The organism is Streptomyces sp. NPDC050658, from assembly GCF_044457025.1.
Classification (GTDB): domain Bacteria; phylum Actinomycetota; class Actinomycetes; order Streptomycetales; family Streptomycetaceae; genus Streptomyces.
Genome location: NZ_JBITGM010000009.1, coordinates 1 through 115343 on the forward strand (window position 1 = coordinate 1; position 115343 = coordinate 115343).

General features: G+C 70.7%; 89 protein-coding genes and 2 pseudogenes (1 of these 91 running past the window's edge). 48 read left to right on the forward strand and 43 right to left on the reverse strand.

The genetic code is table 11. The annotated features are described in order from the left end of the window. Positions 1-1719 precede the first annotated feature (1719 nt). Both ACIBKX_RS28095 and ACIBKX_RS28100 read left to right on the forward strand, forming a co-directional pair. A complete protein-coding gene (locus ACIBKX_RS28095; protein WP_399376319.1) occupies positions 1720-3585 on the forward strand; it encodes a glycosyltransferase family 2 protein in 1866 nt (621 codons plus the stop codon). Positions 3586-3588: 3 nt separating this feature from the next. Beyond that, positions 3589-5556 (forward strand): kelch motif-containing protein, encoded by a 1968-nt coding sequence (locus ACIBKX_RS28100; protein ID WP_363275536.1) that lies wholly within the window; start codon positions 3589-3591, stop codon positions 5554-5556. A 15-nt stretch (positions 5557-5571) separates the two neighbouring features. Here the strand turns inward: ACIBKX_RS28100 and ACIBKX_RS28105 are convergent, their stop codons facing one another. Together ACIBKX_RS28105 and ACIBKX_RS28110 are read right to left on the reverse strand one after the other, a co-directional pair. Continuing rightward, complete coding sequence (locus ACIBKX_RS28105) at positions 5572-6597, reverse strand: glycoside hydrolase family 6 protein (RefSeq protein WP_363275537.1); 1026 nt, start codon at positions 6595-6597, stop codon at positions 5572-5574. 151 nt (positions 6598-6748) lie between these two features. Continuing rightward, positions 6749-7729 carry a DUF5937 family protein gene (locus tag ACIBKX_RS28110; RefSeq protein ID WP_363275539.1) on the reverse strand — a complete coding sequence of 327 codons (981 nt, stop codon included), beginning with the start codon at positions 7727-7729 and terminating at the stop codon, positions 6749-6751. An 81-nt stretch (positions 7730-7810) separates the two neighbouring features. Between ACIBKX_RS28110 and ACIBKX_RS28115 the strand changes: the two genes are divergently transcribed. The 5 genes from ACIBKX_RS28115 (at position 7811) to ACIBKX_RS28135 (ending at position 13071) form a co-directional block, all read left to right on the forward strand. After that, positions 7811-9094, forward strand: coding sequence for an MFS transporter (locus ACIBKX_RS28115; RefSeq protein ID WP_363275541.1), 1284 nt, complete (start codon positions 7811-7813; stop codon positions 9092-9094). Between the two features lie 10 nt (positions 9095-9104). Further along, on the forward strand, positions 9105-9614 hold the full coding sequence (locus ACIBKX_RS28120) for a MarR family transcriptional regulator (RefSeq protein WP_363275543.1): 510 nt from the start codon (positions 9105-9107) through the stop codon (positions 9612-9614). Between the two features lie 68 nt (positions 9615-9682). Further along, entirely contained in the window at positions 9683-10015 is a 333-nt protein-coding gene (locus ACIBKX_RS28125) for a DUF3817 domain-containing protein (protein WP_363275544.1), read from the forward strand. Between the two features lie 85 nt (positions 10016-10100). Continuing rightward, entirely contained in the window at positions 10101-11801 is a 1701-nt protein-coding gene (locus ACIBKX_RS28130) for a methylmalonyl-CoA mutase family protein (protein ID WP_363275546.1), read from the forward strand. A gap of 172 nt (positions 11802-11973) precedes the next feature. Continuing rightward, positions 11974-13071 (forward strand): alpha/beta hydrolase, encoded by a 1098-nt coding sequence (locus tag ACIBKX_RS28135; protein ID WP_363275547.1) that lies wholly within the window; start codon positions 11974-11976, stop codon positions 13069-13071. On the opposite strand, the gene ACIBKX_RS28140 is transcribed toward ACIBKX_RS28135, so the two are convergent. Together ACIBKX_RS28140 and ACIBKX_RS28145 are read right to left on the reverse strand one after the other, a co-directional pair. Next, a complete protein-coding gene (locus ACIBKX_RS28140; RefSeq protein WP_363275548.1) occupies positions 13068-14465 on the reverse strand; it encodes a HAMP domain-containing sensor histidine kinase in 1398 nt (465 codons plus the stop codon). The two genes, ACIBKX_RS28135 and ACIBKX_RS28140, sit on opposite strands and share 4 nt — an antisense overlap. After that, on the reverse strand, positions 14462-15166 hold the full coding sequence (locus tag ACIBKX_RS28145) for a response regulator transcription factor (protein WP_363275549.1): 705 nt from the start codon (positions 15164-15166) through the stop codon (positions 14462-14464). Before ACIBKX_RS28145 ends, ACIBKX_RS28140 begins: the two co-directional genes overlap by 4 nt. 114 nt (positions 15167-15280) lie before the next feature. On the opposite strand from ACIBKX_RS28145, the gene murG reads away from it, so the two are divergent. Further along, complete coding sequence (murG, locus tag ACIBKX_RS28150; protein ID WP_363275551.1) at positions 15281-16438, forward strand: undecaprenyldiphospho-muramoylpentapeptide beta-N-acetylglucosaminyltransferase; 1158 nt, start codon at positions 15281-15283, stop codon at positions 16436-16438. Further along, positions 16435-17436, forward strand: a complete 1002-nt coding sequence (locus tag ACIBKX_RS28155) for a GDP-mannose 4,6-dehydratase (RefSeq protein ID WP_363275552.1) — start codon at positions 16435-16437, stop codon at positions 17434-17436. Before murG ends, ACIBKX_RS28155 begins: the two co-directional genes overlap by 4 nt. Before the next feature lie 64 nt (positions 17437-17500). Here ACIBKX_RS28155 and ACIBKX_RS28160 read toward each other — a convergent pair whose 3' ends face one another. Further along, positions 17501-18130, reverse strand: coding sequence for a TetR/AcrR family transcriptional regulator (locus tag ACIBKX_RS28160; RefSeq protein WP_363275553.1), 630 nt, complete (start codon positions 18128-18130; stop codon positions 17501-17503). Between the two features lie 391 nt (positions 18131-18521). On the opposite strand from ACIBKX_RS28160, the gene ACIBKX_RS28165 reads away from it, so the two are divergent. The 4 genes from ACIBKX_RS28165 to ACIBKX_RS28180 all read left to right on the forward strand — a co-directional run bounded on the left by ACIBKX_RS28165 (position 18522) and on the right by ACIBKX_RS28180 (position 22804). Then, positions 18522-19508: a tetratricopeptide repeat protein gene (locus tag ACIBKX_RS28165; RefSeq protein ID WP_363275554.1), complete on the forward strand. Its 987-nt coding sequence runs from the start codon at positions 18522-18524 to the stop codon at positions 19506-19508. A gap of 658 nt (positions 19509-20166) precedes the next feature. Then, positions 20167-20784 (forward strand): DUF6230 family protein, encoded by a 618-nt coding sequence (locus ACIBKX_RS28170; RefSeq protein WP_363275555.1) that lies wholly within the window; start codon positions 20167-20169, stop codon positions 20782-20784. A gap of 135 nt (positions 20785-20919) precedes the next feature. Beyond that, on the forward strand, positions 20920-21486 hold the full coding sequence (locus ACIBKX_RS28175; RefSeq protein WP_363275556.1) for a DUF6114 domain-containing protein: 567 nt from the start codon (positions 20920-20922) through the stop codon (positions 21484-21486). Next, positions 21476-22804 carry a hypothetical protein gene (locus ACIBKX_RS28180; protein WP_363275558.1) on the forward strand — a complete coding sequence of 443 codons (1329 nt, stop codon included), beginning with the start codon at positions 21476-21478 and terminating at the stop codon, positions 22802-22804. Before ACIBKX_RS28175 ends, ACIBKX_RS28180 begins: the two co-directional genes overlap by 11 nt. Positions 22805-22917: 113 nt before the next feature. Here ACIBKX_RS28180 and pyk read toward each other — a convergent pair whose 3' ends face one another. The 3 genes from pyk to pta all read right to left on the reverse strand — a co-directional run bounded on the left by pyk (position 22918) and on the right by pta (position 27839). Continuing rightward, positions 22918-24348, reverse strand: coding sequence for a pyruvate kinase (pyk, locus tag ACIBKX_RS28185; protein WP_363275559.1), 1431 nt, complete (start codon positions 24346-24348; stop codon positions 22918-22920). Between the two features lie 107 nt (positions 24349-24455). After that, complete coding sequence (locus tag ACIBKX_RS28190) at positions 24456-25670, reverse strand: acetate kinase (RefSeq protein ID WP_363275560.1); 1215 nt, start codon at positions 25668-25670, stop codon at positions 24456-24458. 84 nt (positions 25671-25754) lie between these two features. Further along, a complete protein-coding gene (gene pta, locus ACIBKX_RS28195; RefSeq protein ID WP_363275561.1) occupies positions 25755-27839 on the reverse strand; it encodes a phosphate acetyltransferase in 2085 nt (694 codons plus the stop codon). A 299-nt stretch (positions 27840-28138) separates the two neighbouring features. On the opposite strand from pta, the gene ACIBKX_RS28200 reads away from it, so the two are divergent. Next, positions 28139-29164: a 6-phosphofructokinase gene (locus tag ACIBKX_RS28200; RefSeq protein WP_363275562.1), complete on the forward strand. Its 1026-nt coding sequence runs from the start codon at positions 28139-28141 to the stop codon at positions 29162-29164. A 54-nt stretch (positions 29165-29218) separates the two neighbouring features. Here the strand turns inward: ACIBKX_RS28200 and ACIBKX_RS28205 are convergent, their stop codons facing one another. Further along, positions 29219-29860 (reverse strand): XRE family transcriptional regulator, encoded by a 642-nt coding sequence (locus ACIBKX_RS28205; protein WP_399376440.1) that lies wholly within the window; start codon positions 29858-29860, stop codon positions 29219-29221. 277 nt (positions 29861-30137) lie between these two features. Between ACIBKX_RS28205 and ACIBKX_RS28210 the strand changes: the two genes are divergently transcribed. Beyond that, positions 30138-30395: a hypothetical protein gene (locus tag ACIBKX_RS28210; RefSeq protein WP_399376329.1), complete on the forward strand. Its 258-nt coding sequence runs from the start codon at positions 30138-30140 to the stop codon at positions 30393-30395. A 9-nt stretch (positions 30396-30404) separates the two neighbouring features. On the opposite strand, the gene ACIBKX_RS28215 is transcribed toward ACIBKX_RS28210, so the two are convergent. The 8 genes and pseudogenes from ACIBKX_RS28215 to ACIBKX_RS28250 form a co-directional block, all read right to left on the reverse strand. Beyond that, a complete protein-coding gene (locus tag ACIBKX_RS28215) occupies positions 30405-31109 on the reverse strand; it encodes a hypothetical protein (protein WP_363275564.1) in 705 nt (234 codons plus the stop codon). Positions 31110-31225: 116 nt separating this feature from the next. Next, on the reverse strand, positions 31226-33490 hold the full coding sequence (locus tag ACIBKX_RS28220; RefSeq protein ID WP_363275565.1) for a bifunctional serine/threonine-protein kinase/ABC transporter substrate-binding protein: 2265 nt from the start codon (positions 33488-33490) through the stop codon (positions 31226-31228). 66 nt (positions 33491-33556) lie between these two features. Then, positions 33557-34051: pseudogene (locus ACIBKX_RS28225) on the reverse strand (hypothetical protein); the annotation flags it as partial. A 166-nt stretch (positions 34052-34217) separates the two neighbouring features. Next, on the reverse strand, positions 34218-34664 hold the full coding sequence (locus ACIBKX_RS28230; RefSeq protein ID WP_363275566.1) for a hypothetical protein: 447 nt from the start codon (positions 34662-34664) through the stop codon (positions 34218-34220). A 209-nt stretch (positions 34665-34873) separates the two neighbouring features. Beyond that, positions 34874-35737 (reverse strand): carbohydrate ABC transporter permease, encoded by an 864-nt coding sequence (locus ACIBKX_RS28235; RefSeq protein WP_363275567.1) that lies wholly within the window; start codon positions 35735-35737, stop codon positions 34874-34876. Beyond that, entirely contained in the window at positions 35738-36649 is a 912-nt protein-coding gene (locus ACIBKX_RS28240; RefSeq protein ID WP_399376442.1) for a carbohydrate ABC transporter permease, read from the reverse strand. 86 nt (positions 36650-36735) lie between these two features. Next, entirely contained in the window at positions 36736-38097 is a 1362-nt protein-coding gene (locus tag ACIBKX_RS28245; RefSeq protein ID WP_399376332.1) for an extracellular solute-binding protein, read from the reverse strand. Between the two features lie 156 nt (positions 38098-38253). Further along, positions 38254-39177 (reverse strand): LysR substrate-binding domain-containing protein, encoded by a 924-nt coding sequence (locus ACIBKX_RS28250; protein ID WP_363275569.1) that lies wholly within the window; start codon positions 39175-39177, stop codon positions 38254-38256. 234 nt (positions 39178-39411) lie between these two features. Between ACIBKX_RS28250 and phnA the strand changes: the two genes are divergently transcribed. The 3 genes from phnA to ACIBKX_RS28265 all read left to right on the forward strand — a co-directional run bounded on the left by phnA (position 39412) and on the right by ACIBKX_RS28265 (position 43423). After that, positions 39412-40677 carry a phosphonoacetate hydrolase gene (gene phnA, locus ACIBKX_RS28255; RefSeq protein WP_363275570.1) on the forward strand — a complete coding sequence of 422 codons (1266 nt, stop codon included), beginning with the start codon at positions 39412-39414 and terminating at the stop codon, positions 40675-40677. Between the two features lie 144 nt (positions 40678-40821). Continuing rightward, complete coding sequence (locus ACIBKX_RS28260; RefSeq protein WP_363275572.1) at positions 40822-42186, forward strand: MFS transporter; 1365 nt, start codon at positions 40822-40824, stop codon at positions 42184-42186. Between the two features lie 73 nt (positions 42187-42259). Beyond that, positions 42260-43423 carry a TIGR03364 family FAD-dependent oxidoreductase gene (locus ACIBKX_RS28265; RefSeq protein WP_363275573.1) on the forward strand — a complete coding sequence of 388 codons (1164 nt, stop codon included), beginning with the start codon at positions 42260-42262 and terminating at the stop codon, positions 43421-43423. 57 nt (positions 43424-43480) lie between these two features. On the opposite strand, the gene ACIBKX_RS28270 is transcribed toward ACIBKX_RS28265, so the two are convergent. The 3 genes from ACIBKX_RS28270 to ACIBKX_RS28280 all read right to left on the reverse strand — a co-directional run bounded on the left by ACIBKX_RS28270 (position 43481) and on the right by ACIBKX_RS28280 (position 47431). Further along, positions 43481-44986 (reverse strand): aldehyde dehydrogenase family protein, encoded by a 1506-nt coding sequence (locus tag ACIBKX_RS28270; protein WP_363275575.1) that lies wholly within the window; start codon positions 44984-44986, stop codon positions 43481-43483. Between the two features lie 127 nt (positions 44987-45113). Next, the gene (locus ACIBKX_RS28275) at positions 45114-45800 is read right to left on the reverse strand and encodes a response regulator (RefSeq protein ID WP_363275577.1); all 687 of its coding nucleotides are present in this window, start codon (positions 45798-45800) and stop codon (positions 45114-45116) included. Further along, positions 45797-47431 (reverse strand): sensor histidine kinase, encoded by a 1635-nt coding sequence (locus ACIBKX_RS28280; protein ID WP_363275579.1) that lies wholly within the window; start codon positions 47429-47431, stop codon positions 45797-45799. Before ACIBKX_RS28280 ends, ACIBKX_RS28275 begins: the two co-directional genes overlap by 4 nt. 156 nt (positions 47432-47587) lie before the next feature. Here ACIBKX_RS28280 and ACIBKX_RS28285 point away from each other — a divergent pair, with 156 nt between their 5' ends. Then, a complete protein-coding gene (locus ACIBKX_RS28285; protein WP_363275581.1) occupies positions 47588-49000 on the forward strand; it encodes a cation:dicarboxylate symporter family transporter in 1413 nt (470 codons plus the stop codon). A gap of 22 nt (positions 49001-49022) precedes the next feature. On the opposite strand, the gene ACIBKX_RS28290 is transcribed toward ACIBKX_RS28285, so the two are convergent. Continuing rightward, entirely contained in the window at positions 49023-49664 is a 642-nt protein-coding gene (locus ACIBKX_RS28290; RefSeq protein WP_363275583.1) for a TetR/AcrR family transcriptional regulator, read from the reverse strand. A 141-nt stretch (positions 49665-49805) separates the two neighbouring features. Here ACIBKX_RS28290 and ACIBKX_RS28295 point away from each other — a divergent pair, with 141 nt between their 5' ends. Continuing rightward, a complete protein-coding gene (locus tag ACIBKX_RS28295) occupies positions 49806-51533 on the forward strand; it encodes an MFS transporter (RefSeq protein ID WP_363275584.1) in 1728 nt (575 codons plus the stop codon). 114 nt (positions 51534-51647) lie between these two features. Here the strand turns inward: ACIBKX_RS28295 and ACIBKX_RS28300 are convergent, their stop codons facing one another. Both ACIBKX_RS28300 and ACIBKX_RS28305 read right to left on the reverse strand, forming a co-directional pair. Next, positions 51648-53795: a hypothetical protein gene (locus ACIBKX_RS28300; RefSeq protein ID WP_363275586.1), complete on the reverse strand. Its 2148-nt coding sequence runs from the start codon at positions 53793-53795 to the stop codon at positions 51648-51650. Between the two features lie 131 nt (positions 53796-53926). After that, the gene (locus tag ACIBKX_RS28305) at positions 53927-55069 is read right to left on the reverse strand and encodes a PP2C family protein-serine/threonine phosphatase (RefSeq protein WP_363275589.1); all 1143 of its coding nucleotides are present in this window, start codon (positions 55067-55069) and stop codon (positions 53927-53929) included. A gap of 320 nt (positions 55070-55389) precedes the next feature. Between ACIBKX_RS28305 and ACIBKX_RS28310 the strand changes: the two genes are divergently transcribed. The 7 genes from ACIBKX_RS28310 to ACIBKX_RS28340 all read left to right on the forward strand — a co-directional run bounded on the left by ACIBKX_RS28310 (position 55390) and on the right by ACIBKX_RS28340 (position 61645). After that, positions 55390-55815 carry a hypothetical protein gene (locus ACIBKX_RS28310; RefSeq protein ID WP_363275590.1) on the forward strand — a complete coding sequence of 142 codons (426 nt, stop codon included), beginning with the start codon at positions 55390-55392 and terminating at the stop codon, positions 55813-55815. A 211-nt stretch (positions 55816-56026) separates the two neighbouring features. After that, positions 56027-56908 (forward strand): SGNH/GDSL hydrolase family protein, encoded by an 882-nt coding sequence (locus ACIBKX_RS28315; protein WP_363275593.1) that lies wholly within the window; start codon positions 56027-56029, stop codon positions 56906-56908. Between the two features lie 119 nt (positions 56909-57027). After that, positions 57028-57963 (forward strand): NAD(P)-binding domain-containing protein, encoded by a 936-nt coding sequence (locus tag ACIBKX_RS28320; RefSeq protein ID WP_363275594.1) that lies wholly within the window; start codon positions 57028-57030, stop codon positions 57961-57963. A gap of 70 nt (positions 57964-58033) precedes the next feature. Next, positions 58034-58405, forward strand: a complete 372-nt coding sequence (locus ACIBKX_RS28325; RefSeq protein ID WP_363275595.1) for a VOC family protein — start codon at positions 58034-58036, stop codon at positions 58403-58405. Positions 58406-58462: 57 nt separating this feature from the next. After that, on the forward strand, positions 58463-58855 hold the full coding sequence (locus tag ACIBKX_RS28330; RefSeq protein WP_363275597.1) for a MerR family transcriptional regulator: 393 nt from the start codon (positions 58463-58465) through the stop codon (positions 58853-58855). 35 nt (positions 58856-58890) lie between these two features. Further along, a complete protein-coding gene (trxA, locus tag ACIBKX_RS28335; protein WP_363275599.1) occupies positions 58891-59235 on the forward strand; it encodes a thioredoxin in 345 nt (114 codons plus the stop codon). 151 nt (positions 59236-59386) lie between these two features. After that, positions 59387-61645: a helicase gene (locus ACIBKX_RS28340; RefSeq protein ID WP_363275600.1), complete on the forward strand. Its 2259-nt coding sequence runs from the start codon at positions 59387-59389 to the stop codon at positions 61643-61645. On the opposite strand, the gene glgB is transcribed toward ACIBKX_RS28340, so the two are convergent. From glgB to ACIBKX_RS28365, 5 genes are all read right to left on the reverse strand, one after another. After that, positions 61620-63878 carry a 1,4-alpha-glucan branching enzyme gene (gene glgB / locus ACIBKX_RS28345; RefSeq protein ID WP_363275603.1) on the reverse strand — a complete coding sequence of 753 codons (2259 nt, stop codon included), beginning with the start codon at positions 63876-63878 and terminating at the stop codon, positions 61620-61622. The genes ACIBKX_RS28340 and glgB overlap by 26 nt on opposite strands. Before the next feature lie 28 nt (positions 63879-63906). Next, on the reverse strand, positions 63907-65319 hold the full coding sequence (locus ACIBKX_RS28350) for a maltokinase (protein WP_363275605.1): 1413 nt from the start codon (positions 65317-65319) through the stop codon (positions 63907-63909). Positions 65320-65455: 136 nt separating this feature from the next. Next, positions 65456-67174, reverse strand: a complete 1719-nt coding sequence (treS, locus tag ACIBKX_RS28355) for a maltose alpha-D-glucosyltransferase (protein WP_363275606.1) — start codon at positions 67172-67174, stop codon at positions 65456-65458. Beyond that, positions 67171-69258: an alpha-1,4-glucan--maltose-1-phosphate maltosyltransferase gene (locus ACIBKX_RS28360; RefSeq protein WP_363275607.1), complete on the reverse strand. Its 2088-nt coding sequence runs from the start codon at positions 69256-69258 to the stop codon at positions 67171-67173. The genes treS and ACIBKX_RS28360 overlap by 4 nt, the downstream gene beginning before the upstream one ends. Positions 69259-69520: 262 nt before the next feature. Next, positions 69521-70735, reverse strand: a complete 1215-nt coding sequence (locus ACIBKX_RS28365) for a S8 family peptidase (RefSeq protein WP_363275609.1) — start codon at positions 70733-70735, stop codon at positions 69521-69523. A 342-nt stretch (positions 70736-71077) separates the two neighbouring features. Here ACIBKX_RS28365 and ACIBKX_RS28370 point away from each other — a divergent pair, with 342 nt between their 5' ends. After that, on the forward strand, positions 71078-71539 hold the full coding sequence (locus ACIBKX_RS28370; RefSeq protein ID WP_363275611.1) for a nuclear transport factor 2 family protein: 462 nt from the start codon (positions 71078-71080) through the stop codon (positions 71537-71539). 4 nt (positions 71540-71543) lie between these two features. Here the strand turns inward: ACIBKX_RS28370 and ACIBKX_RS28375 are convergent, their stop codons facing one another. Continuing rightward, positions 71544-73787, reverse strand: coding sequence for a protein kinase (locus ACIBKX_RS28375; protein ID WP_363275613.1), 2244 nt, complete (start codon positions 73785-73787; stop codon positions 71544-71546). A gap of 71 nt (positions 73788-73858) precedes the next feature. Continuing rightward, positions 73859-76408 (reverse strand): protein kinase, encoded by a 2550-nt coding sequence (locus ACIBKX_RS28380; RefSeq protein WP_363275614.1) that lies wholly within the window; start codon positions 76406-76408, stop codon positions 73859-73861. A gap of 257 nt (positions 76409-76665) precedes the next feature. On the opposite strand from ACIBKX_RS28380, the gene glgP reads away from it, so the two are divergent. Beyond that, positions 76666-79293, forward strand: a complete 2628-nt coding sequence (gene glgP, locus ACIBKX_RS28385) for an alpha-glucan family phosphorylase (protein WP_363275616.1) — start codon at positions 76666-76668, stop codon at positions 79291-79293. Between the two features lie 66 nt (positions 79294-79359). Then, positions 79360-80868 carry a DUF4246 domain-containing protein gene (locus tag ACIBKX_RS28390; protein ID WP_363275617.1) on the forward strand — a complete coding sequence of 503 codons (1509 nt, stop codon included), beginning with the start codon at positions 79360-79362 and terminating at the stop codon, positions 80866-80868. A gap of 124 nt (positions 80869-80992) precedes the next feature. Here ACIBKX_RS28390 and ACIBKX_RS28395 read toward each other — a convergent pair whose 3' ends face one another. The 3 genes from ACIBKX_RS28395 to ACIBKX_RS28405 all read right to left on the reverse strand — a co-directional run bounded on the left by ACIBKX_RS28395 (position 80993) and on the right by ACIBKX_RS28405 (position 85951). After that, positions 80993-82627 carry a M4 family metallopeptidase gene (locus tag ACIBKX_RS28395; protein ID WP_363275619.1) on the reverse strand — a complete coding sequence of 545 codons (1635 nt, stop codon included), beginning with the start codon at positions 82625-82627 and terminating at the stop codon, positions 80993-80995. Positions 82628-82897: 270 nt separating this feature from the next. Next, complete coding sequence (locus ACIBKX_RS28400) at positions 82898-84958, reverse strand: M4 family metallopeptidase (protein ID WP_363275620.1); 2061 nt, start codon at positions 84956-84958, stop codon at positions 82898-82900. 411 nt (positions 84959-85369) lie between these two features. Then, the gene (locus tag ACIBKX_RS28405) at positions 85370-85951 is read right to left on the reverse strand and encodes an XRE family transcriptional regulator (RefSeq protein WP_363275621.1); all 582 of its coding nucleotides are present in this window, start codon (positions 85949-85951) and stop codon (positions 85370-85372) included. 151 nt (positions 85952-86102) lie between these two features. Here ACIBKX_RS28405 and ACIBKX_RS28410 point away from each other — a divergent pair, with 151 nt between their 5' ends. Then, positions 86103-87329, forward strand: coding sequence for an MFS transporter (locus ACIBKX_RS28410; RefSeq protein ID WP_363275622.1), 1227 nt, complete (start codon positions 86103-86105; stop codon positions 87327-87329). Here ACIBKX_RS28410 and ACIBKX_RS28415 read toward each other — a convergent pair. Together ACIBKX_RS28415 and ACIBKX_RS28420 are read right to left on the reverse strand one after the other, a co-directional pair. Then, complete coding sequence (locus tag ACIBKX_RS28415) at positions 87326-89311, reverse strand: ABC transporter transmembrane domain-containing protein (RefSeq protein ID WP_363275623.1); 1986 nt, start codon at positions 89309-89311, stop codon at positions 87326-87328. The two genes, ACIBKX_RS28410 and ACIBKX_RS28415, sit on opposite strands and share 4 nt — an antisense overlap. Continuing rightward, positions 89308-91146, reverse strand: coding sequence for an ABC transporter ATP-binding protein (locus tag ACIBKX_RS28420; protein ID WP_363275624.1), 1839 nt, complete (start codon positions 91144-91146; stop codon positions 89308-89310). Before ACIBKX_RS28420 ends, ACIBKX_RS28415 begins: the two co-directional genes overlap by 4 nt. Positions 91147-91328: 182 nt before the next feature. Between ACIBKX_RS28420 and ACIBKX_RS28425 the strand changes: the two genes are divergently transcribed. The 4 genes from ACIBKX_RS28425 (at position 91329) to ACIBKX_RS28440 (ending at position 94999) form a co-directional block, all read left to right on the forward strand. Then, a complete protein-coding gene (locus tag ACIBKX_RS28425) occupies positions 91329-92231 on the forward strand; it encodes an ABC transporter ATP-binding protein (RefSeq protein WP_363275625.1) in 903 nt (300 codons plus the stop codon). Continuing rightward, complete coding sequence (locus tag ACIBKX_RS28430; RefSeq protein ID WP_363275626.1) at positions 92228-92995, forward strand: ABC transporter permease; 768 nt, start codon at positions 92228-92230, stop codon at positions 92993-92995. Before ACIBKX_RS28425 ends, ACIBKX_RS28430 begins: the two co-directional genes overlap by 4 nt. 110 nt (positions 92996-93105) lie before the next feature. Next, positions 93106-94365, forward strand: a complete 1260-nt coding sequence (locus tag ACIBKX_RS28435) for a sensor histidine kinase (protein ID WP_363275655.1) — start codon at positions 93106-93108, stop codon at positions 94363-94365. Beyond that, a complete protein-coding gene (locus tag ACIBKX_RS28440; protein ID WP_363275627.1) occupies positions 94358-94999 on the forward strand; it encodes a response regulator transcription factor in 642 nt (213 codons plus the stop codon). Before ACIBKX_RS28435 ends, ACIBKX_RS28440 begins: the two co-directional genes overlap by 8 nt. A gap of 19 nt (positions 95000-95018) precedes the next feature. Here ACIBKX_RS28440 and ACIBKX_RS28445 read toward each other — a convergent pair whose 3' ends face one another. Together ACIBKX_RS28445 and glgX are read right to left on the reverse strand one after the other, a co-directional pair. Then, positions 95019-96026: a DUF4073 domain-containing protein gene (locus ACIBKX_RS28445; RefSeq protein ID WP_363275628.1), complete on the reverse strand. Its 1008-nt coding sequence runs from the start codon at positions 96024-96026 to the stop codon at positions 95019-95021. 136 nt (positions 96027-96162) lie between these two features. Continuing rightward, positions 96163-98466, reverse strand: a complete 2304-nt coding sequence (gene glgX, locus ACIBKX_RS28450) for a glycogen debranching protein GlgX (protein WP_363275629.1) — start codon at positions 98464-98466, stop codon at positions 96163-96165. Between the two features lie 169 nt (positions 98467-98635). Here glgX and ACIBKX_RS28455 point away from each other — a divergent pair, with 169 nt between their 5' ends. From ACIBKX_RS28455 to ACIBKX_RS28485, 7 genes are all read left to right on the forward strand, one after another. Beyond that, positions 98636-99889, forward strand: a complete 1254-nt coding sequence (locus tag ACIBKX_RS28455) for an Ig-like domain-containing protein (RefSeq protein WP_363275630.1) — start codon at positions 98636-98638, stop codon at positions 99887-99889. 159 nt (positions 99890-100048) lie between these two features. Continuing rightward, a complete protein-coding gene (locus ACIBKX_RS28460) occupies positions 100049-101296 on the forward strand; it encodes an Ig-like domain-containing protein (RefSeq protein ID WP_363275631.1) in 1248 nt (415 codons plus the stop codon). A gap of 139 nt (positions 101297-101435) precedes the next feature. Then, positions 101436-102206, forward strand: a complete 771-nt coding sequence (locus tag ACIBKX_RS28465) for an enoyl-CoA hydratase-related protein (RefSeq protein WP_363275632.1) — start codon at positions 101436-101438, stop codon at positions 102204-102206. Positions 102207-102512: 306 nt separating this feature from the next. Next, positions 102513-103016, forward strand: coding sequence for an ATP-binding protein (locus ACIBKX_RS28470; protein ID WP_363275634.1), 504 nt, complete (start codon positions 102513-102515; stop codon positions 103014-103016). Positions 103017-103399: 383 nt separating this feature from the next. Further along, positions 103400-104221, forward strand: coding sequence for a polysaccharide deacetylase family protein (locus tag ACIBKX_RS28475; RefSeq protein ID WP_363275635.1), 822 nt, complete (start codon positions 103400-103402; stop codon positions 104219-104221). Then, the gene (locus tag ACIBKX_RS28480; protein ID WP_363275637.1) at positions 104221-105408 is read left to right on the forward strand and encodes a PQQ-binding-like beta-propeller repeat protein; all 1188 of its coding nucleotides are present in this window, start codon (positions 104221-104223) and stop codon (positions 105406-105408) included. Before ACIBKX_RS28475 ends, ACIBKX_RS28480 begins: the two co-directional genes overlap by 1 nt. A 101-nt stretch (positions 105409-105509) precedes the next feature. Continuing rightward, positions 105510-106061 (forward strand): glycoside hydrolase family 25 protein, encoded by a 552-nt coding sequence (locus ACIBKX_RS28485; protein WP_363275638.1) that lies wholly within the window; start codon positions 105510-105512, stop codon positions 106059-106061. Positions 106062-106260: 199 nt separating this feature from the next. Here ACIBKX_RS28485 and ACIBKX_RS28490 read toward each other — a convergent pair whose 3' ends face one another. Together ACIBKX_RS28490 and ACIBKX_RS28495 are read right to left on the reverse strand one after the other, a co-directional pair. Next, complete coding sequence (locus ACIBKX_RS28490) at positions 106261-106920, reverse strand: NAD(P)-binding domain-containing protein (protein ID WP_363275639.1); 660 nt, start codon at positions 106918-106920, stop codon at positions 106261-106263. Between the two features lie 148 nt (positions 106921-107068). Continuing rightward, entirely contained in the window at positions 107069-107755 is a 687-nt protein-coding gene (locus ACIBKX_RS28495; RefSeq protein WP_363275640.1) for a zinc-binding dehydrogenase, read from the reverse strand. A 140-nt stretch (positions 107756-107895) separates the two neighbouring features. Between ACIBKX_RS28495 and ACIBKX_RS28500 the strand changes: the two are divergent. After that, positions 107896-108090, forward strand: a pseudogene (locus ACIBKX_RS28500) (helix-turn-helix transcriptional regulator); the annotation flags it as partial. Here ACIBKX_RS28500 and ACIBKX_RS28505 read toward each other — a convergent pair. Further along, the gene (locus ACIBKX_RS28505) at positions 108032-108496 is read right to left on the reverse strand and encodes an ABA4-like family protein (RefSeq protein ID WP_363275641.1); all 465 of its coding nucleotides are present in this window, start codon (positions 108494-108496) and stop codon (positions 108032-108034) included. The pseudogene ACIBKX_RS28500 and the gene ACIBKX_RS28505 sit on opposite strands and share 59 nt — an antisense overlap. After that, on the reverse strand, positions 108493-109407 hold the full coding sequence (locus ACIBKX_RS28510) for a hypothetical protein (RefSeq protein ID WP_399376445.1): 915 nt from the start codon (positions 109405-109407) through the stop codon (positions 108493-108495). The genes ACIBKX_RS28505 and ACIBKX_RS28510 overlap by 4 nt, the downstream gene beginning before the upstream one ends. A gap of 247 nt (positions 109408-109654) precedes the next feature. On the opposite strand from ACIBKX_RS28510, the gene ACIBKX_RS28515 reads away from it, so the two are divergent. Both ACIBKX_RS28515 and ACIBKX_RS28520 read left to right on the forward strand, forming a co-directional pair. Beyond that, complete coding sequence (locus ACIBKX_RS28515) at positions 109655-110368, forward strand: MerR family transcriptional regulator (RefSeq protein ID WP_363275643.1); 714 nt, start codon at positions 109655-109657, stop codon at positions 110366-110368. A gap of 376 nt (positions 110369-110744) precedes the next feature. Then, positions 110745-111167 carry a hypothetical protein gene (locus ACIBKX_RS28520; protein WP_363275644.1) on the forward strand — a complete coding sequence of 141 codons (423 nt, stop codon included), beginning with the start codon at positions 110745-110747 and terminating at the stop codon, positions 111165-111167. Between the two features lie 173 nt (positions 111168-111340). Here the strand turns inward: ACIBKX_RS28520 and ACIBKX_RS28525 are convergent, their stop codons facing one another. Continuing rightward, a complete protein-coding gene (locus tag ACIBKX_RS28525; RefSeq protein WP_363275645.1) occupies positions 111341-112033 on the reverse strand; it encodes an FCD domain-containing protein in 693 nt (230 codons plus the stop codon). Between the two features lie 206 nt (positions 112034-112239). On the opposite strand from ACIBKX_RS28525, the gene leuA reads away from it, so the two are divergent. Both leuA and ACIBKX_RS28535 read left to right on the forward strand, forming a co-directional pair. Next, positions 112240-114042 (forward strand): 2-isopropylmalate synthase, encoded by a 1803-nt coding sequence (gene leuA / locus ACIBKX_RS28530; RefSeq protein ID WP_399376349.1) that lies wholly within the window; start codon positions 112240-112242, stop codon positions 114040-114042. After that, positions 114039-114827 carry an ATP-binding cassette domain-containing protein gene (locus ACIBKX_RS28535; RefSeq protein WP_363275646.1) on the forward strand — a complete coding sequence of 263 codons (789 nt, stop codon included), beginning with the start codon at positions 114039-114041 and terminating at the stop codon, positions 114825-114827. The genes leuA and ACIBKX_RS28535 overlap by 4 nt, the downstream gene beginning before the upstream one ends. A gap of 60 nt (positions 114828-114887) precedes the next feature. On the opposite strand, the gene ACIBKX_RS28540 is transcribed toward ACIBKX_RS28535, so the two are convergent. Next, the gene (locus ACIBKX_RS28540; RefSeq protein ID WP_363275657.1) at positions 114888-115100 is read right to left on the reverse strand and encodes an EF-hand domain-containing protein; all 213 of its coding nucleotides are present in this window, start codon (positions 115098-115100) and stop codon (positions 114888-114890) included. Between the two features lie 81 nt (positions 115101-115181). Between ACIBKX_RS28540 and ACIBKX_RS28545 the strand changes: the two genes are divergently transcribed. Next, positions 115182-115343 carry the start of a GNAT family N-acetyltransferase gene (locus ACIBKX_RS28545; protein ID WP_363275647.1) on the forward strand. Its footprint extends 507 nt past the window's final position, so 162 of the gene's 669 nt are visible here — the first part of the coding sequence; the start codon lies at positions 115182-115184; the stop codon falls past the right edge of the window.

Here is a 115343-nt window from a genome sequence, read left to right on the forward strand (position 1 = left end):
CCTCCACCGCAGAGACCTTCTTGACCGGGCGGCCAGGGGAGGGGACTCACGGGAGGGACCGGCAGGCGGTTCGGTCTTCATGCCGGGTGCGGACTAGTTCGGAGCGGCTCGGTCAGGCGGGGAGGGGCCGCCCGACAGGCCGGCTCCGCCCCGGTGGCAGGGTCAGGCCGTCGCGCCGTCTGCGGACTGGTTCGGTGCAGCTCGGCCACGCGGTGAGGCTGGGTCTGACGGGCGTCCGACCGACCTTGGGTCGGGTGGTGGCGATGAAGGGGAGGGGGTTGGGGCGTGTGTGACTGGGGTGGTCACGCTGTCTTCCCGGGCCGCTCCCCTCGCTCTTCCATATAGGGCATTTGGGGTGTGGGGAGGGGGTGTTGGGGGTGGGATCCGGGAAAGTCCCACGGATAGGCCCCATTTGCGGCGTGTCGCTGGGACTTTCCTGCGGTGCCCCTTCGGCGGGTCCGTCGCCCCTCGCTGGCCAACTCCCATGTGTCCCTCAGGAGTCCCGCCCGCCCTCCGGCGGTCGACGGGCACCCTTGCCGCGTGCCGACCTGCACCTTCGCCGAGTGGCGAGCTGTGCCGGACCAGTCCGCAGACGGCGAGACCGCCCGGCCCATGCCCCGGAGCTGAGCCGGTCTGTCGGGCCGTGCCTCATCACGTGACCGAGCTGCACCGAACCAGTCCGCAGACGGCACGACGACCCGGCACCGCCACCGGGGCGGAGCCGGCCTGTCGGGTCCCGCCCTTCTGTGTGACCGAGACTGAAACGAACCAGTCCGCACCCGGCATGAAGACCGGGCACCGGACCGGTCCCTCCCGTGAGTCCCCTCCCCTGGCCGCCCGGTCAAAAGGGTCACTGCGGTGGAGGTGGGCCTGTCAAGGGTGGAGCGCAAGCGGAATCGGCGAAGCCGACGCGTAGCGCAGCGAAGCGCCCTTTACAGGGGCGCCGGAACCGCCACACTCCGCAGAAGCCGGGCGGCCCCGGCCACCATCGAAGGCACCGGGCGACTCAAAGCAGCCGCCCCTACCCCGGCCCTTGCTGCGTGCCTGATCCGGCATGAGGGCTGTGCCCACCCGTTCCGCCCTGCGGAACGCCTGCCCACAGCAAGGGGGCGGGCGGCTCCGGGGGCTGCCTGCCCACAGCCAGGGGGCATCAGATGGGAGGGGGAGAGGGAGGGTGGAGGCTTGGCTGCTCGCGGCGAGGCAGCGGCGAGGCAGCGGCGAGGCAGTGGCGGGCGGGGGAGGTGGGGTCTGTCTGCTCACGGCGGCGCGGCCATGGGCGGGGGCAGTGGCGGCACCGCACAAACCGCACCCTCTCCGCCTCAAGATCCCGCACCACCGCCCCGAAGGCCCTGCACCTCTCCGCCTCAAGGTCCCGTACCTCAGCGCCCCGTAGGCCCTGCACCTCCCCGCCTCAAGGCCCCGCACCACCGCCCCGAAGGCCCCGCACCTCCCCGCCTCAAGACCCCGCCCCCCCCGCCACCGAAAATCCCGCACCCCCCGCCACCGAAAACCCCGCACCCCCCACCGCCGAAGATCCCGCACCCCCCGCCGCCGAAACCCCCGCACCTTCCCCGCTCCCCCCAAGCCCCCGCACCCCCGCCCCCAAGACCCCTCACCCCGCAACCCCAGCAAAACCCCGTCCCGTAAAACCCCTCGCACGGACGTATCCGGTTCGACACGCCGGGGAAACTCACCTTTTGTGTGGGTATCAGCACATTCGTGGCTGACCTGGATCATCAGAACCAGAACCTGGAGGGCGCTGTGCGGCAGCCGGAGGGCTACGAATACGACACCCACAGCACGCTCGCCGGTCCGCTCACCGAGCCGGCCGCCGACGGCAGCTATCGGGTGCAGTACACCAAGCTCCTCTCCCGTGAGCCGCACCGAATACGAGCCGTCCTGCTGATGACGCTCGCCCCCGTCCTCACCGGCCTGCTCCTCGTCTACCTGGTCTGGCCGACGCACTGGACGGAACGCGAGGGCGGCGACCGCTGGCTCATCGGCCTCGACATCACGATGCTCGTGGCGATCGGCCTCATCGAGCTGTTCATGCTCGTCAATGTCATATCGATCGCCCACGCGACGATGGTGGCTAGGGACCCGGTACCCGTCACCCCCGAGCCCGGCACCCGGGTCGCCTTCCTCACGACGTACGTACCGGGCAAGGAACCCCTCAGCATGGTCCGCGCCACCCTCGAAGGGGCGGTCCGGATACGTCACACGGGGCCGCTCGACGTCTGGCTCCTCGACGAGGGCGACGACGAAGACGCCAAGGCGCTCTGCACGGAGCTCGGCGTCCGGCACTTCACCCGCAACGGAGTGCCCGAGTGGAACCGCGACAAGGGCGTCCACAAGGCCCGCACCAAGCACGGCAACTACAACGCCTGGCTCGCGATGCACGGCGGGGACTACGACTTCTTCGCCTCCGTCGACACCGATCATGTTCCGCTGCCCAACTTCCTGGAAAGGATGATGGGTTATTTTCGGGATCCGGATGTCGCCTTCGTCGTCGGGCCGCAGGTCTACGGGAACTACGACACCCCCGTCACCAAAGCCGCCGAGTCCCAGCAATTCCTCTTCCACGCCCTGATCCAGCGCGCCGGCAACCGCTACCGCGCCCCCATGTTCGTCGGCACCAACAACGTCGTACGCATCCAGGCGCTCCGCCAGATCGGCGGCCTGTACGACTCGATCACCGAGGACATGGCCACCGGCTTTGAGCTGCATCGGCACAAGAACCCGGTCACGCGTCACCACTGGCGGTCCGTCTACACGCCCGACGTGCTCGCCGTCGGTGAAGGGCCCGCCTCCTGGACGGACTTCTTCACCCAGCAGATGCGCTGGTCGCGCGGGACGTACGAGACGCTGTTCAAGCAGTACTGGAAGGCACCGTTCACGATGCCGCCCGGCCGGCTCTTCTCGTACACGATGATGCTCGTCTACTACCCGATGACGGCCGTCAACTGGCTCCTCGGTGTGCTGAGTTGCGTGCTGTTCCTCTGGTTCGGGGCCAGCGGTACCCAGGTCGCCGCATCCGTCTGGCTGATGCTCTACAGCGACGCGGCCGCGCTCCAGATCGGTCTGTATCTCTGGAACCGGCGGCACAACGTCTCGCCGCACGAACCCGAGGGCTCCGGAGGACTCGCCGGCATGGCGATGTCCGCGCTCTCCGCGCCCATCTACGCCAAGTCCCTCGGCGCCGCCCTCCTGCGCCGCCCCAGCCGCTTCGTCGTCACCCCCAAGGGCGGCGACGCCAGCCCGGACCGGGTGCTCACCTTCCGTATCCATCTCTTCTGGGCGGCGGTGCTCGCCAGTTCCCTGGTCGCCTCGTTCGTGCTCGGTCATACCCATGTGGCCATGCGGACCTGGGCCGTACTGGCGATGGTCATCTCGCTCGCCCCGGTCGCGATCTGGAGCTACACGCTGTTCGGCGAGCGCAAGGACCGCAAGGTCCGCAAGGAGGCCCGGCAGAAGGCGCGGCGGCTCGGCCGGGAGGACGCCGAAGGCCTCGCGGGCGGCGCCAACGGCGCGGACGGCGACCCGGAGCCGGCGTTCGCCACCGGTACGACGACAGGAGGGAACTGACCCATGGCCTACCGGCCCTCGAAGCGGACGAAGAAGACGCTCCTCGGCGTCGGCGCGGGCGCGCTGCTCGTCGGACTCAACGCCCCCGCGGCGGTCTCCTTCGCCGAGGAGAAGTACTACGAGTACAAGATCGCCCAGCCCGGTTACAAGGCGAAGTACGGCTCCTGGAAGCAGATCGGCATCCCCGAGGAGTACCGCACCAACGCCATCCACGCCGCGCTCCTGCACACCGGCAAGGTCCTGATCGTCGCGGGCTCGGGGAACGAGCAGAAGAAGTTCGACGCCGGGTCGTTCGACACGATCCTCTGGGATCCGAAGACGGACACCTTCAAGAAGATCGCCACCCCGGAGGACTTCTTCTGCTCCGGGCATGCCCAACTCCCCGACGGGCGGCTGTTGGTGGCCGGTGGCACGGCGCGCTACGAGCTTCTCGACGGCGAGATCGACCGGGCCGGCGGCGGCATGCGGGTCAAGAACGAGAACCCCGACAAGCCGCTCACCCTGAAGAAGGGCACCCGGTTCCGCTCGCCCTCCGGCGTCGAGTACGTGAGCAGGTTCGACGTCAAGGTCCCGCCCGCCGAGCGGGACTTCGAGATCACGTACTCCAAGTCCGGTGTGATGCAGCCCTGGAAGACGAAGGTCAAGGCCAGCGAGGCACGCGTCTTCGTGGAGGCCGTCAAGGCGGGCAAGCTGTCCGTCGCCGAGAAGTCCGCGCAGTACGAGATCGAGGGGCTCACCGGCAAGGACGCGGACAACGCCTACGGGATCGCCGAGAAGATCACCATGGACAAGCAGGACTTCCAGGGGATCAAGGCGGCCTACGAGTTCGACCCGAAGGCCGAGAAGTACCTCCCCGTCGAGCCGATGGAGAAGGCCCGCTGGTACCCCACGCTCGTCGGTCTTGATGACGGGAAGGTGCTCGCGGTCTCCGGGCTCGACGACGTCGGCATGATCGATCCGGGCGACAACGAGATCTACGACCCGAAGACCAAGAAGTGGACCGACGGCCCCAAGCGCTACTTCCCGACCTACCCCGCGCTCTTCCTCACCAAGGGCGGCAAGCTCTTCTACCCGGCCTCGAACGCGGGCTACGGCCCCGCCGACAAGGGCCGTGACCCGGGTCTTTGGGATCTGAAGACGAACAAGTTCCAGAAGATCCCGGGCCTGACCGACCTCGACCAGACCGAGACCTCCGCCTCTGTCCTGCTGCCCCCGGCGCAGGACCAGAAGGTGATGATCCTCGGCGGCGGAGGCGTCGGCGAGTCCGAGAAGGCGACCCGGCGCACCGCCGTCGTCGACCTCAAGAAGGACAGCCCCGTCTTCAAGACCGGGCCCCAACTCCCGCAGGGCACCCGCTACTTGAACAGCGTGATCATGCCGGACGACTCGGTGTTCACGTCCAACGGCTCCACGGACTACCGGGGGCGCGGCGCCAGCAACATCCTCAAGGCGCAGTTCTACGACCCCAAGACCAACGCCTTCCGCGAGGCGGCGTCACCCAAGGTGGGCCGCAACTACCACTCCGAGGCGCTGCTGCTTCCCGACGGGCGCGTCGTCACCTTCGGCTCCGACCCGCTCTTCGACAACCAGGAGAACACCAAGCTCGGCCACTTCGAGCAGCGCATGGAGGTCTTCACGCCGCCCACCCTGCACAAGGCGGGCAAGGACCGCCCCGTGCTCGGCGACGGCCCGGAGCTGCTCGCCGCCAACGGCCGCGCGACGTTCCGTACCGACGACGCCGCGAAGATCACCTCGGCCCGGCTGATGCGGCCCAGCGCGGTGACCCACACGACGGACGTCGAGCAGCGGTCGATCGCCCTGGGTCTCACCAAGGGCAAGGGGTCCGTGACGGTGGACATCCCCAGGGGCGACACCGCCCTTGTGCCGCCGGGCTGGTACATGCTCTTCGTGACGGACGCGAACGGCACGTCGTCCGAGGCGAAGTGGATCCATGTGAAGCAGCCCGCATAGGGCGCGGTGGCTCGGTCAGGCGGCCTTCGCGTTGCGCGCGAGACCCAGCGCGTAGTCCGGCCACCACTGGCCCGCCGCCGGGCCGCCCCGGCACGGTCCGTCCGAGTCGCCGGGCCGCTTGATCCACAGCACGGCGTCGAGCAGGGCGTCGCCCGTCTTGTCCGTGGGCGGCGTGCCGAGGCCGCGCCCCGGCGGATTGCACCAGGCGTCCGCGCGGTCGCCCGCCAGCGGCCCCTTGCCGTTGCGGCTGGTGTCCATCACGAAGTGCTTGCCGCCGACGACCCCCGAGAGGCTGCGGCCGTACGCCTTGATCGTGTCGTCGCTCTGGAAGTTGGAGACGTTCAGCGAGAAGCCGTCGGCCCGCGCGATCCCGGCCTGCGTGAGCGGTTCGGCGAGCTTGCCCGACTGGGCGATCCAGCCGGGGTTGCCCGCGTCCAGATAGACCTTGACGTTCGGCTGCCGCTTCAGCCGCTCGATCGCCTCGGAGAGCAGCTGGTAACGGTCGGCGTGGTACTCGGCGGGCGTGCAGCCGTCCACGATGTGCGGGATCGCGTCCGGCTCCAGGACGACCAGCGCCCGGCTGCCGCCGATGGTCCCCGCGAACCGGTCGATCCACTGCCGGTAGAACTCCGAGCTGTGCGCGCCGCCCGCCGAGTGCTGGCCGCAGTCGCGGTGCGGGATGTTGTACGCGACGAGCACGGCGGTGCGGCCGGCCTGCGCGGCGCCGTCCGTGGCGGCCTTGATGTCGGGGGCCGGGTCGTCGCCCGCGGGCCAGACCGCCATCGGCTGCTCGGAGATCCGCTTGAGCGCGTCGGCGTCCTGGGTGCGGCCCTCCTGCTCCCACTGCCTGACCTGTCGGGCGGCGGCGCTCTCCGGGTCGACCCAGAAGGCGCTCTCGGCGGCCCGCCCCTCGGCGGGGGAGGACGCGGCCGGCTTCTCCTTGCCGGAACCGGAGCCGGACCCCGAGCCGGACGAGCAGCCCGTGAGGCCGAGGGCCGCGAGGGCCGTGAATGCCGTGAACGTACGGAGCAGCCGGTGCATCCAGACCCCTTGGGCGACGGTGACGACACGGCAATCGTTACATGTCCGTGCAATTCACCCTGGTTACGACACCGAACGCGCGCCCAAGGGACCGGACGCGGGCCCAGGAAGCGGACGCGGGCCCAAAGAACCGGACCCGCCCCCGGCAGGTTCAGCCGCCGCTCACCAGCGCCATGCCGAGCGGAGTCCGCTCGTACAGGACCTGATGCCCGTACCGCCGCGAGACCAGAAGTCCCGCGTCGCGCAACGTGCCCAGGTGCACGGAGACCGAGGACGGGGCGAGGTCCAGGCGCCGGGCGAGGGCCGAGGTGGTGGCCGGTTCGGTGAGCGCGGCCAGCACCGCCGCCCGGCCCCGCCCGAGCAGCCGTACCAGCGCCTGCGAGGTCCGTTCCGTGGGCTCGGCCCACAGACCGCCGATGCCGCGCGCCGGGTACGCGATGGTCGGCTGCCAGGGCGGGTCGTGGCCGCCGACCACGTCGGGCCAGGTGAAGACGGACGGCATCAGGACCAGGCCCGCGCCCCGCAGATCGCGCACGTGCTCGCCGTTCCAGTCCACGGCGAGCGTCCCCGCGTCCCAGCTGAGCCGCGGGTCCAGCTCGCCCAGGAGCCCGCCGAGTCCGACCTCGGCGAGGCGCCGGGAATGGAAGGCCACATCGGCCTCCAGGAGCGTGCGCAGGCGCGGCCACTCCGGCTCGACCAGCGTGCGCCAGGCGGCCTCCATGGCATCCGACAACTCCCGCACGGCACGCGCCGGATCGGCGACCAGCGCCCGGCCCAGCTCCGTGTCCGCCGCGCCGGGCGTGCAGACCAGGGCGCGCTCGATGTCGTCCCGCGCCGCCTCCGGGTCCGTCGCCCGCACCGCCGCGATCTCCTCGTCGAAGGTGGCGGCCGGACCGATCGGCGGCGGCCCCAGGAAGTCGGGGGAGTGCCCGCGGCGCGGCATCAGGAGCCACACCGACGCGAGGTCGAGCCGGGCACCCGCCTCCCGGATCCGCCGCAGCCAGCCCGCGTGATAGCCGTGCCGCTCCGGTCGCTTGAGCGTGCGTACGGCCTCCTGCGTCTCCCACAGCGGCGAGATCGCGAACCGGCAGCGCAGCAGGTCGTCCTGCCCGAAATGCAGGTGATACGGCACCCCCGCAGGCCCCCTCCCCACAAGATTCGCCCGGAACCGAAACTCTAGGGCGAGCGGCACGCGCGCGTGCAGGGTGCGGACATGCCCGAAGGGAAACCCACCGGCTACGGCCGGGTCTTCGCCGTCCGCGAGTTCCGCACCGTCTTCGTCGCCCACTCCCTCTCCCTGCTCGGCGTCGTCGTCAGCGAGGTCGCGCTCACCGTCCTCGTCTACTCACTCACCGGATCACCGCTCCTGAGCGCGCTCACCTTCGCCCTCGGGATGCTCCCCTACCTCATCGGCGGGACGCTGCTCTCCGGGGTCGCCGACCGGTACCCGCCCCGCCGGGTGCTCGTGCTCTGCGACCTCCTGTGTGCCGGGTGCGCGGCCCTGATGGCGCTGCCCGCGACGCCCGTCTTCGCGCTGCTCGCGCTGCGGTGCGTCATCGCCGTCGTCTCGCCCGTCTTCAACGGGACGCGGATGGCGACCCTCACCGACATCCTCGGGGACGGCGACCTCTTCGTCCTTGGGCGTTCCCTGCTGCGGATCGTCTCGCAGAGCTCCGTACTCGTCGGCTTCGGCCTCGGCGGCGTCCTGCTGACCTTCGTCCCCGCACGCGGGGCACTGATCATCACCATCTGTACGTTCCTGGCGTCGGCGCTGCTCCTGCGGCTCGGCACGCTACGCAGGCCCGCGCGCGGCAGCGGCGGCCCCGCCCTCGTGCGGTACTCCCTCGGCGGCACGCGGCAGATCCTCGGCGACCGCCGGATCAGGGCACTGCTGCTCCTGCTCTGGGCACCCCCGATGTTCATGGTCGCCCCGGAGGCGCTCGCCGCTCCCTACGCCGACGAGATCGGAGCCGGGGTCGCGGGCGTCGGGCTGCTCATGTGCGCCCTGCCGGTCGGCACCATCGCGGGCGAGCTGTACGCGGGCTCCGCACTGTCGGCGGCCACCCGCGCCCGGATCGTCCTGCCGCTCGCCTCCGTCACCCTGCTCCCGCTCGCCGTGTACGCCGTCACGCCTGGTCTGCTCTGGGCGATGCTCGCCCTCGCGCTCGCCGGGGCCGGATCCGCGTACACCCTCGGGCTCGACCGCTGGTTCGTCGACGCCGTCCCGGAGGAGCTGCGCGGCCGGGCGATGACCGTGCACACGGCCGGGCTCATGACCATCCAGGGCGTCGGCATGGCGCTGGCCGGCCTTGCCGCGGAGTTCTTCGCGGTGAGCACGGTGGTGACGGGGGCGGGGGTCATCGGCGCGGTGTGCTGCCTGATGCTGGTGGCGGAAGTGCGGGCGACGGCCCCTCGTACCCCCGGCGAATCCCTCGCCGTACGGGAACAGGCGACCGAATTCCGAGACGGGGCTGACCAGCATATGACCGGCGGGTAAGGTCTTTGGCGTGCCGAAGCCGCTGAGCCTTCCCTTCGATCCCATCGCCCGCGCCGACGAACTCTGGAAGCAGCGCTGGGGCTCGGTCCCGGCGATGGGCGCGATCACCTCGATCATGCGCGCGCACCAGATCCTGCTCGCCGAGGTCGACGCGATCGTCAAGCCCTATGGACTGACCTTCGCGCGCTACGAGGCTCTGGTGCTGCTCACGTTCTCGCAGGCGGGCGAGTTGCCGATGTCGAAGATCGGCGAGCGTCTGATGGTGCACCCCACGTCGGTGACGAACACCGTGGACCGGCTCGTGAAGTCCGGCCTCGTCGACAAGCGCCCCAACCCGAACGACGGGCGCGGCACGCTCGCCTCCATCACGGAGAAGGGCCGCGAGGTCGTCGAGTCCGCGACGCGCGAGCTGATGGCGGCGGACTTCGGGCTCTCCGTGTACGACGCGGAGGAGTGCGCGGAGATCTTCGCGATGCTGCGGCCGCTGCGGGTGGCGGCGGAGGACTTCGAGGAGCGGTAGAAGCTTCCGTTCCGGTCGTGCCGGGGTCGCCGGAAGATCGCGCAAATCGGGCCGATACCCTCGAACGCATGAAGAAGAGCGTGCTGACCCGTTACCGGGTGATGGCCTACGTCACCGCCGTCATGTTGCTCGTCCTGTGCACCTGCATGGTGTTCAAGTACGGCTTCGACAAGGGCGAGGCTCTGACGCTCGCCGTCTCCCAGGTGCACGGCGTCCTCTACATCATCTACCTGATCTTCGCCTTCGACCTGGGTTCCAAGGCGAAGTGGCCGTTCGGCAGGCTGCTCTGGGTGCTGCTCTCGGGCACCATCCCCACCGCCGCCTTCTTCGTCGAGCGCAAGGTCGCCCGCGACGTCGAGCCGCTGATCGTCGACGCCGCGCCCGCCGCCGCGAAGGCGTAACCGGACACTCCGGAGAGCCGCCACGGACAGGTCCGTGGCGGTGAACCATCGACTTTTACTAGGACGTCCTAGTAAATTCGAGGGTATGGACGCTGACGCCATCGAGGAAGGCCGCCGTCGCTGGCAGGCCCGGTACGACACCGCGAAGAAGCGCGACGCGGATTTCACCACGCTCTCCGGAGACCCGGTCGAGCCGGTCTACGGGCCACGGCCCGGGGACGCCTATGACGGGTTCGAGCGCATCGGATGGCCCGGCGAATACCCCTTCACCCGCGGACTCCACGCCACCGGCTACCGCGGCCGCACCTGGACCATCCGCCAGTTCGCCGGCTTCGGCAACGCCGAGCAGACCAACGAGCGCTACAAGATGATCCTGGAGGCCGGCGGCGGCGGCCTCTCCGTGGCCTTCGACATGCCGACCCTGATGGGCCGCGACTCCGACGACGCGCACTCCCTCGGCGAGGTCGGGCACTGCGGCGTCGCCATCGACTCCGCCGCCGACATGGAGGTCCTCTTCAAGGACATCCCGCTCGGTGACGTCACGACGTCGATGACGATCTCCGGACCCGCCGTCCCCGTCTTCTGCATGTACCTCGTCGCCGCCGAGCGGCAGGGCGTCGACCCCGGCATCCTGAACGGCACGCTCCAGACGGACATCTTCAAGGAGTACATCGCCCAGAAGGAGTGGCTCTTCCAGCCCGAGCCGCATCTGCGCCTCATCGGCGACCTGATGGAGCACTGCGCGCGCGACATCCCCGCGTACAAGCCGCTCTCGGTCTCCGGCTACCACATCCGCGAGGCCGGGGCGACGGCCGCGCAGGAGCTGGCGTACACCCTCGCGGACGGCTTCGGGTACGTCGAACTGGGCCTCTCCCGCGGCCTGGACGTCGACGTCTTCGCGCCCGGACTCAGCTTCTTCTTCGACGCGCACCTGGACTTCTTCGAGGAGATCGCCAAGTTCCGCGCGGCCCGCAGGATCTGGGCCCGCTGGATGCGGGACGTGTACGGCGCGAAGACCGACAAGGCGCAGTGGCTGCGCTTCCACACGCAGACGGCCGGTGTCTCCCTCACCGCGCAGCAGCCGTACAACAACGTCGTACGTACGGCTGTCGAGGCGCTCTCGGCGGTCCTCGGCGGCACCAACTCCCTGCACACCAACGCCCTCGACGAGACCCTCGCCCTGCCGAGCAAGCAGGCCGCGGAGATCGCGCTGCGCACACAGCAGGTGCTCATGGAGGAGACCGGCGTCGCCAACGTGGCGGACCCGCTGGGCGGTTCCTGGTACGTCGAGCAGCTGACCGACCGCATCGAGGCCGACGCGGAGAAGATCTTCGAGCAGATCAAGGAGCGGGGGCGTCGGGCGCATCCCGACGGGCAGCATCCGATCGGGCCCATCACGTCAGGCATTCTGCGGGGCATCGAGGACGGCTGGTTCACCGGCGAGATCGCCGAGTCCGCCTTCCAGTACCAGCAGTCCCTGGAGAAGGGGGACAAGCGGGTCGTCGGCGTCAACGTCCACCATGGTTCCGTCACCGGGGACCTGGAGATTCTCCGGGTCAGCCATGAGGTCGAGCGGGAGCAGGTGAAGGTGCTGGGGGCCCGGCGGGAGGCTCGGGACGACGCGGCGGTGCGTGCCTCGCTGGAGCGGATGCTGGTTGCCGCGCGGGACGGGTCGAACATGATCGGGCCCATGCTGGAGGCCGTGCGGGCCGAGGCGACCCTGGGTGAGATCTGTGATGCGCTGCGGGATGAGTGGGGGACTTATACCGAGCCGCCCGGGTTCTAGTCCGGGATCTTGAGGTGTGTGGGGATCTGCGGGCCTGTTGTGGCTGGTCGCGCAGTTCCCCGCGCCCCTGACGGGGCGCACTCCGCGGGTCTCGTTGAAGTGATTGGTGTGGCTGGCACCTAGTTGGGTAGGCGCGGCGAGCGTCCGTCCGTCCTGCCCCTGGAGTCACCCTGTGTCACCCGTGAGCCTGCCCGGCCCCACCCGCACCGCCGCGATCGCCATCGGAGCCGCGACGTTCACTCTTCTCGGTGCGCTGACGGTGTACGGCTCCGGCGAGGTGAGCGCCAGTCCGCCCGCCGAGCCCAAGGTGCAGGACGCCTTTGACTCGCTCGGGCCCGAGGTGCACGCGGCGAAGCTCTCCAACGGGCGGACGGCGCACTACTCCGACTCCGGGAACAAGAAGGGCAAGCCCGTCCTCTTCATCGGCGGCACCGGCACCAGCGCGCGGGCCGCGCACATGACGGATTTCTTCCGTACGACCCGTGAAGACCTCGGCCTGCGCCTCATCTCCGTGGAGCGCAACGGCTTCGGCGACACCGAGTTCGACAAGAAGCTCGGCAAGGCCGACTACGCCGCCGATGCCCTTGAGGTACTCGACCAGCTCGGCGTCGACGACGTCAGCGTCATCGCCATATCCGGCGGCGGTCCCTACGCCGCCGAGCTCGCCGCCCGCGCGCCCGAGCGGATCTCGAAGCTCCACCTCGCCGCCGCCCTGCCGCCCTACGGCACGAAGCCCGCGTACTGCGCCATGTCCGACGACGCGCTCGCCGACGCCGTGCGGGACTCCATCAAGGACCCGCGCAAGTGGTGGGCCTTCCCCGACGACAGCCCCGTGAAGTCGATCCCCGGCTTCGCCGACACGGCGTACGAAGAGGGCGCGCGGACCTACAACCAGCGGGGCCAGCAGGCCGACCCCGCGCCGCAGGTGCACGAGCAGAAGCTGTACTGCGGACGCCCCGGCCCCGACCTCTCGAAGCTCGACGCCCCGGTCTACCTCTACGGCGGCAAGAAGGACACGACCGTGCCGCCCGCGACCCTGAAGACCTGGCAGGACGAGCTGCCGGGCAAGGAGAGGGTGCGCACGTACGCCGACTCGGGCCACGACGTGCAGTACCGGCACTGGGACCAGATCCTCGTCGACCTCGCCGGGCACGGGGACCGCACGGTCATCTGCCGCGGCAAGCACACGAAGGTGCCGGACGCGCGGGAAGCCGACCGGCTCGTCGCGGCGGGCAAGGCCACCCTCGGCAGCTGCGCCTGGAAGAACTAGCCGGCCGGAGCGCCGGGCAGCGTCAGTCTGAACAGGGCGCCGCCGCCCGGCGCCCGCTGCGCCGTCAGTTCCGCCCCGTGCGCGTGGGCGATCTGGCGGGCCATCGCGAGGCCCAGGCCCGAGCCCGGCAGGGCCCGGGCCTTCTCCGCGCGGTAGAAGCGGTCGAAGACGTACGGGAGGTCCTCCTCCGCGATGCCGGGGCCGTGGTCGCGGACCGTCAGGGCGGTGGGGGTCAGCGACACCTCCACCGGCGTGCCCGGCGGGCTGAACTTGGCGGCGTTGTCGAGGAGGTTGGTCAGCAGACGGGACAGCCGGGCCGGGACTCCCGGGATGCTCGACTCGGCTGCGTCCGGGGTCATGTGGAGGGTGAACGGAACCTGCGGCCAGTGGCCGCGCGCCGCGTCCACCCCGTGCGCGACCAGCGGGGCGAGCCGTACCTCCTCCAGGAGCGGCTGCGGCTCCTCTTCGCGGGCCAGCTCGATCAAGTCGTTGACCATGCCGGTGACTTCGCGCAGCTGCCGGGAGAGCGCACCAGACGCCCGGTCGCGCTGAGCCTCCGTCAGGCGGTCGGCGCGGGCGAGGAGTTCGGCGTTGGTGCGGAGCGCCGTCAGCGGCGTACGCAGCTCGTGCGAGGCGTCGGCGACGAGTCTGCGGCGTGCGGTGACCGACTCCTCCAGCTCGGCCAGCATGGTGTTGAACGTGGTCGCGAGCCGCGTCACCTCGTCCTCGCGGCCCGGCGGCCCCGGCGGCAGCTCGATGCGGTGCCGGGCGTCGCGGGTGGCGGCGATCCGTTCCGCCGTGGCCGTCAGGCGGGCCACCGGGGCGAGGCCGGTGCGCGAGACCCAGTAGCCGCCGAGCCCGGACAGCAGGATGCCGACGCCGCCCACCGCCGAGAGCAGATACGCCGTCTGCCGCACCCCGCGCTCGGCGATGTCGGCCCGCAGCGCGACCTGGACCGCCTCGCCCTTGCGATAGGTGGTGGTGAGCATCCGGCCCGGCTTCCCGTTGGGGAGCGTGAAGTTCGCGTAGTACGGGCGGTGTTGACCGCCCGCGACCTGCCGGGTCGTGGTGGAGACCGGGAGCAGATACGGCCGGGACGGGTCGTCGTCCGCGTCAGCCGGGACGATCTGCGAGCAGGCGGGCGCGCCCAGATAGCGGCACTCGCCCGTCACCACGCCCGGCTCGTCGTCGTGCCGCTGCTGGGCGATGAGCGTCGCCGACTGGGCGAGGTTCTGGTCGAGCTGCTGGTACAGCTTGTAGCGGATGACCAGGAACGCGGCCACGCACACCCCGACCGCGACGAGCGCGACCGCCGCCGCGGCGGCCACCGCGAGCCGGGTGCGCAGCGGATGGCGGCGGCGCCACCGGGCGCCGAGTCTGCGGCGGGCGCTCATGGGCTGCCGAGCCGGTAGCCGACGCCGTGCACGGTGTGCACCAGACGGGATTCGCCCGCCGACTCCAGCTTGCGGCGCAGATAACCGACGTACACGGCAAGGGAGTTGGAGTCCGGGCCGAAGTCGCGGCCCCATACCGACTCCTGGATCAGTTCGCGGGGCAGTACCTGGCCCGCGTTGCGCAGGAACAGTTCCAGGAGGGCGGCCTCGGTGCGGCTGAACTCGATGGGGCGGTGGCCGCGGTGACCGGTGCGGGTGGTGGGGTCCAGGGTGAGGTCGCCGTACGTCAGCACGCCGCCGGTGTCGTCGGGGGCGCGGTCGGGGGCGGCGCGGCGGAGCAGGGCCCTGACGCGGGCCACCAGTTCGTCCAGGGCGAAGGGCTTGACCAGGTAGTCGTCCGCGCCGGCGTCCAGGCCGTCGACGCGTTCGCTGACGGAGTCCAGGGCGGTGAGGACGAGTACGGGGGTGCGGTCGCCCGCGGCGCGCAGCTGGCGGCATACGGCCAGGCCGCCGAGGACCGGCATCAGGACGTCCAGGACCACTAGGTCCGGTTCCCAGCGGGCCACCGCCGTGAGGGCGCGTTGGCCGTCGGGGGCGGTGCGGACGTGGTGGCCCTCGATCGTCAGGGCGTCCTCCACCGCTGCGCGGACTTCGGGGTCGTCGTCCACGACGAGGATCTTGGCTGCGGGGTGTGCCGTCACTCGGGGGCTGCCGCGTCTGTGGGGGATCTCATGCACCCACCGTGCCAAACCCCGCTCTTAAAACCCTCTTAGACCTGCTCGTGATGCTCCGATGCCATGCGAACACCACCCGACATGCGATCCGCGCCGCTCTCCGTCGTCATCGGTGCCGGCGGTACCGGCGGGCACATCTATCCGGGGCTCGCGCTCGCCGACGCGTTGCGGCGGGCCGTGCCGGGGGCCGTCGTCTCCTTCGTCGGCACCGAGCGCGGTCTCGAGACGCGGCTGATACCCGACGCCGGGTACCGGCTGCACACCGTCGACATGATCCCCTTCGACCCGTCCCTCGGCGCGAAGCGCTATCTGCTGCCCGCCGCCCTGGTGAAGTCCGGCGCCCAGTGCCGGGCGATCCTGCGGGCGCAGGGCGCGCAGGTGGCCGTCGGCATGGGCGGCTACCCCAGCGCGCCCGTCATCGTCGGCGCCCGGATGGCCGGACTGCCAAGCCTCATCCACGAGTCCAACGCCGTGCCCGGTCGCGCCAACCGCTTCGCCGCCCGGCTCACCCCGAACATCGCGGTCGCCTTCGACCGCAGCAAAGCGCATCTGCCGGGCGGCGAACGGGCCGTCACCACCGGGATGCCCATCGCCGCGCCGCTCGCCGCGCTCGACCGGGGCTCGCTGCGGGACGCGGCCCGGCGGGAGTTCGGGGTGCCGGACGGGGCGCGCGTGCTGCTCTTCAACGGCGGCAGCCTCGGCGCCGCCCGGCTCACCGAGGCCGCGGTGGGGCTCGCTGAGCGGTGGCGGCACCGGGACGACGTACACGTACTGATCAAGACGGGTCCCGCCGCGCTGGACGCGACGCGGCGGCGCCTCGCGGAGGCGGGCGCGGGCGGCGTCGCCCGTGCCGTGCCCTATCTCGACCGGATGGACCTCGCGTACGCCGCCGCCGATCTGGTCGTCTGCCGGGCCGGCTCGGCGACCGTCGCCGAACTGGCCGCCACCGGCGTCCCCGCCGTCCTCGTCCCCTACCCGCACGCTCCCGGCGACCACCAGACCCACAACGCGCGGGTCCTCTCCGACGCGGGCGCGGGACTGCTGCTGCCCGACGCCGAGACGACCGCCGAGCGGCTCCTGGAGCTGGTCGGGCCGCTGCTCGGCGATCCCGCACGGCTCGCCGCGATGAGCGGGGCGGCCGATCCGGGACCGCACGCCCGCGCCGCCGAACTGCTCGCCGAGCGAGTCGTCCGGCTCGCTTCCCCCACCTCCCACACCTCTCACTTGGAGTACGCATGACCGAGACGCCCTTCTCCTGGCGCGACCGCACCGTCCTCGTCACCGGCGCCGAGGGCTTCATCGGCTCGACGCTGGTCGACCTGCTGCTCGAAGCGGGGGCGAAGGTCCGCGCCTTCGTGCACTACAAGCCGTACGCGGAGAAGGGGCACCTCGCGCATCTTCTCGGTGATCCGCGGGTGGAGCTGCTCGCGGGCGACGTGCGGGATGCCGGGCGTGTGATGGACGCGGTCGTCGGCTGCGACACGGTCTTCCATCTCGCCGCGCTGATCGGCATCCCGTACTCGTACGACTCGCCGGGCGCGTACGTCCAGACGAACGTCGTCGGCACCGAGAACGTCGCGGAGGCCTGTCGGCGGCATGCCGTGCGGCGGCTCGTGCACACGTCCACGAGCGAGGTGTACGGGACCGCGCTGACGGCGCCGATCAGTGAGTCACACCCGCTTCAGCCGCAGTCCCCGTACTCCGCGTCGAAGATCGGCGCCGACATGATGGCGCTGTCGCACTGGCACGCCTTCGAGCTGCCGGTGACGGTGGTGCGGCCCTTCAACACGTACGGGCCCCGGCAGTCCGCCCGCGCGGTGATCCCCACGATCCTGGCCCAACTCCACTCCGGGGCCCGTGAGATCAAGCTGGGCTCGCTGACGCCCACCCGTGACTTCACGTACGTGACGGACACCGCTCGGGGCTTCATGGCGCTGGCGGCGTGCGACCGGGCGGTCGGCCATGCGGTGAACCTGGGGGTGGGTCAGGAGATCTCCGTCGGGGACCTGGCCGAGGCGTTGATCGCGGCGTCCGGCCGCGAGGCCTCCGTCGTGGTCGACCCCGCGCGGCTTCGGCCCTCCGGGAGCGAGGTGCTGCGGCTGCTGTCCGACAACTCCCTCGCTCGGGAGCTGTCGGGGTGGGAGCCCCGGGTGTCTCTGGCGGAGGGGCTGAAGTCGACCTCGGCCTGGGTCGCCGAGAATCTGCACCTTTTTGCCTCCGACCGGTACCAGGTCTGACGCCTGTCCGATCGGGCACCCGGCATTGACGGGGAGGGGGCGCGATGAGGCCCGCGGCACAGCCTTACTGCTGTGCCGCCGCCGCCAATCCCCCCAGCAGCAGCAACGTGAACCGGTGGGCCCACTCCTCGTCCACCGGTTCCGCGCTGACCAGGGCGCGGTGGACCACCGCGCCCGCCGTCACGTCGAAGATGAGGTCGGCGGTCCGGCGGGCCGCGGTCGGGTCGGGCTCCAGGGGCAGTTCGCCGCGGTCCTGGGCGCGCTTGCGTCCCGCGAGGACCAACCGCTTCTGGCGGTCCACGATCGATGTACGGATCCGCTCCCGCAGCGGTGCGTCCGTCGTCGACTCGGCGACCACCGCCATCAGCGCCGTCTTTGTCTCGGGGCGGCCGAGCAGCGCGGCGAACTGCAGGACCACGCCCTCGATGTCGGCGGCGAGGCTGCCGCGGTCCGGCAGCTCCAGCTCGTCGAAGAGTTCCGCCACCGCGTCCACGACCAGCTCGCTCTTGCCGGCCCAGCGCCGGTAGAGCGTGGTCTTGGCGACGCCCGCGCGGGTGGCGACGTCGCCGAGGGTCAGCTTGGACCAGCCCAGCTCGACCAGCGCCTGGCGGGTCGCCTCCAGGATCGCGGTGTCCGCAGCCGCGCTGCGGGGACGGCCGCCGGTGCGGGCGGAAGGGGGGATGCGGCTCTGCATCCCGCGACCATACCGGCCAGTACGGTTCCGGCTGCTCCGGCCTCGGCGGCGGCGAGTGAGGGAGATCACCGAACTCGGCCCGGGGGAGGCGCCCACACGCACCGCACGGACAGTTACGCTACGACTCGTAGCGAAAGATGCGTGAGCGGCAGACGAACGGCATTCCTCGAAGCCCACGAGCTACGCGCAGAACAGCAGTAACCGCAGTCCAGACAGCAGCGACAGCAGTAGCGACAACCACACAGGCAACTCAGGTGCGGGGTGGGGACCCCGTACCGGCAACCAGCGGTCCTCCTCGGGACCTTGGCGCCGTGGCCGTCCGTGGCCCCGCAATCCGGCGGGGGGTCACGGACAGGCGCGGTTCCGGCACGGCTTGGGGGAGGATGTACTCATGCAGCCACGGAACATGTCCATGAGCGGAGTCGTCGACCTCGCCGCCGTGAAGGCGGCCCAGGAGGCCAAGGCGAAGGCGGAGCAGGCGCGCGCCGAAGCGGCCCGGCAGGGCGGCGGCGCCGTGTCCGCGGTCTCTCCCGCGAGTCTCGTCATCGACGTGGACGAAGCGGGATTCGAGCGCGAGGTCCTGCAGCGTTCCACCGAGGTCCCGGTCGTCATCGACTTCTGGGCCGAGTGGTGCGAGCCGTGCAAGCAGCTGAGTCCGCTGCTGGAGGGTCTCGCCCGGGAGTACAACGGCCGGTTCGTCCTCGCCAAGATCGACGTAGACGCCAATCAGATGCTGATGCAGCAGTTCGGGGTCCAGGGGATCCCGGCCGTCTTCGCGGTGGTGGCCGGGCAGGCCCTGCCGCTCTTCCAGGGCGCGGCCCCGGTGGAGCAGATCCGCCAGACCCTCGACCAGCTGATCCAGGTCGGCGAGGAGCGCTTCGGCCTGACCGGTCTCACCGTCGACCCGGACGCACAGGGCGGCGACCAGGCGGCGCCCGCCGAGGCCGAGGTCCCGGCCGGTCCGTACGACGCACTGCTCGAGGCGGCGGTGCAGGCGCTGGACGCGGGTGACCTGGGCGGCGCGGTGCAGGCGTACCGGAACGTGCTGAGCGACGACCCGGGGAACACGGAGGCCAAGCTCGGTCTCGCCCAGGCCGAACTGCTGCAGCGGGTGCAGGGTCTGGACGTGCAGCAGGTCCGCAAGAACGCGGCCGACAACCCCGGGAACGTCGCCGCGCAGATCGCCGCGGCCGACCTGGATCTGGTGGGCGGTCATGTCGAGGACGCCTTCGGGCGGCTCATCGAGGCGGTCCGGCGCACGGCCGGCGAGGACCGGGACGCCGCGCGGGTGCGGCTGCTCGAACTCCTCGAGGTGGTCGGCTCGGACGACCCGCGGGTGACCGCCGCACGCACACAGCTCGCGCGGGTCCTGTTCTGATCCGCTCTGGTCCCGTTCGACCCTTCGCGGGCTGTTCGCTGACCAGTCCCTAAACGCTGGGGCTTGTGATGCCCGAGTGAAAACTTCGCCGACAAGGCATCACAGTGGCCGCGCTTTACCAAATCTTGGTAAACGCGGCCACTGTTACTTGGAGTAAGACCGGGTTGGCCTTCTGTCCGGTTGCGCCCGCCGATGTCCGCTTCTGTTCTGCCCATGGAAGACACCGTCTGTGGCCGACCGATACCGCGCGGTCGTGGATCGGTTATCGCGCCGTTACTAGCGAGTAACGAACCCCCTTGTGCGGGCGGCGAGAATGCACCACGATCGGCGACGCTCGGTCCAATAAACCCGCAGCCCGACAGCCAATCGGGAGCGGGGTTTCTGGGTCCCCACCGAGCAGGCCGGAGGCACCCCGTCACCGGTCTTGGACAGGGGGGTCTCTGCCGTCGGCAGGGCCTGTCCAGCAGGTTGTGCGTGTTGCGTGCGACCAGTGGTTGTCGCTCGGGGGTGATCGCCGGTGATTAAGGCGCAGTTGCGCGCCTCCGATGCGGGCGCTCTCCTTCCCGAGGACGTAGCACTTCTCCCATCCCTGCCCGACTGAGCCGCCCGAACGGGAGCAGTCAGGGCCGGAGATGTACGTCCGAGAAGGAGGAAAGTCATGGAGTCCGTGGCTCGTGGCGGAACCAGATGGAAGCGGTTCGCCGTAGTCATGGTGCCGAGCGTCGCGGCTACTGCCGCGATAGGCGTCGCCCTGTCCCAGGGTGCGCTCGCGGCATCGTTCAGTGTGTCCGGTCAGCAGTTCAAGGTGACTGCCGACCAGCTCGACGGTGAGGGATTCGTCCAGTACGGGGCGCTTGACAGCGGCAAGTCGGGTAACCACCCGGTCGCCGTCGTCGGCCTCGAATCGGCCAAGATCACCAACCTCTGCCAGTCAGTCGTTGTCCCGGTCCCGGTCTTCGGCGATGTGTCGATGACCCTCAAGGCCGGCGCCAAGGGCGGCCCGCGGGTCGAGGCGAAGAAGCTCTACATCGACGCCGATGACCTCAAGGCCGACGCGACGTTCAACAACGTCGACATCGGCGTCTCGGTCGACCAGACCACCAAGGGCCCCGGCCCGGCGAAGGGCGACAAGTACGCCCCGGACTCGTTCGCGCAGCAGGCGGAGTCGGTGCGGTTCACCGACGTCAAGCAGCGTGCGTGGGCGACCACCGCCGGCACCTTCAAGCTCTCTGGCCTGGCGATGTCGGTCAAGAAGGGCAAGCACGAGTGCTACTGAGGCAATTGATGCCTTAGCTCCGCACTTGCTGCGAAGAACGGCCGGGCGCGGGGGCGCCACGGACAGTGCGCCGTCCCCGTGCCCGAATCCGCAGGACACACAGAACCAACGCCATTCCCCGAGGAGCTGTACGACATGAGCGCCGAAGCGCAAGTGGGGCTGGGCGACAAGCTCGGCCGGATGCGCCGATCGTTCCGAGGGTGGCGCGGTCAGCGCCCGTTCTGGGGTGGTCTGCTGACGTTGCTCGGCGGCATCCCGATCATGTACTTCCCGTACGCGAACCTCACGCTCGGCACGATGACGATCCGGATGGCGACCACCGCCGGCGCCGGCTCGCTGATCATCGGTGTCCTGCTTGTCGTGCTCGGCCTGACCATGTGGTTCCAGCCGCATTCCCGGGTGTTCGCGGGTGTCGCGGCGATTCTGCTCGCCCTGGTCTCCCTCGTCGTCTCCAACTTCGGCGGCTTCGTCATCGGCTTCCTGCTCGCCCTCATCGGCGGCGCCCTCGGCGTCTCCTGGGCCGCGGCCAAGCCCGACGCCAAGCCCGCCAAGGGACGCACCGACGGGGACGCCGACGGCTCCGACGACGGGGCGCCGGAGCCCGCGGCCACGGGGGCCGCGAACGGGGTGAGCGGCACTACGGACGATCTGTCAGGAACGAGCCCGACCAACGGGACGAACGGGAGGCACCGTGCCGGCTGACGAGGTGCACCATGCGGACTCCGCGGGGGAGCCCCGCGCGAGATCCGGGCCGCGCCACGCGGCACCCAGAAAGCCGCTCCTCACCCGCCTGCACGTGCCGGCGGGCAAGGCCATCGCCATCGCGGCCATGCCGACCGCTGTCCTGATGGGCATGGGACTGACCCCCCAGCTCGCGCAGGCCAAGCCGCTGCCGAAGAACCCCTTCCAGGACGGCCCGTGTGTCACGGCGCCGGACGAGGCCGCCAAGGACGCCGACAAGGCTGCCGAGGAGAAGGCCGAGAAGGAGAAGGCGGAGCAGGCCGAGAAGGAAGCGGCCGAGAAGGAAGCGGCCGAGAAGGCGAAGGACGACGCGTCCAAGGACGAGCCGACCCCTTCGCCCTCCACCGGTGACAAGGCGGGCTCGGGCGACGACGCCGACGCGGACAAGACGGAGCCCACCGGGTCGCCGTCCGGGTCCGACGACTCCGACGACGCCGACAAGGAGGAGACGGAGCCCGCTCCGGAGCCCTCCGAGACGAAGAACCCGCTGGACCCGCTGGGTGTCGGCCCCGCCATCAAGGACTTCTTCACGCCCGACGAGAAGGAGTCTCCCGAGCCGACGCCGACCCCCTCCGCCTCCGAGGAGTCCACCGACTCCACGAAGGAGGACGAAGAGGGCACGGCCAAGGACACGGTCGAGGACGTCACCAAGCCGGTCGACGACACCGTCGAGAAGGTCGGCGACGGCGTCAAGGACGGTGCGGACAAGGCCGGGGACGCGGTCGACAAGGCCGCGGAGGACGCGACCGACGAGGGTGCGGAGGCCGAGGACCCGATGGCGCCGGACGAGAACGGCAAGAAGCCGTTCCCGTGCGTCGTCGAGAAGAAGGTCGCCGGCAAGGGCGAGCAGACGCCCGCCCCCATCCCGAACCAGCCGTGGCACCTGGAGGCCAGTTCGCTGACCCTCAAGGGCGCGGACTACCAGGGCGTCGTGAACCTGACGATGCCCAACGGCAAGACCAAGCAGGCCCTGAAGTACGTCGTGCAGAAGACGGACATCGGCGACCTGCACCAGATCGTCGAGGGCCCGGCCGGCAAGAAGTACCACGTACAGGCCGGCGAGGGCACCACCTCCACCATCCGTGGTGGGGAGACGACGATGTACACCGAGCGGATCTCGGGCAAGCTGTTCGGGCTCATCCCGATCACCTTCGACCCCGAGCACCCGCCGCCGCTGAACATCCCGCTGATCTACTTCACGGACGTGAAGGTGCAGCAGGCCGGTCAGTTCGGCGGCAACCTGCACGTGCCGGGCCTGCACCAGTCGATCACCGACTGAGCTCCGCCCGGACCCGACGGACCCGTTCGGGAGCCGCAACACCACTGAGGGCGCCCCCCTTTCTCAGGGGGCGCCCTCAGTGGCGTACTCAGGTGTACTTGACGGCGTGCGGGTCAGTCGCGGTCGCCGCCGCCCAGGTGGTGCACCCGGACCATGTTGGTGGTGCCGGGGACACCGGGGGGCGAGCCCGCGGTGATGACGACCGTGTCGCCGTCGTTGAACTTCTGCAGCTTGATCAGCTCGGCGTCGACCAGCTCGACCATCGCGTCCGTGTTGTCCACGTGCGGGACGACATAGGACTCCACGCCCCAGCTCAGGGTCAGCTGGTTGCGGGTCGACTCGTCCGTGGTGAACGCCAGGATCGGCTGCGCGGCGCGATAGCGGGAGAGCCGGCGGGCCGTGTCACCGGACTGCGTGAAGCCGATCAGCGCCTTGCCGCCGAGGAAGTCGGCGATCTCGCAGGCGGCACGGGCCACCGAACCACCCTGCGTACGCGGCTTCTTGCCGGGCACGAGCGGCTGCAGGCCCTTGGAGAGCAGCTCCTCCTCGGCCGCGGTGACGATCTTCGACATCGTCTTCACGGTCTCGATCGGGTAGGCGCCCACGGACGACTCGGCGGACAGCATGACCGCGTCCGCGCCGTCCAGGATCGCGTTGGCCACGTCGGAGGCCTCGGCGCGCGTGGGGCGGGAGTTGGTGATCATCGACTCCATCATCTGGGTCGCGACGATCACCGGCTTCGCGTTGCGGCGGCACATCTCCACGAGGCGCTTCTGCACCATCGGGACCTTCTCGAGCGGGTACTCGACGGCCAGGTCGCCACGGGCCACCATCACCGCGTCGAACGCCGCGACGACGCCCTCCATGTTGGCGACGGCTTGCGGCTTCTCCACCTTGGCGATGACGGGGACCCGGCGGCCCTCCTCGTCCATCACCTTGTGGACGTCCTTGACGTCGTCGGCGTCGCGCACGAAGGACAGGGCGACCATGTCGCAGCCCATCTTCAGGGCGAAACGCAGGTCCTCGACGTCCTTCTCGGAGAGCGCGGGCACGTTCACGGCCGCGCCGGGCAGGTTGATGCCCTTGTGGTCGGAGATGACACCGCCCTCGATGACGATGGTCTTGACCCGGGGGCCCTCGACGTCCATGACCTTCAGCTCGACGTTGCCGTCGTTGATGAGGATCTGGTCGCCGCGCGACACGTCGCCCGGCAGGCCCTTGTAGGTGGTGCCACAGATCGACTTGTCGCCGGGTACGTCGTCGGTGGTGATGGTGAACTCGTCACCGCGCACCAGCTCGACGGGTCCCTCGGCGAAGGTCTCCAGACGGATCTTCGGCCCCTGCAGGTCGGCGAGGACGCCGACGGCCCGGCCGGTCTTCTCGGCGGCGGCCCGGACACGGTCGTAACGCCCCTGGTGCTCGGCGTGCGTGCCGTGGCTGAAATTGAATCGGGCCACGTTCATGCCGGCTTCGATCAGCGAGACGAGCTGTGCTTCGGAGTCGACGGCGGGACCCAGCGTGCAGACGATTTTGGAACGGCGCATGAGGGCGATCCTATCGGTTTGTTTCGCTTCGGAATATTCCGTCTGGTGGAATCTACAAATGGGCGGGAGGGCGCTCAGTCGTTGCGGTCAAGTTGCGGTCAAAAAGGTCAAGAGGGATTTCCGACCAATGCATAGGTCTGCCGCGCGATCTCCAGCTCCTCGTCGGTCGGAACAACGGCCACGGCTACCCGCGAGTACTCCGGCGAAATGAGCCGGGCCTCGTCGGAACGTACGGAATTGAGCTCGCCGTCGACCACGAGCCCCAGCTCCTCGAGGCCCGCAACGGCAGCCTCCCGCACCGGAGCCGCGTTCTCGCCGACCCCCGCCGTGAACGCCACGGCATCCACCCGGCCGAGCACCGCGTAGTACGCACCGATGTATTTCTTCAGACGGTGCACGTAAATGTCGAAAGCGAGCGCGGCCGCTTCGTCGCCCTCATCGATACGACGCCGGATGACCCGCATGTCGTTGTCGCCGCAGAGCCCGATCAATCCGCTCTTCTTGTTGAGCAGGGTGTCGATCTCGTCGACGGACATTCCGCCGACACGGGCGAGATGGAAGACGACCGCCGGATCGACATCACCGGAACGGGTACCCATCACGAGCCCCTCCAACGGGGTGAGTCCCATCGACGTGTCGACGCAACGCCCGCCCCGGACGGCACTCGCGGACGCGCCGTTCCCCAGGTGCAGCACGATGATGTTGACGTCCTCGGGCGCCTTGCCGAGCAGCTTCGCGGTCTCCCGCGAGACGTACGCGTGCGAGGTGCCGTGGAAGCCGTAGCGCCGCACGCGGTGCTGGTCGGCGGTGGCCACGTCGATCGCGTAACGGGCCGCGGACTCCGGCATCGTCGTGTGGAACGCGGTGTCGAAGACGGCGACCTGCGGCAGATCGGGGCGGAGTGCCTGGGCGGTGCGGATGCCGGTGATGTTGGCCGGGTTGTGCAGCGGCGCCACCGGGACGAGCCGCTGGATCTCCGCGAGCACCTCGTCCGTGATGACGGTGGGCGCGGTGAACTTCAGCCCGCCGTGCACCACGCGGTGCCCGATCGCGGCCAACTCCGGGGAGTCCAGGCCGAGCCCGTCGGCGGCGAGCTCGGCGGAGACGGCCTTCAGCGCGGCCTCGTGGTCGGCGATCGGCTCCTCCCGCTCCCGCTCCTGGGCACCGCCGCCGGTCAGCGGGGTGTGCTTGAGGCGCGAGGTCTCCTCACCGATGCGCTCGACGAGACCGACCGCGAGACGGGAGCTGTCACGCATGTCGAGGAGCTGGTACTTGACGGAGGAGGAGCCGGAGTTGAGGACCAGGACGCGGGTGGGGGTCACAGGGGGTGCTTTCTGTCGGCGTTGTGGGGAGTTGGAAATCTGATATCTGTCATCCGATGTCTGTCATCTGGAATCCGTCATCGCCTACGCACGAGCGGCGGCCCCCTGAGCCTGAATCGCCGTAATGGCCACCGTATTGACGATGTCCTGGACGAGCGCGCCGCGGGACAGGTCGTTGACCGGCTTGCGCAGGCCCTGGAGGACAGGGCCGACGGCGATGGCGCCGGCAGAGCGCTGCACCGCCTTGTACGTGTTGTTGCCCGTGTTCAGGTCCGGGAAGATCAGCACGCTCGCCTGGCCCGCGACCTCCGAGTCCGGCAGCTTCGTCGCCGCCACCGAGGGTTCCACCGCGGCGTCGTACTGGATCGGTCCCTCGATCTTCAGGTCGCTCCGGCCGGCCCGCACCAGCTCCGTCGCCTCGCGCACCTTGTCGACGTCCGCGCCCGAACCCGACGTACCCGTCGAGTACGACAGCATCGCGATCCGCGGCTCCACGCCGAACTGCTCGGCGGTGGCCGCCGCCTGGACCGCGATGTCGGCGAGTTGCTCCGCGTTCGGATCCGGGTTCACCGCGCAGTCGCCGTACACGAGCACCTTGTCGGCGAGGCACATGAAGAAGACGGACGAGACGATCGAGGCGTCGGGCTTGGTCTTGATGATCTCGAAGGCGGGGCGGATCGTGGCCGCCGTGGAGTGCACGGAGCCCGACACCATGCCGTCGGCGAACCCTTCCTGCACCATCAGGGTGCCGAAGTAGTTCACGTCCGCCACCACGTCGTACGCCAACTCCACCGTCACTCCCTTGTGGGCGCGCAGCTCCGCGTACTTGGAGGCGAACGCGTCCCGCAGCTCGGAGGTCTGCGGGTCGATCAGCTGCGCGTCGCTGAGGTCGACGCCGAGGTCCGCGGCCTTCTTGCGGATCTGCTCGACCGGGCCGAGGAGGGTCAGGTCGCAGACGCCCCGCCGGAGCAGCACGTCCGCCGCGCGCAGCACCCGCTCCTCCGTGCCCTCGGGCAGCACGACACGGCGCTTGTCGGAGCGGGCGGTCTCCAGGAGCTTGTGCTCGAACATCATCGGCGTGACACGGTCGCTGCTCGGCGCCGATACGCGCTTCAGCAGATCACCCGTGTCCACGTACCGCTCGAAGAGACCGAGGGCCGTCTCCGCCTTGCGGGGTGTGGCGGCGTTCAACTTCCCTTCAAGGGCGAAGAGTTCGGCCGCCGTGGGGAAGGAACCGCCGGAGACCGCGACCACCGGAGTGCCGGGTGCCAGCCGGTCGGCGAGGGTGAGGATCTCCTGGCCCGGCTGCTCGTTCAGGGTCAGCAGGACGCCCGCTATCGGCGGCGTCCCCGCGCTGTGCGCGGCGAGCGAGCCCACGACGAGGTCGGCGCGGTCGCCGGGGGTGACGACGAGGCAGCCCGGCGTCAGGGCGTTCAGGAAGTTCGGCAGCATCGCGCCGCCGAAGACGAAGTCGAGCGCGTCGCGGGCGAGCCCCGCGTCGTCGCCGAGCACGACGCGGCCGCCGAGCGCGTGGGTGATCTGGGCGACCGTGGGGGCGGCGAGGGCCGGCTCGTCGGGCAGCACGTAGCTCGGCACGGGGAGGCCGCCGGTGGCGAGGCTGTCGTGGATCTCGTCGCGGTCGGCGGGGGCGACGCGGTTGGTGACCACCGCAAGGACGTCACAGCCCAGCGACTCGTAGGCGCGATACGCGTTGCGCGTCTCGGCGCTCACCGATTCGGCGGTCTGGTTCTTGCCGCCGACGACGGGTATCACCGCGGCGCCGAACTCGTTGGCGAGCCGCGCGTTGAGCGCGAGCTCGTCGGGGAGCTGAGTGTCGGCGAAGTCCGTCCCCAGGACGAGGACGACCTCGTAGTCCCGCGCGACCCGGTGGAAACGGTCGACGAGCCGGGAGACCAGCTCGTCGGTGCCCTGCTCGGCCTGGATCGCGGAGGCCTCGTGGTAGTCCATGCCGTATCCGGAGGCGGCGTCCTGGCCGAGCCGGTAGCGGGCGCGCAGCAGATCGAAGAGCCGGTCGGGCCCGTCGTGGACGAGCGGCCGGAAGACCCCCACCCGGTCCACCTGGCGGGTCAGGAGTTCCATGACTCCCAGCTCGATGACCTGGCGGCCGTCGCCCCGGTCGATCCCGGTCACGTACACGCTGCGCGTCACGCGTGCTCTCTCCTTCGTCGCGGCTGTGTGAGTGCCCGGAGGGACCGGGCGGCGGCGCGGTCCGGCGATAGCGGAGCTGGCTGGACAAATACCCCGATATTGCTGCCGTGCCCCCTTGACAATACCTCTGGGGGTGGTTAAGTCGCCCGCCGGACTAAGGGCCCGAACCAGGGGGCACAAGGGCCCCTTCCCCAAGCCGTGAGCGGCAGGCGCCCCGCGCGTGAGCGGCAGCCACCCCACGGCCGTGGAACAATCGGACCGGCTCACAAGTATCAACAGCGAGCAGGAGACACAGCACGATGCGCATCGGAATTCTCACCGCAGGCGGCGACTGCCCCGGCCTCAACGCAGTGATCCGGTCGGTCGTGCACCGAGCGGTCACGCACTACGGCGACGAGGTCATCGGCTTCGAGGACGGGTACGCGGGCCTGCTCGACGGCCGCTACCGCACCCTCGGTCTCAACGAGGTCAGCGGCATCCTCGCCCGCGGCGGAACGATCCTCGGCTCATCGCGCCTGGAGCGCGCCCGCTTCCGTGCGGCCTGCGAGAACGCGAAGGATCTTGCCAAGGAGATCGGCTTCGACGTGCTGATCCCGATCGGCGGCGAGGGCACCCTGACGGCCGCGAAGATGCTGTCGGACGCGGGCCTGCCGGTGGTGGGCGTACCGAAGACGATCGACAACGACATCTCCTCGACGGACCGCACCTTCGGCTTCGACACGGCGGTCGGCGTCGCGACGGAGGCGATGGACCGCCTCAAGACGACGGCCGAGTCCCACCAGCGCGTGATGGTCGTGGAGGTCATGGGCCGCCACGCGGGCTGGATCGCCCTGGAGTCGGGGATGGCGGGCGGCGCCCACGGCATCTGCCTGCCGGAGCGCCCCTTCGACCCGGCGGACCTGGTCAAGATGGTCGAGGAGCGGTTCGCGCGCGGGAAGAAGTTCGCGGTGATCTGCGTGGCCGAGGGCGCGCACCCGGCGGACGGGACGATGGACTACTCCAAGGGCGCGATCGACCAGTTCGGCCACGAGCGCTTCCAGGGCATCGGTACGGCGCTCGCGTACGAGTTGGAGTCCCGCCTCGGCAAGGAGGCCAAGCCGGTCATCCTGGGCCACGTCCAGCGCGGCGGCACCCCGACGGCGTACGACCGTGTCCTCGCGACCCGCTTCGGCTGGCACGCGGTGGAGGCCGCGCACCGCGGGGATTACGGCCGGATGACGGCGCTGCGGGGCACGGACATCACGATGGTGCCGCTGGCGGAGGCGGTCACGGAGCTGAAGACGGTGCCGAAGGACCGCATGGACGAGGCAGAGTCGGTCTTCTAGCCCCGCCCTCGCCCCGCCCTCACCCCTCGCCCCGCCCTCACCCCTGCGCTTGCGTCACTCCCCGGCGGCCCCGCCCGTCCCGGAGAGCTGCGTCCAGAAGTGCTCGACGATCCGCTCCAGATACTCCCGCCCGGCGTTGCCGGAGACGTCGGCGCCGGGTCCGCTGCCCCAGCTCAGGGTGCGGACCATACGGGCCTGGTAGTCGGTGTGCAGCTGCTGCAGTACGCGTTCGATGTGCCGCTTCGGCACGGGCAGCAGCTTGGTGACGGGACGCACGTACCCCTGCCAGCGGCTGTTGACGGCGCTGCGCAGCAGCTCGGCGAGCTCGTCGGTGCGGCCGGTCACGGTGACGAAGTCGGGCACGGAGAGCCGCAGCACCTCGGCGAGCGCGGCGGACTGCCGTTCGTTGCCCCGCCAGGTGTTGGTCTCCTCCATCCGCAGATACGACTGGATCTCCACGCCGGCTCCGCGCGCGACGTCCTCGGGCGCGAGCCCGCGGGCGATCCGGTGCTCCCGCAGGGTCGTGGCGGCGCCCATGAGTTCGGCGGGGGAGCACCACAGGGTTCCCGCGAGGGCGGTGAGTTCGGCGGAGGTGGGCGCGGCGAGCCCCCGCTCCCAGGAGGCGATGGTGTCGGCGGTGATGTAGGCGAGCCCATAGCTGGCCCGCATCCCGTACGCGACATGCCCCGGCGCCATCCCGAGCGCTTCACGCAGCCGACGGGCGGCGGGGAAGTTGAACGGGGGCGTCGGCTGCTGCGGTTGGCTCGGTTGCACGGGCACACGGTATGGGCGCGGGGCGCCCGCGACTACGGTGCGTTCGCACGAGGTTGCACATTGGTAGGAAGCTACGGGGCGCTTGTCCCCGAGTGCCCGATGCAGGTCAGGCCCGGAGGGAGTTTCCGAGTACCGCCGTGACGGCCTTCTCGACCGCTGCCCTGTCCGGTGGTGTGGCGGTGCGGTCGGCGAAGAGGAGGTGGGCGGCGCCGATGAGGGTGGGGGCGAGGGTGTCGAGGTCCGCCTCGGCCGTGATGCGGCCCCGGTCGGCGTCTGGGAGCGCGAGTACACGCGGGACGAGTGGCTGGACCAGCTGCCGACCCAGGGCGCCTTCACCCGGCTGCCCCCGGACCAGCTGGCGCAGGTCCTCGAAGCTGTCGGTGCCGCCATCGACGCGATGGGCGGTCGCTTCACGATGCCGTACGCGACGGTGGCGGTCATGGCGACAACTCGCTGAACGGAGCGCCTACTTGGAGGTGCGGGTGACCTCGGCGACCTTCGCGTCGGCGATGTCGGCGATCTTGCCGTTGGTGATCTCGGCGTCCAGCGGCGCGGAGTCGCCCTTGCTCGACTTGCCCGGACCGAGGCGCTCGGCGGTGATGCCGGTGGAGCCGAGGAAGTCGCCGTCCTTGTCGAAGAATTCGACCTGGGCGAAGTAGTCGGCGGCTTCCTTGCCGCTGTTGGTGATCTTCCAGTGGAAGACGTACGTATCGCCCCAGACCTCGTGCTTCTCCCGTCCCTTCCGGGTGAGGGCGACGTCCTTGACCCAGGCCTTCTTGTCGGGCTCGGCACAGAGGTCACGGCTCAGCGAGGCGAGCACGCGCTTCTTGTCGGCGGCGGACATCTTCGCACCACGGTCGTTCTGGTCCAGGGTCTTCGACCGCGAGGCCTCGTCGTCCAGACACAGGGTGCTGTAGTAACTGACGGTGTCCTGAATGGTCTTTGCGTCGGCTTCCCGCAGCTTCTTCCGGTCGTCCGAGACGGCCCAGAAGGTGTCCATGAACTTCTTCTCGCCGTCTTCGAGACCACTGCTCTCGTACGCGGGTACGTCGTCGTCGCCCTGCGCGCGGGCGTCGGATGCGGCGGATTTCCCGGAGTCATTGCAGGCCGTCAGCGCGGGAGCGAGGAGGAGGGCGCAGAGTGCGGCCGTGGCGGCGAGCCGGAGCTTCATGGGGGGTCCTTCGACTGCCCGATGTCCGGGGCCGTCCCGGTAGTGGATCGAGCAGGGCAGCGTGGAGCTTACCGGGGGTAGCTCGACGGGCTGTCACGGGGCGCTGCCCACACCCGCTACTGCCCCGTGGCCGAGTACCCCTTGTCCACCTTCCCGATCTCCGACCAGTTCCCGTCGCCACGGCGGTCGATCCACACGGGACGCCCGCGCGCCGAGCGCCGCTTCTCGAAGGCGACTTCGTCGAGTACGCCGTTGACGGAGACGCCCTGGATCTCGCGGTCCAGGGTGTGGCGCAGCGAGGTGGCCGAGCTGTCCCCGGCGGGGAGCTCGCCGAGGGCGGTGGCGAGGGCGAGGGCGCCGTCGTACAGCTCCTGGTTGCCGCGTGCGGGGAGGTTCTCGTCGGGTTCGCCGGAGTAGTTGCGGGTGCGCAGGACGCCCTTGGGGATGCCCTTCTCCACGTCCTTGGCCGTAGCGCTCTCCTTGGAGTCCTGGCAGACGCCGTTGAAATCGCTCTGGGTGATGATGGGGCCCTTGAAGCCGTCGGCCCTGAGCCGCTTGGCCCACACCCTGGCGCTCGACCGCGACGGCACGACGACCGCGCCGGCCCGGGCCTTGGTGACGAGAGAGGTGATCTTCTCCGGCTTCACCTCGTAGGGCTCGGTGTCCAGCGCCGTGGTGGTGAGGCCGCCCCGGCGCAGCGCGGTGCCGATGCCGTCCTCGCGGTTGGTCCAGAGCTTGTCCTCCGCCACGAGCACGCGGCGTGCCTGGGTCTGGGAGAGGAGATAGCGGGCCATCGCCTCGCCCTGCCGCGCGTCGTCGGCGGGGATGGCGAACGCGCCCTGTGCATGGGCCACGCCGGTGCAGGTGCTGATCTCCGGCAGGAACGCCTCGTCCGTGTCGTGCACCCAGGAGAAGTCGGAGGTGTCGCCGATGACGGCGAGCATGTTCGGGCGCTTGGCCAGCATCTTCCGGGAGGTGATGTCCGGGTCGGCGGCCACCGGCACGATACGGAAGCGGCCGGCGCCCTTGTCCCCGAGGGCCTCCTTGAAGGCGGACTTCACGGTGCGCAGCTGCTGGGTGGTGAACTGCTTGAACTCCGAGGTGTCGTATTCGTCGGGCTGCGGATCGTCCTCCCCCGAGCCGACGTGCCGATAGCTGTGGGCGACGCCGATCTCGTACACGGTGTCCTTCGCCGGGCCGCCGGAGGCACCGGACGCGGACTCGGTGTCGGACGAGGCGAGGGAACGTATCCCGAGCCCCGCGGGAACGCCGACCGCGAGGACGAGGGCGGCGGCGACGAGGGGGCGCTTGCGGGAGCGGCGCGGGGGGTCGGGCATGACAGCGGCGTCCTTGCGGACGGCGGGAGGGGCGGGGTTGGCGGCGTTGACGGGGTTGGCGGGCCGGGTCTCGGCACCGGCGATGCCGCTCCCGGTCGCCGGGCTGTCGACGCGAACGGTAGGAGTCCGCACGGAATCCTGAACGTCGGCGTCGGCGTCGGCGTCGGCAACGGGCGCGTCATGGGAAGCGGCTGACGACAACGCCCGCCCCGCATCCAGCACCCGCTCAAGTACCGTGGCGGCATCCGCGGGCCGGTCCGCCGGATCCTTGGCAAGGAGATCGAGCACAAGCCGCTCGACCGCCCCGGCGACTTCCTTCCGCGCCGCACTCGGCCGCAGCGGCGCGTCATTGACGTGGTTGTACATGACGCCGGCCGCGGACCCGGTGAACGGCGGGTGCCCGACGAGGAGTTCGTAGAGCACGCACCCCAGCGCGTACAGGTCGGTACGCCCGTCCCCTGCCTCCTGCCGGAACCGCTCGGGCGCCAGATAGGGCACGCTGCCGAAGGGGAGCTGCCCGGTCTGGGTGAGCCGCGAGTCACCGGCGACGCGCTCCATGAACGTGGCGATGCCGAAGTCGACGACCTTCGCGGTGCCGTCGGGGGTGACCATGACGTTGCCGGGTTTGATGTCGCGGTGTACGACACCGGCGGAGTGCGCGGCATCGAGGGCGCGGCAGATGTCGGCGGTCCACCGCAACGCGTCGGCCACCGGCACTCGGACACTCTCGCGCAGCACCTGGTCGAGGGACCGCCCCTGCACCAAGGCCATGACCAGGTAAGGGGTGTTGTCGTCATCGGTCCCGTGGTCGTACACGGCGACGATGTACGGACTGTCCAGCGCGGCCGCGGCACGGGCCTCCTGCCGGAACCGGGCGAGCAACTGCTCGACCTCGCCCTCGCCGGCGGCGGTGGACGGCACGAAGACCTTGACGGCCACCTCACGCCCGAGGCTCCGGTCAAGTCCCCGCCAGACCTGCCCCATCCCGCCCGCACCGATCGGCGCGACCAACTCGTACCGCCCGCTCAGCAACCGCCCCTGCACGGCGTTCCCCCTTCGACGCCGCTGATCTTAGTCAGGCGTGCGGCGCCGCGGCGCTCGTACCGTCGTCTATCGGTTGATGGCCTGAATTTCCTGGACGACTACGTCCTGTTCCGCGCCAAACTCACCGTCTGGAAGGGGCTGTTGCCCGTCCACCCCTGTACCGGTCCAGCGGATCTTCCATGTAACCGTTGCCTTGAGCGGGTACGCGCCGTCGCCTGAGGCGCGGAGATACTTCACGCCGCAGGGCGGGATCTGCTTGGACTTTCCCTTGGCGTATGGTTCGCCGATCCTGCCGTTCTTGATCGGGCACACCCCGGAGCCGGGGTATGTCGTGGCGTCCTCTGTACCCGGATCGATCTTCAGGGAGATCGGCTCTGCGGTCGCTGTCGCCTGGATGTCGAGGACCGGGACCGAGGCCGTCACCGAGACGGGATTGAACTCGGCCTTGTCCAGCCAGGCCCAGGTCGGCAGGTTGACCTTCGTGGTCCCCGCCGGAGCGAGCGTGACCTCGGTGTCGGGTACGCGGATCTCTGCGTACGCGAGGTGAGCGAGGATTTCAGGGGGCGTCCAGTTGGTTGCTGGAGTCACCGGGCCTGCTCATCGCTGTCGGCGTCAACTTGTGTCTCGGAGTCGGTGCCGTCACCGGGGACTATGTCGGCCCATGCCGGTGAACTGCTCGTGGCGACCATTAACCCTACGATGGCGGCGGTGAGAGCTGTGGCCCTCCCTACGGCTGGCATTGTGCTGCCCCTCGTGTGGAGACGATCTGGGATGTCTGCCATGTGCCGTCGTCGTTCTTGATCAGCTGTGTGTTGTAGGCGACGTAGCTGTTCTTGGTCACAGGCGTCTTGCTGATCTTCTTGGTCGCCTTCTTCATGCTGTAGCCCTTTCCTTCGTCTGCGCAGAAGGAAAGCGTCGCGGTGTTCTTGTTCTTGAGGGTCACCTGACGGTCGTAGTAGCGCACCGCTCCCGTAAGGGTGAGGTCCGCATCCTTGAACTTCTCGATCCAGGTCACCGCGGCTTCCAGAGCCTTACCGGTGTTGTAGTAGTCGACCGCCTTGCCCTGCGGGTCCGTTCCAGTGATGGCGGCATTCACGGCACGCATGCGCTCCGCGTTGTCGGCGAGTACGGCCTTCTTGGCGGCGTCGCCGGTCCGAGGCTCCTCGAAGGTCATCCGCAGGTCTGAGGGCAGCTTGACCTCGGGGCGACCGTCGACGCCCTCGGACGTATTCCGGCGAACCCTGGAGCAGGACTTGGCTACATTTCGGCCTTGTTCCGTCACAGGCTGCGTGCGGGGCTTCGCATCCGCGAGGCATGAGGATGGGGTGGACGGGAGCGGGTGGTCGGGTGCGGGCCGGCTTCTGTAGGGCTCAGGGATGTGGCTCACCCCTTCACCGCACCCCCCAGCGCGAACCCCCCGCCCAGGCGGCGTGAGATCAGTACGTACAGCAGGATCACCGGGGTTGAATAGATGATCGAGAACGCTGCCAGCTGGCCGTACACCACCGTCCCCTTGTTGCCGAAGAAGTCGTTGATGCTCACCGACGCCGGCATCTGTTCCGGTGTCAGGAGCAGCATGAACGGGACGAAGAAGTTGCCCCACATCATCACGAACGAGAAGACCGTCACCACCGCCACGCCCGGGCCCATCAGGGGGAGCACGATGCGGAGGAGGGATTGGAGGGGCGATGCGCCGTCTGTCCAGGCCGCCTCCTCCAGTTCCTTCGGGACGCCGTCCATGAAGTTCTTCATCAGCCAGATGGCGAACGGGAGTTGGGACGCCGCGAAGAAGAAGATCGTGCCCTGCATCGTGTCGATCAGGTCCACCTGGACGAACAGCGCGTACACCGGGACCATGATCGCCGTGATCGGCAGGCTCGTCGCGAACAGGATCGTCAGCATGAACGGGCGGTTCAGGCGGGATCTGAAGCGGGACAAGGGGTACGCCGCCAGGGCCGCGCACACCACCGTCAGCAGCGTCCCCCCTCCGCACAGGATCAGGCTGTTCATCAACGGAGTGAACGTGATCTCCGGCGTCAGTACCGCGTCGTAGTTGTCCAGCGTGATGCCGTCCGGGATCTTTACCTTCAGGTCCGCCTTGGGGTCCAGGGAAGAGAGGATCACCCAGGCCAGGGGGAGGACGAAGGCCGCCGCTGTCGCCAGTAGGCCGGCGTCCGCCGCCAGGCGGCGGGCCGTTCTGCGTGAACTCAGGCTTCGGGGCGGTGACTTGACCGTGTTCGCCGACACTCAGACCTCCGTGCGGAGCAGGCGCATGTAGACGAGGGAGAAGAGCGAGCCGACCACCAGGAGCAGCAGTGCCACCGCCGTGCCGTAGCCGATCATGCTCTTCTGGAAGGCCTGTTCGTACATGAACAGGGGGAGCGTCTGGCTGCGGTTGCCGGGGCCGCCCCGCGTCATCACCCAGATCAGGCCGAAGACCGACAGGGTCTGCAGCGTGTTCAGCATCAGGTTCGTGCCGATCGAGCGGCGGATCATCGGCAGCGTGATGTGCCACATGCGGCGCCAGCCGCCCGCGCCGTCCACCTCCGCCGCCTCGGTGATCTCCTTGGGGATCTCGTTCAGGGCCGCCGAATAGACCAGCATCGAGAATGCCGTCCCCCGCCATACGTTCGCGAACGACACCGCCAGGATCGGCAGCGTGTACATCCAGTTCTGGGAAGGGAGGTCGAGGAAGTCCAGGACCGCGTTGAGGGTGCCCTCGCGGCGGAAGAACGCGTACAGGAGGAAGGCCGCCACCACCTCCGGCAGTACCCACGCCGTGATCACAATCGCGCCCGTCAGCGTCCTGATCGGCTTCGACGCCCGTTGCATCAGCGTCGCCAGCGCCAGGCCGATCGTGTTCTGGCCGATCAGCGACGACAGGACCGTGAACACCAGCGTCAGCCACACCGCGTTGAGGAACGCCTCGTCCCCGAACGCCGTACGGAAATTCTCGAACCCGACGAAGCTCGACTCCGCCTGGCCGGTCAACTGGAGGTCGGTGAAGGCGATGTAGGCGCAGTAGCCGATCGGCCCCGCCAGGAAGAGCAGGAGCAGGATCACCGCGGGGGAGACGGGCAGGGCGCGGGTCAGTGCCCTGCCCGTCAGCCTGCGGCGGGACGGGGGGTGCGGGGCCCCGTTCCCGGGAGTCTTGACGATGCCGGCGGGGCCGGCCGGGGGTGCGGTGGTCACCTCGGGGTCTCACTTCCCTCGCGCACGGAACTGCCGGCTCACCGAACCCGCCGCTACTTCTTGATCACCTCGCCGTCCGTCGCCGCCTCGACCTCCTCGTCGTACCCGCTCGCCGCCTCCGCCACGGACGCGTCGCCCGTCGTGACCCCCTCCATCGCCTCCTGGACCGCCGTCGACACCTTCGGGTACGCCGGGAAAGCGGGCCGGTAGTGCGTCGTGGCCACCAGGTCCGTGAAGAACTTCAGGCCCGGCTGCGCCTTCAGGTACTCCGGGTCCGCCGCGACGTCCTTGCGGACCGCGATGCCCGAGTTCGCCACGTACCACTTCTGCGCGTTGGCCTTCGTCTGCATCGCCTTGATGAAGTCGAACGCCAGGTCCGGGTTGGACGCCTTGGTCGGGATCGCCCACGTCCAGCCGCCGGACATGCTCACCTTGCCGGGCGCCTGGCCGTTCTGGGTCGGCATAGGGGCGAGGCCCAGCTTGTCGGACCACTCCGGCCACTCGTGGCCCGCGCCCTTGCCCCAGTCCTGCGGCAGCCAGGAGCCGTCGAGGTTGATGCCGAGCTTGTCCTCGGGGAGCAGCTCGCCGCGTACGCGCGTCGCGAAGTTCGGGTCGAGGGCGTCGGAGACGTCGGGGCCGAGCTTCTCCTTGTAGACCGTCTCGACGAAGGAGAGGGAGTCCTTGAAGCCCTGGCTTCCCGTGACCCACTTCTTCGCCTTCGGGTCGTACATCGGGTCCTTGCCCGTGCCGTACAGGAGCATCTCCATGCCCTGCATGGTCGCCGCCTCGCCCGCCGGCTTCCCGGTGTAGACGTTCATCGGCGTGACGCCCGGCACCTTCTTCTTGATGGTCCGCGCCGCGTCGAGGACCTCGTCCCAGGACTTCGGCTGCCAGTCCGCCGGCAGCCCCGCCTTCTTGAAGATCGCCTTGCTGAACCAGAGGCCGCGGGTGTCGGTGCCGTCCGGTACTCCGTACGTCTTCCCGTCCGCCGCCTTCGCCGCCGTCTTGGACGTGTCGATGAACTGGTCCCAGTCCTTCCACTTGTCCAGGTAGGGGTCGAGCGGCTTCAAGTACCCGCTGGTGATGTCCGAGTTGATGAGGAAGGTGTCCTCGTAGACCAGGTCAGGCGCGGTCTTCGGGGAGCGCATCATCTGCTGCAGCTTGGTGTAGTACTCGGAGTCCGGCGCCTTGATCGGCACCAGCTTGACCTTCTTGCCGGGGTTCGCCTCCTCGAACTGCTTCTTGACGTCCGCCAGGAAGTTGTCCATGACCTTGATCTGGTTGTCCGTGGACTGTTTGAAGGAGACCTTCACGGTGTCCGGATCGTCGCCGGAGTCCCCGCCGCACGCGGTGAGGGTGCCGGCGGCGAGCAGGGCGGTGGCGAGGAGCACGGGGGTGGTGGGGCGCACGGGCACGACCTCCTACTGGCCGACGCGGCGGGTTGCCACGCTGGGCTGCAACGCTGGCTGCCCGGTGAACGTAAGGGCGGGCTCGGAGCAAGGTCAATGCCCGTGCGTCGGCCCATGTCATCAACGTGACAACGTTGTTATTGGCGTACGGTGACGCACGTATCACGCCGTGGCGGGCGGCAGTTCCCGCGGCCACTGGTCCGTCGTACGCAACAGGTCGATGAACGCCCGCTCGGCGGGCGAGAGCAGCCGGTCGCGGCGCGAGACCAGGTTCACCGGGCGCGAGCGCGGCGGCCGCGTCACCGGGACCACCGCCAGCGAACCCGCGCAGACATCGTCCACGACCGCGTGCTCCGAGATCAGCGTGACGCCGAGCCCCGCCGCCACGCACTGCTTGAGCGCCTCGGGACCCCACACATCGCCCCGCGACACCTGCCGCAGCTCCCAGTCGTCGAGGACCTGCTCCTGCAACTCCCTTGTCTGGGAGCCCGGTTCGCGCAGCAGGAACCGGCAGTCGGCCAGCTCTTCCGGGTGTACGACGGTGCCCGGGGCCGCCAGTGGATGCCTCGGGTCCGTGATCAGCACGAGGCGTTCGCCCAGCACCGTCTCCGTCACCAGCTGCGTCGCCGTGGGGGTGCCCGCCACGACCGCGATGCCGATGTCACCGGAGAGCAGCCGCTCCACCACCGCCTCGTTGTTGCCGACGAAGACGTCGCAGTCGATGCCGGGATGCCGCTCCCGATAGCGCGCGAGCAGCGGTGGGAGGAGATACGTACCGATGGTCGTCGAGCCGCCGACCAGCAGCCGCCCGCTGTCCAGGCCGCCGACCTGCTGCACCGCTGCCACCGCCTCGTCCGCGAGCAGGAAGACCCGTTTCCCGTATGCGGCGAGCACCTCGCCCTCGGCGGTGGGGCGGGTCCGCGCGCCCGAGCGGTCGATGAGCGGCACCCGCAGGGACTGCTCCAGCTTGCGCACCTGGTTGGAGACGGACGGCTGGCTCATGTACAGCTTCTGCGCCGCCGCGGAGAAGCCGTGGTGCTCGACGACCTGCATGAAGATCCACAGCCGGTGGAGATTGAGCTGCATGTGTGGCTCCCTCTCCTTTGACCCCGGCCCCGCTCGGGCGCGGTGAGCGTAACGCGCCAACACCCCTGGTGGGGAGGGGGTGGGGTGGCCGGATTGTGGCTATGGCCGCTATAGCGAAGCCGGTGGTTCTGCGCGCCGCCGCCGCCCTGTACCCATGAAGGGTGGGGCGGAAATCCCCTGCTCCCCTCAGGCCTTCGGACCTCGGACCTTCGACCTTCAGAGGTGTATTCGTACATGACGGAACCTGTTGCCGCCCGGCCCGACGCGATCGAGGTGAACGGCCGCCGCTACGCCCGGCCCGGCCGTCCCGTGGTGGTCGTCTGCATCGACGGCAGCGAGGACGCCTATCACGAGCGTGCCATCGCCGACGGCCGGATGCCCTTCACGGAGCGCATGCTGCGCGAGGGCAGCGACCTGCGGGCCGACTGCACCATGCCGTCCTTCACCAACCCGAACAACATCTCCATCGCGACCGGCGTGCCGCCCGCAGTCCACGGCATCTGCGGCAACTACTTCTACGACACCGCGGCCGACGCGGAAGTCATGATGAACGCCCCCGAACTCCTCCGCGCGCCCACGCTGTTCGCGGCGTTCTCCGAGGCGGGCGCGAAGGTCGCGGTCATCACCGCCAAGGACAAGCTGCGCCGCCTCCTCGGCAGCGGACTCGTCGACGGCATGTGCTTCTCCGCCGAGAAGGCCGACCAGGCCACGGAGGAGGAGAACGGCATCAGCAAGGTCCTCGAACGGGTGGGGATGGAGCTGCCCTCCGTCTACAGCGCGGAGCTGAGCGAACTGGTGATGGCCGCCGGTGCCGACGTACTCGCCGTCGAGCGGCCCGAGTTGATGTATCTGTCGCTCACGGACTACATCCAGCACAAGCACGCGCCCGGCTCGCCCGTCGCCAACGACTTCTACGCGATGCTCGACGGCTACTTCGAGCGGATCGACGCGCTCGGCGCAGTCCTCGTCGTCACCGCCGACCACGGAATGAACGCCAAGAGCGACGGGGACGGGCAGGCGCGGGTCGTCTTTCTCTCGGACTGGTTCGACGAGCGCCTCGCCGCCGGGTCCGCCCGCGTCATCCTTCCCATCACCGACCCCTACACCGTGCACCACGGAGCGCTCGGTTCGTACGCCACCGTGCATCTGCCCGAAGGCGCCGACCGCACGGCACTCGGCGGGCAACTGGCCGCCCTGGACGGCGTGGACACCGTGCTGACCCGCGAGGAGGCCTGCGCGCGCTTCGAGCTGCCGGGCGACCGCATCGGGGACCTCGTCGTCATCGCCGAGCGCAACACCGCGCTGGGCACCACCCCGGCGCGGCACGACATCTCGGGGTTCAAGGAGCCGTTGCGTTCGCACGGCGGGCTTACCGAGCAGAGGGTGCCGTTCCTGGTCAACGTCCCGGTGGGGGAGCTGCCGGCCGGGCATCGGCTGCGCAACTTCGACTCCTATTGGGTGGGTACGGCGTTGGCCGGGGGGCGGTCCCTGACCGGCTGAATCGTCCGCGGCTTCGCCGTGGCCGGTCGCGCCCACGCGGCGGAGCCGCACATGTCACAGCCCCGCGCCCCTTTCGGGGCGCTCCCTGCTCGCCCCATCCGATCGCACCCCACCCCATCCGCTCGCCGAGGACAGGACATCGCCATGGCCGACCTCGCACCACCACCCCCACCGTCCCCAGGGAACGAGCCGCGCGTCACCACCACCAAGGAGGCGCTGAACTCCGTGTCGCCGCTGCTGAGTTCGGCCCGCGGGGCGCGACTGCGGCGGCGCATCTTCGTCGTCACCTGGCTCGCCTACGCCGGGTTCTACTTCGTCCGGCAGGCCTTCTCCGTCGCCAAGCTCGGGATTCTGGACGACCCGGCGGTGAACGCGGTGCTCACCGAGCGGGCGCTCGGCGTCATCGACGCGGTGTATCTCGCCGCGTACGCCGTCGGGCAGTTCCTCTGGGGCATGTGGGCGGACCGGTTCGGGCCGCGGGTCGTCGTCATCGGCGGGATGGTCGGCGCGATCGCGGCCGCCTGTCTGATGGGACTGAGCAGCGCACTGCTGGTGTTCGGCGGGGCGATGGTCGTCCAGGGCCTCGCGCAGTCCACCGGGTGGGCGCCGCTGTGCAAGAACATGGGCAACTTCTTCGCGCCCGCCGAGCGGGGCCGGGTCCTCGGCCTGTGGAGCACCAACTATGCCTTCGGGGCGCTCGCCGCGCCGCCCTTCCTGGGGTGGATCGCGTACTCGCTCCTCGACAGCTGGCACGCGGCGTTCCTCGGGGGCGCCGCCTCGCTCGCCGTGGTCCTCGTCGTCTTCGCCGCCTTCCAGCGCGATACGCCGGGGGACTTCGGGATCGGGGGCGCGCAGGTGCCGGCCCAGCGGAAACCGGACGGGGCCGGGGCGGGCCGGCGCGGTTCGGGGCTCGCCCTGTACCGCAGGACCCTCGGCGACCGTATGGTCTTGACCCTGGGGGCCTGCTACTTCCTGCTCAAGCCCGCCCGTTACGCGATCCTGCTCTGGGGTCCCGTCCTGGTCAGCCGGCGGCTCCCCGAGGTCGACAAGGTGGGGGCGACGCTCATCCCGGTGGCGTTCGGCGTCGCGGGCGTGCTCGCGCCGATCGTCGTCGGCTGGCTCTCCGACAAGGTCTTCGGCTCGCGCCGGGTGCCGCCCTGCGCGCTCGCGCTCGGCGTGCTCACCGTCGCCCTCGCGCTGTTCATGCCGCTCACCGCGACCGGCAGTCCGGGCGTGATGATCGCCGTCCTCGCCGTCATCGGACTCGCGGTGTACGCGGCGGACTCGATGATCTCCTGTGTCGCGGCCGTCGACTTCGGCACCGACGACGCCGCGGGCACCGCCGCCGGTCTGGTCAACGGCTGCGGCTCGGTCGGCGCCATCCTCGGCGGTCTGCTGCCCGGATTCCTGTCCGGGGGCGCCCTGTTCACCCTCTTCGCCGCGGCCGCGTTCCTCGCCGGACTGCTGATGCTGCCGCACTGGAACCGGCTGCCGCGAGCGGTGGAGTGACGGCGCGGACACGGCGGAACCGCGGCCCCATCGACGTACCAGCGGACCCATCGACGTACCGAAGGAGACCCGTATGACCCGTACGACCAGTGCATCCGGTACGACCGTCAACCGCGCCGACACCATCGTCGTCGGCGGAGGCATCGTCGGCCTCGCCCACGCCCTCGCCGCCGCCCGCAAGGGCCACCGGGTCGTGCTCTTCGAGCGGGAGGAACGCGCGGTCGGCGCCTCCATACGGAACTTCGGGATGATCTGGGCGGTCGGCCAGCGGCGCGGCGCCATGTACGAACGCGCCCTGCGCAGCCGCGAGATCTGGCTGGAGGTCGCCGAGAAGACCGGCATGTGGGCCAGGCCCACCGGCTCCCTGCACCTGGCGCACCGCCCCGACGAGGTCGCGGTCCTTGAGGAGTTCCTCGCGGCCTCGGCGCCCGCACGCGAGCAGGGCGCCCGGATGCTCACCCCGCGCGAGGCCCTGGCCCGCAGCGACGTGGCCCGCCCCGAAGGGCTGCTCGCCGCGCTGTGGAGCCCGACCGAGGTCAACGTCGACCCGCGCCGCGCGATCCCCGCCGTCGCCGGGCATCTGCGCGCCGAGTACGGCGTCGACGTACGGTTCGGCACGACCGTACGCGGCATCGATCTGCCCAAGGTGTCGACCACGGACGGCGATTGGCACGCCGACCGGGTCTACGTCTGCAGCGGGAACGACTTCTCCACGCTCTACCCGGAGGTGTTCGCCGACAGCGGTGTCGTCCGCTGCAAGCTGCAGATGATGCGCACCGGCGCCCAGCCCGACGATCGGCAGCTCGGCCCGATGCTGTGCGGCGGTCTGACCCTGCTGCACTACGGCGCCTTCGACGGGCTCCCCGCCCGCGCCGCCCTCGCCTCCCGGATGGACGAGGAGCTGCCCTTCCACCGAGAGCACGGCGTCCACGTCCTGCTCTCGCAGACCGCCGACGGCCGCCTGACCATCGGTGACAGCCATGCCTACGGAATGGCGCACGACCCGTTCCTCGACGAGGCGGTCAACGACGCCGTGATGTCGTACCTGTCGACCTTCGCGAACCTGCCCGACGCGCGCATCACCGAGCGGTGGGCGGGCTGCTACCCCTCCCTGCGGGACGGCCGCAACGACCTCGTGGTCAGCCCCGAGCCGGGCGTCACCGTCGTCAACGGCGTCGGCGGCGCGGGCATGACGCTGTCCTTCGGGCTCGCGGAGGAGAACCTCAAGGCACTGTGAAGTGGATCGGCCCTGGCGGCGCAAGCGCTGCCGGGGCCGATCCATGTCCCGTACGGATCAGTAGCTGATGCACGCCGAATGCCACTCGGTGTAGAAGTCCCACACCTGCGGCGAACACTCCGCCGGGCCGTACTGCGAGGCCTTGGAGCCGAGGTGCGGGAGATGGGCGTAGGCGCCGACGCCGGGGCGGTTGACGTGCAGCATGCCCGCCTCGAAGCGGTCCACGGCCTCGAAGGCACGGGACTGGGAGGCGGTGAAGACGGTGCCGGACATCCCGTACTTCACCGAGTTGGAGATCCGCAGCGCGTCGTCGAAGCCGTCCGCGTCGACCACGGCGAGCACCGGGCCGAAGACCTCCTCCTGGGCGAGTTCGCTGTCCCAGGGGACGTCACGGATGACGGTCGGCTCCACGTAGCAGCCGTCCGGCAGGCCGGGGCGGGTGGCACGGCCGCCGCCGCACAGCACCTTGCCGCCGTCGCGCTGCGCGCCCGCGATCGCCGCCAGCGCGGCGTCCATGCGGGCGGTGTTCACGACCGGGCAGACCAGGGAGTCGGGGTCGTCGCCGGGCCCGACCCGCAGCGCCGCCACGCGCGGCACGAGCCGCTCCAGGAACGCGTCCCGCACCCGTACGTCCACCACGGCCCGGCTGGTCGCGCTGCACCGCTGCCCGGCCTGTCCGAAGGCGCCGTGCACCACGGCGTCCACGGCCCGGTCGAGGTCCGCGTCGTCACAGACGACCACGGCGTTCTTGCCGCCCAGCTCCAGCTGGGTGCGCAGCAGCCGGTGCGCGCCGCCGGTGTGGATGGCGGTCCCCACCGGGAGCGAGCCGGTGAAACTGATCCCGGCCACCGCCGGGTTGGCGACCAGCGCCTCACCCGCGGCCACATCGCCCTGGACGAGGTTGAGTACGCCGTCGGGGACGCCCGCCTGCTGGAAGACCTCGACGAGGAGCGCCGAGGTCAGCGGCGTGAGCGGGGAGGGCTTCAGGACGGCCGTGCAGCCGGCGAGCAGCGCCGGGGCGACCTTCCACATGGGGATGGCGAGCGGGAAATTCCAGGGGGTGACCAGGCCGACGACGCCGATCGGACGCCGGAAGGTGTACGCGAAGGTGCGCTCCTCCTCCGCCGGGGCCGTCACCCCGCCGAGCAGCCGCGCCTGGCCCGCGGTGAAGTCGAGGACGGCGAGCGACCGGGCCACCTCGCCGCGCGCCTCGCCGATGAGCTTGCCCTGCTCGCGGGTGATGGCCGCGGCGAACTCGGCGGCGCGGTCGCGGAGCAGCCGGGCGGCCTCGGTCAGGACGGCCGCGCGTTTGATGGGGCCGAGGTCCCGCCAGGCGGGCAGCGCGGCGGCCGCCGCGTCCACCGCGCGGTCCACGTCGACGCCGCCGGACTCGGTGAACTCGCCTATGGAGTCGGTGAGATCGGCCGGGTTGACGTCGGTGCGGGTCTGGCCCGACTCGCTCGGGGTCCACTGGCCGTCGATGAAGTCGAGCAGGAGGTGCGGGGCGGGATCGTGCCGGGCGGTGTGGTGAGGGGCGGGGTCGTGCGGTGCTCCGTGTGCCATGCGCTCCCCATTTCTGGACGCGGATCTTCCCGGACGCGTTACCGGGCGTCGTCAGGTTCGCGCAGGTGGGAGGCGGTCACAATGCGGGATTCGCGAATGGGGCGGATAGCCGGGGACTATCGCCGGTTCAGCTCGCCGAGCTGAGCCAGCGGTACACGTACTCCGGGCGCCCGACATGCCCGTACTGCGGAGTGCGCGACGCGCGGCCCGTGGTGACCAGGTGCTCCAGGTAACGGCGTGCGGTGATGCGGGAGATGCCGACGGACTCGGCGGCCGCGGCTGCCGTGAGGCCGTCGGCGGGGGCGTCGCGCAGGCCCCGCGTCACCCGCTCCAGGGTGGGTCCGCTCAGGCCCTTCGGGAGCGCGGCCGGGCTCGGGGCGCGCAGGGCGGCGAGCGCGCGGTCCACCTCGTCCTGGCCGGTGGCCTCGCCGGCGGCGGTGCGGTAGTCGGCGTAGCGGGCGAGGCGGTCGCGGAGGGTGGCGAAGGTGAAGGGCTTCAGGACGTACTGGACCACGCCCAGGGACACGCCCTCCCTGACCACCGCCAGGTCGCGGGCCGACGTCACGGCGATGACGTCCGTGCGGTGGCCCGCGGCCCGCAGGGTGCGGGCGAGCTGGAGGCCGTGGCCGTCGGGGAGGTGCAGGTCCAGGAGCAGGAGGTCGACCTCCGTGCGGTCGAGGCTGCGTTTCGCCTCGGCGGCGGTGTGGGCCTTGCCGACGGCTCGGAAGCCGGGGACGCGGTTGACGTAGAGGACGTGGGCGTCGGCGGCCACGGGATCGTCCTCGACGACGAGGACGCGGATCTCTTCGGTCACTGGGTGCCTCCGTCTGCTACGCCTGCCCGGAACGCGGGCGACCCCAAGTGGACCTCGAACTCCGCGCCGCCCTCCGGAGATTCTCGTACCGTCAAGGTCCCGGCATGCTTGGTGACCGTCTGATGGACCAGCGCCAGGCCCAGACCCCGCCCCGTTGCCGCCTTCGTCGACCAGCCCCGCTCGAAGACCGACTCCACATGCGCCGGGTCCACGCCCGGCCCCGTGTCCGAGACCCTGAGCGTCAGGCCCGTCGTCTCGTCCGCGCGGGCCGTCACCGTGACGCGGGCCGCGGGGGAGCCCTGGGCCGCGTCGACCGCGTTGTCGATCAGGTTGCCGAGGACCGTCACCAGGTCACGCGCCGGCAGCTCCGCGGGCAGCATGCCGTCGTCGATGCTGCTGTCCGGGGAGACGACCAGCTCGACGCCGTGCTCGTTCGCCTGGGCCGCCTTGCCCAGGAGCAGGGCGGCGAGGACCGGCTCGTTGACCGCCGCGACGACCTGGTCCGTCAGGGTCTGCGCCAGCTCCAGCTCCGCCGTGGCGAAGTCGACGGCCTCGTCGGCGCGGCCCAGTTCGATGAGGGACACCACCGTGTGCAGCCGGTTCGCCGCCTCGTGGGCCTGCGAGCGCAGCGCCCGCGTGAAGCCGCGTTCCGAGTCCAACTCGCCGGTCAGCGCCTGGAGTTCGGTGTGGTCGCGCAGGGTGACGACCGTTCCCCTGCGCTCCCCGCTCGACACGGGGGAGGTGTTGACGACGACCACCCGGTCCGCCGTCAGATGCAGCTCGTCCACCCGGGGCTCGGCGGCGAGCAGCGCGCCCGTGAGCGGGGCGGGCAGGCCGAGCTCGGCGACGTTGCGGCCCACCAGGTCGCCGGACACGCCGAGCAGTTCGCGGCCCCCGTCGTTGATGAGGGCGATCCGCCGCTGCCCGTCCAGCATCAGCAGCCCTTCGCGCACCGCGTGCAGCGCCGCCTCGTGGTAGTCGTGCATCCGGCTCAGCTCGGTGGCGTTCATGCCGTGGGTGTGGCGGCGCAGCCGCGCGTTGATGACGTAGGTACCGAGACCGCCGAGCGCGAGCGCCCCCGCCGCGACACCGAGCAGGGCGAGCAGCTGGCCGCGGGCCTTCTCGCTGATCTCCTCGATGGTGATGCCCGCGCTGACCAGGCCCGTGATGCGGCCGCTGCCGTCGGCGTCGAGGATCGGCGTGACCACGCGCACGGACGGGCCGAGCGTGCCCGTGTAGGTCTCGGTGAAGGTCTTGCCGCGCAGTGCGTCCGCCCGGTGGCCGAGGAAGCGCTCGCCGATGCGGTCCACGTCGGGGTGCGTCCAGCGGATGCCGTCCGGGTCCATGATCGTGACGAAGTCGACGCCGGTGTGCCGGCGGACATCGGTCGCGTACGGCTGGAGGGTCTTCGTCGGGTCCTCGCCGAGCACCGCCGCGCGGACCGAAGGGGAGTCCGCGACGGCACGGGCCGCGGCCGTCGCCTGGTGGCGCGCGCCCTCCTCCGCCTGCCGCCGGTCGCTCAGGAACGCGAACAGCGCGCATCCGGCCACCACGACGGTGACCAGCACGATCTGCATCGCGAAGAGCTGGCCCGCGAGGCTGCGCGGGCGGGGCGGGCGGGTGAGCGGCATGCTGCCAGTCTGCCTCGCCGTATAAGCGCGAACTAAATGAACGTAAGGGTGACCGCCCTCACAGGCCGAGAGATAGTCGCCGGGACCCCCACCCAGGACGTGAGCCGCACGCACTGGCCGAAAAACGCCGACGCAGTCGTTCAAGGAGGGCCCCTCGTGGCCGACACCGCCGAGAACAAGGTGGCACCCCCCGCCAAGCGGGACCGCACCCACTTTCTCTACATCGCCGTCATCATCGCCGTCGTCCTCGGTGTCGGTGTCGGTCTGCTCTTCCCGGACTTCGCCAAGGAGCTGAAGCCGATCGGCACCGGCTTCGTGAACCTGATCAAGATGATGATCTCGCCGATCATCTTCTGCACGATCGTGCTCGGCGTCGGTTCGGTCCGCAAGGCGGCCAAGGTCGGCAAGGTCGGCGGTCTGGCGCTCGGCTACTTCATCGCGATGTCCGTGGTCGCCCTCGCCATCGGCCTGCTGGTCGGCAACATCCTGCACCCCGGTTCCGGCATGGACCTGACCGAGGCGACGAAGGGCGTGGGCCACGAGGCAGCCGAGGAGGCGGCCAAGAGCCCCACCGAATTCGTGCTCGGCATCATCCCGACCACGCTCGTCTCGGCGTTCACGGTGACCGAGGTCCTGCAGACCCTGCTCGTCGCGCTGCTCGTGGGCTTCGCGCTGCAGGCGATGGGCAACTCCGGCACGCCGATCCTGCGCGGCATCGAGCACATCCAGAAGCTGGTCTTCCGGGTCCTCGGCATGATCATGTGGGCCGCCCCGGTGGGCGCGTTCGGCGCGATGGCGGCGGTGGTCGGCGAGACCGGCACGGACGCGCTGAAGGCCCTCGCGACCATCATGATCGGCTTCTACGTCACCTGCGCGCTGTTCATCCTCGTCGTACTCGGCACGCTGCTGCGCCTGGCGACCGGCGTGAACCTCTTCAAGCTCCTGAAGTACCTGGGCCGCGAGTTCCTGCTCATCCTCTCCACCTCCTCGTCCGAGTCCGCGCTGCCGCGGCTCATCGCGAAGATGGAGCACCTGGGGGTCAGCCGCCCGGTCGTCGGCATCACCGTCCCGACGGGCTACTCCTTCAACCTCGACGGCACGATGATCTACCTGACCATGGCCTCGCTCTTCATCGCCGACGCCATGGACCAGCCGCTGGGCGTCGGCGAGCAGATCTCGCTGCTCCTGTTCATGATGATCGCGTCGAAGGGTGCGGCGGGCGTCTCCGGCTCCGGCATCGCGGTCCTCGCGAGCGGTCTGCAGTCGCACAAGCCGGCCCTGGTGGACGGCGTCGGCCTGATCATCGGCGTCGACCGCTTCATGAGCGAGGCGCGCGCCCTGACCAACTTCGCGGGCAACGCGGTCGCGACACTCCTGATCGGTACGTGGACGAAGGAGGTCGACCGGGAGCGGGTCGCCCTCGTGCTCGACGGAAAGCTGCCGTTCGACGAGAAGACGCTCCTCGACGACGACCACCGTCCCGCGGACGAGGCCCCGGCGGATGACGCGGTGGACGGAATCCCGGGCCAGCCGGGCGTCGACGTCGAGAAGAAGTCGCTGACGGCTTGATCGGACGGAAGTCCCTGACGGCCTAGCCGTCAGCGGTCGCCGCCGCCCTCCGGTCGGCGACCCTCTCCACCAGCTCGGTGGCTTGTGAGGCGGGCAGGCCCGCCGCGGTCAGGAACGTGATCGCGGTGGACCTGCCCGCCTTTTCGGCTGGTACGACACCGTCGTTGACGGCCTCCATCACGGCGAACAGGATCCCTTCGAGTACGTAGCCGAGGGCCCGCGTCGGCAGCGGCGTGACGAACGTGCCGTCGTCCAGGCCGCGTTGGAACGTCTCCAGGCCCGTCTCGTGGACGCAGCCGAGCCGCTCGCGGATGCTGCCCATCGTGACGCTCCGGTGGGAGAGCGAGAGCAGCAGGCGGTAGCGGTCGGCTACCTCCCAGACGGCGAGCAGCGATCCGGCCACCGCCTCCGCCGGGTCGTCGATGCCCTCGCGGCCCGCGGTGTGCGCGCTCTCCACCGCCTCCACCGCCCGCTCCACGATCGCGTCGATCAGCGCGTCACGGCTGGGGAAGTGCCCGTACACCGTCCGCCGCACCACGCCCGCGGCGCGCGCGATCTGGTCCATGGACGCGTCGGGGTCGCGCAGCAGCTCGGTGACGGCGACGTCGAGGATGCGGCGACGGTTGGCGTCGGCTCTGACGCTGCTCGCGGGAGGGGGGTTCATGCCCCCCATTCTGCCCACTCCCGCATCGGTCCCTCCCACCCACTTGCACAAGCCTGTGCAATATCGGGTATGTTGCACAGCGGTGTGTAGTTGCACATGGGTGTGCAGAAAGACCGGACGGAAGAAACGGGTGGAATCCAGATGCCTCTGCTGATCAAGGAACCGGTCGAACGGATGGCGGGGCCGTACGCCCGTCGCTGGTGGGCCCTCGGCGTGCTCTGCCTGAGCCTGCTGATCGCCGTCATGGCGAACACCGCGCTGACGGTGGCGGCGCCCGACATGACCATGGACCTCGGCCTGTCCAGCTCCGACCTGCAATGGGTCATCGACGCCTACACCGTTCCGTACGCCGCCCTGATGCTGCTGCTCGGGGCGATCGGCGACAAGTACAGCCGCCGGGGTGCGCTGGTGCTCGGGCTGCTGATCATGTCCGGGGGAGCGGCGGCGGGCTCACTGGTCGACAGCTCGACGGCGGTGATCGTGGTCCGCGCGGTCATGGGCGTCGGCGCGGCGCTGATCATGCCGGCGACGCTGTCCCTGCTCGCGGCGACCTTTCCGCGGGAGGAACGGGCCAAGGCGATCACGATCTGGGCGGCCACGTCCGGCATCGCGATCGCGGCGGGTCCGCTGATCGCGGGGGCGCTGCTGCGGGACAACGGCTGGCACTCGACGTTCCTGATCAACATCCCGGTGGCGGCGCTCGCGATCGTCGGCGCGCTCGTCCTGGTCCCGCCGTCGAAGGCGGAGGGCCACGGCAGGATCGACTACGTGGGCGGCCTGCTGTCGGTGATCTGGGTCGGCTCCCTGATCTTCATGATCATCGACGGGCCGCACTTCGGCTGGGGCGCGCGGGCGACAGGCGCGGGGGTGGCGGCGGCGGTCGGCCTGGTGCTGTTCGTCGTCTGGGAGCTGCGGCACCCGCGCCCGGTCCTGGACGTCCGAAAGTTCGCCCGGCGGGGCTTCGCGGGCTCGAACCTGGCGGTGGCGCTGTTCTTCCTCGCGGTGTTCGGCGCGTTCTACTACCTGACCCAGCACCTCCAGTTCGTCCTCGAGTACGACCCGCTGGAGACGGGCGTACGGATGCTGCCGCTGGCCGGTGCGGTCTTCGTCGGCTCGGCGGTGACGGGCATCCTGGCGCCGCGCATCGGCGGCAAGATCATGGTGGTGGCGGGGATGGTGGGCGGCACGGTCGCGCTGGCCCTGCTGACGCAGATCGAAGCGGACTCCACCTACACGGACTTCGTCCCGTCTCTCGTGATCCTCGGCCTGTCCCTCGGCTTCGCGGTCTCGCCCTGCACGGACGTCATCATGGGCGCGTTCCCCGAGTCGGAGCTCGGCGTCGGCGGCGCGGTCAACGACACCTCGCTGGAACTGGGCGGCTCCTTGGGCATCGCGGTCCTCGGCTCGGTGCTTGCGGGCTCCTACTCCTCCAAGCTGGCGGAGGAGACCTCGGGCAGTGCCCTCCCCGCCTCCGCCCTGGAGACGGCCCAGGACTCGGTGGGCGCGGGCAACGGGGTGGCCCAGGCAATCGCCGGCCAGGCCCGGGAACTCGCCGAACGCGCGGCCCACGCGGGCTCCCCGCAGGAAGCGGCCCAACTGAAGGCCCAGGCCCAGGAGCTGGCCCAGGGCGCGGGCCAGATGCGGGACGCGGTGGGCTCGGCCTTCTCGGATGCGGTGGCGCACACGAGCCTGGTCGGGGCGCTGATCCTCGGGGCGGGGACGGTTCTGGTGGCGGTGCTGCTGCCGAGGAAGTCGGCCACCGTCGCGGCCGCCCCGGAGGGCGCCGACGCGGGCACCGCCGGGGCTGAGGGGACTGAGGGGACGGAAGGTACGGAGGAGGCCGTGCGGGAGCGTGAGCTTCAGCGCTAGCGGCGCGAGGGCTTCAGGGGCGGTGGCGCCAGGGCTTCGGGGGCGGCGGTGCACCCGGCGCCGCCGCCCCTGAAGCCCTCATGGCCCTCATAGCCCTCATGGCCCTCATGGCCCTTATGAGGCCGGGCCGTCCGGTGCAGCGGCGGTCGGCGGCGTGAGGGCGTAGGCGATGGCGTCGTCGGGGGCGGTGTCGTAGCCGGTCCGGAACGCGGTCGTGTAGGCGTCGTCGCCGATGAGGCCGCGGGCCTGCTTCTCGCAGGCCGCTCGGGCGGCGACGAGTTCGGGCACGTTCGACTGAGGAGCACCGAGCGGGTGCCAGAGCTGCTCGGCGGTGCCGAGGAGCCGGGCGGCATGCTCGGCCTGCCCGGAGGCGATGGCCGCGGAGGCGAGCAGGTCGATGGCCATGGCCATGCCTGAGCGGTCGTTGAGGCGCCGCTTTCCGTCAACGACCGTACGGGCAAGGGCCGCGGCCTCCTCGGCCCGCCCAAGACCCATTGCGGCAAGGGCACACATGTAGTCGGCCCAGGCACGGCTCCAGGTCTCGTCGCGCCTGGCGCACTCGGCGCGCACCTGGCCGGCGACGGCCGCGGCTTGGGCGGACTGCCCGAGGTGCACATGGACGAAGGCCCGGACGCTCCGCGCCATGGACCAGGCCGCGGCATAACGCCCGTCGACCGACGGGGAACGCGGCACCGCGTCGAGGATTTCGGCGGCGCGCGCCAGCTGACCACTTGCCATGAGACTGGTGCCCTCCAGCTGGAGGACCGCGACCGCGACGGTCTCGTCGACCGGAGCGGTCCCATCGGCCTCTTGCACCGCTGCGGTGCGCATGTCGGCGGCGAGACGGGGCCCGGCCTCCGCGTCGCCCTGGATGACGGCAGTGGCGCCGCAGGCCCACAGGCCCTTGGTGAGGACCGGCCCGGGGGCGGGGGACAGGGCCAGGGCCCGCTCCAGGTAGTGCCTGCCCTCCCGGGCGAACCCGCAGGCGACCCAGAGGAACCACAGCGCCCCGCCCATGTCCATCGCGGTGTGCCCGTCCTCCTCCGCGAGGCAGAGGTCGAGCGCCGCGCGGAAGTTGGCGTACTCGGCGACGACCCGCTCGTACCAGGCGACCTGCTCCGGCCCCATCCAAGCGGTGTCCGCCCGGTGGGCCAGCGCCCGGTAGTGGTCCCGGTGGCGGTGGCGCAGGGTGCGTTCCTCGCCCAGTTTGCGCAGCCAGAAGGCGCCGAACTCGCGGATGGTGTCCAGCATCCGGAAGCGCGGCCCGGGGCCGCCGCCCGGAGCGGAGACGAGGAGGGAGGTGTCCGCGAGGCCGGTCAGCAGGCCTTCGACCGTGTCCTCGGGAAGGCGTGCGTCGGCGCACACGCGGCGGGCGGCCTCCGCGTCGAAGCCGCCCGCGAAGACCGAAAGCCGTGCCCACAGCAGCCGTTCGGCCGGGCTGCACAGTTCATGGCTCCAGCCGATCGCCGTGCGCAGGGCCTGGTGCCAGGGCGGTTCGGCCTCGTCCACCACCTCCTCGGTGGTGCCAAGGACGGCGAAGCGGTCGTCAAGACGTGCGGTCAGCTCGGCCGGGGACAGGTCGCGAAGACGCGCGGCGGCCAGCTCGATGGCGAGCGGAAGGCCGTCCAGGCGGCGGCAGAGGCGTACGAGGCCGGGGCGGTCGGCGTCGGTGACGGCGAAGCCGGGCACTGCCTCGGCGGCACGGGCAGTCAGGAGGGCGACTGCGGCCGCCTCTTCACCGCCCCTGCCGCCCCCGTCCCGGTCCCCGACGGGCAGCGGCGCCACGGTGAGCAGGTGCTCCGGGCGGATGCCGAGGAGCCGGCGGCTGGTCGCCAGGATCCGCAGCCCCGGTGCCGCCGCGAGCAACGCCTCGATCGTCGGCGCGCACTCGTCCACCAGATGCTCACAGGTGTCGAGGACCAACAGCAGTTCACGGTCCGCCAGATAGCCGGCCAGTACGTCGATCATCGGCTTCGCCGTCTGATCCGCCAGCGGCAGCGCCTCGGCGACGACGTGCGCGAGGAACTCGCCGCGCCGCAGCGCCGAGAGGTCCACCCACCACGTCCCGTCCCTGAAGGACGGCTGTGCCTCGTGCGCGGCGCGCAGCGCGAGGCGCGTCTTGCCCACCCCGCCGACACCCGTCAACGTCACAAGCCGTGATTCCCCGAGCCGCCGCCGGACCTGCGCCAGCTCCGCGCGCCGTCCGATCAACTCCGTGGATTCCGCGGGCAGATTGCCCGCGAGCTGCCTCTGCGTGGTCATGGTCTCCCCCTGGGCTTCCGAGAAGGCGCAGCTTGCCGTCTCCTGTCACGCCGCGTAGCCGCTTGCCGGTAAGTGACCGATTGTGATGATCGCAGGCCACGACGGATCGGAAAGGGGGATGAGGGTGTCCGTCACTGCGAGCGCAGCGGTGGCTGCCTGTCCTCGTTCTCGGGCAAGGTCTCGTTCTTGGTCTCGGCCTCCGGCGCGGGAGCGGGCGCGGGACCGGGCACCCCGCCGAGCAGGCCCACGGTGGGCTGCACGAGGAGCAGGGTCAGGTCGTCGTCCGCGCGGCGGGCGGTGTGCCGGCGGAACAGGTTCAGGAGGCCGTCGAGTGCCTCGCTGACGGAGGGTGCGGAGAGCGCGGCCTTGACGCGGTGGTCGAGAGGGAACATGGCGCCCCGGGCGTCACGGGCCTCGGTGAGCCCGTCGGTGTAGAACAGCAGCCGCTGTTCGGGGCCGAGTGTGGCCCTCTGCAGACAGGGTTGTGGCGACAGGCCCAGGGGCGGGGACGGGCTCGGTGGTTCCAGCGGTTCCAGGCGGCGCCCCGTACGCAGCGGAGCCGGGTGGCCGCAATTGACCAGGCGGACTTCACCGGGCACGAAGTCGGCGAGGAGCAGGGTCACGAAGTCCTCGTCGCCCAGGTCGCCTTGGACGCGGAGGTCGAGCGTACGGGCGAGACGGACGAGGTCGGGCTCGGTCGCCGCGCTCTGCCGGAAGGCGCACACCACGGCCGTGCTGATCCGGACCGCGTCCACGCCGTGTCCCCGTACGTCCCCGAGGACGAGCCGAGGACCGGCGGCGGTGAGCGTGACGTCGTACAGATCGCCGCCGAGCAGGGCGCCCTCGGTGGCGGAGTCGGTGTGCACGGCCAGCGCGAGGCCCCCGATCTCGGCGGGCAGCGGCCGTGCGTGGGCCCGTTGGGCCAGCTCGGCGATGCGGGTCATCCGGGCCAGCGCGGCCTCGCAGGACGTACGCGTGTGGGCCATCAGGACCGCCCACAGGCCGACGACGGCCACGAACGGGACGGACATCGCGTGGTCGGGCGTGACGGGCCACGGATCCACGGTGCCTCTCGCACCCAGAAGCGCCACGGCGAGGAGGACCGCCAGCGCGGTGAGAAGGGCTGTGGCCCGAACGGTCAGCCGGTAGGCGGCGAACAGCGGCCCGCAGACCAGCAGCCCCGGGAACAGGACCACCGGGTAGGCGGCGGCACCTATCGCGACGGTTGCCTCGACCATTCCCGCCACCAGCAGCCACCCATGCCTCGAGCGCACGCACGCCTCCCCAACGCCGCCCCTTCTCGGGGCGCCGGAACCTCCGACCCTCTCAGAAACGGCACGCACAGAGAGTCAGTTTGACGCTATTGGTCACCCAGCGTGCAAGGGCGTACTACGTGCGTCACGCATGCTGCGGTCGGGCGGCCGCTCCGTCGTCCGGTCCCCGCCGACGTGGTCGATACGATCAAGGCGGGCACGGGTGGTGCCACGGGGAAGGGGGCGTTCATGGCGGCCGAGCCGGGCGGCGACGTGTGACGGGGGATCAGGACGGCGATGGCGCCTGCGTTGCCTGTGGGCTTGCGGACGGCAGTATTTCGTTGCCCGGCGGCACCCTGCTCCGTACCGCCCACTGGACCGTCGAGCACTGCGTCGGGCCCCTGGGTGTCGGGACCCTGATCGTCAAGCCGCTGCGGCACCTCACCGGCGTACACGAACTCGAAGGCGGGGAAGCCGTCGAGCTCGGGCCCCTGCTGGAGAAGGTGACTTCCGCGCTGCGGGCCGTCTTCGGCCGTGACTGCGAACAGGTCTATGTGTGTCTGTGGTCCCACGCCGGGCGCGTACCCGGGCACATTCACTTCGTCGTGCAGCCCGCCCTCACCCGGGACATCGAGCGGTACGGCGATGTGTACGGGCCCGTCCTGCAGATGGCCATGCTCGAGGACCGCGTGGCGCCCGAGCCGAGTGCCGTCGAGGAGTTCTGCGGGCGCGTGCGGGGCGTGCTGCGTGGTGATTCCGCCATCTAGGTGGATGCGTGTGCCGACTGTTGACTGTTTTTCAAACCTGCCAGTAACTTCAGCGTTGCACTAATGAAACACCCGCCACAGCAAGCCTGTTGGTGGGTGTGGCCTGCTCAGCTGCCTACTGCTCGGCTCGCTCTTCGGCTTGTTTCTCGGCCCGTTCCTCGGCCCGCTCCTCTCCGGGACTGACCCCCCATCGGATCAAAGGAGATTCCAGATGGTGATCCGCCGTGCCCGCACGCTGCGGCTGGCAGCCGCTGTCGCCGCCGCCGGTACCGCCGCCCTGGGGCTCGCCGCCCCCGCGCAGGCCACCGCGCCCGAGCCGCTCGACTACGTAGCCCTCGGGGACAGTTTCAGCGCCGCGTCCGGCGTACTGCCCCTCGACCCCTCCGCCCCGCTCCCCTGCGCGCGCTCCACCAAGAACTACCCGCACGTCGTCGCCGCCGCCACCGGCGCCAAGCTCACCGACGTGACCTGCGGCGGGGCCCAGACCAAGGACTTCACCGAGTCGCAGTACCCCGGCGTCGCCCCGCAACTCGACGCGGTCGACGCCGACACCGACCTCGTGACGCTGACCATCGGCGGCAACGACAACAACACCTTCATCAGCGCGATCGTCGCCTGCGGCACCGCCGGTGTGCTCTCCGGCGGCAAGGGCAGCCCCTGCAAGGACACCAACGGGGACAGCTTCGTCAAGCAGATCGACGCCAACACCTACCCCGCGCTCAAGGCCTCCCTCGGCGCCATCAAGGCCAAGGCCCCGGACGCCCGCGTCGCGATCCTCGGCTACCCGTGGATCCTCCCCGCCAAGTACGACCCGAGCTGCTTCCTGAAGATGCCGGTCGCCGAGGGAGACGTGCCCTATCTGCGCGACCTTCAGACCCACCTGAACAAGGCCGTGCAGCGCGCGGCCTCCGAGACGGGTGCCACGTATGTGGACATGGCCGCCGCTTCGGAGGGACGCGACGCCTGTGCGCCCGGAGGGACGCGATGGATGGAGCCGATGCTCTTCGGGACCAACTTCGTTCCGGTGCACCCCAATGCCCTCGGCGAGGCCGGCATGGCCGAGCAGTTGATGGGGGCGCTCGACCTCAAGTGACCCGTCGTGGCGATGAGTCGGCCACGGGTGCGTCAACTTCCCATGCTTACCTCTTGGTTAGTACCTGACTAATTAGTCCGTACTTGTGGCGGAGTCGGCGAGCGCCAAGCATGGTCGGCATGACGAACCAGAGCCGAACGGCTCCTTCCGCTTCTCCTGACCCTGCTACTTCTTCTCCTTCCGCTTCCGTCACCGTTCTCGGGCTCGGTGCCATGGGGAGGGCCCTCGCCGGGGCCTTCCTCGCGGCCGGGCATCCCACCACCGTCTGGAACCGCACGCCCGGCAAGGGCGAGGACCTCGTCGAGCGCGGCGCCATCAGGGCCGCCACCGCCGCCGAGGCCGTCCGCGCCTCGGACGTCGTGGTGGTCTGCCTCTACGACTACGAGGTCTCGCAGGCCGTACTCGGCCCGATCGCCGAAGAGTTCTCCGGCCGCGTCCTCGTCAACCTCACCTCCGACACCCCGGAGCGCTCCCGCGAGGCCGCCGCCTGGGCCGCCGAGCACGGGATCGACTACCTGGACGGCGCCATCATGGTTCCCGTCACGGTGATCGGCAGAGAGGGGGCGCTCCTCTTCCACAGCGGTCCGCGGTCCGCGTTCGAGCGGCACGAGGGCACCCTCAAGGCGCTCGGCGGGAAGACCGTGTACCTCGGGGAGGACCACGGACTCGCCGCCGTCTACGACAACGCGCTGCTCGACTTCTTCTGGACCGGCATGTACGGGCTCGTGCACGCCTTCGCGCTGGCCGGCGCGGACGGCGTGAAGGGCACGGATCTCGCCCCCTATCTGACCGATCTGCTGGCGATCTTCCCGCCCTCCATCGCGGAGACCGCCCGCGAGGTCGACTCCGGCGACTATCCCGGCGAGCAGGCCCCGCTGGTCACGGAGGCCGCCAACGTCGACCACATCATCCACGCCTCCGAGCACCGGGGCCTGGACGTGCGCGCCCTGGGCGGCATCAAGGCCGCCCTGGACACGGCCATCGCCAAGGGGTACGGCGCGAACGGCTGGACCGCCGTCATCGAGGCCCTGCGCCCCGCCGCTCCGCGGGCCTGAACGACAGGCGGGCCCTGCCCCCGTCGGCGTACGGTGAAGGAGACGGCAGCCACAGGGCAGGAGCGGCACCATGGCCGGTGAACCGAGCTTCTTCGAGATCGGCGTCGAGGACCCGGAGCGGGGGCGGGCCTTCTACGGAGAGCTGCTGGGCTGGTCCTTCGTGCCGGGGCCGTCGGGGCAGGGCTATGTGATCGACACCCCCGGAGTCCCCGGCGGCATGCACGGCGGCGACCCGGGAGCCTCGCCCTACCTCTTCTTCAAGGTCGACGACATGGACACCGCCCTCGCCGGCGTCATCAAGCTGGGCGGCACGGTCGAGGCGCCGATCGGCGGGGACGACGGGGACGACGGGGAGTCAGCCGTCGCCTTCGGACGCTTCCGGCTCTGCCGCGACGACCAGGGCTCCGTCTTCGGACTCCACCAGCCGCCGCCCGCCGGCTGACCCCGCCCGGAGCCCGTGCTGGCCTTGACGCCCACGTCAAGGATTACCGTCGTACGCATGCGCATCGGCGAACTTGCGGAGCGGGTCGGCACCACCACGCGGACCCTTCGGTACTACGAGTCACGGGGGCTGCTGCCCGCACGGCGCAGCGGCAACGGCTATCGCACCTACGACGAGGACGACGTACGCCTCCTGGAGCAGATCAGGACCCTCCAGGACTTCGGGTTCGACCTGGAGGAGACGCGGCCCTTCGTGGAGTGTCTGCGCTCCGGTCATCCGGCGGGCGACTCCTGCCCGGCCTCGCTCGACGTGTACCGCCGCAAGCTCGGTGAACTCGACGCGCTGATCGCCGAGTTGACGGCGGTGCGGGAGCAGGTCGGGGCGCAGCTGGTGCGCGCCGAGGCGGCGGTTCCGGGCGGTCCGGAGCCCCGTTGCGAAGTCACGGGATGACGTGACGGGACGAGCGGAACGAGGGAGCGGGGAGCATGTCGAATTTCAAGGTGGAGGGCGTGGCCCAGGTGACGGACGCCGACTTCGAGGGTGAGGTCCTGAAGTCGGACATGCCGGTGCTCGTGGAGTTCGGCGCCGAGTGGTGCGGGCCGTGCCGGCAGCTCGGTCCGGTGCTCGGGGAGATCTCGCGGGAGGAGGCGGACCGGCTGAAGGTCGTACAGCTGGACGTGGACCACAACCAGCGGACCGCGATCGCGTACAACGTGCTCTCGGTGCCGTCCCTGATCGTGTTCCGGGGCGGTGAGCCGGTGAAGTCGATGGTCGGCGCGCGGCCCAAGCGCAGGCTGCTCGCGGAGCTGGCCGAGGCCGAGGTGCTCTGACCTCGCAGGCGGACAAAGAAATACCCCGGACGAATTGACGTCCGGGGTATTTCTCTGCGTATATTGGATTCTTTCGCGAAGCCCTGCCCAAATAGGCATTGCGGCATCACGGGAATCTGTATAAGAGCACTGTAACTGGCGAGGGGCTGAATTGTCAACCGAGGAATTGCGGGAAGAGCAGCAATTCGTCTCCGGGCTGTACGCGCGCCTCGACGCGCTGCGCGAGGAGGCCGAGGCCGCCGTGCAGTCATCGTTGTCGCAGGTGGGCAACGGTCTGCAGGCGCGGCTTGAGCGTGATGTGCTGGTGGCCGAGCAGTCCGGGCTGCTGGCCGCCTTCAACTCAGGGGAGAACGGGCTCTGCTTCGGGCGGCTCGAATTCCGCGACGGCCGTGACCATCACATCGGGCGGATCGGAATCCGCGCGTCCGACACCGAACGCACCCCACTCGTGATCGACTGGCGTGCCGATGTCGCACGCCCCTTCTATCTCGCGACCGGTCATACGCCGATGGGCCTGCGCAGGCGCCGGCACATCACCACCGTGGGCCGCGAGGTCACGGCCCTGCACGACGAGATCCTCGACCTCGGCGACACCACCCGCACCGGCCACGAGGGCGCGGACGCCGACGAGGTGCTGCTCGCCGCGCTCGACTCGGCGCGCACCGGCCGCATGCACGACATCGTGCAGACCATCCAGGCGGAGCAGGACCGGATCATCCGCGCCCCGCACCGGGGTGTGCTGGTGGTCGAGGGCGGGCCCGGCACCGGCAAGACGGTCGTGGCGCTGCACCGTGCCGCGTTCCTGCTGTACGCCCACCGCGAGCTGCTCGCCAAGCGCGCCGTCCTGATCGTCGGCCCGAACCCCGCCTTCCTCGGCTACATCAGCGAGGTGCTGCCCGCGCTCGGTGAGACGGGCGTGCTGCTCTCCACGGTCGGTGAGCTGTTCCCCGGCGTGACCGCGACCGGCGTCGACAGCCCCGAGGCCGCCGAGGTGAAGGGCCGCGCGGAGATGGCGGACGTGCTAGCCGCCGCCGTCCGCGACCGGCAGCGGACCCCGGAGCCGGGCGCCCCGCTGATCATCCCGCACGACGACGGCGACCTGATCCTGGACTGGACGATCGCCACCGAGGCGCGCGAGGCGGCCCGCGACGCGGACGTCCCGCACAACCTGGGCCGCCCGCACTTCGCCTTCCGCGTCATCGACACCCTCACCGAGCAGCTCGCCGAGCGCATCGGCGCGGACCCCTACGGCGGCCCCAACTTCCTCGGCCCCGACGACATCGCCCAGCTCGGCAAGGCGATCGCCGCGAGCCCCGAAGTGCACGCGGCCATCGAGGAGTTGTGGCCGACGCTCACCCCGGAGGGTTTCCTCACGGACTTCCTGGAGGACCCCGTCCAGCTGTCCGAGGAGGACGCGCGCCTGGTGCGCCGCCCGCGCGGCGCCCCCTGGACGACCGCCGACGTCCCGCTGCTCGACGAGGCCGCCGAACTGCTCGGCAACGACGACAGCGCGGCGCGGGCGATGGCGGAGGCCGAGCGGGCCAAACAGATCGCTTACGCGCAGGGCGTTCTTGACGTGTCGTACGCGTCCCGTACGTACGAATTCGAGGACAAGGACGACGAGGAGTCGGAGGTGCTGCTCGCGCACGACATCATCGACGCCGAGCGGATGGCCGAGCGCCAGGAGGAGGCCGACCACCGCAGCGCCGCCGAGCGCGCGGCGGCCGACCGCACCTGGGCCTTCGGCCACATCATCGTCGACGAGGCGCAGGAGCTTTCGGCGATGGCCTGGCGGCTCCTGATGCGGCGCTGCCCGACCCGTTCGATGACCCTGGTCGGCGATCCCGCGCAGACGGCGGAGGCGGGCGGCTGCGGCTCCTGGGAGCGGATCCTCTCGCCGTACGTCGAGGACCGCTGGGAGTACACCCGGCTCGGGGTCAACTACCGCACCCCGGTGGAGATCATGGACGTGGCGGCCGAGGTGCCGCGCACCGAGGACCCCGGCTTCCGGCCGCCGAGTTCGGTGCGGTCCACGGGTGTACGGCCCTGGGCGCTGGCCACGGAGGATCTGCCCGCCGCGCTCGCGGACACGGTCGCAGCCGAGAGCCGCGACGAGGGCCGCCTCGCGGTCGTCGCCCCGCGCGAACTGCATGCGGACCTCGCGGCGAAGCTGCCCGACGTGACGGCGGGCGAGGCCCCCGACCTGACCCGCCCGGTCGTCCTGCTCGACCCGCGTCAGGCGAAGGGCCTGGAGTTCGACACGGTCCTCGTCGTCGAGCCCGCGCGCTACGGGACGAGCGATCTGTACGTCGCCCTGACGCGGGCCACACAGCGCCTCGGGGTGCTGCACACGGAGGGGCTGCCGGAGATCCTGTCGGCGGTCCTCACACCGGCCGCAGCCACACCGTAGCCAGCGGCGGCAGGGTCAGGCGCAGGGATGCGGGGCGGCTGTGCGACGGGACCGGCTCCGGCTTCAGGGGGTCGGGGTTGGTCACGTCGCCGCCGCCGTACAGCGCCGCGTCCGTGTTCAGGACCTCGCGCCAGGCGGCGATCTCCTCCGGGACGCCGAGCCGGTACTCGTGCCGCACGACGGGTGAGAAGTGCGAGACGGCGAGGAGCGGGGAGCCGTCCCTGTCGAAGCGCAGGAAGGCGAAGACGTTGTCCTCCGCCACGTCGCCCTCGACCCAGGCGAAGCCGCCGGGGTCGGTGTCCCGCTGCCACAGGGACGGCTCGCGGCGGTAGACGGTGTTCAGATCGCGTACGAGGTCGCGCACGCCCCGGTGGTCGGGCTCGGCCCCGTACGCCGGGTCCAGCAGCCACCAGTCGGGCCCGTGGCTCTCCGCCCACTCGGCGCCCTGCGCGAACTCCTGCCCCATGAACAGGAGTTGCTTGCCCGGGTGGGCCCACATGAAGCCCAGGTACGCGCGGTGGTTGGCCCGCTGCTGCCACCAGTCGCCCGGCATCTTCGACACCAGCGACTGCTTGCCGTGCACGACCTCGTCGTGCGAGATCGGCAGGACGTAGTTCTCGCTGTACGCGTACACCATCGAGAACGTCATCTCGTTGTGGTGGTACTTGCGGTGCACCGGCTCATGGCTGACGTAGCCGAGCGAGTCGTGCATCCAGCCCATGTTCCACTTCAGGCCGAAGCCGAGCCCGCCGAAGCCGCCGGGGCCCTGGTGGTGCGTCGCGCGGGTCACGCCGTCCCACGCCGTGGACTCCTCGGCGATCGTGACGACGCCGGGGGCGCGGCGGTAGACGGTGGCGTTCATCTCCTGGAGGAAGGCGACCGCGTCCAGGTTCTCCCGGCCGCCGTGCGCGTTCGGGGTCCATTCGCCGTTCTCGCGCGAGTAGTCGAGATAGAGCATGGAGGCGACCGCGTCGACCCGCAGGCCGTCGATGTGGAACTCCTCGCACCAGTAACTGGCGTTCGCCACCAGGAAGTTGCGGACCTCCTTGCGGCCGAAGTCGAACTCCAGGGTTCCCCAGTCCGGGTGCGCTGCCCGCGACGGGTCCTCGTGCTCGTACAGCGTCCGTCCGTCGAACTCTGCGAGCGCCCAGTCGTCGCGCGGGAAGTGCGCGGGAACCCAGTCCATCAGGACGCCGATGCCCGCCCGGTGCAGTGCGTCCACGAGGTACTTGAAGTCGTCGGGCGTGCCGAGCCGGGCTGTCGGGGCGTAGAAGCCGGTGACCTGATAGCCCCAGGACCCGCCGAAGGGGTGTTCCGCCACGGGCATCAGCTCTACGTGCGTGAAGCCCAGGTCGGCGACGTACGCGGGCAGTTGCTCGGCCAGCCGGCGGTACGTCAGGCCCGGTCGCCAGGACGCCAGATGGACCTCGTACACGGAGAGCGGCGCCTCATGGACGGGGAGATCGGCGCGGTGCGCCAGCCACTCCTGGTCGTGCCACTCGTGGTGCGACTCGTGCACGATCGACGAGTTCGCGGGCGGCGCCTCCGTGCGGCGGGCGAGCGGGTCGGCGCGCAAGGTCGTCGAGCCGTCCGGCCGGGTGATCGCGAACTTGTACAGCTCGCCCTCGCCGACCGACGGCACGAAGAGCTCCCACACACCGCTGCCGCCGAGCGACCGCATCGGGAATCCGGTGCCGTCCCAGAAGTTGAAGTTCCCCACCACGCGCACGCCCCGCGCGTTCGGCGCCCACACCGTGAACCGGGTCCCGGTCGCCCCCTCGTGCACCATCGGCCGCGCACCGAGCGCCTGCCACAGCTGCTCGTGCCGCCCCTCGCCGATCAGATGCAGGTCGAACTCGCCGAGCGCGGGCAGGAAACGGTACGCGTCATGGATCTCCAGCTCCGCGTCCTCGTACGCGACGCGCAGCCGGTAGTCGTCGGGGATCTCCCGCAGCGGCAGCACCCCGGAGAAGAACCCGTCGCCGTCGTCGTGCAGTTCGGCCCGCAGATCCCTGGCCACGACGGTGACGGACAGCGCGTACGGCCGCAGTGTGCGGAACGCAATGCCCTCCCGCACGGTGTGCGCGCCGAGGACCGAGTGCGGGTCGTGGTGCGTGCCGGCCAGGAGGCGCTCGCGGGCGGCGCGGGGCACGGGGGACGTGGGCCGTCCCCGCTTCTTCTTCTGCGTCTGCCGGGGCGGCTGCGGCTTGCGCGGCTGGGAGCGGGGAGTCACGGGGGAGGCCTCCTCGGCGATGGCGGGGTCAGCGGTCTTCGGTGGCGGAGCCGTTCGTGGCGAGGCGGTGGATCGCGGCGAGGGGTACGGGCAGCCAGTCGGGGCGGTGGCGGGCCTCGTAGACCGCCTCGTACACCGCCTTGTCCGTCTCGTAGGCGCGCAGGACGACGGGATCGGTACGGGGATCGCGGCCGGACGCCTCCGCGTATCCCACGCAGTACGCGGCCCGGCAGCCGCCCGCCCACTCCGGGGCCCAGGGCTCCGCCGAGCGCGCCGCGTAGTCGAAGGACCGGAGCATGCCCGCCACATCGCGCGCCACCGGCTGCGGCAGCCTGCGCTCGGCCAGCGGACGCGAGGGCTCGCCCTCGAAGTCGATGAGCGACCACTCCCCGTCGGGCGACCGCAGACACTGCCCCAAGTGCAGGTCGCCGTGGACGCGTTGGGCCGACCAGACCGTCCCCTCGGCGGCCAGCGCGGCCAGTGCCTGGTACGCCGTGTGCAGGGCGTCGGCGTACGGAAGCAGCGCGGGCACCGCCTTGACCGCGGCGTCGAGCCGCTCCGCCATGCCCTCGGCGATCAGCTCCACCTGCGCGCGGCCCAGCGTGACGGGCGGCAGCGCCCGGGCGAGCGCCAGATGCACCTCGGCGGTCGCGCGGCCGAGCGCCCGCGCCTCGTCGGTGAAGTCCTGCCCCTTGGACAGCTCCCGCAGCGCCAGCTCCCAGCCGTCGGCCGTGCCGTGCAGATAGGGCTGGAGCACGCCGAGTACGTTCACCTCGTCGGCGCCGTCCGCGAGCAGCCAGGCGGCGGGTGCGGGGACCCGCGCGCAGCCCTCGCGGGAGAGCAGCAGCGGCAGCTCCAGGTCCGGGTTGACGCCGGGGACGATGCGGCGGAACAGCTTCAGGATGAGCGTGTCGCCGTACACGAGCGAGGAGTTGGACTGCTCGGCGCCGAGCGCGCGCGGGACGAGATTCCCGGGGATGTTCCGTCGCGCGTCCCGCTCGAAGCGCAGTGTGCCGACACGGGCCCGCATCCGCAGCGCTTCGAGGAGGAAGTCGGCCGGGCGGGGGTCGTGCAGTGCCTCGTACACGGTGAAGCCGGTGAGCGGTCCCGCCGTGACATGGCCGATCAGCGCGGGCGCGAGGCGCGGGGGCAGCTCGCGGCGCACACCGAGCAGGAGCTGATAGCAGTCGGCGGGCTGCGCCGCGGTGCCGCCGCCCGGCCCCGGCACCTGCGGCTGCCGCACCCGTATCAAGAGGTGCAGCAGGCCCAACCGGGATGCGGGAGGCAGCAGTTCGGTCGCCGTGACCAGGTCGAAGCCCGTGATCGGTCGGCCCTTGCCCGCGAACCAGCGCTGGCGCGGCAGCCAGCCGCGCAGGAGCGGATCGAGCGAGGCGAGCAGCGCGTCCGTGGTGATGCCCGGGCGGGTGACGGCTTCCGACATGGCGTCGCGTCCTTTCCGCGGTGCGGACAAGGGAGAGTGCGGGAGTGCCGGTCGTGCGGGAGTGCCGGTTGTGCGGGGAGAGTGCCCAGGGCGGGGCGGTGGAAACCGCCCCGCGCCGGTGTCGCAGGGGTGGAGCCTACGCCGGGTCCGTGCGCAGCCGGAACCAGTAGAAGCCGTGGCCCGCCAGAGTCAGCAGGTACGGCAGTTCACCGATGGCCGGGAAGCGCACCCCGCCGATCAGCTCCACCGGGTGGCGGCCGTTGAAGGACTGCAGATCGAGTTCCGTGGGCTGTGCGAACCGCGAGAAGTTGTGCACGCACAGCACGAGATCGTCCCCTTCTTCCGCCGATGGAGGGGCCTCACGGAGGAACGCGAGCACCGCCGGGTTGGACGACGGCAGTTCCGTGTAACTCCCCAGTCCGAACGCCGGGTTCTGCTTGCGGATCTCGATCATCCGGCGCGTCCAGTGCAGCAGCGATGACGGCGACGACATCGACGCCTCGACGTTCGTGACCTGGTAGCCGTAGACCGGATCCATGATCGTCGGGAGGTAGAGCCGGCCCGGATCGCAGGACGAGAAGCCCGCGTTGCGGTCGGGCGTCCACTGCATCGGCGTACGCACCGCGTCCCGGTCGCCGAGCCAGATGTTGTCGCCCATGCCGATCTCGTCGCCGTAGTAGAGGATCGGCGATCCGGGGAGCGACAGGAGCAGGGCGGTGAACAGCTCGATCTGGTTGCGGTCGTTGTCGAGCAGCGGGGCGAGGCGCCTGCGGATCCCGATGTTGGCGCGCATCCGCGGGTCCTTGGCGTACTCCGCGTACATGTAGTCGCGCTCTTCGTCCGTGACCATCTCCAGCGTCAACTCGTCGTGGTTGCGCAGGAAGATGCCCCACTGGCAGCCGGACGGGATGGCCGGGGTCTTGGCGAGGATCTCCGAGACGGGGTAGCGCGATTCGCGGCGCACGGCCATGAAGATGCGCGGCATGACGGGGAAGTGGAACGCCATGTGGCATTCGTCGCCGCCGTCCTGGAAGTCGCCGAAGTAGTCGACGACGTCCTCGGGCCACTGATTGGCCTCGGCGAGCAGCACCGTGTCCGGGTAATGCGCGTCGATCTCCGCGCGGACCCGCTTGAGCAGGGCGTGCGAGCGGGGCAGGTTCTCGCAGTTGGTGCCCTCCTCCGCGAAGAGATAGGGCACGGCGTCCAGGCGGAATCCGTCGATGCCGAGGTCGAGCCAGAACCGCAGCGCCGAGATGATCTCCTCCTGGACGGCCGGGTTCTCGTAGTTGAGGTCCGGCTGGTGGGAGAAGAAGCGGTGCCAGAAGTACTGCTTGCGCACCGGGTCGAAGGTCCAGTTGGACGCCTCGGTGTCGACGAAGATGATGCGGGCGTCCTGGTACTGCTTGTCGTCGTCCGCCCAGACGTAGTAGTCGCCGTACGGCCCGTCCGGGTCCGTCCGTGACGCCTGGAACCACGGGTGCTGATCGCTGGTGTGGTTCATGACGAAGTCGATGATCACGCGCATGCCGCGCTGGTGCGCGGAGTCCACGAACTCCACGAAGTCGGCGAGATCGCCGAACTCCGGGAGTACGGCGGTGTAGTCCGACACGTCGTAACCACCGTCCCGCAACGGGGACTTGAAGAACGGCGGCAGCCACAGGCAGTCGACGCCCAGCCACTGCAGATAGTCCAGTTTGGCGGTGATGCCCTTGAGGTCGCCGATGCCGTCGCCGTTGCTGTCCTGGAAGGAACGGACGAGGACCTCGTAGAACACGGCGCGTTTGAACCACTCGGGGTCGCGGTCCTTCGCCGGTGTGTCCTCGAAGGTGTCCGGGACGGGCTCGTTGACGATCATGGTGTGGGTGACCCTCCGATCAGCGGTGAGGACGGTCGCAGGACGAGGATGTGCGCGGGCGCGCGGCCCGGCTCCAGGCGCACATAGTTGGTCCTGCCCCAGTGGTAGGTCTCGCCGGTGAGCTCGTCGCGCACCGGCACGGTCTCGTGCCGGTCGAGGCCGAGTTCCGGCATGTCCAACGAGACCGTCGCCTCCTGGGTGTGGTGGGGGTCGAGGTTGACGACCACCAGAACCGTGTTCGAGCCGTTCGTGTCCCTGACCGTCTTCGAGTACGCGATCACCGCCTCCTGGTCGGTGGAGTGGAAGTGCAGGTCACGCAGTTGGCGCAGGGCGGGGTTGGCTCGCCGTGCGCGGTTCAGCGTGGTGATGAGGGGTGCGATGGTGGCGCCGGATGCCGCGGCCGATGCCCAGTCCCGCGGCCGCAGTTGGTACTTCTCCGAGTTCAGATACTCCTCGCTGTCCGCCCGGAGCGGGGTGTTTTCGCACAGTTCGTATCCGCTGTAGACGCCCCACGTCGGGGAGAGGGTCGCGGCGAGCACGGCGCGCACCTCGAAGGCGGGGCGGCCGCCGTTCTGCAGATACGCGTGCAGGATGTCCGGGGTGTTCACGAAGAGATTGGGCCGCAGGTAATGCGCGCTTTCCTTCGCCAACTCCCTTAGATAGTCGGTGAGTTCACCCTTCCCGTTGCGCCAGGTGAAGTAGGTGTACGACTGCTGGAAGCCGATCGCGGCCAGCGTGCGCAGCATCGCGGGGCGGGTGAAGGCCTCCGCCAGGAAGATGACGTCGGGGTCGGTGCGGGCGATGTCGGCGAGCACCTCGTCCCAGAAGACGACGGGTTTGGTGTGTGGATTGTCCACGCGGAAGATACGCACGCCGTGGTCCATCCAGAACCGCAGCAGGCGTACGGTCTCGGCGACCAGGCCCGGCATGTCGCGGTCGAAGGCCAGCGGGTAGATGTCCTGGTACTTCTTCGGCGGATTCTCGGCGTACGCGATGGTGCCGTCGGCGCGGTGCGCGAACCAGTCGGGGTGCTTGTCCACCCACGGGTGGTCGGGGGAGCACTGCAGCGCGAAGTCCAGGGCGACTTCGAGTCCCAGGTCGGCGGCCCTGTGCACGAAGTCGTCGAAGTCGTCGAGCGTCCCCAGGTCCGGGTGGACCGCGTCGTGGCCGCCCTCGGGGGAGCCGATCGCCCAGGGCACGCCGACGTCGTGTGGGCCGGGGGAGAGGGAGTTGTCCGGGCCCTTGCGGAAGGTGGTGCCGATGGGGTGGATCGGCGGCAGGTAGACGACGTCGAAGCCCATCGCGGCGATCGCGGGCAGCCGCTCGGCCGCCGTGCGGAAGGTCCCGGAGACGGGGGCCTCGCCCTCGCGGACGACCGCACCTTCCGACCTGGGGAAGAACTCGTACCAGGACCCGAACAGCGCCCGCTCCCGCTCCACGCGCAGCGGCAGCGGCTCGGACTCCGTGACGAGTTCGCGCAGCGGATACCGGGCGAGGACGGCGTCCACCTCCGGGGTGAGGGCCGCGGCGAGGCGCGCCGCGACGGGGCGTTCCGTGTCGCGCAGGGCCTCGGCGGCGGCGTGCAGGACCTTGCTTCCGGGGGACCCGGTGGCGGCGCGTTCGTGCAGCCGGGCGCCTTCCTCCAGGACGAGTTCGGTGTCGATGCCGGCCGGTATCTTGATCTGCGCGTCGTGCCGCCACTGGCTGAGGGGATCGCCCCAGGCCTCGACGGTGAACGTCCAGTCCCCCGCCGCGTCCGGGGTGACGTCCGCCCCCCACCGGTCGGTGCCGGGGGCCAGCTCGCGCATCGGGGTCCAGGGGCCGGGGCGCCCCGCGGGGTCGCGCAGCACGACATTGGCGGCGACGGCGTCGTGGCCTTCCCGGAAGACGGTGGCGCTGACCCGGAAGGTCTCGCCCACCACGGCCTTGGCGGGCCTGCGCCCGCCGTGCACGAGCGGCGCGACGTCGAGCACGGGGATCCGGCCGCGGCCCGGTGGCGCGGCCGGATCCTGCGGTGCCGCCGGGTCCTCCCGGTTCTGGGACACCTTCGTACGGGTCTTCGCCGGAGGGCGAGTTGAGGGCATGACCGCTCCTGTCCGCGTGACATGAGGTGGGGCGGATACGGGGTGTGGAGGGTTCTGCAGACTGCGTACCGGGGGAGCCTTCCCCCACCCTTCGGGTGGGCAATCCGGCGCTTTGTTAACTACTAGTGCGTAAGGCCTCATACAAGACTGGCGGCACAGTAAAAGGCCCGGAGGGCTAAATCGCGGACAGGGGCACATGCCGGGCGCAAAAAGGGACCGGCCCCGCCGCAATGGGCGGGGCCGGTCAAGGGTCCTGCGTTTTCTACGGGTTGTTCACCTGAAGCAGCTTGTTCGGGGACAGCAGGCCCGCGCCCGTCACCTTGCCGGAGGCCGCGCGGGCGGTGAGGGCCTTGCTCACCTCTGCGGGTGAGGCCGCCGCGTGGTCCGCGAGGTACAGCGCCGCCGCGCCCGCCACGTGCGGCGAGGCCATCGACGTACCGGAGATGGTGTTCTTGGCTCCGTCGCCCGTGTTCCACGCCGAGGTGATGTCCACGCCCGGTGCGAACAGGTCCAGGCTGGCTCCCCAGTTGGAGAAGCTCGCCCTGGCGTCCTTGATGTCGGTCGCGCCGACCGTGACCGCTTCCTTCACGCGGGCCGGTGAGAACAGGCTCGCGGGAAGGCCGTCGTTGCCCGCGGCCACCGTGTAAGTGACCCCGGACGCGATGGAGTTGCGGACGGCTGCATCCAGCTGCTGGTTGACCATGCCGCCGAGGCTCAGGTTGGCGACGGCCGGCTTCTTGGCGTGCTTGGTGACCCAGTCGATGCCGGCGATGACCTGCGCGGTCGTCCCCGAACCCTCGTCGTTCAGCACCCGCACACCCACGACGTCCGCCTTCTTGGCCACGCCGTAGCTCTCGCCGGCGACGGTCGCGGCGACGTGCGTGCCGTGCCCGTTGCCGTCCTGCGCCGTCGCGTCGTTGTCGATGAAGTCCCATCCGCTGCTCGCCCGGCCGCCGAAGTCCGCGTGGGTGGTGCGGATTCCGGTGTCGATGACGTATGCGGTCACGCCCTGCCCGGCCGATTCGGGCCAGGTGTAGGACTTGTCCAGCGGAAGGTCCGGCTGGTCGATCCGGTCGAGCCCCCAGGAGGGCGGATTCTTCTGGGTGTGGTCCAGGGACACCGTGCTGTCCTGGACGACGGAGGCGACCCTGGAGTCACCCGCGAGGCGCTTGGCCTCCTTCGAACCGGCCTTCACCGCATAGCCGTTGAGCGCCGTGCCGTAGGTGTGGCTGATTTTCGCGCCGTACTTGTCGGCGATGCCCTTGCCCGTCTCCGACGGGGCCTTTGTCCCTCCCTTGAGTGTGACGATGTAACTGCCGCTGACGGATCCGGGCTGTCCGGCTCCGATTATTCGCCCCAGCGGGTCCTGCGCGGGAGCGGCGTGCGCGGGCAGTGTGATGGCCGAAAGCACCGCCGCCGTGGTGACGGCGGTGACGGCTCCCGCCCACCGCAAACGCTTTGATCGCGACAAAGTCATACGCTGGCTTCCCTCCCCAACTTGACGTGCGGCCCGAGGAGTTGGACCGGTGATCTGCCGGGTCCCCCGTATCCTCCACGGGCGCCACTTGGCAGCCTCTCGTGCGCTGTGAGGCCCTACAAGACCACACGGCCGGGGGGAATCGGCCATACCTCCCGTGGGGGTGGTGTGAGGGTTGCGGCGATTTTCGGTCGAGTGCGATCGTGCGAGGCCGGTGCGGGACGCCCGGTGGGAGTTGTCGCAGGCATACGCCTGAAGTGCCGTACACCGACACCTGAATTGCCGCAGGTCGACGTCCGAAGCCCGCCAGCGCGACGCCTTCTCGGAGGTCAGGCTTGCGGCATGAAGATCCAGCACCCGGCGCCCGTGTCCGAATCCGTGGCCGTCCTCACCGCCATGTACGAGGCGGAGAGCCGCTACCTCGCCGCCGGCGGCCCCGGAAAGGCCTCCTTCGCGCTGCTCGCCCCGTACTTCGCACCGGACGTCGTCATGCACCAGGCCGAGTCCCTCCCGTACGGCGGCGTCTGGCGCGGCCACGACGGCATGGCGCGCTTCTTCGTCGCCATGGCCGAGACCTGGGAGTCCTTCGAGATCGGCGACCAGGAGTTCCTCGCGACCGGCGGCACGGTCGTCGTCCGCACCCGCGTCCGCGCCCGGGCCCGCGCCACCGGGCGCGAACTCACGTTCCCGGTGCTCCAGACGATCGCCGTGCGGGACGGGCGGATCACCGAGGTGCGGCCGTTCTACTGGGACACGGGGGAGATCGCGGCGGCCACGGGCCGGGGCCCGACGGACGAGGGCTGAGGCGTCACAGGGCGCGCCCCGAGACCATCCGGCCCTCGTCGGACTCCGCGAAGACGGCACCGCCGAGATAGAGCGGCGTGGAGAGGACGATGCCCTCCAGCTCCTTCGTGTCGGTGAGGGGCACGGACCGCCGCGTCGCGTCCTGCGGGTCGCCGCCCAGCGGCTGGCTGCGGATCTCGTAGCTGGTGACGGCGAGCAGCCGGTCCCCGGCGAGCGCGAGCGCGGTGGGGGTGCCGCCCGCAGGGAGGTCCCAGAGCTCCTTGCCGGACTTCCACGCGTACGCGGTCAGCCGGTCCGGAAGCTTGGCCGACTTGTCCTCGGCGGCGATCACCAGGACACCCTCCTTGCCGACGACGGGCGCGGTGACGGGCGCCTTGCCCGCACCGAGCGTGCGGCGGACGGCGAGGGTGGCGGGGTCCAGCTCGCGCACCCCGGCCAGATCGGGCGACCAGCACAGCAGCGCGTCGCCGTGCCCGATCAGCTCCCCGCAGCGGGGCCGGTTCACGCGCGCCTTCTCGTCGCCGTTCCTGGTCGACAGGGCGACGGCGCCGTTCCCCTCCAGCGCCGAGTACACCTTGCCGCCCCGGACGAGCAGCCCGTCGGCCTTGCCGTTGACGGTGGTCTCCCACAGCTGCCCGCCGGTCGCGGCGCGCCGGGCCCGGACCGTGGTCGTATAGGGCTCGGGCGCGGTCTGGGTGTTGAACTCGGCGGTGTACAGCACCCCGTCCGCGTACGCCACCGACACCACACCCGCGTACGCGGGGGACTTCCGCCGCCACAGTTCCCTGCCGTCCTTCAGGTCCACGCCGATCACGCCCAGTTCGCCGGGGACGAAGACACGCCGCCCGTCGCTCTCGGGAGGGCTCTCCTGGATGCCGGTCAGCTCGCCCTCGAAGCCGGGGGACTTCCAGCGGTCCTCGCCGGTCGCGGCGTCCAGGGCGGTCGCCGCGCCCCAGCCGTCGCGGCAGACGAGGAGGGACCGGGCGAGGACACAGCCGCTGCCCATGTCGTTCACGCCCTTGGGCTTCTTGCGGGACCAGGGCTTCCAGCCGTCGGGCAGCGCGGAGGGGGCGACCGCGGAGCTGCCGAGTTCTCCGGAGCGGCCCGCGTTTCCGTACGTCCTGACCACTGAGGGCGCGGCGGCCTCGGCGGGCGGCTCCGCCGGGCTGCTCTGCGGCTGCCGGGGCTGCCTCGGCTCCTCCGACGACCCGTCCGGCAGCACGACCGCCGCCACGGTCACCGCCGCTGCCGCGACCCCCGCGGCCACGACCCACGGCCAGCGGCGCCGCCGCCCGAGCTCGGGAGCCGGGCCGAAGGTGCCCGGGGCGGGCGTCGGTACGGGGGTGAACTCCGCGGCGGCGGAACGGTACTCGGCGAACAGCGCGAGCACGCCGGACGGCCAGGGAAAACCCGCGGAGCCGCTCCCGGAGTCCGCGAGCCGCTCGGCCAGCGCCTCCGGCGCCGGACGCCGGTCCGGGTCGAGGTCCAGGCACTCGGCGACGATCCCGCGCAGTTCCTCCGGGACCCCGGCCAGATCCGCGTCGCCCCGCGAGATGCGGAAGATGACCGAGGCGAACTCCGGGTCGTCGAACGGCCCGTGCCCCGTCGCCGCATGGCACAGCACCGCGCCCAGCGAGAAGACGTCGGAGGCGGGCACGACCGCGCGGGAGTCCTCGATCTGCTCCGGGGCGAGGAATCCCGGCGTACCCACAAGCATCCCGGTGGCCGTCAGCGCCGTCGCCTCGAAGGCCTGGGCGATGCCGAAGTCGATCAGGCGGGGGCCTTCGGGGGTCAGGAGTACGTTGCCGGGCTTCAGGTCACGGTGCAGGACCCGCGCACCGTGCACGGCCGCGAGCGCACGGGCGAGGCCCGCGCCCAGCGCACGGACCGCCGCGACAGGCAGCGGGCCGCACCGCGCGACCGTGTCGGCGAGGGACGGCCCCGGCACGTACTCCGTCGCCAGCCAGGGGAGTTCGGCGTCCGCGTCCCCGTCGAGCAGCGCGGCGGTGAACGGTCCCGTGACCGCGCGGGCCGCCGCCAGCTCCCGCCGGAAGCGGACCCGGAACGCGTCGTCGAGCCCCAGGTCCAGTTCCTCGCGCACGGCCTTGAGCGCCACCAGCGGCCCACCGTCCCCACTGCCGTCCCGCCGCGCGAGAAACACCTCCCCCATGCCGCCCGCGCCGATACGGGCGAGCAGCCGGTAGGGGCCGATGCGGCGGGCGGGGCCGGGTGGGAGGGGGGTCAGCAATGGGACTCCTCACTCGATGAGCGCCCCGAAGGGGCGCGGGGAACGGCGCGAGCAACCACAACAAACCCGCACTAAGGCAACGAAACCGAAGAGATCTTCCCCTCGTCATAGATGACATGGGCGACCCCGCCGAGAGCCAGGACGGACGGCGGCCGCAGCGTCTCCGAGATGACCATGCCGTTCACATTGGGCGGCGCCTCCGCCCGGTCACCGGGCGCCCCCGGCACGGGATGCTTCCCGGGCGCCCCGTCCCCACTGTTCAGCGGCAGCGTATAGAGCGCCGCGCTGTCCGCGTACACGACGCGACCGCCAAGAATCAGCGGGTCCGACGACGGGACGTTCCCCTTGGGCAGCTTCGCCGAGCGCAGCACCTCTCCCGTGCCCTCGTCGTTGACGATCACGCTGCTCCTGCCGTAGTCCACGGCGACCGCGAGCGCGTGGTTCGCGGCCGTCGGATCGGGGGCCATCTCGTCGCCCTCGGGCTGCGGGTACCGGAACGCCTCGCTGGATTCCTTCAGGGTGCGCGGGTCGAGCTGCCGGACCGTCACGCGGGCCGGGGGCGCGTCGCGGTCGGGGGCCGCGCCGTCGGACGTCGTGCACAGGACGTCCGTCTCGCTCGCGAGGACCACCCCGCACTCGCTGTCGGACCGCCCGAGCGCATCGCCCTTCCGGGCGTCGTACGCGGCGAGCCCGTCCTCCTCGTCGGCGTACACGACACCGTCCCGCAGCGCCCGCAGCTGATAGCGGCCGGTGTCGACCTGGGCGGTCAGCGGCCTGCCCAACTGCTCGTCCCACAGCGGGCGTCCGCGGTCCATGTCGTACGCGTGCAGGGAAGCGGTCGCGCCCTCCTGCGTGTACGGCGCCTCCATGCCGACGAGCAGCGTGTCGTCGTCCAGGAACGGCCGCCCCGTGAACCCGCCCGCACCGTCCGGCGGCGGCGCGTCCCACAGGACGTCGCCCTTCGCCGAATCGCGCACTTGCAGGACCCCGTCGTGGGCGATGACCGCCTTGCCGCCGCGCACCTGCGGGTCCAGGCGGTCACCCGGCATGAAGAAGTCGCCGCCCGGCCCGTAGTAGGCCTCGTCGAGCCCGCTCTCCGGGTCGACCTTCCCGGACGTCCACAGCTGCCGGCCGTCGCTCGCGCTCACCGCCTCGTACGTGCCGTTGGTCAGCAGGCAGACGATCGCGCGGGTGTCGGCGGCGCAGCTCATGGGCGCGTGACCGAGCTTCCCCTGCCACTTCTTCCAGCCCTTGGGGCGCTGCGCGGCGACCTGGTCCACGACGCCGGAGCGGTCGGGCGTGCCGCGGTCGTCCACCCCGGCCCGCGCGACGAGCTTCGCGGCGGCAGCGGGGTCGGTCGGGCCGCCGGGCCCCTTGCCGTCCGCCCCCGGTCCGCCGCCGGAATCTCCCGCCCAAGGCCCCCACACCGCGAGCGCCCCGCCGAGCGCACCGGCCACCACCGCCAGGGCGACGGTGGCGAGCAGGCCGCGGGGGACACGGCGGCGGGGGCGTGGCGGGGCGGCCGGCGCGGTCCCGTGCATCGTCGGCATCTGATGTACGCCGATGGGGGCTGGGCCCACCGGCGCACCGGCCGACTGCCCCGCCGCGCCCGCGGCCGTCGCGGGCCGGTCGAGTGCCGTGGCCGGATGCCGCCCCGCGGCGGCCTCGGGCCACACCGGCGTGACCGGTTCCGGCAGCAGCGGCTGCCCCGAGGCGCACAGCCGCTCCACCTCGCCCCGTGCCTCGCCGATCCGCTCCCGTACGGCGTCGGGCCACTCGGCGTGCGCGGCGGCGTCCCGCAGCCGCCCGAGCCGCTCGGCGAGTTCCGCCGCCCCCGGCCGTCCGTCCGGCTCCCTGGTCAGGCACGACTCCAGCAGCGTGCGCAACTCGGCGGGCATCGCGCCCAGTTGGGCCTCCGCCTGCGAGACGCGGTACAGGACGGCCGCCATCGGTCCGTCGCCGAACGGGTCCTCGCCCGTCACCGCGTACGCCAGCACCGACGCCAGACAGAAGACGTCCGAGGCGGCCACGACGTGTCTGCCGCCCGCCACGTGCTCCGGCGACATGAAGCCGGGGGTGCCGACGAGCAGACCGGAGCGGGTCATCGTGGTGGCGGCCTGCACCCGCGCCACACCGAAGTCGATCAGCTTGGGGCCGTCCGCGCCGAGCAGGACGTTGCCGGGCTTGAGGTCACGGTGCAGGGCGCCCGCCGCGTGCACCGCCGTCAGCGCCTCCGCGATGCCCGCGCCGAGCGCGGCGACCGCACCGGCGGGCAGCGGACCGTGCCCGCGCACGGCCTCCGAGAGGTTCGGCCCCGGTATGTACTCCGTGGCCAGCCACGGCACATCGCCCTCGGCGTCGCTCGCCACCAGCCGCGCCACGTAAGGGCTTTCGACGGAGGCCGCGACCTGCGCCTCGCGCCGGAAGCGCCGCCGGAAGGTGTCGTCGGTCGCCAGCTCGTTCCGGATGGCCTTGACGGCGACGAGGTCCGCGACACCGAAGTCGGCCCGCTCTCCGGGCCGGGCGAGGAACACCTCGCCCATGCCGCCCGCACCGAGCCGCGCCAGCGTCACATACGGACCGATCCGCCGAGGCGACGACTCCCGCAGCTGGCCGATCATGTGCCCGCCCCCCTGTGGCTGTTGTCAACTCCCGTGGCGCCCAGGCCGGTTGCAGGCTACAGCGGATGCTGGGCCGAGGCGCGGCGGATCGCTGAGAGCAGCGGCGGCTGCGGCAACGGTCCGTGCTACCGCTACACCAGTGGCTGACCCAGAGCCGGGCGGTGCCCGCCCGTGCGCCGTGGTTGCGCGGGCCGGGCACCGCTACCGTCGACGCGTAGGTCGATTCGTGACGCATTCCCCGTAGAGGTGGAGTCGCTGTGAAGGCCATCCGTCGATTCACCGTACGTCCCGTCCTTCCCGAACCCCTGGGCGCGCTGGCCGAGTTGGCGCGCAATCTCCGCTGGTCCTGGCACGCGCCCACCCGGCAGCTCTTCGAGGCCGTCGACCCCGAGCGGTGGGCCGCGTCGGGCGCCGACCCCGTGCGGCTGCTCGGCAGCGTGCCGCCCGCCCGGCTCACCGAACTCGCCGCCGACGACGACTTCTTGGGGCGGCTCGGCGTGGCCGCCGACGGCCTGCGGGAGTACGTCACCGGGGAGCGCTGGTATCAGGAGCGCGCCCGAGGAGACGGGCAACTCCCGAACGCCGTCGCCTACTTCTCCCCGGAGTTCGGCATCACGGCCGCCCTGCCGCAGTACTCCGGAGGGCTCGGCATCCTCGCGGGCGACCACCTCAAGGCGGCGAGCGACCTGGGGCTCCCGCTCATCGGCGTGGGGCTGCTCTACCGGCACGGCTACTTCCGCCAGTCGCTGTCCCGCGACGGCTGGCAGCAGGAGACCTATCCGGTGCTCGACCCGAACGAGCTGCCGCTGACCCTGCTGCGCGAGCCCGACGGCAGCCCCGCCCAGGTCGCCATCGCCCTGCCCGGCGGCCGCTCGCTGCGCGCGCACGTCTGGCAGGCCTGCGTCGGCCGCGTACCGCTCCTGATGCTCGACTCGGACGTCGAGGAGAACGACTCCGGAGCCCGCGAGGTGACCGACCGGCTCTACGGCGGCGGCAGCGAACACCGGCTGCTCCAGGAGATGCTGCTCGGCATCGGCGGGGTGCGCGCCGTGCGGACGTACTGCCGGCTTACCGGACACGCCGAGCCCGAGGTGTTCCACACCAACGAGGGCCACGCGGGCTTCCTCGGCCTGGAGCGCATCCATGAACTCGCCGCCCGTGACATGGAGTTCGACGCCGCGCTGGAGGCGGTCAGGGCCGGGACGGTGTTCACCACGCACACCCCCGTCCCGGCCGGCATCGACCGCTTCGACCGTGAGCTGGTCGCCCGGCACTTCGGCCCGGACGCCGAGCTGCCCCGGATCGACGTGGAGCGGATCCTGCGCCTCGGCATGGAGACATATCCGGGCGGCGAGCCCAATCTCTTCAACATGGCCGTGATGGGCCTGCGCCTGGGACGGTGCGCCAACGGCGTCTCCACGCTGCACGGCAAGGTGAGCCGCGAGATGTTCGCGGGCCTGTGGCCGGGCTTCGACGCCGACGAGGTCCCGATCGCCGCCGTCACCAACGGAGTGCACGCCCCGACCTGGGTGGCCCCCGCGGTGTTCCGGCTCGGCGCCCGGCAGATCGGCGCCCAGCGGACCGAGGACGCGCTGTCGGTGGGCGGCTCGGAGCGGTGGGACGCGGTCGCCGACATCCAGGACGCGGACATCTGGGAGCTCCGCCGTGAGCTGCGCGGACAGCTGGTCACCGAGGTCAGGCGGCGGCTGCACGCCTCGTGGCGCGGGCGGGGCGCGGCCAGCGCGGAACTGGGCTGGATCGACGACGTACTCGACCCGGACGTCCTGACCATCGGCTTCGCGCGCCGCGTCCCCTCGTACAAGCGGCTGACGCTGATGCTGCGCGACCGGGACCGCCTGATGGAGCTGCTCATGCACGAGGAGCGGCCGATCCAGATCGTGGTGGCGGGCAAGGCCCATCCGGCGGACGACGGCGGCAAACGCCTCATCCAGGAGCTGGTGCGCTTCACCGACGATCCACGGGTGCGGCACCGCGTGGTGTTCCTGCCCGACTACGGCATGGCGATGGCGCAGAAGCTCTATCCGGGCTGCGACGTCTGGCTGAACAATCCGCTCCGTCCGCTGGAGGCGTGCGGGACGAGCGGGATGAAGGCCGCGCTGAACGGCTGCCTCAACCTGTCGGTCCTGGACGGCTGGTGGGACGAATGGTTCGAGCCCGACTTCGGCTGGGCCATTCCCACGGCGGACGGCTCGGCGACCTCCGACGACCGGCGCGACGAGCTGGAGGCGGCGGCCCTGTACGACCTCCTGGAGCGGCGGATCACACCCCGCTTCTACGAGCGCGGGCCCGGCGGTCTGCCCGACCGCTGGATCGAGATGGTCCGCAGGACGCTGACCCGGCTCGGCCCGAAGGTGCTCGCCGGGCGGATGGTGCGGGACTACGTGGAGCAGCTGTACGTCCCCGCCGCGCGGGCCCATCGGGTCCTCGACGCGGGGGTGGCGGGGGAGCTCGCGGCGTGGAAGGCGCGGGTGCGGGGGGCGTGGCCGCGGGTCGCCGTCGACCATGTCGAGGCCTCGGCGTTCGGCGCGACGGCCGAACTGGGGGCGACGCTGGGGCTGCGGGTCCGGGTGCGGCTCGGGGAGTTGACGCCGGACGACGTGGAGGTGCAGGCGGTCGCGGGGCGGGTGGACCCGGAGGACCACATCGCGGAGGCGGCGACGGTGTCGCTGAAGCCGGTCGGCGGGCCGGACGCGGAGGGCAGCCGGCTGTACGAGGGGCCGCTGGCCCTGGACCGCGCCGGGCCCTTCGGCTACACGGTCCGTGTGCTGCCGTCCCATCAACTCCTCGCGAGCGGGGCGGAGCTGGGTCTTGTGGCCCTGCCGGCGGAGGGCACGGGGGAGGGGGCCGGGGTGCTGATGCGCTGAGGAGTCAGTGTCAGTGCGCTCCAGTATCGTTCCGGCCGCCGCACATCGACCGGGAGGACCGGAGCATTGACTGACCTTTCTGCTTTCCCGCTGCCCTTTCTCACCGACCGCGCCATACCGTTCGCGAAACCGCGGACGCTGCGGGAAATGGAAATGCTGCGGTGCAGCGCCCACATCCGGTCGAAGCCCGGCTGGTTCGAGAAGATGAACGACGCCGGAATCGTCGCCAAGTGGACGCGAGAAGCCGTCGACCAGGGTCTCACCGAGGCACAGGTCCGCCATGTGCTCGCCGAACTCGCGCACTACGCCGCCCTGCGCGACGAGCGTACGGGCGCCGAGGTGTCCGCCGTGGACGGCGTGTGGCAGTCGGACACCCTGGTCGACGACGGGCTGAGGTCCCGGCTGCGCGAGGCCGTCCGGGTCCTGGAGGAGGTCCCCGAAGCGGAGAAGGACTGGCATCCCGGATCCGACGGCCAGGTGCTGGACCTGGTCCATCCCTCGCTGTTCTGCCTCGTGAACGGGGTGAGCGGCGCCCCCGAGCGGGCCTGGCGGAATCCGACGAACCGCTATGCGCGGCACGAATTCTCGGAGAAGTTCCAGTGGTTGCCGACGGACGTCGACATCAGCGACGAGGGTGCCGCCGTCTTCCGTTCGTACGTCAACAACGTCCACCCCGAGCAGCACCGCGAACTGGCTGCCGTCCTGCCGGACCTGTTCGCGCGGCTGCGCCCGCTGTTCGAGAACGTACTCACCGATCTGCGCCATCCGCGGCCCCTGCGGATCGAGGCCGATCCCTATGGGTGGTACGACTCGGAGCCGGAGTTCCCGGACCGGGACGCCTACACCGACGACAAGGCGTACGACGAAGCCGTCAGCGCCTATGAAGAGGCCCAGGACGACTGGTGGGAGAACCGCAGCCCGGTCGTCCCGGACGCACCGGACTTCACCCCGCCCGATGCGCCCGACGCCGCCGACCGGGTCGCGCTGCGCGGCCGAGGTCTCCAGGTCATCGTCAAGCTCGCCACGATCCATCTCACGCCGGACAGTCCCGAGTACGCCGGCGGGTCCTGGCACGTCGAGGGGATGCTGAACGAGCGGATCGTCTCGACCGGCATCTACTACTGGGACAACGAGAACATCACCGAGAGCACGCTGAGCTTCCGGGCGGCGCTCGACGACCCGAGCTACGAGCAGAACGACGACAACGGTCTGCGTGAGGTCTACGGCCTGGAGGACGAGGACGCGCTGAACCAGAAGCTGGGCTCGGCGGCGACGCCCGCGGGCCGCTGCCTGGCGTTCCCGAACGTCCTGCAGCACCGCGTCGGTTCGTTCCGCCTCGCGGACCCCACCCGGCCGGGACACCGCAAGATCCTCGCGTTCTTCCTGGTCGACCCCTCGGAGAAGATCGTCTCGACCTCCGACGTGCCGCCGCAGCAGCCGTGGTCCGCCACCTCGACCATGACGCTGGAGCAGGCGAAGAGCCACCGCGAACAGCTCATGCAGGAGCGCAAGTTCTTCGTCGACGAGCACAACGAGCAGCTCTACGAGCGGGAGTTCTCGCTGTGTGAGCACTGATGGCGTGAGCGCTGCTTGACCGAGTGCTGATCGACCGAGTGCTGATCGACCGAGTGCTGAGGCACACAGAAGGCGGCACCCGGAGGAAGGAAGGTCCTCCGGGTGCCGCCCTGGGTGAAGAGGGTTACTTGACGTTGACGCCGGTCCAGGCCGCCGCCACGCCCTTCGCCTCGGCGGAGTCCGCGCCGTACAGGTCGGTCGCCGCCTTCAGGGTGCCCTCACGCGCCGCCTTGTAGTCGGTCGTCGTCGTGAAGTACGTGGTCAGGGCCTTGAACCAGATCTTCTCGGCCTTGTCCCGGCCGATGCCCTCGACCTTGGAGCCGTCGGCGGTCGGCGAGTCGTACTTGACGCCGTTGATCTCCTTCGCGCCGCTGCCCTCGGACAGCAGGTAGAAGAAGTGGTTGGCGATGCCCGAGGAGTAGTGGACGTCTACGTTGCCCGCGTCCTCGCTCCAGTTGTCCAGGGAGTTGCCGTCCTTGGAGGGCTTGTCCATGTGGCGGAGCGGGGAGCCGTCGCCGTTGATGTCGATCTTCTCGCCGACGAGGTAGTCGGGGACGTCCTCGGGGTTGTTGGTCTTGAACTCGACCGCCGCCGCGAAGATGTCGGAGGTGGCCTCGTTCAGGCCGCCGGACTCGCCGCTGTACTCCATGTTGCCGGTCGCCGCGGTGACACCGTGCGTCATCTCGTGCGCCGCGACGTCCATCGACGTGAGGGGCTTCTTGTCGCCCTCGCCGTCGCCGTACGTCATGCAGAAGCAGCTGTCGTCCCAGAAGGCGTTGACGTACGCGTTGCCGTAGTGGACCCGCGAGGTGGCACCCTTGCCGTCGCCCTTGATGCCCTCACGGCCGTGCACGGCCTTGTAGTAGTCCCAGGTCACCTGGGCGCCATAGGCGGCGTCGACGGCGGCGGTCTGGGCGTCCTCCGGCTTTCCGGTGCCCCACGTGTCGTCGTCGTCCGTGACGAGCTTGCCCTCGCCGCTCTGGCCGTGCTCCAGGTCGTACGTCGAGTGGCCGCCGCGGCTGTCGTCGGTCAGGTCGAAGCCGTTGGAGCCCTTCTTCGAGCCGACCTCGACCTTGCCGCTGTACTGGCCGTGGCCCGCGCCGGTCTCGATCTCCTGGTACTGGTACAGCTTCTTGCCCGTGGCCGCGTCGGTGATGACGTGCAGCCTGCTGGGCGTGCCGTCCTTCTGGACGCCGGTGACGACGGTCTCGTGGGCCAGGACCGGCTTGCCGGAGGCGGCCCAGACGACCTTGCGGGGCGACTGCGCGTCGGCCTTCTTGGTGTCGCCGGTCTTCGCGGCGGTCGACTCGGCGGAGGCCGCAGCCGACTTCGCCGCGATCTTCGCGGAGGTGGACGCGACCTTGATGGTGGCCTTGGCGGCCTTGGTCACGCTCTTGACCTTGCCGCTCTTCGCGGTGTGCACGACGAGGTCGCCGCCGAGGACGGGCAGGCCGTCGTAGGTGCGCTCGTAGCGGGTGTGCGTGGTGCCGTCGCGGTCCTTGACGACGTCACGGACGACCAGCTTCTCCTTGGCGCCGAGGCCGATCTTCTCGGCGGTGGCGGCCTTGTCGGCGTTCGCGTCCTGCAGCAGGTCGGCGCGGGCCGAGGAGGAGAGCGAGACGGGCGACGCGGCGGGCGCGGCGGCCTGGTCGGTCTTGGCGGAGGCGCCGGTGGTCAGACCGGCGGCGAGCATCGCTCCGGCGGCAACAGCGGTGGCGATGGCCAGCGTTGAGCGCTTCCGGGATATGTGGGGGGTCACGCATGCTCCTTCTGTGGGGGGCCCGGGCGGCAGGGAGCACCATCCGGGCTGAAAGATGCGGTGCGGGTGGAACTGGTGTGCTGTGCGAGGGAACAGTGCCAGTTAAGCCAGGTTCATGTCAGGCCCTTGGCCGAATGTTGGCCAGAAATAGTCCGTTGAGCGAAGGTCCGTGTACGCAATGCGGACCAGGCCCCACATGGGTGCGCCGCCCCGGGGAGTTGATCCACCCGGAGCGGCGCCGTCTCTCATTTCACGGGAACGTGCGGGGATTTACGGGAACGTCAGCTTCCAGCTGTTGATGCGGCCCACGTCCTGCGCGGCCACGTCCTGCACCTTCAGCTTCCAGGTGCCGTTGGCCGCCTCGGACGAGGCGTCCACCGTGTACGTCTCGGTGATGTTGTCCGCGGAGTCCGAGGAACTCGCGTTCTTCAGGCGGTAGTTGGTGCCGTCCGGCGCCACCAGGTCGACGACCAGGTCGCCCCGCCAGGTGTGCACGATGTCGACGCCGACCTTCAGCGCGCTGGGCGCGTTTCCGGTGCGTCCGGTGACGTTGACCGATGAGGTCACCGCGGCGCCGTTGTCCGGAATGGCGACGTCTGTGGTGTTCTCGAAGTCCGTGCCACCGCCGCCGCCGGGCCGCGAGCCGACGTTGACGCCGGCCCACGCGTGGGCCACCGCCGCGTACTCGGGGCTGCTGGTGCCGTACAGCTCACCGGCCACCGCGAGGGTGCCGGTGCGCGCCGCGGCGTAGTTGGTGGTCGTGGTGAACTTCGTCGTGAGCGCCTTGAACCAGATGAGCGACGCCTTGTCACGACCAATTCCGGTCACAGGCAGACCGTCCGAGGTCGGGGAGTCGTACGAGACGCCGTTGATCACCTTGGCGCCGCTGCCCTCGCTCAGCAGGTAGTAGAAGTGGTTGGCGACACCGGACGAGTAGTGCACGTCGATGTTGCCGATGCCCGAGTACCAGGAGTCCTTGGACGAGCCGTCCTTGGAGGGCTTGTCCATGTAGCGCAGCGGGGTGCCGTCGCCGCGGATGTCGATCTTCTCGCCGACGAGATAGTCGCCCTTGTCCTGCGGGTTGCCCGCGTGGAACTCCACGGCCGCCGCGAAGATGTCGGAGGTGGCCTCGTTCAGGCCGCCGGACTCACCGCTGTACGTCATGTTGCCGGTCGCCGCGGTGACGCCGTGCGTCATCTCGTGGGCCGCCACGTCGATGGAGGTCAGCGGCTTGGAGTTGCCCGATCCGTCGCCGTACGTCATGCAGAAGCAGCTGTCGGACCAGAACGCGTTGACGTAGTTGTTGCCGTAGTGGACCCGCGAGTACGCGCCGACACCGTCACCCCGGATACCGGAACGGCCGTGCACGTTCTTGTAGTAGTCCCACGTCAGCGCGGCACCGTAGTGCGCGTCCGCGCCGGCCGTCTCCGCGTTGGAGGGCAGTCCGTTGCCCCAGATGTCGTCCGGGCCGGAGAAGAGCGTGCCGGTGCCGGACGTGCCGCGGTTGAGGTTGTACGTCTTGTGGTTGCCGCGGCCGGTGTCGGTCAGGGTGTAGTTGGACCCCGACTGAGCCGTCCCGAGGGTGACCTGACCGCTGTACTGGGTGTTGCCCGTGCCGTTCTCGATGCCCTGCCACTGGAAGAGCTTCTCGCCGGTGGCCGCGTCCGTGATGACGTGCAGCTCGTTGGGCGTCCCGTCGTGCTGGAGCCCGCCGACCACCGTCTCGTACGCGAGCGTCGGCTCGCCCTTGGCCGTCCAGACGACCTTGCGGGGTTCGCGGTCCGCGTCGGTCTTCTTCGAGCCCTCCGCCTTCGCGGCGCCGAGCGCCTGCTTCTCGGCGGTCGAGGCCTTCACGTCGGCGCTCAGGTCGATGCCTTTGAGCTGCGCCTTCGTGGCCTTGGTGACACCCGTCTTGCCGGACTTCGTCTCGTCGACGACCAGGTCGCCGCCGAGGACGGGCAGACCGTCGTAGGTGCGCTCGTAGCGGGTGTGCGTGGTGCCGTCGCGGTCCTTGACGACGTCACGGACGACCAGCTTCTCCTTCTTGCCGAGGCCCAGGTCCTCGGCGGTCTCCGCCTTGGTGGCGTTCGCGTCCTTCAGGAGCGCGGCACGCTGGGCGGGGGAGAGCTTGGCGGGGAGTGAACCGGGGTCGACCTTGCCTATCTTCGGGGCGGCCGGGGTCACGGTCCACGGATCGTCGGCCGAGGCCGGACCCGTCTGGACGGCCACCGCGATCAGCGCGGCGACGGCGGTCAGGGCGCCGGCGGCGGCCCCCTTGCGCCGGGAGAGGGAGCTGCGGGACACGGATCTGTGGGAGGTGGATCTCAACACGGACTCCTTCTGCGTGGCCGCGGGTCGCGCGGCCAGGGAGACCGGGCGGCGCGGTCGTGCCGTCCGGGCAGAACAAGGCAGAACGCAGAACAAGGCAGAGCTGGGGTGGAGCTGGGGTGGAGCTGGGATTCAAAGGTGGAGCTGTTGAATCGGGGAGAAGAGTGGCACCGGCCCGCGCCGTTTGTCAGGGTTGCGTCAACAGTTGGCCGGAACTGGTCCGCTGCCCGGTGGACCAAGTTCGATATACGGAGGGGCCCTTCACGTAAGGCTGCCCTACTTGTTCGAGGGCGACTCCCGGCTGTTCCCTTGTTGTTCGATGCCGGGCCGTCGGGTCGGGGCCCGGCGGCGGCTGGCTGGATTCCGGCCCTGCGAAACAGCGGGGCGGGCGGCGGTGGCGACGGGAGGCGGCGCTCAGTGACCCTTGGCGCGGACGTGGATGCGTTCGCCCTGCCGCCCGAAGAGGCTGAGCAGCTCGACGCTGCCGCGCCCGGCGGCGCCGAACCAGTGCGGCACCTGGCAGTCGAACTCGGCCGCTTCCCCCGCCCCCATGGCGAAGTCCTGGTCGGCGAGGCGCACCCGCAGCCTGCCGCGCAGTACGTAGAGCCATTCGTGACCCGTGTGGCTGCGCAGGTGGGGCTCCTCGTCGTGGGCCGGGATCGTCATCTTGTAGGCGCGCGGCTCCCCTTGCTGCCGCGACAGCGGAATCAGCACGCGGCCCTCCTTCCTGCTGGCGTGCTGCGGTACGCGCGGGTCGAGGATGCGGGGCGCGGCGACGATCTCCTCCAGGTGGACGCCGAGGGCCGCGGTGATGGGCAGCAGGAGTTCGAGGCTGGGCTTGCGCAGGCCGGACTCGAGCCGGGAGAGGGTGCTGGTGGAGATGCCGGTCGCGCGGGCCAGCGCGGACAGGCTGACGTCCTTCTTCTCGCGGGCGCGGCGCAGCCGGGGAGCGATCTGTTCGATGACGGCGTCGACGGTGGGCTCGCCCTGCTTCATGTCTCCCGGCTTCCTGTCTCCGTGTGTCGTGTCCTTGTGTGTCCTGTCTCCGTGTGTCATGTGGCCCAGCGAACCAACCCGTCCCGGAATCGGCAATGAACTTTGCCGGGTCCGGGACTTCGGGCGGAGTCTCGTCGCGGAGGTGATCCGCATGGACAAGTCAACGCGGACGACGGCCCGTTCGGGGCCGGTGTCGGAAACGCAGTCCCGTGCCCCGGTGTCGGGCCGGCTGCCGGGCGGGGTGTACCTGCTGGGCTTCAATCTCTTCGCGATGGGCAGCGCGGAGTTCCTGATGGCCGGGGTGCTGCCGGAGGTCGCCGGCGATCTCGGCGTCGGCCTCTCATCGGCCGGGATGCTGATCACGGCGTTCGCGGTCGGCGTCGTCCTCGGCGGCCCGCCCTTCGCGGTCCTCAGCCTGCGCTGGCCGCGCCGCACCGCGCTGGTCGCCACCCAGGCGGTGTTCGCCGCGAGCATCGCCGCGGGACTGCTCGGCGGGTACGAGGTGCTGCTGGCCACCCGTTTCGTGTCCGGAGTCGCCTACGCCGGCTTCTTCGCCGTGGCCTCGGTGACCGCGATCGGACTGGTGACGCCCGACCGCAACGCGCGGGCGTCCGGCGTGGTGGTCAGCGGCCTCAGCGTCGCCATGGTCGTCGGCGGCCCTGCGGGCACCCTGCTGAGCCACTTCACGCAGTGGCGCGGCGGTTTCTGGGCCGTGGTGGCCCTGACCCTGGCGGGAACCGTCGCCTGCCTGCACGGGCTGCCCGCCGACGGGTCACCGGAGGGCACGGCCGCCGGACGCCCGAGCGTGGCGCGTGAGCTGGCCACGATGCGCAGGCCCCGGCTGTGGGGGATCTACGGCATCACCGTCCTGACGACGGCGGCGTACATGATCTCGTTCAACTACCTGGCGACGCTGCTCGACGAGTTCACCGGCGTACCGCAGGTCTGGGTCCCCGCCGTCCTCGCACTCTTCGGGGTCGGTGCCTTCGTCGGCCTGTCCGTCGGCGGCCGGATCGCCGACCGGCGCCCGCATCCGGCGCTGCTGACGGGCGCGCTCGCGATCGTCGCGCTGTCCGTGCTCCTCGCCTGGGTCATCGAACAGGCGTGGGCCGTGGTCCCGCTGGTGTTCCTGATCGGCGTCGCGGCCTTCCTCCTGAACCCCGCCCTCTACGGCCGTGTCTTCGCCGTCGCGGGCGACGCCCCGACCCTCGCGGGCGCCACCACCGTCTCGTCGTTCCAACTGGGCATCAGCATCACGCCGTTGCTGGCCGCCGGCGCCCTGTCCGGCGGCGCCGGTCTCACGTCGGTCTGCCTCATCGGCGCGGCCCTGGCAGCGGCGGCGGTCCCGCTGATCCTGCTCGACCGGCGGCGGCCCTAACCCACCACGCTCTCCCGCCAGGCCCGGTGCAGATCCGCGAACGAGCCGCTGCCCGCGACGAGTTCGGCCGGAGAGCCGTCCTCCACGATCCGGCCGTGCTCCATCACCAGCACCCGGTCGGCGATCTCCACCGTGGAGAGGCGGTGGGCGATCACCACGGCCGTGCGGCCGCGCAGCACCGTATGCATCGCGCGCTGCACGGCCCGCTCGCCGGGGATGTCCAGGGAGCTGGTCGCCTCGTCCAGGATGAGCACCGCCGGGTCGGCGAGCAGCGCCCGCGCGAAGGCCACCAACTGGCGCTGACCGGCGGAGATCCGGCCACCGCGTTTGCGTACGTCCGTGTCGTAGCCGTCGGGCAGCGACGCGATGAAGTCGTGCGCGCCGATCGCCTTCGCCGCGTGCTCGATCTCCTCGCGGGTCGCGTCGGGGCGGCCGATGGCGATGTTCTCGGCGACCGTCCCGGAGAACAGGAACGCCTCCTGGGTCACCATGACGACCCCGCGCCGCAGCTCCGCGCCCGCGAGGTCCCGCAGGTCGACGCCGTCGAGCAGGACCCGGCCGTCCGTCGGGTCGTAGAAGCGGGCGAGCAGCTTGGCGAGCGTCGACTTGCCCGCGCCGGTGGAGCCGACCACGGCGACGGTCTGCCCGGCGGGCAGCGTCAGGTCGAAGCGGGGCAGCACCTCACCGCCGGTGCGGTAGGCGAAGCGCACGCCGTCGAAGCGGACCTCGCGGCCGGGGTGTTCGGAGGCGAGCAGGGGCAGCGGGTGCGCGGTCCCCTCCGCGGGTTCCGGCACCGAGGGGGTCTGGGCGAGCAGGCCCGCGACCTTCTCCAGGGACGCCGCGGCCGACTGGTAGGAGTTGAGGAACATGCCGAGCCGGTCGATCGGGTCGTACAGACGGCGCAGATACAGCACCGCCGCCGCGAGCACGCCGAGCGCGAGCGTGCCGTCGGTGACGCGGTAGGCGCCCCACAGGACGATTCCGGCGACGGCCGTGTTGGCGACGAGCCGGGAGCCGACCACGTACCGGGCCATCTCCAGCATCGCGTCGCCGTTGCTGCGCTCGTGCCGGTGGTTGAGCACGGCGAACTCCGCCTCGTTGGCCCGCTCGCGGCGGAAGGCGCGGACCGGGCGGATGCCGTTCATCGTCTCGGCGAACTTCACGATGACGGCGGCGATCGCGGTGGACCGGTTGCCGAAGAGCGGGCCCGCACGGCGCTGGTAGCGGCGTACGAGGAGGTAGAGCGGCACGAACGACGCGACCGCCACGCCGCCGAGGCTCAGGTCGAGCCAGAGCAGCATCGCCGAGATGTAGACGAACGACAGGATGACGGTGATCAGTTCCTGGAGTCCCTCGCTGAGCAGCTCCCGCAGGGATTCCACGTCCGTGGTGGAGCGCGAGATGAGCCGCCCCGAGGTGTAGCGCTCGTGGAAGTCCACGCTGAGCGCCTGTGCGTGCCGGAAGATCCGCCCGCGCAGATCGAGCAGCACGTCCTGGTTGACGCGGGCGGAGGCGACGATGAACGCGTACTGGAACGCGCCGGACGCGGCGGCGCAGAACAGATAGCCGAGCCCGATCGCGATCAACGGCCCGTAGTCGTCCCGGCGTACGGCCGGCACGCCGCTGTCGATGGCGTACGCGACGAGCAGCGGCCCGCCCTGCACGGCGGCCTGCTGCAGCAGGAGCAGCACGGTGGCGAGGACGACGCGGCCCCGCAGCGGCGAGAGCAGCGAACGGAGCAGGGCGCCGGTGGCACCCGGCGGCGCGGGGAGGGAGTCCTGGTCGAAGTCGTCGGCAGGGGAGGGGAGTTCGGTGCCCTTTGGATTCCCCGTGGCCTCGGGATTCTCGGCGGGCTCCGGATGCTCGGCGGGTTCGGGATTGTCGGTGGGTTCGGGATTCTCGGTGGGCTCAGCAGACGAGGCTCGGCGCCCCGGCTTCGCGTCCCGGCCCCTCGTCCGTGACGCCGGTGTCGATGCCGTCATCGTGCCGTCTTCCCCTCCGCGGACCGGGGGTCCGCCTTCTCGTCGGCGGAGGTGGACTCCGCGCCCGACATCAGCCACGCGTACTCCGCGTTCTCCCGCAGCAGCTCCTGGTGGGTGCCCACCGCCGTGATCCGGCCGCCGGACAGCAGGGCCACGCGGTCGGCGAGGAGGACCGTGGACGGGCGGTGGGCCACCACCAGCGCCGTGGTGTCCCGCAGGACGCGCCGCAGGGCCGCCTCCACCAGGGCCTCCGTGTGGACGTCCAGGGCGGAGAGCGGGTCGTCCAGGACCAGGAAGCGGGGGCGGCCGACCACCGCGCGGGCCAGGGCCAGGCGCTGGCGCTGGCCGCCCGAGAGGCTCAGGCCCTGCTCGCCGACCTGGGTTTCCGTGCCCTGCGGCAGCGCGTGCGCGAAGTCGGCCTGCGCGACTTCGAGGGCGCGCGCCAACTCCGGCTCTCCCGCGGCGTCCCCGGCCCCCATGAGGACGTTCTCGCCGACCGTCGCGGAGAACAGCGTCGGCTCCTCGAACGCGACCGCCACCAGGGTGCGCACCCGCTCGCGGTCCATCTCCGCGATGTCCTCGCCGTCCAGCGTGATGCGGCCCTCGCTCACCTCGTGCAGCCGTGGCACCAGTGCCGTCAGCGTCGTCTTCCCACTGCCCGTCGCGCCGACCAGGGCGAGCGTCTCGCCGGGGCGTATGTGCAGGTCGATCCGGTCGAGGGCGGGCGGTGCCGCGGCGGGCGCGTCGGGGTAGCGGAACCGCACCCCGTGGAAACGCAGCCCCGCCCCATCGGCCTGTGCCCCGCCCCCGGCGGCCGTCTCCGAGGACTCCGGCTCCGCGTCCATCACCTCGAAGTACCGCTCCGTGGCCGTCGCCGACTCCTGGCTCATCGCGAGCAGGAAGCCGATCGACTCCACCGGCCAGCGCAGCGCGAGCGCCGTGGAGAGGAACGCCACCAGCGTCCCCGTCGAAAGGCCGCCGTCCGCCACCTGCACCGTCCCGAGGACCAGCGCCGCACCGATCGCGACCTCGGGCAGCGCCATGATCACGCCGTTGATCGCGGCGAGGAGACGCGCCTTGGCCAGCTCCGTGCCCCGCAGCGTGCGCGACAGCTCGCGGAACGCCCGCGCCTGACTGCGGTGCCGCCCGAAGCCCTTGATGATCCGGATGCCGAGCACGCTCTCCTCGACGACCGTCGTCAGATCGCCGACCTGGTCCTGCGCCCGCCGCGCCACCACCATGTACCGGCCCTCGTAGTACGCGCAGACGATCACCAGCGGCACCAGCGGAGAGAGCAGCACCAGACCCAGCGTCCAGTCCTGCGCCACCAGGATGACCATGCCGATCACGATCGTCGTGCCGTTGACCAGAAGGAACGTCAGCGGAAAGGCGAGGAACATGCGCAGCAGCATCAGATCCGTCGTACCGCGCGACAGCAGCTGACCCGACGCCCAGCGGTCGTGGAACGCCACCGGGAGCCGCTGCAGATGCCGGTAGAGATCCGCCCGCATCGCCGCCTCCACCGAGGCGAGCGGCCGCGCCACCAGCCACCGCCGCAGCCCGAAGAGCAGCGCCTCCGCGACGCCGAGCAGCAGCAGGAGCAGCGCCCCGAGCCACACCCCGGCCAGGTCTCGGTCCGCCACCGGACCGTCCACGAGCCACTTCAGGACGAGCGGGAAGACAAGCCCCGTACAGGAGGCGACGACGGCGACAAATGCCGCGCTGAACAGGCGAGTTCGTACGGGACGGACATACGGCCACAGCCGCAGCAGCGTCCGTACGGCTGACCCTTCCCGGGTCGGTTCATTGGTCGGTGCATCTGGTTTCGGCATCATGGGCGAGCCTACGGACGGGCACAGACGCAGCCCACCGAGTTTCGGCCCGTACCCACTCCTCCGCTGGTCCTACGACCCGCCCCCACCGGCAAGGTCGTACCGGCCCGTCAACCGATCGGCGGATGCCGCTTCGAGCGCGATGGGCGATGCCCGCGACCCGGCCCGGCGGCGAGGCTCGACCCATGCCCATCATCGAAGTGCGGGACCTGCGCAAGGCCTATGGCGGACGGGCCGCCGTCGACGGCGTCTCCTTCGCCGTCGGGGAAGGCGAGATCTTCGGCGTCCTCGGACCCAACGGCGCCGGCAAGACCACCACCGTCGAGTGCGTCGAGGGACTGCGCGTCCCCGACTCCGGGACGGTCCGGGTCGCGGGGCTCGACCCCGTCGCCGACCACGACCGCGTCACCCACCTCCTCGGCGCCCAGCTCCAGGAGAGCGAACTCCAGGCGAAGCTCACCGTCCGCGAGGCCCTTGAGCTGTACGCCGCCTGCTATCCGCGTCCCGCCGACTGGCGCCCCCTCGCCGAACGCCTCCGCCTGACCGACAAGCTCGACAGCCGCTTCGGCAAGCTCTCCGGAGGGCAGAAGCAGCGCCTGTTCATCGCGCTCGCCCTGATCGGCGCCCCGAAGGTCGTCGTCCTCGACGAACTGACCACCGGCCTCGACCCGCGCTCCCGCCGCGACACCTGGCAGCTCATCGAGGACGTACGCGACAGCGGGGTGACCGTCCTGCTCGTCACCCACTTCATGGAGGAGGCCCAGCGCCTCTGCGACCGCGTCGCGGTCATCGACCAGGGGCGCGTCGCCGCGCTCGACACCCCGACGGGCCTGATCAGCAGGTCCGCGGGATCCACCGTCATGTCGTTCACGCCGTCCGCCCCGCTGGACGAGCGGGAGCTCGCCGCGCTGCCGCAGCTCACCTCCGTCGAACAGCGCGACGGCCGCTACACCCTGAACGGCACCGACGCGACCGTCGACGCCGCCATCACCCTGCTCGCCCGGCACCACATCACCGCACGCCAACTCCGGGTCTGTGACGCCACGTTGGACGACGCGTTCCTCGACCTGACGGGAGCCAGGGCATGAGCACCGCGACCGCCGGAGTGGGCCGCAGCGCCTCCCTCGCCGTCCTCAGGGCCGAGTTCCGCCTCTTCACCCGCGAGCCCGGCGCGATCTTCTGGATCCTGGCGTTCCCCACCGTCCTCCTGGTCATCCTCGGCTCCATCCCGTCCTTCCGGGAGGCCGACGACTCCCTGGGCGGACTGCGCCTGGTCGACGCGTACGTCCCCGTCACGGTGCTCCTCGCCATGATCATGGCGGGCGGCCAGTCCATGCCGCCGGTCATCACCGGCTACCGCGAACGCGGCATCCTGCGCCGGATGTCCACCACACCGGTCCGCCCCGCGGCCGTACTCGGCGCGCAGATGGGACTGCACGGAGCGGCCGCGCTGCTCTCGGCCCTGCTCTCGCTCGCGGTCGGCAGGATCGCCTTCGACGTGCCGCTGCCGCGCATGCCCTTCGGATACGTCGTCGCCCTCGCCCTGGCGATCTGCGCGGCCCTGGCCCTGGGCGCCCTGGTCTCCGCGCTCTCCCGCACGTCGAAGATCGCCACCGCGGTCGGCTCGATGGTCTTCTTCCCCTCGATGTTCTGCGCGGGCGTCTGGCTGCCGGTGCAGTCCATGCCGGACACGCTCACCCGCATCGTCGAGATCACCCCCTTCGGAGCGGCCTCGCAGGCCTTGTACGAGGCGGCGGCGGGGGACTGGCCGGGCTGGGTCCACCTGGGGGTGCTCGCCCTGTGGACGGTGGCGCTCACCGCCGGGGCCGCGCGCTGGTTCCGCTGGGAATGAGCTGGGAGTGAGCGGGGGGGGAATGAGCGGGGGGGGAGTGAGCGGGGAGTGAGCACGGGGTGAGCGCGCGGGACGGGCGGTGGTCGTCGGCGACACTGGAGGCCATGAGCATGAGCACGGCCGACGCCGCGAGGATCATCGAGCAGCGGTGGGGTCTCTTCAACCGCTGGGGGCCCTACGGCCTGCTCGGCTTCGGCGTCCTCATGGCCGTCGCCACCTCCGGCGTCGTCGGCATGACGCGCGGCGAGTGGTACGTCTCCTGGGCGCTGGCCGCGGCGGGGCTCGCGCTGCAGCTCTGGTGGAGCAGGGCGACCAGGAGCCGTCCGGGGCCCTCGGCCGCGGGCACCCTCTACTACGCCGTCCGCTGGGCCATCGCCTTCGTCCTCACCTGGATCAACCCGTTCTTCGCGTTCTATGCCGTCGCCGGCTACTTCGGCGCCGAACGGCTGCTGCCGCCGCGCCTGGTGAAGCCGGGCCTCTTCGCGACCGCCGTCATCATGGCGGGCTCCCAGTCCGGCGGACTGCCGCCCGACGGCCGGCTCGGCTGGGTCGTCTTCGGCGGTCTGCTCGCCGTGAACGTCGCCCTCCTCGCCGTCTTCGCCCATCTCGCCGCCCAGGAGGACGAGCGCACCCGCATCGCCGCCGAGACCATCGTCGAGCTGGAGCGCACCAACACCGCCCTCCAGCAGGCCCTGGACGAGAACGCCGCGCTGCACTCCCAACTCCTCGTCCAGGCGCGGGAAGCGGGCGTCGCCGACGAGCGGCGCCGGCTCGCCGCCGAGATCCACGACACCATCGCCCAGGGCCTGACCGGCATCATCGCCCAGCTCCAGGTCGTCGCGAACGCCGGCGACGAGACGCTGGCCCGCGAGCACCTGGGCCGCGCCGCCGACCTCGCCCGGCACAGCCTCGGCGAGGCCCGCCGCTCCGTGCACAACCTCTCCCCGACGGCCCTGGAGCACGACGCGCTGCCCGAGGCACTGAAGAAGACGGTCACGGAATGGGCCGAACGCACGGGAGTCCGCGCCGAGTTCACCGTCACCGGCACCGCAGAGCCGCTGCACGAGGAGATCGAGGCGACCCTCCTGCGCATCGTCCAGGAGGCGCTGTCCAACGCGGCGCGGCACGCGGCGGCCACCCGCCTCGGCGTGACCCTCTCCTACATGGACGGCGAGGTCACCCTCGACGTCCGCGACGACGGCCGCGGCTTCGACCCGCTCGCCCCCGTCGAACGCACCGGAACGGGCGGCTTCGGCCTCGACGGCATGCGGGCCCGCGCGGAACGCGTCGCCGGCTCACTCGCCGTCGAGTCCGAGCCGGGCAACGGCACCGCCCTGTCGGCTCGCGTACCGTTGGTCCGCCATGGATGACCTGATCACTCTGCTCATCGTCGACGACCACCCCGTCGTACGCGACGGACTGCGCGGCATGTTCCAGTCGGCCCCCGGCTTCGAGGTGCTCGGCGAGGCCGCCGACGGCGTCGAGGCGCTCGGCCTGGTGGAGCGGCTCGACCCGGACGTCGTCCTGATGGACCTGCGGATGCCGGGCGGCAACGGCGTCGACGCGATCGCCGAACTCACCCGGCGCGGCGCCCGCGCCCGCGTCCTGGTCCTCACCACGTACGACACGGACTCCGACACGCTGCCCGCGATCGAGGCGGGCGCCACGGGCTATCTCCTCAAGGACGCGCCCCGCGACGAACTCTTCACGGGCGTCCGCGCGGCCGCCGAGGGCCGTACGGTCCTCTCCCCGGCGGTGGCCTCCCGCCTCGTCTCGGCGGTCCGCGCACCGGCCGGCAAGCCGGGCAACGAGCCGCTCTCGGCCCGCGAACGAGAAGTCCTCGTCCTGGTGGCCAAGGGCACCTCCAACCGCGAGATCGCCCGCGAACTGTTCATCAGCGAGGCGACGGTGAAGACCCACCTCACCCACATCTACGCGAAGCTGGACGCGAAGGACCGCGCGGCGGCGGTGGCGGTGGCGTACACCCGCAAGATCCTGACCTGACGGGCGCCCGCCGCGCGCGTCACCGCATGAGCGGAACGGTGATCTCCTTCAGCCATGCCCGCCGCGCGAAGTCCCGAGCCCTGATCACCACGGAGTCCCGGCCGACCTCGACCTGGAGCCCCTGGTTGAAGGCGCCCTCCACGGCGACCTCGCCACCCGTGCCGTTGTCGCGCCAACCGGTCTGGATGGCGCCGGTGTTGACGACGTTGAACCCGGCCAGGTTCGCGGTGCCGGGCACGACCCTGCGGACCACCCAGTCGGACAGATCGAGGTCCCAGTGGGTGTGCCCGGAGAACAGGAACACGTCCGGGTGCCGGCCGAGCAGCCCGAGCAGCCGGTCGGGCTGGAGGTAGTCGCTGAGATAGAGCTTGTTGCGGGTGCCCGAGACGGTGTTCGGCAGCGGGTGATGGGTCAGCACCATGACCGGCTTGCGCCGCCGCGACCAGTGCGCGAGCCGGTCCTCCAGCCACGTGAACTGGGCGTCGCTGATCCAGACCTCGTCCCAGAGCTTCGGGTCGTGGTACTTGGCGTACCGCTCGGTGCCGAGGGTGAGCACGGGGATGCCGCCGAAGCTGCGCTCCTCGTAGACCGAGCCGCGCTCGGCGAAGCGGTAGAAGCTGCGGAAGAGGGAGTCCTCCGTGGTGCCGTTGGGCCAGGTGTCCTGGGCGAGGGTGTCCGGGTCCTTGTACTTCGGTACGTAGAACTCGTGGTTGCCGATCGCCCAGGCCACGTTCTTGGGGTGCGGGTGGCGCTTCAGCTCGGCGCGGACCTGGGCGTACTCGAAGTCGTAGCCGCGGGGCGTGATGTCGCCGGCCACGCCCAGACCGGCGCTGTCCGGGTTGATCTCCGCCATGTCGTCCAGGGCCTTGCCGAAGTCGGCGAGGTCGCCCTGGATGTCGCTGATGATGTTGAACTTGACGTTCTTACGGGTGCTTTCGCCGGCGGCGGCGTGCGCGTTCTGTGGTGCGAGCACCGCGCCCGCGGCGAGGGTGCCGCTGCCGGCGGCGATGAAGGCTCTGCGATCCATGGTTCCTCCTGGAGAAGTCCCCGCGAAGATCGCGGCTCTGTCTGTCACCGGCACTTTGGTCACGGCAACACAACATGTCCAGGCCAGAAACATTGAGCCGCCGCTTCGCGGCGGATCTTTCCCGCACACCCACCCGCTACTGCACGCGCAACAGCACAACCGCCCGCCCCCGCACCGTCACCGCACCCCCCGCCTGGTACACGTCCCCCGGCTCCTCCTCCTGCCCCTCCAGCGAGGTGTCCACCACCACCTCGTACGCGGAAGCCCACGGCTCACCGGGCAGCACGAAACTCACCGGACCCTCCCCGGCGTGCAGGATCGCCAGGAAGCTGTCGTCCACCACCGGCGCCCCCCACGCGTCCCGGCCGGGGATGTCACGCCCCGACAGATACATCCCCAGCGTCGCCGCCGGCGCGTACCAGTCCGGCTCCGTCATCTCCGTGCCCCGCGCGGTGAACCACGCCAGGTCCCGCAGCCCGTCGGCCGAGTGCGCGCGGCCCGAGAAGAAGGCGCGGCGACGCAGCACGGGATGGGCGTGGCGCAGGGCGATCAGACGGGACGTCAGATCGAAGAGGGCACGCCAGCCGGGCTCCTCCAGCAGCTTCCAGTCGATCCAGCTGACCTCGTTGTCCTGGCAGTAGGCGTTGTTGCTGCCCCGCTGCGTGCGCCCCATCTCGTCGCCCGCCACCAGCATCGGCACGCCGGTGGACAGGAGCAGCGTCGTCATGAGGTTGCGCAGCTGGCGGCGGCGCAGCGCCGCCACCTCCTCGTCCGCCGTCTCGCCCTCCGCACCGCAGTTCCAGGCCCGGTTGTCGTCCGAACCGTCCCTGTTCCCCTCGCCGTTGGCCTCGTTGTGCTTGCGCTCGTACGACACGAGGTCCCGCAGCGTGAACCCGTCGTGCGCCGTCACGAAGTTCACCGACGCGTACGGCCGCCGCCCGCCCCACGCGTACAGGTCGCTCGACCCCGAAAGCCGGTAGCCCAGATCCCGCACATCGGGCAGCGCGCCCCGCCAGAAGTCCCGTACCGCATCGCGGTAGCGGTCGTTCCACTCTGTCCACAGCGGCGGGAAGGCCCCTACCTGGTAGCCCCCGGAGCCCACGTCCCACGGCTCGGCGATCAGCTTCATCCGGCGCAGGACCGGGTCCTGCGCGATCACCGCGAGGAAGGGGGAGAGCATGTCGACGTCGTGGAAGGAACGCGCGAGGGCCGCCGCGAGGTCGAAGCGGAATCCGTCCACGCCCATCTCGGTCACCCAGTAGCGCAGCGAGTCCGTGATCAGTCGCAGGACGTGCGGCTGGACCACCTGGAGGGTGTTCCCGCAGCCCGTGTAGTCCGCGTACCGGCGCGAGTCGGAGGGCTGGAGGCGGTAATAGCCCCGGTTGTCGATGCCCTTCAGGGAGAGCATCGGGCCCAGCTCGCCCGCCTCCGCCGTGTGGTTGTAGACCACGTCGAGGATCACCTCGATGCCGGCCTCGTGCAGCGCCCGCACCATCCGCCGGAACTCGCCGACCTGCTGCCCCCTGGTCCCGGACGCCGCGTACGCCGCGTGCGGGGCGAAGTAGCCGATCGAGTTGTAGCCCCAGTAGTTCTTCAGGCCCCGGCGCAGCAGATGGTCCTCGTGCGCGAACTGGTGCACCGGCAGCAGCTCCACCGCCGTCACGCCCAGGCGTACGAGATGCTCGACCGCCGCCGGATGCGCCAACCCCGCGTACGTGCCCCGGAGTTCCTCCGGAATCCCGGGGTGCCGCCTGGTGAAGCCGCGCACATGGAGTTCGTAGATGACCGAGTCCGCCCACGGCGTCTTGGGGCGGCGGTCGTCCGTCCACTCGTCGTCCGGCGCGTCGTCGTGCACGACCACGCCCTTGGGGACGTACGGCGCCGAGTCCCGTTCGTCCCGCACCGTGTCGGCCACCTGCTGCTGCGGCCAGTCCCGCACATGCCCGTACACCTCGGGCGGCAGTCCGCTCGCGCCGAAGTCGCCGTCCACCGCCCGCGCGTACGGGTCGAGCAGCAGCTTCGCCGGATTCCAGCGCGCGCCGGTCCAGGGGTCCCAGCGGCCGTGCACGCGATAGCCGTACCGCTGCCCCGGACGGACACCCGGCACGAAGCCGTGCCAGATCTCGTGCGTCAGCTCCGTCAGCGGACAGCGCCGCTCGGCCCCGCCCTCGTCGAAGAGACACAGCTCGACGGCCTCGGCCCCGCCCGCCCACAGCGCGAAGTTGGTGCCCGCGACCCCGTCGGGCCCCACCCTGAACCGGGCCCCGAGCGGCGTCGGCGTCCCCGGCCACACCGGCGGTCCCGCCGCGTGCGAAGGGCCCCGCGCGGCGGCGCGCGGCCCCGTCGACGTGCCGTTCACGGCGGCCGACCGCCGGGCCACGGCCGCGCCCGTCCCGCGCCGCCCACCCCGCAGTGCTTCCTGTTCGGCTGCGCTGGACACCCACTCGCCTCCCGCGGCTCGACCCCGCCGCGTCCCGGCGGCTGGGGCGGTACCGGACCGGACGACGCCAATGGACCGAAGGGGTCCCGCGCCGTCCTCCCCACTGTTCTGCCCAGCGCGTGCGTCGCACTCACGTTTCCCCAGGAGGGGGACGGTCGTTGGGACGGGCGTGAGACAGGTAGCGAGGCGCGCACGGCGCGCAGGGGCCGCGCTGGCCGCCGTAGTGACATGGGCAGGACTGCTCGCCGGGGCCGCGGGATGCAGCGGGGACGGAGGCGGCATCGACCGCCTCATGGGCAAGCCGCGCTCGCCCGCCGACGCGATCCGCGTGACACCCGACGACGGCAGCAAGGGCGTGCGGGCCGGCGAACGGCTGCGGGTCGAAGTGCCCGAAGGACGCCTGGAGTCGGTGAAGGTCAGCCGCGTGCAGGACGCGCGGGAGCTGCCCGTGCCCGGCCGCATCGACGAGGACGGCATGACCTGGCGCCCCACCGACGAGGGTGGCCTCGCGCTCGCCGCCAAGTACGCGGTGCACGCCGTCGCCCTCGACGGCCACGGCCGCCGCTCGGCCCGCCACACGACGTTCACGACATACGTCCCCGACGAGCGGTTCATCGGATACGTGACCCCGGAGAACCGCTCCACCGTCGGCACCGGAATGATCGTCTCCCTGGAGTTCAACCGGGAGATCGAGAACCGCGAGGCCGTCCAGCGCGCCATCCACGTCACCGCCGAACCCGCCGTCGACGTACGCCCGCACTGGTTCGGCAAGACCCGCGTCGACTTCCGCCCCGAGAAGTACTGGAAGCCCGGCACGAAGGTCACCGTCGGCCTGCGGCTGCGTGACGTCGAGGCCGCCCCCGGCGTCTACGGCCTCCAGGACAAGAGCTTCGCGTTCACCGTCGGCCGCAGCCAGGAGTCCCTGGTCGACGCCGCCGCGCACACCATGGAGGTACGCCGCGACGGCGAGCTCATCTCCACGGTGCCGATCACGGCAGGGGCCCCGAAGACCACGACGTACAACGGGAAAATGGTGGTCACGGAGATGCTGGAGGTGACCCGGATGAACAGCCGCACGGTCGGCTTCGGCGGCGAGTACGACATCCCCGACGTCCCGCACGCGATGCGCCTGACCACGTCCGGCACCTTCCTGCACGGCAACTACTGGTCGCCGAACGCCCCTGGCAACACCAATGTCAGCCACGGCTGCGTGGGGCTGCGCGACGTGAAGGGCGGCAGCTCACAGACCCCGGCGGGCTGGTTCTTCGACCGGAGCCTGATCGGTGACGTCGTGGAAGTCGTCAACAGCCATGACAAGAAAGTCGCTCCTGACAACGGGCTCGGTGGCTGGAACATGAAGTGGCAGGACTGGACGGCACCACCCGGAACGGCGCAGAAGACCGAGCCCGGAGCGGATCACTGAGGCCCGGCCCGCACCACCTGCGCAGTTGGGACTGAACAGTGACATTGGCGGGGAGTCATCGGTCAGGACCGTGTGGTTATCTAGCGCGGGGCGCGTGTCGGCACGTGCCAAGGCACTGGGGTGCGGGCCTGACCAGGCCGTGCGAGGGGAGACAACATCGTGAACGGGCGACCGATATCGGGGACGTCGGTTGGCGCGCGGGGGCGCGCGCGGCGGCGGGGGAGCAAGGGCCTCTTCGCGGTGGCATCAGGAGTGACGCTGCTGTTGGTCACGGCCTGTGGCGGAGGCGGCGGTTCGGACTCCGGGGACGGCAAGGGCAAGGACCGGGCGGCCGACAAGAACGCGCCGTCGACCGCGGTGGTGACCATAGCCCCCAAGGACGGCGCCGAGTCGGTGGCGACCAGCGGGGCCCTGAAGATAGCCGCCGACAAGGGCAAGCTGTCGAAGGTCGAGGTCGAGGACAGCAAGGGCAACCCGGTCCCCGGCAAGATCACTTCGGGCGGCGCGACCTGGACGCCCGCGCATCACCTCGCGGCGTCCACCAAGTACAAGGTGCACGCGATAGCCAAGGACTCCGAGGGCCGTGAGTCCGCCAAGGACACCACCTTCACGACACTGACCCCGAAGAACACCTTCGTCGGCCAGTTCACCCCGGAGGACGGCTCGAAGGTCGGCGTCGGAATGCCGTTCTCCGTCCACTTCAACCGCGGCATCACCGCGCCCGAGGACGTCGAGAAGGCCATCGAGATCAAGACCGAGCCCGCCGTGCCCGTCGAGGGCCACTGGTTCGGCAACGACCGCATCGACTTCCGCCCCGAGAAGTACTGGAAGGCGGGCACGAAGGTCACCGTCAACCTCAACCTCGACGGAGTCGAGGGCCGTCCTGGCGTCTATGGCGAGCAGGCCAAGACCCTGAAGTTCACCATCGGCCGCAGCCAGGTCTCCACCGTCGACGCCAAGTCCCACCAGATGAAGGTCGTCCGGGACGGCAAGCAGATCAAGAAGATCCCGATCACCGCGGGCGCGCCCGGCACGACGACGTACAACGGCGAGATGGTCATCAGCGAGAAGCTGAAGGTCACCCGCATGAACGGCGAGACGGTCGGCTTCGGCGGCGAGTACGACATCAAGGACGTCCCGCACGCGATGCGCCTGTCCACGTCCGGCACCTTCATCCACGGCAACTACTGGTCGGGTGGCGCCTTCGGCAACACCAACGCCAGCCACGGCTGCGTGGGCCTGAGCGACGTCCGCGGCGGCTACAGCAAGAAGACGCCCGGCGGCTGGTTCTTCAACAACTCGATGGTCGGCGACGTCGTCGTCGTGAAGAACTCCGCGGACAAGAAGATCCAGCCCGACAACGGCTTCAACGGCTGGAACATGTCCTGGGAGAAGTGGAAGGCCTGACCAGGCCGAGGGGCTGATCCGGCCGAGAGTCTGATCCGGCCGAGAGTCTGATCCGTCGGAGGCAACCCCTGCCTCTTAGGGGATATGCCTCACCCGTACGCATGTCGTCGCGGGGCACGGCACGGCTAACGTGCCTCGCATGACATCTGTGCATCTCGAAGTCGCCGAGGGCGTCGGCACCATCCGCCTCGACCGTCCCCCGATGAACGCGCTCGACATCGCCCTCCAGGACCGGCTCAAGGAGCTGGCCGAGGAGGCGACCCGGCGCGACGACGTACGCGCCGTGATCATCTACGGCGGCGAGAAGGTGTTCGCGGCGGGCGCGGACATCAAGGAGATGCAGGCGATGGACCACACGGCGATGGTCGTGCGGTCCCGCGCCCTGCAGGAATCCTTCACCGCGGTCGCCCGCATCCCCAAGCCCGTCGTCGCCGCCGTCACCGGCTACGCGCTCGGCGGCGGCTGCGAACTCGCGCTCTGCGCCGACTTCCGCATCGCCGCCGACAACGCCAAGCTCGGCCAGCCGGAGATCCTGCTCGGGCTGATCCCCGGCGCCGGCGGCACCCAGCGCCTCGCCCGCCTGGTCGGCCCGTCCAAGGCCAAGGACCTGATCTTCACCGGCCGGATGGTCAAGGCCGAAGAGGCGCTCACCATCGGCCTGGTGGACCGGGTCGTGCCCGCCGCCGAGGTGTACGAGCAGGCGCACCAGTGGGCGGCGCGGCTCGCGCAGGGGCCCGCGATGGCGCTGCGCGCCGCCAAGGAGTCCGTGGACGCGGGCCTGGAGACGGACATCGACACCGGGCTCGCGATCGAGCGCACCTGGTTCGCGGGTCTGTTCGCCACGGAGGACCGTGAGCGGGGCATGCGGAGCTTCGTCGAGGAGGGGCCGGGCAAGGCGAAGTTCGTCTGATCCGACCTTCGGAACGGGGCGATCTGCCGTGAAGTGCCCCTGGAGCGTGATCAGTTGAGGGAACGTCAGCATGCGTGTCCCCCGAAGGGGCGGATTATGCGTGCCTTAAGAGAGCCTTAAGTCTGCATCTTCGAGGGCTGTTGGTGATCACCCGTAGGCGGGTAGTCATTGCAGGTCAGGCGGGTTGTGGTGGGGTCTTAACTGCCAGTGGCATATGCCTAGTCAGCCCCCCGGAACGGATGGTTCCGGGGGGCTTATTCCTGGGGAACGCCCCCGTAAGGCGCTCCGTGCGGCCATGATGGGGGCATGGCGGGGCTGGAGGGTATCGAACAGCCGCGGCGGCATGGCAGTGCGACCGCGGCGCGCTGGTCGCCGGCGGTTGAGGACGAACACGCGCTCAAGGCGCTCGAGTTGTTCGGCAATCCGACGGACGCGGAGGTTCCGCTGCCGTCGCGCCCGGAGTCCGCCGCCATCGCGCGCCGCCTCGCCCAGGTCGTCGTGCTCCGCCACTGGGGGCTCTCCCCGAAGCTCACCGAGGACGTCGTCCTGCTCGTCTCCGAACTCGTCGGCAACGCCGTGCGGCACACCGGCGCCCGCGTCTTCGGGCTGCGGATGGTGCGGCGGCGCGGCTGGATAAGGATCGAGGTGCGCGACCCGTCGCGCGGACTGCCCTGTCTGATGCCGGTCCATGAGCTCGACCTCAGCGGCCGGGGCCTCTTCCTCGTCGACAAGCTCTCCGACCGGTGGGGCGTGGATCTGCTGCCGCGCGGCAAGACGACGTGGTTCGAGATGCGGGTCGCCGACCGCTGAAGCGTACGTACGCGAAAGCCCCCGGTTGCCGGTATGCGGCGCTGCGGGGGCCTTCGTGAAGCGATGTGGACGAATGGGGTGTGGTCCACGACCGCTGAAGCGACCTGAGCCCGGGTCAATGGGGGTCGTGGCACCGACTATGGCAGACGGGGGCCAGCGATCCAAAAGTCCTGATCCGGGCATACACGTACAAAACCGGACGGTGCAAAAGTGAATCCTTGGTGAGATGGGACACCCGCCTGGTAAACGCTGGTTAAGTGCAGCCTGTGACAGGTGATCCGCAAGGGTTGCGGAGGTGACCGGGGCTCGCGCGACCCCGACCCGCAGGACGGCAGAAGCGGGCAATCATCAGCTTTTGCCCGCTTTACCCATTAAATGGTCGCGTGATCGAGACAGACCGCCGCGCGACCCTCCGCGCGGCCGCCGGACTGGCCGTCGCGGGCGCCCTCACCGCGGGCTGCTCCACCACCGGATCCCTCCCCGGATCCACCCCCGGATCCACCCCTGGATCCACCCCCGCGAGCCGGCACCCCGCGCCCCGGCACCCCGCTCACGCCGCACCGAAAGCGCCCCGCGCCGCCCCCGCGCCCCGCCGCTACCCCGGACAGCCCGACCAGATCACCCACGGCCCCCGCCGCCGCCCCCAGGTCGCCCTCACCTTCCACGGCCAGGGCGACCCGGCCATCGCCCGCTCCCTCCTGGCCATCGCCGAACAGGCCGACGCCAAGATCACCGTCCTCGCCGTCGGCAGCTGGCTCGACGAACACCCCGCACTCGCCCGCCGCGTCCTCGACGGCGGCCACGACCTCGGCAACCACACCCAGCACCACGTCACGATCAACGAACTGCCCGAGGCCGACGCCTACGCCGAGATCACCGGCTGCGCCCGGCGCCTGCGCCGACTCACCGGCTCCATCGGCACCTGGTTCCGCCCCTCGCGCGCCGAACGGGCGACCCCCCTCGTCGCCCGCCTCGCCCACCGCGCGGGCTACCCGCACGTCCTCTCGTACGACGTCGACTCCCTCGACTTCACCTCGCAGGGCGCCCCGGCCGTCACCCGCAAGATCGCCTCAGAGGTGCGCGCGGGCTCCGTCGTGAGCCTGCACTTCGGGTACGCGGACACGGTCGCCGCGCTCCCCGCCGTCCTGGAAGACCTCGACCGCCGCGGACTGCGCGCGGTGACGACCACGGAGCTGCTGACCTGATGCCCCTCACCCTGAACCTCACCCGCCGCACCGGAGCGGTCGTCGCCGCCGGAGCCGTCGCAGCCGCCGCGCTCGCCGGCTGCGGCACCGACAAGCGGGCCAACGAAGCCCTCGGCACCCAGGGCATCCAGAAACCCGCCAAACCCAAGGCGGCACCAGGCCTGCCCGGCATGCCGCCGGTCCTCGACCCCAAGGACGTCTACGCGGCCGACCGCCCCAACAGACTCTCCCCGGTGGTCAAGGACTTCCCCTCCCGCGTCTACGTCCCCAACACCAACTCCAACACCGTCTCCGTCATCGACCCCAAGACGTACCGGGTCATCGACACCATCGACGTGGGCATCCAGCCCCAACACGTCGTCCCCTCCTGGGACATGAAGACCCTCTGGGTCAACAACAACCGCGGCCACACGCTCACCCCGATCGACCCCAGGACCGGCAAGGCGGGCAAGCCCGTCGACGTACACGACCCGTACAACCTCTACTTCACGCCCAACGGCAAGTACGCCGTCGTGATGGCCTCCATGGACCGCGAACTCGTCTTCCGCGACCCGCACACCATGAAGAAGGTCAAGACCGAACCGGTCAGCTGCTACGGCGTCAACCACGCCGACTTCTCCGCCGACGGCCGCTACTTCATCGTCTCCTGCGAGTTCTCGGGCGAGCTGTTGAAGGTCGACACCGAGAAGATGAAGGTCGTCGCCCAGCAGAAACTCCCCTTCGACGGCGCCATGCCGCAGGACGTGAAGGTCTCGCCCGACGGGAAGACCTTCTACGTCGCCGACATGATGGCCGACGGCATGTGGGTCCTGAGCGGCGACAAGTTCGACAAGCCGAAGCTCCTTCCCACCGGCAAGGGTTGCCACGGTCTGTACGTCAGCCGCGACTCACGCGAGATGTACGTCTCCAACCGCGGCGAGGGCACGGTGTCGGTCTTCGACTTCCCCAAGAACAAGCTGACCAAGAAGTGGAAGCTCCCCCAGGGCGGCAGCCCCGACATGGGCGGCGTCTCGGCGGACGGCAACACGCTCTGGCTGTCCGGCCGTTACGACTCCGAGGTGTACGCCATCGACACCCGCACCGGCGTCCAGACCGCCCGCATCCCGGTCGGCGGCGGCCCGCACGGCCTCGCGGTCTACCCGCAGCCGGGGCGCTACTCGCTGGGGCACACGGGCATCTTCCGCTGAGCCCACCGTGCCCGGGTCATTCAACGGTTGACGTCCGCGGCCACCGGGAACGGGGAGGGTAGATCCACCGCCCCGTTCCTCTGCCCCACGGGAGGCCGCGCATGATCCGAGGCATCGACGTCAGCTCGTACCAGTCATCGTTCAGCACGACCGGCCTCTCCTTCGTCATCATCAAGGCGACGGAGGGCCGTTCGTACGTCAACCCGAGACTGACGGCCCAGACGAAGCTGGCTCGTGACGGCGGCTGCGTGGTCGGCTTCTACCACTTCCTGTGGCCGGGCAACATCACGGCGCAGGCGGAGTACTTCGTGAGCAAGGCCCCTGAGAAGGAGGGGGACTTGCTGGCGGTGGACTGGGAGTGGACGGGGGATCACACGGCCGCGTCGAACGCGGAGAAGGACCGCTTCATCCGGGAGGTGAAGCGGCTGCGCCCGAACCACAGGGTCCTTTTGTACGCAAACCGGGATTTCTGGTTGAACCGGGACACCACCTCCTACGCCGGCGACGGACTGTGGATCGCCGACTACGTGACGGCGGGCAAGCCGCGCATCAAGGCGAAGTGGACGATCCATCAGTACACGTCGACACCGCTGGACAAGAACGTCGCGGATTTCGAGAGCGAGGACGCGCTGCGGGACTGGGCGACGCCCTAGGGTCTGTCCGGCGGATCTGGCCGGCTCCTGTGGGCGGCGCCTTGTCTCTGTCGGTGAGCGGTGGTCTGGTGCGTGCAGCTGCAAGGCGGAGGATTGAGCCATCGCGGAGCGATGGCGATGGACGACAACGCCGCAGATGCGCGTGCCAGGCCAGCGCGTCCCAGGCAAGATCCGCCGGACAGGCCCTAGCCGTCCGACGTCAGGCCCGCCACTCCGCCGTGCGCTCCGGGGACGCCTCGGACAGGGCCTTTGTCACCGCGTCCGCGTCCGCCGCGAGACCGTACACCGGAGTGCCCGGCTGCTGGCGCCACGACTCGTCCTGGCCGCCCGTGTCGACGGTGTCGAAGCCGATCTCGTCGAGCAGATCGCGTACGACCTTCTTGGCTGCCTCGTCGTCACCTGCGATCGGCAGTGCGACGCGGCCGGGAGCGCCCTTGGCCTGCGGCTTGTCGAGGATGTCCTGGGCGTAGGTGCCGTTGAAGGCCTTGATCACGGAGTGGCCGATCTGCCGCTCCGTCCAGCGGCTCTCGGTCAGGCCCTCCTCGATCTCGGCGATCTTCCCGTCGCGCTGCTGCGGGTAGTAGTTGCCGGTGTCGATGACGGCGACGTCGTCGGCCGCCCCGTCGAGGAAGCCGGCCGGCAGGTTCGGCACGGCCTTGAGCGGGATCGTCACGACGACGACCTGGGCGCCCCGCGCGGCCTCCTCGACCGTCACCGGCGTCGCGCCGGTCTCCTCGGCGAGGGCGGTGAGGGTGTGCGGGCCACGGGAGTTGGCGACGGACACGTCGTGGCCGACGGCCCTGAAGCGACGGGTGAGGTTGCCGCCGATGTTGCCCGCGCCGATGATGCCGATCTTCATGACTCGCCCCTCCGGGGGTTGGTTCTCTGATGCGGTACGTAACGGAGCCAACCTCCGGAACGGCTGAGGTATTCCGGACGGCCGGGGGATTCCGGGTGGATGAGGGATTCCGGGCGGGTGAGGCGCCCCTTCCGGAAGGGGCGCCTCCTCAGAGCTTCAGCGTGATCTTGCCGGTGTGCCTGTCGGACTCCATCAGGCGGTGCGCGTCCCCGACCGCGTCAAGACCCTCGAAGACCTCCGCGATCACCGGCCGCAGCGTTCCGTCCGTCAGGCCCGCGTTGATGTACGCGGCAGCGCGCACGCGGCCCTCCTCCGTGGCCGTGACGTCCGTGTTCGCATAGCCGTGGACCGACAGCGGCCAGTTCATGGGGAGGATCGAGGGGCGGCCGTCCAGCCAGCCGTACGCGACGATGTGGCCGTGGGGGACGGCCGCCTCGCCGAGGGCCTGCAGGCCGGGCCCGCCGATCGCGTCGAGCACGATGTCCACGCCCCGCCCGCCGGTCAGCCGCCTCGTCTCCTTCGTCACGTCCGCGTCCTCGCTGACGATGACGTGCTCGGCGCCCAGATCGAGGAGTTGCCGCCGCTTGGCATCGGTGCGGGTGGTGACGATCGGTACGGCGCCCGCGCGGCGTACGACCTGGATGGCCGCGGTGCCGACACCGCTGGACGCGCCCGTGATCAGGACCCGCCGGCCCGGCAGCAGCCCCGCGGTCCGCACGAGCGCGCCGTACGCGGTGGAGTAGGTGAGCCAGACCGCGGCCGCGGTCACCGCGTCGACGGCGGCTGGGCGCGGGACGACCGCGGTCTGCGGCAGCTGGATCAGGTCGCCGTACACGCCCTGCGTGCTCAGCTCGGTGTTCGCCGCCGTGAGGACCGCGTCGCCGGGTAGTAGTAAGTGCCCGCACGGAACAGGGCTTCGGCGCGGTTGAAGCCCAACGCCTCGACGCGGATGCGGACTTCGCCGGGGGCGAGTGCGGGGAGCCGCCGCTCGCGTATCTGACGTGGTGGCGGATGACGGCGGCGGGCCGGCTGCTGAGCGAGGAGGACCTGTCGCTGCGGCAGGTGGCCGAACGGGCGGGCTACACCTCGGAGTTCGCCTTCTCGCGGGCCTTCAAGCGTGAGTTCGGGGTGGCGCCGGGGCAGTACCGGAGACTGCGGGCCGCCGGTTAGCCGCCGCCCGGATCAGCAGGAAGAGCAGCATCGCGAAGGGCGACAGGAGGATCGTCAGGACCAGGAGCGGGCCCGTCACCAGCGGGTGGACGCCGATGCGCCGCGCCTCGCGGTACATCCACTGGCCGATCAGCAGGTCCCAGGCGATGACCTGCGCCCAGATCGCGCCCGCCCCATTGGCGAGGACGAGCAGTTCGCGGAAACCGTCGATGTCCGGGCTGCTGACCGCCGCCCAGAGTTCGGGGAAGACGGGCAGCGCCATCGTGAGAAAGACGACCAGTACGGGTACGACGGTCAGCGGCGACGCGGCGATCCGTTCCGTCGCGCGCCACCCCGGCGCGAAGATCATGAGCAGCCAGACCGGCGCGGCCAGCCAGAAGGAGAGCTCGAAGAGGAATCCGGTCATGCCGCGAGCTCCTTGGTCTCGTCGACTTCCTGGCTGGGAACGGTTGTTGTGGGGGAGCGGCGCAGTGCCGCACATGTCCCGGCGGCCGTCGCCGCGAGGATCAGTGCCGCCGCCGTCAGCGTCACGCCGTCCGGGTGGATGAGGGGCTGGGCGCGCAGGGCCTGCCAGGTGACCAGGGCGAAGGCGGCGGCGTACGCGGTCGACGCGACGAGCACGAGCCGCAGGCGTACGCGTCCGTCGGCGAGCCGTGCGAAGCGGGGGCGCGACGCGAGCGCCGTCAGCACCATCAGGAGCAGCGGGAGCAGTTGCAGGGCGTGCATGCCGACGAAGTGCGGGACACGGAGGTCGCCGCCGGTGGTGGACCAGCCGGTCAGCGGCATCGAGGGGCCGCCGTCGGGCACGCCCACGCTGTGGGCGCCGACGACGGACGACGAGCCGCGCGTCTGCCCGGGCGCGGGCTGCGTCATCAGGAACCCGATGGCGGCTCCGGCGAGTGCGAGCGCGGTCCCGCAGCGCATGGCCCAGGCGGAGGCGCGGTCGGCGATGCGGGCGCGCAGCAGCAGGACGGCGATGGCCAGGGTGGCGAGCCACAGGACGACGACGGTGACGGCCATCGCGTTGAACAGCGCCTCGTCGAACGGGGTCGCGTGGTTGAAGTGGCTGCGCTTCCCGCGCACCACCTGCCCGGTGATGATCGCCATCTCGACGACGCTCGCGGCGGCGACCACCGTCCCCGCCCACCAGCCCGCCCTGCGGCCGCGGTCGAGCAGCGACAGCATCCAGGCGAGCGAGAGTCCGTAGGCGACGAACGAGACCGAGAACTTGAACGGCTTGAACCAGATCGGCGCGCCCACCAGGACGCGGTCGTCGACGACGAGCCCCACTCCGGAGACGACGGCGAGTAACGCCATGGAGGCGGAGAAGAGCACGAGTGGGCGGTGCCATGAACGCCATGAAGACATAGGGATCCCCCTGTGGTGGACGTATCTGGACGTATCTGGATGTGCCTGGATCTATGGATAGCTCTGTGGTGCACGTATAGATAGCTGCACTATGGATAGTGGCGCTGTCCGCTATCTGATAGCGCCACTATCTATGATGGGCGGCGAGGATCGCAAGAGCGGGCAAGCGGGCAGAGGCAAGGAGAGTGGCCGGGCCGTGCGTATTGGCGAGTTGAGCCGCAGGACCGGCGTGCCGGTGCCGACGATCAAGTACTACGTCCGTGAAGGGCTGCTGCCGCAGGGCGAGTTGAGCAGCCCCAACCAGGCGCACTACGGAGAGGCGCACGAGCGCAGGCTGCGGCTGATCCGCGCGCTGCTCGACGTGGGCGGCCTGAAGGTGTCCGCCATCGCGGAGGTGCTCGGCGCGGTCGACGACCCCGAGCGCCCGCTGCACAAGGTGCTCGGTGCGGCGGCCGACCGGCTCGGCCCGGCGGGCGCCGCCGACGACGACGCGGAGGCGGCGGCCGCGCGGACCGCCGTCGAGGGCCTGATCGCGCGGCGCGGCTGGCGCACCCACGAGTCGAACCCTGCCGCCGCCGACCTCGCGCGCGCCTTGGCCGCCCTGGACCGGGTGGGCCACGGCGCGTTCACGGAACTCCTCGACGAGTACGCCGAGGCGGCCGAGCTGGTCGCCCGCGCGGACCTCGGCTATGTGGACCGCAGGGGGGCGGTGGAGGACCTGGTGGAGAGCGTGGTGATCGGCACGGTCCTCGGGGAGGCGGTGTTCAGCGCCATGCGGCGGCTCGCGCATGTGGACGCTTCGGCCCGGTTGTACAGGGTTCGTGGCGCGGGCGGCGTGGAGCGTGCCGGGAGGGAAGCAGGGGAGGGCAGGCGGGAAGAGGGGGAGGACAGGTTGTCCGAGGACCGCTGATCCGTCGCGCGGTGAGGGCGTGTGCCAGGCCAGGGGCGGCGATGCCCGTGGGGGCGACCCCACGCCCGGCGCGGGACCAGAGGCCCCATGGGTCTGCGCGGCAACAGTCGTCGCGCGCGCGGTGGGCTGCGCGGGAATTCCTGGGGGAGTTGTGGTGCGGGCGGCCTTGAGGGCGGTGTGTGAGGGCCTTCGGGGAACGGCCTGAATTCATGCGGAAATTCCCGGCTTCCCAGGTCTCTTCGGACGTCGCCGACGGTGGCCGATTACCGAACTTGTCAGGAATCCAGGACGGATGGAAATGTGAGGGCGGTCGACGGACCAGACCATTCGTCGACGACTTTGGCCGCGAGATCAGTCGAATGGAAAGGGGAATTCGGTGGCATCGATCAAGAGCCTCTCGGCTTCCATTCAGGTGTTCAGCGACGACACCAACCTCGACGCGTACGACGGCAAGACCGTGTGGACGCGGGATCCGGCGCAGACCTATCAGGTCTGGCAGCTCGAACTGGTGGGTGAGACCACGGCGGGAACGGGCATCTACACGATCGAGAGCACCCACTACAAGGGGCAGTGCCTCGAGGCCACCACGCGCGACGGGTCGGTGACCTTGAAGCCCCGCAGCCCCGACAAGCTGTCGCAGCGCTGGCTGGTGGACCTCGGGCAGGAGCAGACCACCATCGAGAGCAGGAAGTTCCCCGCCCTGCTCATCACGGCGAACGGCGTGGACCAAGCGGTGACCGTCAAGGAATCCGCGCAAGGCGCGCCGAATCAGATGTGGACCTTCTACGACAAGATGTAGGAGTTCGAGTTCCTCCGCCGCCCGTCGCGATCTTCGCTCTTCTTTTCGTTCTCTTCGGCCTTCCCGGATTTCCCGTTCCTTCTGTTCCTTCCGGCCGAAGGGGATTGGGAGAGTGGTTGTGTGGGCGGCGGCGGGAAGCCCGGCGGGGGTACCGGAATCCCGGGCCCGCCGGGCTAGCCGTGGTTCAGCAATTTCCGCAGCGTCCCCTGGAGTTCGGCCTGCGCCACCCGCGCCGCTTCCTCCGCGTCCCTCGCTTCGACGGCGCGCACGAGTTCCGCGTGCGCGGCATCTCCGTGGTTCGCCTCCGTGGCGCGTACGTCGATGAGTTCGAGGAGGCTGATCAGGCCCTGCCGCAGCGCGGGCATGAACTCCGCGAACAGATCGGTGAGCACGGGATTGCGCGCCGCCGCCACGACCGCCGCGTGCAGCGCGATGTCGGCGTCCACGAACGCCGCGTCCCCCTCGGCGGCCGCCGCCCTGCGGCCCTGGAGCGCGGCCCGCATGGCGGTGATGTCCTCGTCCGTGCGGCGCATCGCCGCGAGCCGCGCCGCCTGCACCTCCACCAGCATCCGCACCTCGTACACGTCCGTGACCGCGGCCCGGCGCAGCCGCGTCGGCCAGTCCGCGACCGCTTCCGTCGCCGTGACGAAGACGCCGGAGCCCTGCCGGGGCTGCACGAGCCCGGCGCCGGCGAGGGCACGCAGGGCCTCGCGGACGGTGGAGCGGCCGATGCCGAGTTCCTTGGCGAGGGTGGTCTCGCCGGGGAGTTTGGTGCCGATGGGCCAGTGGCCGGCGGCGATCTGCTCGCGCAGGCGCTCGGCGGCCTGTTCGACCAGAGGGCTGGGGCGCAGGGATCCGAGGGGCATGCGGGGGCCTTTCCGGAGGTGGGACCTCAGCTTGTCTGAGGAGTACTTGTCTGAGGACCTGAGGTGTGGCTAGTGTAGCCGCGTGATCTTCTGCGGTCTCCTTCTTCTCGGCTGCCGCGGCGGGGCCTGAAGCGACCGGCACCCCGCCGCGGGGTGCCGTGCTGCCGGTCGGCCGACCGACCGCGACCCGAAGGACACCGCTTCCGATGAGCGACACCGCGTACGACATCACAGCCGATGCCGCGCCCCACGCGCCCCGAGCGCCCCGCGTCCCGTACGACTGGAATCCGCAGCGCCCCAGTCCCATGCCGCACCACCGCTACCGCCCCTACCAGGACCGCGTCGACGTTCCCGCCCTGGAGCGGAGCTGGCCGAGTGCCCGTATCGAGCGCGCGCCCCTCTGGGTCCCCGTCGACCTGCGTGACGGGAACCAGGCGCTGGCCGAGCCGATGGACACCGGCCGCAAGCGGCGCTTCTTCGAGCTGCTCGTCTCGATGGGGTTCAAGGAGATCGAGGTCGGCTACCCCTCGGCCGGCCGCGCCGACTTCGACTTCGTGCGCGACCTCGCCGCGCTCAGTGCGCGCGGCGAGATCCCCGAGGACGTCACCATCGTCGTCTTCACGCCCGCCAAGCCCGACCTCATCGACCGCACCTTCGCGGCGATCGAAGGGCTGCCCCGCACCGTCGTGCACCTCTACGTCCCCACCTCGCCCGTCTGGCGTGACGTGGTGCTCGGGCGTTCGCGGGCCGAGGTGCGCGCGGTCGCCGAAGCGGCCGCCGCCCGGATGGCGCGCCTCGCCGACGCGCGGCCGCACGCGGACATCCGCTTCCAGTTCTCCCCGGAGACCTTCAACCTGACCGAGCCCGACTATGTGGTCGAACTCTGCGACGGGCTCACGGAGTTGTGGGACGCGAGCCCCGGCCGCCCCGTCACCCACAACCTCCCGGCGACGGTCGAGATCGCGACCCCGAACGTCTACGCCGACCAGATCGGGTATCTGCACCGCAGCCTGGCCAGGCGTGACTCCGTCATCCTCTCCGTCCACCCCCACAACGACCGCGGCACCGGCGTCGCCTGCGCCGAACTCGCCGTCCTGGCCGGCGCCCAGCGCGTCGAGGGCTGCCTCTTCGGCAACGGCGAACGCACCGGGAACGTCGACCTGGTGACCCTCGCCCTCAATCTGCACGCCCAAGGCGTCGACCCCATGGTCGACTTCTCCGACATCGACGCCGTGCGCGAGACCGTCGAGCACTGCAACCGGCTGCCCGTCCACCCCCGCCACCCCTACGCCGGCGACCTCGTCCACACCGCGTTCTCCGGCACCCACCAGGACGCCATCAGCAAGGGATTCGCCCAACACGCCCGCCGGGCCGCCGAGTTGGGTGTACCGGAGAGTCAGGCGCCCTGGGGCGTGCCGTATCTGCCGATCGACCCGGCGGACATCGGCCGCAGCTACGAGGCGGTCATCCGGGTCAACTCCCAGTCCGGCAAGGGCGGGATGGCGTATCTGCTGCGCACCACGCACGGACTCGACCTGCCGGAGCGGATGCGGCCCGGCTTCTCGCGCGTGGTGCAGGACGCCACGGACGACAGCGGGCGCGAGGCGACGCCCAAGGAGTTGTACGAGCTGTTCGAGACGGCATATCTCGTGCCGGGCCGGGACGGCGGGGTGCGGCTCGACGCATGGACCACCGACCGCGCCCCCGACGGCGCGCACCGTTTCGTCTGCACCCTCCAAGTGGGGGACAGGGCAGGGGACTTCGAGGGCGCGGGCAACGGACCGCTGTCCGCGTTCACCGAGGCGCTCGCCGCCGCCGGGATCACCGTCGACATCCTCGACTACTCCGAACACGCGGTGGAGGCGGGCGGCGGCGCCGAGGCCGTCGCGTACGCGGAGTGCCGGGTCGACGGTGTCGTCTGCTGGGGCGCGGGTCTCGACACCTCGGTCCTGACCGCTTCCGTGCAGGCGGTGCTCTCGGCCGTGAACCGGGCGGGGGTCGGCCGATGACCCCGGTGCTGCACGCGGACGGCGTCACCGTCGTCCGCGACGGCCGCCCCATCCTCGAAGAGGTCACGCTCACCGTCCGCCCCTCAGAGCACTGGGCGCTGCTCGGCGCCAACGGCGCGGGCAAGTCCACCCTGCTCAGCCTCTGCGGAGCCGTCACCCACCCCACCCACGGCACGGTGGAGGTGCTCGGCCGCCGCCTCGGCAGCGTCGATCTGCGGGACTTGAGGGCGTACGTAGGTCATGTGAACCCGCGTCATCCGCTGCGGTCCGCGCTGCGGGTCCGTGACGTCGTCCTGACCGGCCTCACCAACAGCGTCGAACCGCTGCCCCGGTGGTGTCCCACCCCCGAGCAGGAGGAGCGGGCCGACCGGCTGATCGCGATGCTCGGCCTCGGGCACCGCACGGACGCGCGCTGGCCCACGCTCTCCCAGGGCGAGCGCGGCCGGACCCTGATCGCGCGCTCGCTGATGCCGAGCCCGCGCCTCGTCCTCCTCGACGAACCCGCCACCGGGCTCGACCTCGCGGGCCGCGAGGGACTCCTCGACAGCCTGGACTCCCTGCGCGAGAGCCACCCCGGACTCGCCACGGTCCTGGTCACCCACCACCTGGAGGAACTCCCGGCCGGTACGACGCACGCCCTGCTGCTGCGGGACGGCCGCACGCTCGCCTCCGGCGCCGTCGACGACGTACTGACGAGCGACCAGGTCAGCAAGTGCTTCGACCATCCGGTGCGCCTCGAGCGCAGGGAAGGGCGGTGGAGCGTGCGGGCGGCGGCCCGGCGCTGATACATGCGCAAGGGGCCCCGCGCACGTATCCGGCCGCGGGGCCCCTTCGCTGTCCGCCGACTACTTGTTCAGGCTCGCCCAGAACTCGTCGAAGGTCAGCTTCTTGTCGTCGTTGGTGTCCTTCGTGCCGATCACGGCCTCGGCCACCGTCTCGGTGACGTAGAAGTCCCCCATCTGCGCCATGGCCGACTTCCACTCGGCCGCCGTGATGAAGCCGTCGCCGTCCGCGTCGAACCGCTCGAACGTCTTGCGCGCTTCCTCGATGTCCGCCACCGGATCCACCCCTTCTTGGTGCATTACTGAGTGGGCTTAGGGTAACGGCCGTCCCGCGGCCCGATCACAAGGAGTACGCCCATGGCCAGCACCGCCGCCTCGCTCGGCTCGATTCTCGACGCGGCGGCCCACGGCCGCTTCCCGCCGCCGGACGGCTCGACGACCGTCGTGCCGCAGCCGAGCCACCGGGACGCGGGGGTCATCGCCTTCACGGCGCACTCCGTCGTCTTCACCGACGAGGAC

Coding starts and splice junctions, on each gene's coding strand:
- ACIBKX_RS28100 (WP_363275536.1), top strand. CDS start 3,589: ATGGCCTACCGGCCCTCGAAGCGGACGAAGAAGACGCTCCTCGGCGTC.
- ACIBKX_RS28105 (WP_363275537.1), bottom strand. CDS start 6,597: ATGCACCGGCTGCTCCGTACGTTCACGGCATTCACGGCCCTCGCGGCC.
- ACIBKX_RS28115 (WP_363275541.1), top strand. CDS start 7,811: ATGCCCGAAGGGAAACCCACCGGCTACGGCCGGGTCTTCGCCGTCCGC.
- ACIBKX_RS28125 (WP_363275544.1), top strand. CDS start 9,683: ATGAAGAAGAGCGTGCTGACCCGTTACCGGGTGATGGCCTACGTCACC.
- ACIBKX_RS28130 (WP_363275546.1), top strand. CDS start 10,101: ATGGACGCTGACGCCATCGAGGAAGGCCGCCGTCGCTGGCAGGCCCGG.
- ACIBKX_RS28140 (WP_363275548.1), bottom strand. CDS start 14,465: ATGAGCGCCCGCCGCAGACTCGGCGCCCGGTGGCGCCGCCGCCATCCG.
- murG (WP_363275551.1), top strand. CDS start 15,281: ATGCGATCCGCGCCGCTCTCCGTCGTCATCGGTGCCGGCGGTACCGGC.
- ACIBKX_RS28155 (WP_363275552.1), top strand. CDS start 16,435: ATGACCGAGACGCCCTTCTCCTGGCGCGACCGCACCGTCCTCGTCACC.
- ACIBKX_RS28160 (WP_363275553.1), bottom strand. CDS start 18,130: ATGCAGAGCCGCATCCCCCCTTCCGCCCGCACCGGCGGCCGTCCCCGC.
- ACIBKX_RS28165 (WP_363275554.1), top strand. CDS start 18,522: ATGCAGCCACGGAACATGTCCATGAGCGGAGTCGTCGACCTCGCCGCC.
- ACIBKX_RS28170 (WP_363275555.1), top strand. CDS start 20,167: ATGGAGTCCGTGGCTCGTGGCGGAACCAGATGGAAGCGGTTCGCCGTA.
- ACIBKX_RS28175 (WP_363275556.1), top strand. CDS start 20,920: ATGAGCGCCGAAGCGCAAGTGGGGCTGGGCGACAAGCTCGGCCGGATG.
- pyk (WP_363275559.1), bottom strand. CDS start 24,348: ATGCGCCGTTCCAAAATCGTCTGCACGCTGGGTCCCGCCGTCGACTCC.
- ACIBKX_RS28200 (WP_363275562.1), top strand. CDS start 28,139: ATGCGCATCGGAATTCTCACCGCAGGCGGCGACTGCCCCGGCCTCAAC.
- ACIBKX_RS28205 (WP_399376440.1), bottom strand. CDS start 29,860: ATGGCGCCGGGGCATGTCGCGTACGGGATGCGGGCCAGCTATGGGCTC.
- ACIBKX_RS28215 (WP_363275564.1), bottom strand. CDS start 31,109: ATGAAGCTCCGGCTCGCCGCCACGGCCGCACTCTGCGCCCTCCTCCTC.
- ACIBKX_RS28230 (WP_363275566.1), bottom strand. CDS start 34,664: ATGACCTTCGAGGAGCCTCGGACCGGCGACGCCGCCAAGAAGGCCGTA.
- ACIBKX_RS28250 (WP_363275569.1), bottom strand. CDS start 39,177: ATGCAGCTCAATCTCCACCGGCTGTGGATCTTCATGCAGGTCGTCGAG.
- phnA (WP_363275570.1), top strand. CDS start 39,412: ATGACGGAACCTGTTGCCGCCCGGCCCGACGCGATCGAGGTGAACGGC.
- ACIBKX_RS28260 (WP_363275572.1), top strand. CDS start 40,822: ATGGCCGACCTCGCACCACCACCCCCACCGTCCCCAGGGAACGAGCCG.
- ACIBKX_RS28265 (WP_363275573.1), top strand. CDS start 42,260: ATGACCCGTACGACCAGTGCATCCGGTACGACCGTCAACCGCGCCGAC.
- ACIBKX_RS28270 (WP_363275575.1), bottom strand. CDS start 44,986: ATGGCACACGGAGCACCGCACGACCCCGCCCCTCACCACACCGCCCGG.
- ACIBKX_RS28280 (WP_363275579.1), bottom strand. CDS start 47,431: ATGCCGCTCACCCGCCCGCCCCGCCCGCGCAGCCTCGCGGGCCAGCTC.
- ACIBKX_RS28290 (WP_363275583.1), bottom strand. CDS start 49,664: ATGAACCCCCCTCCCGCGAGCAGCGTCAGAGCCGACGCCAACCGTCGC.
- ACIBKX_RS28295 (WP_363275584.1), top strand. CDS start 49,806: ATGCCTCTGCTGATCAAGGAACCGGTCGAACGGATGGCGGGGCCGTAC.
- ACIBKX_RS28300 (WP_363275586.1), bottom strand. CDS start 53,795: ATGACCACGCAGAGGCAGCTCGCGGGCAATCTGCCCGCGGAATCCACG.
- ACIBKX_RS28315 (WP_363275593.1), top strand. CDS start 56,027: ATGGTGATCCGCCGTGCCCGCACGCTGCGGCTGGCAGCCGCTGTCGCC.
- ACIBKX_RS28320 (WP_363275594.1), top strand. CDS start 57,028: ATGACGAACCAGAGCCGAACGGCTCCTTCCGCTTCTCCTGACCCTGCT.
- ACIBKX_RS28325 (WP_363275595.1), top strand. CDS start 58,034: ATGGCCGGTGAACCGAGCTTCTTCGAGATCGGCGTCGAGGACCCGGAG.
- ACIBKX_RS28330 (WP_363275597.1), top strand. CDS start 58,463: ATGCGCATCGGCGAACTTGCGGAGCGGGTCGGCACCACCACGCGGACC.
- trxA (WP_363275599.1), top strand. CDS start 58,891: ATGTCGAATTTCAAGGTGGAGGGCGTGGCCCAGGTGACGGACGCCGAC.
- ACIBKX_RS28350 (WP_363275605.1), bottom strand. CDS start 65,319: ATGTCGGAAGCCGTCACCCGCCCGGGCATCACCACGGACGCGCTGCTC.
- treS (WP_363275606.1), bottom strand. CDS start 67,174: ATGATCGTCAACGAGCCCGTCCCGGACACCTTCGAGGACACACCGGCG.
- ACIBKX_RS28360 (WP_363275607.1), bottom strand. CDS start 69,258: ATGCCCTCAACTCGCCCTCCGGCGAAGACCCGTACGAAGGTGTCCCAG.
- ACIBKX_RS28365 (WP_363275609.1), bottom strand. CDS start 70,735: ATGACTTTGTCGCGATCAAAGCGTTTGCGGTGGGCGGGAGCCGTCACC.
- ACIBKX_RS28370 (WP_363275611.1), top strand. CDS start 71,078: ATGAAGATCCAGCACCCGGCGCCCGTGTCCGAATCCGTGGCCGTCCTC.
- ACIBKX_RS28380 (WP_363275614.1), bottom strand. CDS start 76,408: ATGATCGGCCAGCTGCGGGAGTCGTCGCCTCGGCGGATCGGTCCGTAT.
- ACIBKX_RS28405 (WP_363275621.1), bottom strand. CDS start 85,951: ATGAAGCAGGGCGAGCCCACCGTCGACGCCGTCATCGAACAGATCGCT.
- ACIBKX_RS28410 (WP_363275622.1), top strand. CDS start 86,103: ATGGACAAGTCAACGCGGACGACGGCCCGTTCGGGGCCGGTGTCGGAA.
- ACIBKX_RS28415 (WP_363275623.1), bottom strand. CDS start 89,311: ATGACGGCATCGACACCGGCGTCACGGACGAGGGGCCGGGACGCGAAG.
- ACIBKX_RS28420 (WP_363275624.1), bottom strand. CDS start 91,146: ATGATGCCGAAACCAGATGCACCGACCAATGAACCGACCCGGGAAGGG.
- ACIBKX_RS28425 (WP_363275625.1), top strand. CDS start 91,329: ATGCCCATCATCGAAGTGCGGGACCTGCGCAAGGCCTATGGCGGACGG.
- ACIBKX_RS28430 (WP_363275626.1), top strand. CDS start 92,228: ATGAGCACCGCGACCGCCGGAGTGGGCCGCAGCGCCTCCCTCGCCGTC.
- ACIBKX_RS28435 (WP_363275655.1), top strand. CDS start 93,106: ATGAGCACGGCCGACGCCGCGAGGATCATCGAGCAGCGGTGGGGTCTC.
- ACIBKX_RS28440 (WP_363275627.1), top strand. CDS start 94,358: ATGGATGACCTGATCACTCTGCTCATCGTCGACGACCACCCCGTCGTA.
- ACIBKX_RS28445 (WP_363275628.1), bottom strand. CDS start 96,026: ATGGATCGCAGAGCCTTCATCGCCGCCGGCAGCGGCACCCTCGCCGCG.
- ACIBKX_RS28465 (WP_363275632.1), top strand. CDS start 101,436: ATGACATCTGTGCATCTCGAAGTCGCCGAGGGCGTCGGCACCATCCGC.
- ACIBKX_RS28470 (WP_363275634.1), top strand. CDS start 102,513: ATGGCGGGGCTGGAGGGTATCGAACAGCCGCGGCGGCATGGCAGTGCG.
- ACIBKX_RS28480 (WP_363275637.1), top strand. CDS start 104,221: ATGCCCCTCACCCTGAACCTCACCCGCCGCACCGGAGCGGTCGTCGCC.
- ACIBKX_RS28485 (WP_363275638.1), top strand. CDS start 105,510: ATGATCCGAGGCATCGACGTCAGCTCGTACCAGTCATCGTTCAGCACG.
- ACIBKX_RS28490 (WP_363275639.1), bottom strand. CDS start 106,920: ATGAAGATCGGCATCATCGGCGCGGGCAACATCGGCGGCAACCTCACC.
- ACIBKX_RS28505 (WP_363275641.1), bottom strand. CDS start 108,496: ATGACCGGATTCCTCTTCGAGCTCTCCTTCTGGCTGGCCGCGCCGGTC.
- ACIBKX_RS28510 (WP_399376445.1), bottom strand. CDS start 109,407: ATGGCGTTACTCGCCGTCGTCTCCGGAGTGGGGCTCGTCGTCGACGAC.
- ACIBKX_RS28525 (WP_363275645.1), bottom strand. CDS start 112,033: ATGCCCCTCGGATCCCTGCGCCCCAGCCCTCTGGTCGAACAGGCCGCC.
- leuA (WP_399376349.1), top strand. CDS start 112,240: ATGAGCGACACCGCGTACGACATCACAGCCGATGCCGCGCCCCACGCG.
- ACIBKX_RS28535 (WP_363275646.1), top strand. CDS start 114,039: ATGACCCCGGTGCTGCACGCGGACGGCGTCACCGTCGTCCGCGACGGC.